General features: G+C 68.2%; 90 protein-coding genes and 1 pseudogene (1 of these 91 only partly in view). 45 read left to right on the top strand and 46 right to left on the bottom strand.

Annotated features, from left to right (window positions below):
• A partial coding sequence (locus tag ACLQ7T_RS05870) for a 2-C-methyl-D-erythritol 4-phosphate cytidylyltransferase (RefSeq protein WP_420478570.1) occupies positions 1 to 363 on the bottom strand: 363 nt, incomplete at its 3' end.
• A gap of 64 nt (positions 364 to 427) precedes the next feature.
• On the opposite strand from ACLQ7T_RS05870, the gene dusB reads away from it, so the two are divergent.
• The 7 genes from dusB (at position 428) to ACLQ7T_RS05835 (ending at position 9724) form a co-directional block, all read left to right on the top strand.
• A complete protein-coding gene (dusB, locus tag ACLQ7T_RS05865; RefSeq protein WP_420478578.1) occupies positions 428 to 1480 on the top strand; it encodes a tRNA dihydrouridine synthase DusB in 1053 nt (350 codons plus the stop codon).
• Entirely contained in the window at positions 1477 to 3780 is a 2304-nt protein-coding gene (locus ACLQ7T_RS05860; RefSeq protein ID WP_420478569.1) for a sensor histidine kinase, read from the top strand. The genes dusB and ACLQ7T_RS05860 overlap by 4 nt, the downstream gene beginning before the upstream one ends.
• A gap of 10 nt (positions 3781 to 3790) precedes the next feature.
• Positions 3791 to 5206 carry a nitrogen assimilation response regulator NtrX gene (gene ntrX / locus ACLQ7T_RS05855; protein WP_420469598.1) on the top strand — a complete coding sequence of 472 codons (1416 nt, stop codon included), beginning with the start codon at positions 3791 to 3793 and terminating at the stop codon, positions 5204 to 5206.
• Positions 5203 to 6066, top strand: coding sequence for a D-amino-acid transaminase (locus tag ACLQ7T_RS05850; RefSeq protein WP_420478568.1), 864 nt, complete (start codon positions 5203 to 5205; stop codon positions 6064 to 6066). The genes ntrX and ACLQ7T_RS05850 overlap by 4 nt, the downstream gene beginning before the upstream one ends.
• Before the next feature lie 114 nt (positions 6067 to 6180).
• A complete protein-coding gene (gene hfq / locus ACLQ7T_RS05845) occupies positions 6181 to 6426 on the top strand; it encodes an RNA chaperone Hfq (protein ID WP_131249128.1) in 246 nt (81 codons plus the stop codon).
• Positions 6427 to 6617: 191 nt separating this feature from the next.
• The gene (gene hflX / locus ACLQ7T_RS05840; protein ID WP_420478577.1) at positions 6618 to 7919 is read left to right on the top strand and encodes a GTPase HflX; all 1302 of its coding nucleotides are present in this window, start codon (positions 6618 to 6620) and stop codon (positions 7917 to 7919) included.
• Positions 7920 to 8086: 167 nt separating this feature from the next.
• Positions 8087 to 9724 (top strand): Na+/H+ antiporter, encoded by a 1638-nt coding sequence (locus ACLQ7T_RS05835; RefSeq protein WP_420478567.1) that lies wholly within the window; start codon positions 8087 to 8089, stop codon positions 9722 to 9724.
• 3 nt (positions 9725 to 9727) lie between these two features.
• Here the strand turns inward: ACLQ7T_RS05835 and ACLQ7T_RS05830 are convergent, their stop codons facing one another.
• The 4 genes from ACLQ7T_RS05830 to ACLQ7T_RS05815 are packed head-to-tail and all read right to left on the bottom strand — an operon-like array spanning position 9728 to position 12972.
• Positions 9728 to 10225 (bottom strand): DUF805 domain-containing protein, encoded by a 498-nt coding sequence (locus tag ACLQ7T_RS05830; RefSeq protein WP_420478566.1) that lies wholly within the window; start codon positions 10223 to 10225, stop codon positions 9728 to 9730.
• Between the two features lie 32 nt (positions 10226 to 10257).
• Complete coding sequence (locus ACLQ7T_RS05825; protein WP_420478565.1) at positions 10258 to 10806, bottom strand: DUF1643 domain-containing protein; 549 nt, start codon at positions 10804 to 10806, stop codon at positions 10258 to 10260.
• Entirely contained in the window at positions 10803 to 11591 is a 789-nt protein-coding gene (mazG, locus tag ACLQ7T_RS05820) for a nucleoside triphosphate pyrophosphohydrolase (RefSeq protein WP_420478564.1), read from the bottom strand. Before mazG ends, ACLQ7T_RS05825 begins: the two co-directional genes overlap by 4 nt.
• Before the next feature lie 13 nt (positions 11592 to 11604).
• Positions 11605 to 12972, bottom strand: a complete 1368-nt coding sequence (locus ACLQ7T_RS05815; RefSeq protein ID WP_420478563.1) for an MFS transporter — start codon at positions 12970 to 12972, stop codon at positions 11605 to 11607.
• 119 nt (positions 12973 to 13091) lie between these two features.
• Here ACLQ7T_RS05815 and ACLQ7T_RS05810 point away from each other — a divergent pair, with 119 nt between their 5' ends.
• From ACLQ7T_RS05810 to ygiD, 4 genes are all read left to right on the top strand, one after another.
• Complete coding sequence (locus ACLQ7T_RS05810) at positions 13092 to 14018, top strand: D-alanyl-D-alanine carboxypeptidase family protein (RefSeq protein WP_420478562.1); 927 nt, start codon at positions 13092 to 13094, stop codon at positions 14016 to 14018.
• Entirely contained in the window at positions 14018 to 14473 is a 456-nt protein-coding gene (locus tag ACLQ7T_RS05805; protein ID WP_420478576.1) for a hypothetical protein, read from the top strand. Before ACLQ7T_RS05810 ends, ACLQ7T_RS05805 begins: the two co-directional genes overlap by 1 nt.
• 83 nt (positions 14474 to 14556) lie before the next feature.
• Positions 14557 to 15159, top strand: coding sequence for an NAD(P)H:quinone oxidoreductase (gene wrbA, locus ACLQ7T_RS05800; RefSeq protein WP_420478561.1), 603 nt, complete (start codon positions 14557 to 14559; stop codon positions 15157 to 15159).
• A 4-nt stretch (positions 15160 to 15163) separates the two neighbouring features.
• Positions 15164 to 15919 (top strand): 4,5-DOPA-extradiol-dioxygenase, encoded by a 756-nt coding sequence (ygiD, locus tag ACLQ7T_RS05795; protein ID WP_420478560.1) that lies wholly within the window; start codon positions 15164 to 15166, stop codon positions 15917 to 15919.
• On the opposite strand, the gene ACLQ7T_RS05790 is transcribed toward ygiD, so the two are convergent.
• Positions 15920 to 16315 (bottom strand): DoxX family protein, encoded by a 396-nt coding sequence (locus ACLQ7T_RS05790; RefSeq protein WP_420478559.1) that lies wholly within the window; start codon positions 16313 to 16315, stop codon positions 15920 to 15922.
• A gap of 77 nt (positions 16316 to 16392) precedes the next feature.
• Positions 16393 to 17946, bottom strand: a complete 1554-nt coding sequence (locus ACLQ7T_RS05785) for an AMP-binding protein (RefSeq protein ID WP_420478558.1) — start codon at positions 17944 to 17946, stop codon at positions 16393 to 16395.
• Positions 17947 to 18118: 172 nt separating this feature from the next.
• Between ACLQ7T_RS05785 and lipA the strand changes: the two are divergent.
• From lipA to lpdA, 15 genes and pseudogenes are all read left to right on the top strand, one after another.
• Positions 18119 to 19084: pseudogene (gene lipA, locus ACLQ7T_RS05780) on the top strand (lipoyl synthase); the annotation flags it as partial.
• 7 nt (positions 19085 to 19091) lie between these two features.
• Positions 19092 to 19547 carry a type II toxin-antitoxin system RatA family toxin gene (locus ACLQ7T_RS05775; RefSeq protein WP_420478557.1) on the top strand — a complete coding sequence of 152 codons (456 nt, stop codon included), beginning with the start codon at positions 19092 to 19094 and terminating at the stop codon, positions 19545 to 19547.
• Entirely contained in the window at positions 19544 to 20686 is a 1143-nt protein-coding gene (locus ACLQ7T_RS05770) for an NAD(P)/FAD-dependent oxidoreductase (protein ID WP_420478556.1), read from the top strand. Before ACLQ7T_RS05775 ends, ACLQ7T_RS05770 begins: the two co-directional genes overlap by 4 nt.
• A 1-nt stretch (position 20687) precedes the next feature.
• A complete protein-coding gene (locus tag ACLQ7T_RS05765) occupies positions 20688 to 21206 on the top strand; it encodes a GNAT family N-acetyltransferase (RefSeq protein ID WP_420478575.1) in 519 nt (172 codons plus the stop codon).
• Entirely contained in the window at positions 21206 to 21721 is a 516-nt protein-coding gene (locus ACLQ7T_RS05760; RefSeq protein ID WP_420478555.1) for a GNAT family N-acetyltransferase, read from the top strand. Before ACLQ7T_RS05765 ends, ACLQ7T_RS05760 begins: the two co-directional genes overlap by 1 nt.
• Before the next feature lie 121 nt (positions 21722 to 21842).
• The gene (gene rpmF / locus ACLQ7T_RS05755; protein ID WP_056449735.1) at positions 21843 to 22025 is read left to right on the top strand and encodes a 50S ribosomal protein L32; all 183 of its coding nucleotides are present in this window, start codon (positions 21843 to 21845) and stop codon (positions 22023 to 22025) included.
• Positions 22026 to 22131: 106 nt separating this feature from the next.
• Positions 22132 to 22725, top strand: a complete 594-nt coding sequence (locus ACLQ7T_RS05750; RefSeq protein WP_420478554.1) for a hypothetical protein — start codon at positions 22132 to 22134, stop codon at positions 22723 to 22725.
• A 124-nt stretch (positions 22726 to 22849) separates the two neighbouring features.
• On the top strand, positions 22850 to 24127 hold the full coding sequence (gene eno / locus ACLQ7T_RS05745) for a phosphopyruvate hydratase (protein ID WP_420478553.1): 1278 nt from the start codon (positions 22850 to 22852) through the stop codon (positions 24125 to 24127).
• A 114-nt stretch (positions 24128 to 24241) separates the two neighbouring features.
• Positions 24242 to 24571, top strand: coding sequence for an FtsB family cell division protein (locus ACLQ7T_RS05740; protein ID WP_420478552.1), 330 nt, complete (start codon positions 24242 to 24244; stop codon positions 24569 to 24571).
• Between the two features lie 114 nt (positions 24572 to 24685).
• Entirely contained in the window at positions 24686 to 25705 is a 1020-nt protein-coding gene (gene pdhA, locus ACLQ7T_RS05735; protein WP_420478551.1) for a pyruvate dehydrogenase (acetyl-transferring) E1 component subunit alpha, read from the top strand.
• 3 nt (positions 25706 to 25708) lie between these two features.
• The gene (locus tag ACLQ7T_RS05730) at positions 25709 to 27061 is read left to right on the top strand and encodes a pyruvate dehydrogenase complex E1 component subunit beta (RefSeq protein ID WP_420478550.1); all 1353 of its coding nucleotides are present in this window, start codon (positions 25709 to 25711) and stop codon (positions 27059 to 27061) included.
• On the top strand, positions 27058 to 27375 hold the full coding sequence (locus ACLQ7T_RS05725; protein WP_420478549.1) for a DUF5076 domain-containing protein: 318 nt from the start codon (positions 27058 to 27060) through the stop codon (positions 27373 to 27375). The genes ACLQ7T_RS05730 and ACLQ7T_RS05725 overlap by 4 nt, the downstream gene beginning before the upstream one ends.
• Positions 27372 to 28652 carry a pyruvate dehydrogenase complex dihydrolipoamide acetyltransferase gene (locus ACLQ7T_RS05720; RefSeq protein ID WP_420478548.1) on the top strand — a complete coding sequence of 427 codons (1281 nt, stop codon included), beginning with the start codon at positions 27372 to 27374 and terminating at the stop codon, positions 28650 to 28652. The genes ACLQ7T_RS05725 and ACLQ7T_RS05720 overlap by 4 nt, the downstream gene beginning before the upstream one ends.
• A gap of 15 nt (positions 28653 to 28667) precedes the next feature.
• Positions 28668 to 29147, top strand: a complete 480-nt coding sequence (locus tag ACLQ7T_RS05715; protein ID WP_420478547.1) for a glutathione peroxidase — start codon at positions 28668 to 28670, stop codon at positions 29145 to 29147.
• 2 nt (positions 29148 to 29149) lie between these two features.
• Positions 29150 to 30556, top strand: a complete 1407-nt coding sequence (lpdA, locus tag ACLQ7T_RS05710; RefSeq protein ID WP_420478546.1) for a dihydrolipoyl dehydrogenase — start codon at positions 29150 to 29152, stop codon at positions 30554 to 30556.
• Between the two features lie 175 nt (positions 30557 to 30731).
• On the opposite strand, the gene ACLQ7T_RS05705 is transcribed toward lpdA, so the two are convergent.
• Positions 30732 to 32783 (bottom strand): TonB-dependent receptor, encoded by a 2052-nt coding sequence (locus ACLQ7T_RS05705; protein WP_420478545.1) that lies wholly within the window; start codon positions 32781 to 32783, stop codon positions 30732 to 30734.
• 467 nt (positions 32784 to 33250) lie between these two features.
• Between ACLQ7T_RS05705 and ACLQ7T_RS05700 the strand changes: the two genes are divergently transcribed.
• Together ACLQ7T_RS05700 and ACLQ7T_RS05695 are read left to right on the top strand one after the other, a co-directional pair.
• On the top strand, positions 33251 to 34699 hold the full coding sequence (locus ACLQ7T_RS05700) for a cryptochrome/photolyase family protein (RefSeq protein ID WP_420478544.1): 1449 nt from the start codon (positions 33251 to 33253) through the stop codon (positions 34697 to 34699).
• Between the two features lie 7 nt (positions 34700 to 34706).
• Positions 34707 to 36269: a cryptochrome/photolyase family protein gene (locus ACLQ7T_RS05695; RefSeq protein ID WP_420478543.1), complete on the top strand. Its 1563-nt coding sequence runs from the start codon at positions 34707 to 34709 to the stop codon at positions 36267 to 36269.
• 9 nt (positions 36270 to 36278) lie between these two features.
• Here the strand turns inward: ACLQ7T_RS05695 and ACLQ7T_RS05690 are convergent, their stop codons facing one another.
• Both ACLQ7T_RS05690 and ACLQ7T_RS05685 read right to left on the bottom strand, forming a co-directional pair.
• Entirely contained in the window at positions 36279 to 37148 is an 870-nt protein-coding gene (locus ACLQ7T_RS05690; RefSeq protein ID WP_420478542.1) for an NAD(P)-dependent oxidoreductase, read from the bottom strand.
• Positions 37145 to 37648, bottom strand: a complete 504-nt coding sequence (locus ACLQ7T_RS05685; RefSeq protein WP_420478541.1) for a flavin reductase family protein — start codon at positions 37646 to 37648, stop codon at positions 37145 to 37147. The genes ACLQ7T_RS05690 and ACLQ7T_RS05685 overlap by 4 nt, the downstream gene beginning before the upstream one ends.
• Before the next feature lie 140 nt (positions 37649 to 37788).
• On the opposite strand from ACLQ7T_RS05685, the gene ACLQ7T_RS05680 reads away from it, so the two are divergent.
• Positions 37789 to 38691, top strand: a complete 903-nt coding sequence (locus tag ACLQ7T_RS05680) for a flagellar motor protein MotB (protein ID WP_420478540.1) — start codon at positions 37789 to 37791, stop codon at positions 38689 to 38691.
• A 127-nt stretch (positions 38692 to 38818) separates the two neighbouring features.
• Positions 38819 to 39580: an arginyltransferase gene (locus ACLQ7T_RS05675; protein WP_420478539.1), complete on the top strand. Its 762-nt coding sequence runs from the start codon at positions 38819 to 38821 to the stop codon at positions 39578 to 39580.
• Here ACLQ7T_RS05675 and ACLQ7T_RS05670 read toward each other — a convergent pair.
• From ACLQ7T_RS05670 to recO, 5 genes are all read right to left on the bottom strand, one after another.
• Positions 39550 to 40587: a M48 family metallopeptidase gene (locus ACLQ7T_RS05670; protein ID WP_420478538.1), complete on the bottom strand. Its 1038-nt coding sequence runs from the start codon at positions 40585 to 40587 to the stop codon at positions 39550 to 39552. The genes ACLQ7T_RS05675 and ACLQ7T_RS05670 overlap by 31 nt on opposite strands.
• A 6-nt stretch (positions 40588 to 40593) precedes the next feature.
• Positions 40594 to 41163, bottom strand: a complete 570-nt coding sequence (locus ACLQ7T_RS05665) for a LemA family protein (protein WP_420478537.1) — start codon at positions 41161 to 41163, stop codon at positions 40594 to 40596.
• 94 nt (positions 41164 to 41257) lie between these two features.
• Positions 41258 to 43471, bottom strand: a complete 2214-nt coding sequence (parC, locus tag ACLQ7T_RS05660) for a DNA topoisomerase IV subunit A (protein ID WP_420478536.1) — start codon at positions 43469 to 43471, stop codon at positions 41258 to 41260.
• A gap of 46 nt (positions 43472 to 43517) precedes the next feature.
• Positions 43518 to 43829 carry a hypothetical protein gene (locus tag ACLQ7T_RS05655; RefSeq protein ID WP_420478535.1) on the bottom strand — a complete coding sequence of 104 codons (312 nt, stop codon included), beginning with the start codon at positions 43827 to 43829 and terminating at the stop codon, positions 43518 to 43520.
• Complete coding sequence (recO, locus tag ACLQ7T_RS05650) at positions 43826 to 44557, bottom strand: DNA repair protein RecO (protein WP_420478534.1); 732 nt, start codon at positions 44555 to 44557, stop codon at positions 43826 to 43828. The genes ACLQ7T_RS05655 and recO overlap by 4 nt, the downstream gene beginning before the upstream one ends.
• A 127-nt stretch (positions 44558 to 44684) precedes the next feature.
• Between recO and ACLQ7T_RS05645 the strand changes: the two genes are divergently transcribed.
• Together ACLQ7T_RS05645 and ACLQ7T_RS05640 are read left to right on the top strand one after the other, a co-directional pair.
• Positions 44685 to 45569, top strand: a complete 885-nt coding sequence (locus ACLQ7T_RS05645) for a hypothetical protein (RefSeq protein WP_420478533.1) — start codon at positions 44685 to 44687, stop codon at positions 45567 to 45569.
• 43 nt (positions 45570 to 45612) lie between these two features.
• Positions 45613 to 45948, top strand: a complete 336-nt coding sequence (locus ACLQ7T_RS05640; RefSeq protein WP_420478532.1) for a hypothetical protein — start codon at positions 45613 to 45615, stop codon at positions 45946 to 45948.
• Here the strand turns inward: ACLQ7T_RS05640 and ACLQ7T_RS05635 are convergent.
• Positions 45945 to 46424: a nuclear transport factor 2 family protein gene (locus ACLQ7T_RS05635; protein WP_420478531.1), complete on the bottom strand. Its 480-nt coding sequence runs from the start codon at positions 46422 to 46424 to the stop codon at positions 45945 to 45947. The two genes, ACLQ7T_RS05640 and ACLQ7T_RS05635, sit on opposite strands and share 4 nt — an antisense overlap.
• A gap of 141 nt (positions 46425 to 46565) precedes the next feature.
• Between ACLQ7T_RS05635 and ACLQ7T_RS05630 the strand changes: the two genes are divergently transcribed.
• From ACLQ7T_RS05630 to ACLQ7T_RS05610, 5 genes are all read left to right on the top strand, one after another.
• Positions 46566 to 46916 (top strand): ArsR/SmtB family transcription factor, encoded by a 351-nt coding sequence (locus ACLQ7T_RS05630; protein WP_420478530.1) that lies wholly within the window; start codon positions 46566 to 46568, stop codon positions 46914 to 46916.
• Positions 46900 to 47403, top strand: coding sequence for an SRPBCC family protein (locus ACLQ7T_RS05625; RefSeq protein WP_420478529.1), 504 nt, complete (start codon positions 46900 to 46902; stop codon positions 47401 to 47403). Before ACLQ7T_RS05630 ends, ACLQ7T_RS05625 begins: the two co-directional genes overlap by 17 nt.
• A gap of 19 nt (positions 47404 to 47422) precedes the next feature.
• Complete coding sequence (locus ACLQ7T_RS05620; RefSeq protein WP_420478528.1) at positions 47423 to 47899, top strand: SRPBCC family protein; 477 nt, start codon at positions 47423 to 47425, stop codon at positions 47897 to 47899.
• A 24-nt stretch (positions 47900 to 47923) separates the two neighbouring features.
• Positions 47924 to 48367 carry a VOC family protein gene (locus ACLQ7T_RS05615; RefSeq protein ID WP_420478527.1) on the top strand — a complete coding sequence of 148 codons (444 nt, stop codon included), beginning with the start codon at positions 47924 to 47926 and terminating at the stop codon, positions 48365 to 48367.
• 68 nt (positions 48368 to 48435) lie between these two features.
• Positions 48436 to 49101: a dihydrofolate reductase family protein gene (locus ACLQ7T_RS05610; protein ID WP_420478526.1), complete on the top strand. Its 666-nt coding sequence runs from the start codon at positions 48436 to 48438 to the stop codon at positions 49099 to 49101.
• Here the strand turns inward: ACLQ7T_RS05610 and ACLQ7T_RS05605 are convergent.
• From ACLQ7T_RS05605 to folK, 12 genes are all read right to left on the bottom strand, one after another.
• Positions 49098 to 50327 (bottom strand): serine hydrolase domain-containing protein, encoded by a 1230-nt coding sequence (locus ACLQ7T_RS05605; RefSeq protein WP_420478525.1) that lies wholly within the window; start codon positions 50325 to 50327, stop codon positions 49098 to 49100. The two genes, ACLQ7T_RS05610 and ACLQ7T_RS05605, sit on opposite strands and share 4 nt — an antisense overlap.
• Before the next feature lie 13 nt (positions 50328 to 50340).
• Positions 50341 to 51288 (bottom strand): GTPase Era, encoded by a 948-nt coding sequence (gene era / locus ACLQ7T_RS05600; protein WP_420478524.1) that lies wholly within the window; start codon positions 51286 to 51288, stop codon positions 50341 to 50343.
• Positions 51285 to 52001, bottom strand: a complete 717-nt coding sequence (rnc, locus tag ACLQ7T_RS05595) for a ribonuclease III (protein WP_420478523.1) — start codon at positions 51999 to 52001, stop codon at positions 51285 to 51287. Before rnc ends, era begins: the two co-directional genes overlap by 4 nt.
• Positions 52001 to 53419: a signal peptidase I gene (lepB, locus tag ACLQ7T_RS05590; protein ID WP_420478522.1), complete on the bottom strand. Its 1419-nt coding sequence runs from the start codon at positions 53417 to 53419 to the stop codon at positions 52001 to 52003. Before lepB ends, rnc begins: the two co-directional genes overlap by 1 nt.
• 60 nt (positions 53420 to 53479) lie before the next feature.
• Positions 53480 to 53881 carry a holo-ACP synthase gene (acpS, locus tag ACLQ7T_RS05585; RefSeq protein ID WP_420469646.1) on the bottom strand — a complete coding sequence of 134 codons (402 nt, stop codon included), beginning with the start codon at positions 53879 to 53881 and terminating at the stop codon, positions 53480 to 53482.
• Positions 53878 to 54615, bottom strand: a complete 738-nt coding sequence (locus ACLQ7T_RS05580; protein WP_420478521.1) for a pyridoxine 5'-phosphate synthase — start codon at positions 54613 to 54615, stop codon at positions 53878 to 53880. Before ACLQ7T_RS05580 ends, acpS begins: the two co-directional genes overlap by 4 nt.
• 3 nt (positions 54616 to 54618) lie before the next feature.
• On the bottom strand, positions 54619 to 55206 hold the full coding sequence (gene pyrE, locus ACLQ7T_RS05575; protein ID WP_420478520.1) for an orotate phosphoribosyltransferase: 588 nt from the start codon (positions 55204 to 55206) through the stop codon (positions 54619 to 54621).
• Positions 55207 to 55215: 9 nt separating this feature from the next.
• Positions 55216 to 56034, bottom strand: coding sequence for an LOG family protein (locus ACLQ7T_RS05570; RefSeq protein ID WP_420478519.1), 819 nt, complete (start codon positions 56032 to 56034; stop codon positions 55216 to 55218).
• Positions 56031 to 58097, bottom strand: coding sequence for a RelA/SpoT family protein (locus ACLQ7T_RS05565; protein ID WP_420478574.1), 2067 nt, complete (start codon positions 58095 to 58097; stop codon positions 56031 to 56033). Before ACLQ7T_RS05565 ends, ACLQ7T_RS05570 begins: the two co-directional genes overlap by 4 nt.
• 221 nt (positions 58098 to 58318) lie before the next feature.
• Positions 58319 to 58678 carry a DNA-directed RNA polymerase subunit omega gene (rpoZ, locus tag ACLQ7T_RS05560; protein WP_420469650.1) on the bottom strand — a complete coding sequence of 120 codons (360 nt, stop codon included), beginning with the start codon at positions 58676 to 58678 and terminating at the stop codon, positions 58319 to 58321.
• Positions 58679 to 58798: 120 nt separating this feature from the next.
• Positions 58799 to 59212, bottom strand: coding sequence for a hypothetical protein (locus ACLQ7T_RS05555; protein ID WP_420478518.1), 414 nt, complete (start codon positions 59210 to 59212; stop codon positions 58799 to 58801).
• Positions 59213 to 59327: 115 nt separating this feature from the next.
• Positions 59328 to 59888, bottom strand: a complete 561-nt coding sequence (gene folK, locus ACLQ7T_RS05550) for a 2-amino-4-hydroxy-6-hydroxymethyldihydropteridine diphosphokinase (RefSeq protein WP_420478517.1) — start codon at positions 59886 to 59888, stop codon at positions 59328 to 59330.
• On the opposite strand from folK, the gene ACLQ7T_RS05545 reads away from it, so the two are divergent.
• Both ACLQ7T_RS05545 and ACLQ7T_RS05540 read left to right on the top strand, forming a co-directional pair.
• Positions 59887 to 60444, top strand: a complete 558-nt coding sequence (locus ACLQ7T_RS05545; protein WP_420478516.1) for a LabA-like NYN domain-containing protein — start codon at positions 59887 to 59889, stop codon at positions 60442 to 60444. The two genes, folK and ACLQ7T_RS05545, sit on opposite strands and share 2 nt — an antisense overlap.
• A 118-nt stretch (positions 60445 to 60562) precedes the next feature.
• A complete protein-coding gene (locus ACLQ7T_RS05540; RefSeq protein ID WP_420478515.1) occupies positions 60563 to 60757 on the top strand; it encodes a hypothetical protein in 195 nt (64 codons plus the stop codon).
• 55 nt (positions 60758 to 60812) lie between these two features.
• On the opposite strand, the gene smpB is transcribed toward ACLQ7T_RS05540, so the two are convergent.
• Together smpB and dapA are read right to left on the bottom strand one after the other, a co-directional pair.
• Positions 60813 to 61283 (bottom strand): SsrA-binding protein SmpB, encoded by a 471-nt coding sequence (gene smpB, locus ACLQ7T_RS05535; protein WP_420478514.1) that lies wholly within the window; start codon positions 61281 to 61283, stop codon positions 60813 to 60815.
• Between the two features lie 16 nt (positions 61284 to 61299).
• Complete coding sequence (dapA, locus tag ACLQ7T_RS05530) at positions 61300 to 62181, bottom strand: 4-hydroxy-tetrahydrodipicolinate synthase (RefSeq protein WP_420478513.1); 882 nt, start codon at positions 62179 to 62181, stop codon at positions 61300 to 61302.
• A 112-nt stretch (positions 62182 to 62293) separates the two neighbouring features.
• On the opposite strand from dapA, the gene ACLQ7T_RS05525 reads away from it, so the two are divergent.
• On the top strand, positions 62294 to 64384 hold the full coding sequence (locus tag ACLQ7T_RS05525) for a lytic transglycosylase domain-containing protein (protein ID WP_420478512.1): 2091 nt from the start codon (positions 62294 to 62296) through the stop codon (positions 64382 to 64384).
• Here the strand turns inward: ACLQ7T_RS05525 and ACLQ7T_RS05520 are convergent.
• From ACLQ7T_RS05520 to ACLQ7T_RS05505, 4 genes are read right to left on the bottom strand one after another with little or no spacing between them, the layout of a single operon-like run.
• A complete protein-coding gene (locus ACLQ7T_RS05520) occupies positions 64351 to 65130 on the bottom strand; it encodes an ABC transporter ATP-binding protein (RefSeq protein ID WP_420478511.1) in 780 nt (259 codons plus the stop codon). The two genes, ACLQ7T_RS05525 and ACLQ7T_RS05520, sit on opposite strands and share 34 nt — an antisense overlap.
• Complete coding sequence (locus tag ACLQ7T_RS05515) at positions 65127 to 66098, bottom strand: FecCD family ABC transporter permease (RefSeq protein ID WP_420478510.1); 972 nt, start codon at positions 66096 to 66098, stop codon at positions 65127 to 65129. Before ACLQ7T_RS05515 ends, ACLQ7T_RS05520 begins: the two co-directional genes overlap by 4 nt.
• Entirely contained in the window at positions 66095 to 66892 is a 798-nt protein-coding gene (locus ACLQ7T_RS05510; RefSeq protein WP_420478509.1) for an ABC transporter substrate-binding protein, read from the bottom strand. Before ACLQ7T_RS05510 ends, ACLQ7T_RS05515 begins: the two co-directional genes overlap by 4 nt.
• Positions 66889 to 67518 carry a TetR/AcrR family transcriptional regulator gene (locus ACLQ7T_RS05505; protein ID WP_420478508.1) on the bottom strand — a complete coding sequence of 210 codons (630 nt, stop codon included), beginning with the start codon at positions 67516 to 67518 and terminating at the stop codon, positions 66889 to 66891. Before ACLQ7T_RS05505 ends, ACLQ7T_RS05510 begins: the two co-directional genes overlap by 4 nt.
• A gap of 207 nt (positions 67519 to 67725) precedes the next feature.
• On the opposite strand from ACLQ7T_RS05505, the gene ACLQ7T_RS05500 reads away from it, so the two are divergent.
• Genes ACLQ7T_RS05500 through ACLQ7T_RS05485 form a run of 4 tightly spaced genes read left to right on the top strand, consistent with a single transcriptional unit; the run spans position 67726 to position 71970 of the window.
• Positions 67726 to 69087, top strand: a complete 1362-nt coding sequence (locus ACLQ7T_RS05500) for a glycosyltransferase family 2 protein (protein ID WP_420478507.1) — start codon at positions 67726 to 67728, stop codon at positions 69085 to 69087.
• Complete coding sequence (locus ACLQ7T_RS05495) at positions 69059 to 69955, top strand: class I SAM-dependent methyltransferase (protein ID WP_420478506.1); 897 nt, start codon at positions 69059 to 69061, stop codon at positions 69953 to 69955. Before ACLQ7T_RS05500 ends, ACLQ7T_RS05495 begins: the two co-directional genes overlap by 29 nt.
• On the top strand, positions 69955 to 70752 hold the full coding sequence (locus ACLQ7T_RS05490; RefSeq protein WP_420478505.1) for a TrmH family RNA methyltransferase: 798 nt from the start codon (positions 69955 to 69957) through the stop codon (positions 70750 to 70752). The genes ACLQ7T_RS05495 and ACLQ7T_RS05490 overlap by 1 nt, the downstream gene beginning before the upstream one ends.
• Positions 70753 to 70812: 60 nt before the next feature.
• Positions 70813 to 71970 (top strand): PDZ domain-containing protein, encoded by a 1158-nt coding sequence (locus ACLQ7T_RS05485; protein ID WP_420478504.1) that lies wholly within the window; start codon positions 70813 to 70815, stop codon positions 71968 to 71970.
• Between the two features lie 63 nt (positions 71971 to 72033).
• Here the strand turns inward: ACLQ7T_RS05485 and ACLQ7T_RS05480 are convergent, their stop codons facing one another.
• Together ACLQ7T_RS05480 and dnaE are read right to left on the bottom strand one after the other, a co-directional pair.
• Positions 72034 to 72489, bottom strand: a complete 456-nt coding sequence (locus ACLQ7T_RS05480) for a DUF3224 domain-containing protein (RefSeq protein WP_420478503.1) — start codon at positions 72487 to 72489, stop codon at positions 72034 to 72036.
• A complete protein-coding gene (dnaE, locus tag ACLQ7T_RS05475) occupies positions 72489 to 75959 on the bottom strand; it encodes a DNA polymerase III subunit alpha (protein ID WP_420478573.1) in 3471 nt (1156 codons plus the stop codon). The genes ACLQ7T_RS05480 and dnaE overlap by 1 nt, the downstream gene beginning before the upstream one ends.
• Before the next feature lie 498 nt (positions 75960 to 76457).
• On the opposite strand from dnaE, the gene ACLQ7T_RS05470 reads away from it, so the two are divergent.
• Entirely contained in the window at positions 76458 to 77480 is a 1023-nt protein-coding gene (locus ACLQ7T_RS05470) for an SRPBCC family protein (RefSeq protein WP_420478502.1), read from the top strand.
• Between the two features lie 42 nt (positions 77481 to 77522).
• Here ACLQ7T_RS05470 and ACLQ7T_RS05465 read toward each other — a convergent pair whose 3' ends face one another.
• From ACLQ7T_RS05465 to hrpB, 10 genes are all read right to left on the bottom strand, one after another.
• On the bottom strand, positions 77523 to 78236 hold the full coding sequence (locus ACLQ7T_RS05465) for an ABC transporter ATP-binding protein (protein ID WP_420478501.1): 714 nt from the start codon (positions 78234 to 78236) through the stop codon (positions 77523 to 77525).
• Positions 78229 to 79548: a lipoprotein-releasing ABC transporter permease subunit gene (locus tag ACLQ7T_RS05460; RefSeq protein WP_420478500.1), complete on the bottom strand. Its 1320-nt coding sequence runs from the start codon at positions 79546 to 79548 to the stop codon at positions 78229 to 78231. The genes ACLQ7T_RS05465 and ACLQ7T_RS05460 overlap by 8 nt, the downstream gene beginning before the upstream one ends.
• A complete protein-coding gene (proS, locus tag ACLQ7T_RS05455; protein ID WP_420478499.1) occupies positions 79545 to 80861 on the bottom strand; it encodes a proline--tRNA ligase in 1317 nt (438 codons plus the stop codon). Before proS ends, ACLQ7T_RS05460 begins: the two co-directional genes overlap by 4 nt.
• 201 nt (positions 80862 to 81062) lie before the next feature.
• Complete coding sequence (locus ACLQ7T_RS05450) at positions 81063 to 81401, bottom strand: DUF3088 family protein (RefSeq protein ID WP_420478498.1); 339 nt, start codon at positions 81399 to 81401, stop codon at positions 81063 to 81065.
• A gap of 12 nt (positions 81402 to 81413) precedes the next feature.
• Positions 81414 to 81674 carry a DUF1467 family protein gene (locus ACLQ7T_RS05445; protein WP_420469669.1) on the bottom strand — a complete coding sequence of 87 codons (261 nt, stop codon included), beginning with the start codon at positions 81672 to 81674 and terminating at the stop codon, positions 81414 to 81416.
• Positions 81675 to 81788: 114 nt separating this feature from the next.
• A complete protein-coding gene (locus tag ACLQ7T_RS05440) occupies positions 81789 to 83408 on the bottom strand; it encodes a M20/M25/M40 family metallo-hydrolase (RefSeq protein ID WP_420478497.1) in 1620 nt (539 codons plus the stop codon).
• Positions 83409 to 83489: 81 nt separating this feature from the next.
• Complete coding sequence (locus tag ACLQ7T_RS05435; RefSeq protein WP_420478496.1) at positions 83490 to 83894, bottom strand: hypothetical protein; 405 nt, start codon at positions 83892 to 83894, stop codon at positions 83490 to 83492.
• Positions 83895 to 83979: 85 nt separating this feature from the next.
• The gene (gene tsf, locus ACLQ7T_RS05430) at positions 83980 to 84921 is read right to left on the bottom strand and encodes a translation elongation factor Ts (protein ID WP_420478495.1); all 942 of its coding nucleotides are present in this window, start codon (positions 84919 to 84921) and stop codon (positions 83980 to 83982) included.
• 121 nt (positions 84922 to 85042) lie between these two features.
• Positions 85043 to 85903: a 30S ribosomal protein S2 gene (gene rpsB, locus ACLQ7T_RS05425; RefSeq protein ID WP_420469675.1), complete on the bottom strand. Its 861-nt coding sequence runs from the start codon at positions 85901 to 85903 to the stop codon at positions 85043 to 85045.
• A gap of 168 nt (positions 85904 to 86071) precedes the next feature.
• A protein-coding gene (gene hrpB, locus ACLQ7T_RS05420; protein WP_420478494.1) for an ATP-dependent helicase HrpB crosses the window boundary here: on the bottom strand, positions 86072 to 86544 show its final stretch. Its footprint extends 1945 nt past the window's final position; the window shows 473 of its 2418 coding nt (coding positions 1946-2418); its start codon lies beyond the right edge, outside the window; the stop codon is at positions 86072 to 86074.

Here is an 86544-nt window from a genome sequence, read left to right as displayed (position 1 = left end):
ATAGGGCCAGGGCACGGTGTGGATCATGTTCGACTTGAACCAGGTGAAGGGTTTGACGAGCACCGGCCGGTCGTCTGGTCCGCCCAGCGCCGCCAGCCCGGCCTGCACCGAGTCGGCCCGCGTCGCGCCGCCGGTCACCGCGCGCCAGCCGGTCAGCCCGTCCAGCGCAGCGGCCGCCTCGCTTTCCGAACCGGCTGAAACGACGACCACCAAATCCTGCGCGCCCGCCTTCAGCAGGGCCTCGACGGACCAGCGGATCACCGGCCTGCCGCCCAGCAGACGCCATTGCTTGGCGCCGCCCGAGCGGGATCCGGAACCGGCCGCGACGACGACGGCGGCGAAGGCGGGGAGGGCTGAAGTCATGTCCGGCCTTCTAATCGCCGCCGTGATGCTTGACGAGAGCGGTTCGAACGGCGGTAAGGGGCGGATGAGCGCAGGCCTTCAGATTGGCGACGTGTGGGTGCCCGGCCGGGTGCTGACCGCGCCCATGACCGGGATCACCGATCTCCCGTTCCGCCTGCTCGCCTCCCGACTGGGCGCGGCCTATGTCGCCACCGAGATGGTCGCCGCCGCCGAGCTGGCCCGCGCCCGTCCCGACGTGGTGCGCCGGGCCGCGGTCGGGGCGGGTCTTCCGCTCACCGTGATCCAGCTGGTCGGCCGCGATCCGGAGGCGATGGCGCAGGGCGCCCGCATGGCCGAAAGGGCGGGCGCGGACATCGTCGATCTGAATTTCGGCTGCCCGGCCAAGGAGGTGACCGGCGCCGCCTGCGGCTCGGCCCTGATGCGCACCCCGGACCTGGCCTGTCGCCTGATCGAGGCGGCGGTGAACGCCACCAGCCGCCCCGTCACCGTCAAGATGCGCCTCGGCTGGGACGACGCCAGCCGCAACGCCCCCCTGATCGCCGCGCGCGCGGAAGAGATCGGGGTGAAGGCGGTCACCGTTCACGGCCGCACCCGCCAGCAATTCTACACCGGCAAGGCCGACTGGACCGCCGTGGCCGATGTGAAGGCCGCCGTCTCCATTCCGGTGGTCGTCAACGGCGACATCCTGACGGCCGACGACGCGCGCGAGGCGCTGCGGCAATCGAACGCGGACGCTCTCATGCTGGGGCGCGGCGTCTATGGCCGCCCGTGGCTGGCGGCGCATCTGGAGCGGGCCCTGGCCGACGGGACGGTCCTGCAGGAGCCGGATCGCGAGGAACGGCTGGCCATCGTCATCGAACATCTGCGCGCCTCGGTCGGCTTCTACGGCCTGCCGCTGGGGCTGAAGATGTTCCGCAAACATCTGGGCTGGTACGTCGAGCAGGCGCCCTGGCCCGGCGACCCGCTGGCCCGCCGGGCGGCCAAGAGTCGGCTGTGTCGCCTGGAAAGTCCGCAGGAGGTTGAGGCGGCGCTCACAGATCTGTGGTCTGCGGTGACGCTTTCCTGCAACTCAGCTGTTGATATCGCGCCACAGCTGGTCAAAGCTGGAGGGGCATGACGGACACACCCTCCGCTGACAACGCACCGACGTCGGCCGCCCCGGGCGGCCCGGCGGGCTGGTTCGCTGACTGGTCGGAGACCCGCCGTCGCAATGCCTTCCTGATCGCCTTCGCCGTCGCCCTGGTGACCAATATCGCGGCGATCTGGCTGGTCGCCGTCGCGCCCGGACTGGCCGGGGAAGGCGCCCGGGCCTCGGTCGGCGAGAGCGTGCTGCTCATCCTGATCGCCAACCTGCTCCTGATCTTCGGTCTGGCGGGCGTGGTCGGGAAGCGGGCCTTCGGTCTCGTCCGGCGCAGGCGGGGCGATGCGGGCGCGCGGCTTCACCTGCGCTTCGTGATCCTCTTCTCCTCGGTCGCCCTGGTCCCGGCGGTCCTGATCGCCCTGGTGTTCGGGGTGCTGGTCAACCGCGGGGTGGATCAGTGGTTCAGCGACAATGTGCAGGCCGCCGTCGACAACGGCGCCGCCATCGGCCTGGCCTATACCAGCGATGTCTCCAACGAGATCGACGCCGACATCTCGGTCATCGCCGAACAGCTGGAGGGGATCCGTCCGCTGTTCGGCAACCGCATCCAGTTCTCCGACGCCCTCAGCCAGGTGGGCCAGCTGTTCGGCTATCCGGCGGTCTATATCCTCGACGCGGACGGCGATGTGCTGGCCAGCGGCGAGGGGCCCGGCGCCCCGCCCTATGTCGCGCCGTCCCGCGAGGCGCTGGAGGAGGCGCAGACGCAGGAGCAACCGTCGGTCCAGCAACTGACCGAGGGGCCGGACGCCATCCGCGGCCTGCACGCCTTCCCGGCCTATGGCGACGCCTATCTCTATCTCGTGCGCCCCCTGCAGCCGGGGCTCATCGGGCAGGTGGCTTCCGCCCGGGAGTCCATCGTCGCCTACAAGGAGGCCGAGGACAGCCGGGCCCGCATCCAGGCCGTGTTCGCGCTCAGCTATGTCGAGACCGCCCTGCTGGTGCTGGTCGGCGCCGTCTGGCTGGGCATGTCGGCGGCCAACTCCATCTCGGCGCCGATCGGCCGGCTGGTCGTCGCGGCGGACGCCGTGGCCGGCGGAGACCTGTCGGCCCGCGTGGACGCCGACGACGGTCCGGGCGAGATCAAGACCCTGTCGGCCGCCTTCAACCGCATGACCGGCGATCTCGAGGCGCAGCAGTCCGCCCTGCGCGCGGCCAGCGAGGAAGCCACGGGGCGCTCCCGCTTTATCGAGCAGGTGCTGTCCGGCGTCTCGGCCGGCGTCATCGGGGTGGACCGCCAGCGCCGCGTCTCGGCCATCAACGACAGCGCCGTCGACCTGCTGGGCATCTCCGGCGAGGGCGTCATCGGCCGGCTGCTGGGCGAGGTCTCGCCGGAGCTCAGCGACCTGGCGCGCCGGGCCGAGGCCCACATCGAGGAAGAGATCGACGTCGCCAGCGAGGGCGAGACCCGCCGTCTTCGCGTCCGCATCGAGGGCGGGGTCGGGGGCGAGATGGTCCTGACCTTCGACGACATCACCCGTCTGGTCACCGCCCAGCGCAACGCCGCCTGGCGCGACGTGGCCCGCCGGATCGCCCACGAGATCAAGAACCCCCTGACCCCGATCCAGCTGTCCGCCGAGCGCCTGCGCCGTCGCTATCGCAAGATGGTCGAGGAGGACGTCGAGGTCTTCGACCGCTGCACCGAGACCATCATCCGCCAGGTCGGGGACATCGGCCGGATGGTCGATGAATTCTCGTCCTTCGCCCGTATGCCGGCCCCTCGCTTCACCGCCGTCAGCCCGGCGGAGCTGCTGCGCGAGGCGGTGTTCGCCCAGCGGGTGGCCGCGCCGGACATCGACATCGACCTGATCGAGCCCCTGCCCAAGCTGACCTTCCACGCGGACCGCCAGATGGTCGGCCAGGCCCTGACCAACATTCTCAAGAACGCCGGCGAGGCGGTGGCGGCGCGGCGCGAGGCCCAGCCCCGGCCCGGCGACGGCGACGGCCCCGGCATCTCGGCCCGGTTGGTGATCGAGGACGGCGCGGACCAGCAGAAATGGGCGACCTTCGTCATCGAGGACGACGGCGCGGGCCTTCCCGCCCGCGACCGCGACCGGCTGACCGAACCCTATGTGACCACGCGCGAGAAGGGCACGGGCCTCGGCCTGGCCATCGTCAAGCGCATCTGCGAGGAGCACGGCGGCGAGCTCAAGCTGGCCGACGCCGACACCCTGTCCGGCGCCCGCGTGTGCCTGATCTTCCCCCTGAAATCCCCAGTGAAGGCCGCGGGGCTGAAGGATGCGAAAGCGTCCGACGGCGTCATCCCGGCGGCGGAATAAGTGAGGCGATATGCGTTCCACCGGAGCTGACATTCTGGTCGTCGACGACGAGGCCGACATCCGCGAGCTGGTCTCCGGCCTGCTGGAGGACGAGGGCCATTCGGTCCGCGTCGCCTCCAACTCCGACGAGGCCATGGCCGCGATCCGCGCCCGCCGCCCGTCCCTGGCCCTGCTCGACATCTGGATGCAGGGCGGCGGTCTCGACGGCCTGGAGCTGCTGGACGTCATCAAGGAGCTCGATCCGGATCTCCCGGTCGTCATGATCTCGGGCCACGGCAATATCGAAACCGCCGTCAGCGCGCTCCAGCGCGGCGCCTATGACTTCATCGAGAAGCCGTTCAAGTCGGACCGTCTGGTGGTGGTGGTCCAGCGGGCGCTCGAGGCCTCGGCCCTGATGCGCGAGAACCGCCGGCTGCGCGCCCAGGTCGCCGTGCCCACCGGCCTGATCGGCAAGTCCGCCGCCGCCCAGACCCTGCGCAGCACCATCGCCAAGGTGGCCCCGGCCAACAGCCGCGTCCTGATCTCCGGCCCGCCCGGCTCGGGCAAGGAGCTGGTCGCCCGTCAGATTCACGACGCCAGCGCCCGCGCGCGGGGCGAGTTCGTGGCCATCGCCGCCGCCGGCATGACGCCCGAGCGGCTGGACGTCGAACTGTTCGGCGAGGAGGGCGGCGACGGACGTCCCCGCAAGATCGGGGTGTTCGAGCGCGCCCATGGCGGCACCCTCTATCTGGACGATGTCGGCGACATGCCCCGCGAGAGCCAGAGCCGCGTCCTGCGGGTGCTGGTCGAGCAGCGCTTCCGTCGCGTCGGCGGGGAACAGGACGTCCAGGTGGACGTGCGCGTCATCACCTCGACCTCGCGCGACCTCAAGCAGGAGATCGCCGAGGGCCGTTTCCGTGAGGATCTCTTCCACCGCCTGAACGTCGTGCCGATCCGCGTGCCGGCTCTGTCCGAGCGCCGCGAGGACATCCAGGAGCTGGTCGACTATTTCATCGAGAGCCTGTCGAGCTCGCAGGGGCTGCCGAAGCGCCGGCTGGGCGACGACGCCATCGCCGTGCTGCAGGTCCATCCCTGGCCGGGCAACGTCCGCCAGCTGCGCAACAACGTCGAGCGGCTGCTGATCCTCGCCACCGGCGACGTCAACGACCCCATCGGCGCCGACGCCCTGCCGCAGGAGGCGACCAGTTCCGGCCCCAACACGGCGCTCGGCGCGGAACGCATCATCGCCCTGCCGCTGCGCGAGGCCCGCGAGGTGTTCGAGCGCGAGTATCTGGCCGCCCAGATCATGCGGTTCGGCGGCAACATTTCCCGCACCGCCGCCTTCATCGGCATGGAGCGCTCGGCCCTGCACCGCAAGCTGAAGTCCCTGGGAGTCTCGCCGTCGCGTGGCGGCGAGGAAGAGGAAGAAGGACCCGTCGAGGCATGAGCCGCGTCGCCTACGTCAACGGCCAGTACGTCCCGCACGGGCAGGCCAGCGTCCATATCGAGGACCGCGGCTTCCAGTTCGCCGACGGCGTCTATGAGGTCTGGTCGATCTTCGATGGCCGGATGGCCGACTTCGACGGCCACATGACCCGCCTGCACCGCAGTCTGAACGAGCTGCGCATCGACATCCCCATGTCGCGCGAGGCCCTGACCGCCGTGCTGAAGGAGACCATCCGGCGCAACCGGGTGCGGAACGGCATCGTCTATCTGCAGGTCACGCGCGGCACGTCGCGCCGGGATCACCCGTTCCCGCCCGAGGGCACCCCGCCCAGCGTGGTCATCACCTCGAAGTCGATCAGCCCGATGAAGACCGACGCCACCGCGGCCAACGGCGTGGCGGTGGTCACGACGCCGGACATCCGCTGGGGCCGGTGCGACATCAAGACCGTCGGCCTGCTGCCCAACGTCCTGGCCAAGCAGCACGCCAGGGACCGCGGCGCCTATGAGGCCTGGATGGTCGACGACATGGGGCTGGTGACCGAGGGCTCCTCGACCAACGCCTGGATCATCGACGAGAACGGCAAGCTGCGCACGCGCGACACCCAGGCCAATATCCTGCGCGGCTGCACCCGCACGACCCTGCTCGACATCCTCAAGGAAGAGGGCATCGAGCTGGAAGAGCGCGCCTTCACGGTGGAAGAGGCCAAGCGGGCGAAGGAAGCCTTCTTCACCGCCGCCGGCGCCTTCGTCATGCCCGCCGTCTCCATCGACGGGGTGAAGATCGGCGACGGCAAGCCGGGCCCGGTCGCGACGCGCCTGCGCCAGCTTTATATCGAGCGAGGGACGCGAGACGCGATCTGACCGGGATTCCCGGTTGCGACCGTCGCCCGGGCCGTTAAGGTGGCCGGGCCGGCGTCGACCGGTCCCGCGCCGCTCCTCCGGCCGGAGAACAATCAAGAACGGGAACTACCCGCCATGTCGCAAGACAAGCGTCAAAACCTTCAGGACACCTTCCTCAACTCGGTCCGCAAGACCAAGACGCCGCTGACCATCTTCCTGGTCAACGGGGTCAAGCTGCAGGGCATTGTGACCTGGTTCGACAACTTCTGTGTGCTGCTGCGCCGCGATGGCCAGTCGCAACTGGTCTACAAGCACGCCATCTCGACCATCATGCCCTCGGCCCCGGTCCAGCTGTACGAGCCGGACGCCGACGAGGACTGATCTCGGACGCCGCGCGTTGGCGGCTTGAAGAGTGAAAAGTGCTGGTGAGCAAGGGGTGAGCGGGTGCGCGCGCTCCGTTGTTTCCTATATTGCTTGTAGCTGGCGCGGCAGGCCGCATTCGCGCGCCGTACGCTCACGGCTTGCTCACTAGCACTTTTCACCCTTCACCATCCGATACTCGAGACACCCTTCTGACCACCAAGCTCATCGACCATTCCGTGCCGCTCATCCGGGCGGTCGTCATCCATCCTGACGGACGTTCCGACAGCCCCCGGCTGGCGGAGGAGCGTCTGCAGGAAGCCGTGGGTCTGGCCGCCGCGCTGGACCTCGACGTGCGCGCCGAGGAGATCGTGCGCGTGCGCAAGACCACGCCCGCCACTCTGTTCGGCTCGGGCAAGGTCGAGGAACTGGCCGCCCTCGTGCGCGCGGCCGAGGCGGAGGCCGTCGTCGTCGACGACCAGCTGACCCCGGTCCAGCAGCGCAATCTGGAGAAGGCGTGGGAGTGCAAGGTTATCGACCGCACCGGCCTGATCCTTGAAATCTTCGGCCGTCGGGCCCGCACCAAGGAAGGGCGTCTGCAGGTCGAACTGGCGCGGCTCGACTATGAGCGGTCGCGTCTGGTCCGCACCTGGACCCACCTGGAGCGCCAGCGCGGCGGCACCGGCTCGACCGGCGGTCCGGGGGAAACCCAGATCGAAATCGACCGCCGCCTGATCGCTGACCGCATCGTCCGCCTGAAGGCCGAGCTGGAGGAGGTGCGCCGCACTCGCGGCCTGCACCGCAAGGCCCGCCAGAAGGTGCCTTTCCCGACGGTGGCCCTGGTCGGCTACACCAACGCCGGCAAGTCGACCCTGTTCAACCGGCTGACGGGGTCCGAGGTCTTCGCCAAGGACCTGCTGTTCGCGACGCTGGACACGACCCAGCGCACCATCCGCCTGCCACAGGGCCGTCCGGCCATTGTCGCTGACACCGTCGGCTTCATCTCCGACCTGCCGCACGAACTGGTCGAAAGCTTCCGCGCCACGCTGGAAGAGGTGGGGGAGGCCGATCTGATCCTGCACGTCCGCGATATCGCCAGCCCGGACTCCGACGCCCAGGCGAAGGACGTCGAGGCGGTGCTGGAGCAGATCCCCGCCGTGGAGGGCAAGACCCGTCGCGTGCTGGAGGTCTGGAACAAGATCGACCTGCTGGACGCGGACGCCCGCGAGAGCATCCTCGGCCATGCCGAGCGCCTGCGGACGCAGGGCAAGGCCGTGGCGGTGTCGGCCTGGACCGGGGAGGGGATCGATCCCCTGCGCGAGACCATCGCCGGCCTGATCGACGACGATCCGGAAAGCGACTTCACCCTCGAACCGCATCAGGGCGAGGCTTTGGCCTGGCTCTATGCCAACGGCCGGGTCACGGGCCGCGAGACAGACGACGAGGGCCGCACCCACGTCACCGTCCGCCTGCACCCGGCGGCGCTGGGGCGCTACGAGCGTCAGTTCAGCTGACCGCGCGTCCAGTTTTGACGCAGGGCCGTGCCATACTGCGGCGTCGGTGATTCCGTCGCGGGGAAGACCGGAAGGTGCAGGTGTCGGTCTGTGGGATTTCAGGGACTTGCCTGCCTTTACCGGACTCACCGGACTCATTTTTTTTCGACGGCGCGGAAGGCGGTTGAATGCATCTGATCGAGACCACCCTTCTGCTGCTGCTGGCGGTCGTGGTGTCGGGTTCGATCGCCCGCATCACCCGCATCGCCCTGCCGTTGGTCCAGATCGCGCTGGGGGCCGGGATTGTGCTGGTCACCGGCCAGACGGTGGATCTCGAGCCGGACATCTTCTTCCTGCTCTTCCTGCCGCCGCTGCTGTTCCTCGACGGCTGGCGCATCCCCAAGGAGTCTCTGGTCCGCGACCGGGCCATCATCCTTGAGCTGGCCCTGGGGCTGGTGATCTTCACCGTCATCGGCCTCGGCTTCCTGCTGTGGTGGATGATCCCCGAGATGCCGCTGGCGGTGGCCTTCGCCCTGGCCGCCATCCTGTCGCCGACCGATCCGATCGCGGTGCAGGCCATCGCCGCCCGCGCCCCGATCCCCAAGCGGCTGATGCACATCCTCGAGGGCGAGTCCCTGCTGAACGACGCCACCGGCCTGACCGCCATGCGGCTGGCCATCGTCGCGGCCTCGACCGGAACCTTCGTCCTGACGCAGGCGATCGGCAGCTTCCTTTGGCTGGCGGTGGCGGGCGTCGCGGCGGGCGTGGTCGTCACCCTGGCGATCAGCACGGTGAAGGGCTGGATCAGCCGTCGTTGGGGCGAGGATGTCGGCGCCCAGATCCTGATCAGCCTGTTGATCCCCTTCGCCGCCTATCTGGTGGCGGAAGAGCTTCGCGCCTCGGGCATTCTCGCCGCCGTCGCGGCGGGCATCACCATGAGCTTCACCGAGCGAGGCGGAAGCCGGGGCCAGTCGCTGGCCATGACCCGGATTCGCCGCGCCGTCGTCTGGGACACGGTCCAGTTCGTCGCCAACGGCATGATCTTCGTCATTCTCGGCGAGCAGATGCCGTCGATCCTCTCCCGCTCGGCGGAGATCGTCGCGGGGACCAGCCGTCCCGAAGTCTGGTGGCTGGCGGTCTATGTCGCGGCCACCTTCGCCGCCCTGGCCGCCCTTCGCTTCATCTGGGTGTGGACCTCCCTGCGCCTGACCCTGTTCCGCCGTCGCCGTCGGGGACCGCCGCCCAAGGTCGGTCTGCGCCTGACCACCGTGATGTCTCTGGCGGGGGTGCGCGGCGCCATTACGCTGGCCGGTATCCTGACCGTGCCCTTCGCCCTGGACGACGGCACGCCCATGCCGTCCCGGACGCTGGCGATCTTCCTCGCCGCCTCGGTGATCATCGTCTCCCTGGTCGTGGCGACCGTGGCCCTGCCCAAACTTCTCAAGGGCGTCGAGCTGCCGCCCGAACCCTCACACCAGCGCGAGGAGGACCACGGGCGCGTCACCGCCGCCCAGGCCGCCCTGATGGCTATCGAGGACGCGTCCCACGACCTCGCCGAGGGCAAGTCCAATCCCGACCTTTACAGCGACGTCGCCAGTCGTCTGATGGAGATCTATCGCCACCGTATCGAGAGCCGGACCCGCACCGATGAGGACGACGTCGAGGCCGCCCGCCTCGGCGACGCGGTCGAGCGCCAGCTCCGCCTCGTCGGCCTGAACGCCGAGCGCGACGAGCTGCGCCGCCTCGCCCGCAGCCGCGAGATCGACGAGGTCACGGCCAAGAAGCTGATCCGCGAGATCGACTTGCAGGAGCTCAGGTACAGCTAGGGGTCAGCTGTTGGGAGGGCGGTAGTTGCGCGGCCCCTTCGGCATGCGGGAGGTGTAGAATGGCTTGGGCGGCGGTCCCCAGGCGTTGCTGGCCCGGGAGCCCTCCTTCAGGCCCAGTACGGAGGCAAGCCAGGCGAAGGCCGCCAGATACAAACCCCAGAACCAGAGGGGATCGACGTAGGGAACTTGGCCATAGACAAGGGAGGCCTTCAGCACGACGACTGCCCCGACATACGGCCACCATGGCAGCAGGCCGACACCCAGATCCCGGGCGCGGCGCAGGGACACACGGTACTGCACCCAGAGGACGAGGGTCAGGATCGTGGCGACGATAGCGACGACCAGAGCGACCCAAAGCCAGGGCGCCATCGGTGCGACTGCCCGCCTGACAGCGCCCAGCAAGGTGCGCTCGACGTAGAAGCCGATTGCGACCGAGCTGAAGACGGTCCCCCACCATTCGATCCGGCTTGCGCGCAGGGATCGGGCCTGTGGCATCGACATCGGCTGCTCTTCCTGTTCGTGATCGGCGGAGACTAGACCGGGTACGGTATCAGGGGGGTGTCCGCACGCAAGTAAAGCGGGTGTTTGGGGCTGCCGTCGCCGTTGGTCCCGAGGCACCAGAGGGGGACGCCGTCCTCGCGCAGGGCCTCGATCAGGGCCTGACCAGCAGGGGCCAGCGCCTTGTTCAGCTTGCCGTGGCACAGGACCACCAGCCCAGCCCCCGCCGCCGCCTTGCGGATGGCGGGCAGATTTTCGGGCGAGGAGGCCTCGACCCCCGGCGCCAGCAGCATCTTCGGGTCGGTGGCCCGGTAGTCGCCGACGTTGGCCTTGACCATGGCGTCGAAGCCTTCGCGTTGCGCAAATGTCCACTCCCGGGCGCAGGTCGGGTCGTTGACCGTCCCGTCCGCCGTCGAGGGGTTCATGCCGATGAACAGGACGTAGCGCTCGGGGAAGGTCTCTCCCAGCCAGCGCCGCATCAGTCGCCGATAACGCCCGTCGGCGCTGAAGCTGGCGTCGCCGTTGACCCCCGGCATCAGGGCCAGCCGGACCTTGCCGCCCGGATCGTGCTGGTCCGCCGTCATGCCCGCTCCGCCGCCTTGGCCGCGTCCCACAGACCGTCCATCTCGGCCAGGTCCGACTGCTCCGGCGTCTTGCCGGCCTTGGCCAGCTCGGCCTCGATGAAGGCGAAGCGGCGCACGAATTTGGCGTTGCAGCCCCGCAGGGCGTCCTCCGGCTCGACCCCCAGCTTGCGCGCCAGGTTGGCGACGACGAACAGCAGGTCGCCGACCTCGCCCCTGGCCTTGTCCAGATCGCCCGCGGCGATCTCGGCCCGCAGCTCGGCCACCTCTTCGTGCAGCTTGTCGAAGACCTCATCGGTCGAGGGCCAGTCGAAGCCGACGCGGGCCGCCCGCTTGGTCAGCTTGGCGGCGCGGGCGAGGGCGGGCAGGCCGACCGGCACGTCGTCCAGCACGCCGTGCTGGGCCTTGGCGGCGCGCTCGGCGGCCTTGATGTCCTCCCAGCGGGCCTTCTGCGCCACGCCGTCCGCCTTGGCGGCCTCGTCCCCGAAGACGTGCGGATGGCGGCGCTCCAGCTTGTCAGCGATGGCGTTGGCCACGTCGTCGAAGACGAACAGGCCCTGCTCCTCGGCCATACGGGCGTGGAAGACCACCTGGAACAGCAGGTCGCCCAGCTCGGACTTCAGCTCGGTCCAGTCCTTCCGCTCGATGGCGTCGGCGACCTCATACGCCTCCTCCAGCGTGTACGGCGCGATGGTCTCGAAGGTCTGCTCCACGTCCCACGGGCAGCCGCCCTCGGGGGCGCGCAGGCGGGCCATGATGGCGTTCAGGCGGTCGATGGGGGTGGTCATGGGCAGGCTTCACTCAGGTCGTCGGGGTGGCGTCGCGGGCGTCCAGCGCCTTGCGGATCTCGCCGTGTCGCTGCGCCGTCAGGGGATAGCCCTTCAGCACCCAGGCCGAGGCGGCCATCAGCAGGGCGGGGACGAGGATGAAGAGCACCTGCAGGGCGATCAGCGACATCTCGCTGTTGCCCTCCGGCCCGGGGTCGGCGCGGAATCCGACGAGCTGCAGGATCAGATAGGGGACCAGGGCGATGACGTGGCCGATCTTGGTCGTCGCCGACAGGATGGACAGCATCAGGCCGGTGCGATCGACGCCCGTCTCGAAGCGTTCCTCGTCCCCGGCGTCGGCCATCATCGCGCGGGTCAGGAACAGGCCGGCGGCATAGGGCAGGCCGGCGATGAACATGACCACGGCGGTCAGGACGAAGTTGTGCCCGGGCGCCAGTGTCGCCCCGAAATACAGAACGGCCGACACGATCCCGGCGATGGCCAGGCCCCGGTCCTTGCCAACCCGCGTGGCCAGCCACGCCCAGAACGGGGCCCCGCACAGGCCGCCGATGAAGTAGAGGACCATCAGCGGCCCGGCCTGGGCATGGTCGTAGCCCTTGATCTGGCCGAAGAAGAAGAACAGCAGCGAGCCGGTGATCCCCGGCGCGATGCCCAGAAGCAGGTCGGCGAACAGCAGCTTGCGCACCACCGGCTTGCGGAAGAGCGACACATAGGCGGCGAGGCTGCCATGGGGCTGGCCTCCGCCGGTGGTCGGTTCGGGAACGGCCAGCAGCGCCAGACCCACCGTCACCGGCAGGGCGATGACGATCGCCCAGCCCATGATCCGGACGCCGTCGGCATAGGTCCCGATGCCGGTCTTCTCGACGACCGTGGGCAGGATCAGGATCAGCACCACGCCGATGATGTTGAAGACCTGCCACCAGCCGTAGACCCGGCTGCGTTGGTCGTACTCGGGCGCGAGGACGGCGGCCCAGCCCAGCTGGCCGAGGGTGCCGATCGAGAAGCCGAGATACAGGACCAGCAGCCAGGCGAAGAGGAAGACGGGACCCGCGCCCGGCTGGACGACGACGAACATCATATAGGCCGCCAGCATCAGGATCGGCGTCGAGACCACCATCCACGGGCGGTAGCGGCCCCAGCGGGTCTTCGTCCGGTCCATGGCCCAGCCGATGAAGGGGTCGAAGGTGATGTCGATCAGGCGCACGGCCATGAAGACGGCGGCCACCACGCCCAACTCCAGCTTGACGAAGGTGGCGTAGAACTCCGGCAGGGTCACCGGCAGGGCGACGCCGAAAGCGGCCAGCGGCAGGCAGACGGTGGAGAAGGCCGCCAGAACGGCGTTGGAGCGGCGCACGGGTGCGGACGGGGGCAAATCGGTCATGGCGCGATCGGGACACGGTCCCGAGTCGACCGCCGCCCTACCATGCCGTCTTTGACGTCCGTGGGCGAGGCCTGCGAAGGGTCTTGCCCGGACCACCTTCGGGAGGCCAACATTCGCCGATGAACCGGGGTGTCCTCCTGTCGAAACGTCTGGCCTGCGCGGGTCTGCTGATGGTCGCCGTCATTGCGTCCGAGGCCACGGCGCAGACGCGCCCCCACGACCCGTCGCGCGACCCGCCGGGCGGGGAGACCTGCGGCGCGGACACGCTGGAATGGGCGGCGCCCGTGCTCGCCAACGCCCTGTCCTTCCAGCGGATGGAGTGGACGCCGTTCGGTCCGGCCGAGGTCGGCTGGGAAACCTATCTCCCGCTCATACAACAGGAATTGCGCACCGACTGCGATCCGGCCACGGCCCGGTTCGCGCGGCGTCTGGCCGAGTTCCAGTACAGCCACGGGCTTCCGGCGACCGGCTGGTTCGACGCGGCCACCTTCGCCGTCTTCCGCGGGGTCTGGCAGGAGCGGCGGCCGTTCATCATGGCCCGGGTCAACCAGCAGCCATGCCCCGATCCGCCGCCGCTGTACCAGCTCGGCTATCTGGTCGCGTCCGAGGAACACGCCGACCGGCTGACCCGCCTGCTGCGTCGGGACGTGCTGGACGCCTACCGCGCCCTGGTCGAGGCCGCCCGGGCCGAGGTGCCGGAGGTCGCCGCCAATCCGGAGTTGCTGCAGATTTTCTCGGGCTTCCGTGACCCGGAGGCCGACGCCGCCCGCTGCGCCCAACAGGGCAATTGCGACGGCCTGCGGCGCGCCGCCTGTTCGCCGCACCGCACCGGGACAGCCGTCGATCTCTATGTGGGGCAGGCGCCGGGGCTGGGCGTGGACAACACCTCGGCGGCCAGCCGGCTGTATATGAGTCGGACCGTGACCTATCGCTGGATGGTCCGGAACGCGGGGCGGTTCGGCTTCGTGCCCTACGTCTACGAGCCCTGGCACTGGGAGTGGGTCAGCCCGACCGGCGGTTATGTCGGGCCGCCTCCGCCGGGGTGATGCGCGCGCTGACGCCCGGCGAGATCGACCTCGCCCGCGAGACCTTCGGCAAGGCGCTGGACTATCGGGGGATCCGCTTCCTACGGTCGCCCTGGCCGTTCGACCGCGCCTTCGTGCCCGGGCGATGGTTCGGGCGGGACTGGATCGTCTGGCCGGCAGCGACCCTGCCTCGCGATCTGTCGACCGCGCCGCTCCGGCTGCAGTCCACCTTCATTCACGAGCTCACCCATGTCTGGCAGGCGCAGCGGGGAGTGAATCTGCTGACCGGCAAGCTGAGGGCAGGGGACGGTCCCGCCGCCTACGCCTATCCGGTCGCCCCTGACTGCCAGTGGGAGCGATTGAATATCGAGCAGCAGGCCATGGTGGTCGAGCACCGCTTCCGGCTCTCGCGCGGCCTCGACGTCCCGGGCGACAAGGCCTTCTACGACCGCGTCTGCCCCATCACTCCCCGCTGAATTTGCTTCGCCCCCTTGCGTGAGGTCGCGGTTCACCCGAAATAGGCACTGAGACAGTTGCTTTTAACGACAGGAGAGGCCTGATGGCTCGCGTTCTCGTTCTTTATCACTCGACCTACGGCCATATCGAAACCATGGCCGAAGCCGTCGCCGAGGGCGCGGGTTCGGTCGAGGGCGTCACCGTTGACATCAAGCGTGTGCCGGAAACGGTGCCGGAAGAGCTGGCCAAGGCCTCGCACTACAAGCTGGATCAGAAGGCCCCGATCGCCGTGATCGACGACCTGAAGAACTATGACGCCATCATCATTGGCGCCGGCACCCGCTTCGGCTCGGCTGCGTCGCAGATGCGCGCCTTCCTCGACCAGGCCGGCGGCCTGTGGTTCACCGGCGCCCTGATCGGCAAGGTGGGCGGCGCCTTCACCGCCAGCGCGACCCAGCACGGCGGTCAGGAAAGCACCTTCCAGGGCCTGCATAACTTCTTCATGCACCACGGCATGCCGGTGGTCGGCCTTCCGTATTCCTATCAGGCCCAGATGACGCTGGATTCGGTCGAGGGCGGCTCGCCCTACGGCGCCACCACCATCACCGCCGGCGACGGCTCGCGTCAGCCGAGCGAGATTGAACTGGGCGGCGCCCGGTTCCAGGGTCAACACATCGCCGAACTGGCGAAGAAGCTTCACGGGTAGGACGATGCGCCAGCCGGCGATCTTTTTCGGTCACGGGTCTCCGATGAACGCGCTGGGCGGTCCCTATGCGGACGCCTGGCGCGCACTCGGCGAGGCCGTGGGCAAGCCGAAGGGCGTGGTGATGATCTCGGCCCACTGGGAAACCGGCGGGCTGGGTGTGACGGCGCAGGCAAATCCGGAAACCATCCATGATTTCGGTGGGTTCACCCCCGAACTGCATGCGATGCAGTATCCGGCGCCGGGGTCGCCGGAGCTGGCGGCCCGGGTTTCGGCCCTGACCGGCGCGATCCGGACCGACCAGTGGGGTCTGGACCACGGCGCCTGGTCGGTGCTGGTTCACGTCTGGCCGCAAGCCGATGTGCCGGTGGTGCAGTTGTCGCTGAACCGACGGCTGTCGACCCGCGAGCATTTCGAGCTGGCGAAGCGCCTGACTCCGCTGCGGGACGAGGGAGTCATCATCGCGGGCTCGGGGGACTTTGTTCACAACCTGAGAACCTGGAAGCGTTCAGGCGGCGAACCCTATGACTGGGCGATCAATTTCAATGAGGCCGTCAAGTCCGCCTTTGTTCGCGGAGACGATGAAGCCCTGATCGACTGGGTTCATCTGGCGGAAGACGCTCAGCTGAGCGTGCCGACCGATGAGCATTATCTGCCGCTGCTCTACATCGCCGCCCAGCGCGCGCCGGGCGACGATGTGAGCTTCTTCAACGACGTCATCGAGGGCGGCTCGATCTCGATGACGGGCGTCCGGATCGGCTGATCAGGCCTTCTTCGCCATGACGGCGTCGACCGACCAGGGGCCGGCGCCCGCGGCCGCGAAGTACAGCCAGACGAAGCAATACAGGGCGATCGTTTCGCCGCCGCTGGTGATCGGGAACGGCCCCATGCCGGCGTGGATCGCCCAGTAGCCGACGGCGCAGAAGCCCGAGGCCAGGAAGGCCACCGGGCGGGTGAACAGGCCGATCACCAGAAGCAGGCCGAAGACCAGTTCAAGCGGGCCGGACAGGCCAGCGAGGCTGAGGCCCGGCGGCGGCACACCCTCAACAGCCGGGAAACCGAGCACCTTGGCCGTGCCGTGGCAGAGGAACAGCAGCCCCGCGACGATGCGCAGGACGCTGAGAAGCTGCGGCTGGTAAGGCGATAATTTGTTGAACATTGAACCCTCCCTCTCTTGTCAGAGGCGGGCACTGTGGGCCGGAGTCGGCTCGTCGCACAATGTTCGGTCTTCGGGCCTCAGGCGGCCCGGTCGAGCTCGGCCATCTGCTGGATCGCGACATAGTCGGTCTTGCCGGTGCCCAGCACCGGGACGTCGTCCACGCGCATGATCTTCTTCGGAACAGCCAGTTCGGGCGCACCGTGCTCGCGGGCCCACTCGGCCAGGCGGGCGACGTCGGCGTCCTTGCGGTCGGTGACCAGCACCAGTTTCTCGCCCTTGCGGCTGTCCGGGATGGAGACGACGGCGTGGCGGGCCTCCGGCCAGACAGCGCTGGCCAGACCCTCGACGGCGGTCAGGGACACCATTTCGCCGCCGATCTTCGCAAAGCGCTTCACCCGGCCGAGGATGGCGATATAGCCCTCCTCGTCGATATCGACGATGTCGCCTGTGTCGTGCCAGCCGTCCTTGAGGGGCTCGATGGCGCGAGGATCGTCGGGCGACAGATAGCCTTCCATCACATTGGGACCGCGCAGGTACAGACGGCCGCCTTCAGCGATGCCGGGCACCTCCTCGAGCTTCCATTCCATGCCGGGCAGGATCTGGCCGACCGAGCCCGGGCGGTTGCGGTCCGGGTGGTTGACGGCCACGACCGGCGCGGCCTCGGTCGCGCCGTAGCCCTCCAGCAGCTTGAGGCCGTGGAAGCGGGTGTTGAACAGGTGGTGGGTCTCATCGCGCACACGCTCGGCGCCGGCGACCACGAACTGAAGGCTGTCGAAATCGTCCGGACCGGCCACGCGGGCGTACTGGTTCAGGAAGGTGTCGGTCGCGAACAGGATCGAGGCCTTCACCTGCGGGATCAGTTCGACAATCTGCTTGGCGTGCAGGGGGGAGGGGTACTGGAAGGCCTTCATGCCCTGCAGCAGCGGCAGCAGGACACCGCCGGTCAGGCCGAAGCAGTGGAAGGTCGGCAGCGGGTTGAACATCACCCACTCCGGCTTCAGGTCGATATGCTGGGCGACCTGGCGACAGTTGGCGACGAGGTTGGACTGGCTGAGCACCACGCCCTTGGGCGCGCCGAAGCTTCCGGAGGTGAACAGGACCACGCCCGGCCCGGACGGATCGGTCTTCACGCGGAAGCGCCGGGGCATCAGGCCGGCGGCGAGGCCGTACAGCTTGTCCGGAAGGCCGATGGTCTCGCGCACGTCGTCGAGCCAGACGACCTCAGCCACGGTCTCGATGTCGGCGATCAGCTCTTCCAGCTTGGCCTGCTGGATGAAGCGCTTGGCGGTCAGGACCTTCTTGACGCCCGCGGCGGCCAGCGCCGCCTTGATGTTCCGCTCACCGGCCGTGAAGTTGATCATTACCGGCACCCGCCCGTGGGCATGCAGGCCGTAGAAGGTGACGACCACGCCCATGCTGGACGGCAGCAGGATGCCGACGCGCTCTTCCGGTTCGGTCATGGCGGCGATCTTGCGCCCCAGGACGAAGGCGGCGCGGATCAGGCCCGTATAGGTCAGCGGCTTGCGATCCTGGTCTTCCAGGATTTCCTTGTCGCCGAAGGTCTCGCGCGCGGCGATCAGGGCGTCAAAAATACCTTCGTCGCCGATCGTGGCTTCCAGCGGTACGCGCAAAACTCAGTCCTCCGTCGACGCGTTGTGCCCGCGCCCTTGTCTTGAGCGGGGGAAACTAGTGCGGGGCGATCCCGATGAAAAGATGCGTTACCTTGCGTGAGGTTCCCTCGCGCCTTGCCTTCGCCGCACGGAAAGACGACATACCGCCTTCAAGCCTCCGGAGCCCGAGCCCGCCTTGGTCACCCTGATCGACACGTTGAAGAAGACGCCGTCCGAACTGCGTCACCCGGAAAAGCAGAACCGTCCGGAGACGGCGGTGCTGAAGAAGCCGGACTGGCTGCGCGTGAAAGCGCCCGGATCCGGCCAGTACAACGCGACCAAGGATATCGTCCGCTCCAAGGGCCTGCACACGGTCTGTGAAGAGGCGGCCTGCCCGAACATCGGCGAGTGCTGGAGCCAGAAGCACGCCACGCTCATGATCATGGGCGATACCTGCACCCGCGCCTGCGCCTTCTGCAATGTGAAGACCGGCCTGCCGCAACCGCTGGACCCGGAAGAGCCGGTCAAGGTCGGCCTGGCCGTCCAGCAGATGGGGTTGAACCACGTCGTGATCACCTCGGTGGACCGCGACGACGTGTCCGACGGCGGCGCCGCCCACTTCGCCGAGGTGGTGCGCCAGATCCGCCTGCAGGCGCCGAACACCACCATCGAGATCCTGACGCCCGACTTCCTGCGCAAGGACGGGGCGGCCGAGGTGATGATCGACGCCCGTCCGGACGTCTTCAATCACAACCTCGAAACGGTGCCGCGCCTGTATCTGAAGATCCGGCCGGGCGCCCGCTATTTCCACTCGCTGCGCCTGCTGCAGATGGTCAAGGAGCGCGACCCCAACCAGTTCACCAAGTCCGGCATCATGGTCGGCCTGGGTGAGACCAAGGAAGAGGTCATGCAGGTGATGGACGACATGCGATCCGCCGGCGTCGACTTCATCACCATCGGCCAGTACCTGCAGCCGACCCGCAAGCATGCGGCCATCGAGCGCTTCGTCACGCCGGAAGAGTTCAAGGCCTATGAGGCGATCGCCCGGGCCAAGGGCTTCCTGATGGTGTCGTCCAGCCCGCTGACCCGCAGCTCGCACCACGCCGGCGACGACTTCGCGCGGCTGAAGGCGGCGCGTCTGGCGCAAACGGGGCGCTGAGCCCCGCTTGGCCGTTCACCGCGTCACGAAAGTCCTGCCCTATCAACCGGATCAGCTGGCCGAGCTGGTCGCGGATGTGAAGGCCTATCCGGCCTTCGTGAAGTGGGTCACCGGTATGCGGACGTGGAATCCGCGCGAGGAGCGGCCGGGCGTGACTGTCGTGGACGCCGAAGCGTCCGTGGGTTTCTCCTTCCTGACCGAGCGGTTCTCGACCTGGGTGCGGCATGACCGCAATGCGCCGCTGGTCGAGGTGGGGCTGTTGCGCGGTCCGTTCCGGCATCTGAAGAACCGCTGGCAGTTCTTCCCCGATCCGAAGGGAGCGCGGGTGGAGTTCATGATCGATTTCGCCTTCGCCAATCCGCTGCTGAACGGCATGCTGCAGGCGAATTTTGATCGCGCGGTCTCGGCCCTGATGAGCAGTTTCGAGGCTGAGGCGGCGCGCCGGTACGGACCCAAGGGATGAGCCTTCTGCGGGATCGCTTTGACTTCACCGGTTTCGACTTCGACGCGACGGTGGTCGGCGCCGGCGCGGTCGGTCTGGCGTGCGGCCGCGCGCTGGCGAAGCGGGGCCTGTCGGTGCTGGTGCTCGAGAAGGAACCGCACATCGGTCAGGGCGTGTCCTCGCGCAACAGCGAGGTCATCCACGGCGGGCTCTACTATCCGACGGGCTCGCTGAAGGCGAAGTTCTGCGTCGAGGGCCGCCGGGCGCTCTACGCCTTCCTCGACAGCCACAAGGTCGATTACCGCAAATGCGGCAAGCTGGTCGTGGCGACCGAGGAAGCCGAGGTCGAGCGGATCGAGGCCATCTTCCAGCAGGCCAGCGCCAACGGCGTCGAGGGGCTGGAGCATCTGACCGGAGCGCAGGCGCGGGCCTTGGAGCCGGGGCTGAATGCGCACGCGGCCATCCTGTCCCCGGAGAGCGGCCTGTTCGCCAGCCACGACTACATGCTGGCGCTGCAGGGCGAGATCGAGGACGCGGGCGGCTCGGTCGTCCTGTCCACGCCGTTCGAACGGGCGGAGGCCCTGCCGGACGGCGGCTTCCGCGTCACGGCGGGAGGCGAGGGCGGGGCGATCCTGACCACGGGCCTGCTGGTGACCGCCCCGGGGCTGGGCGCGCAGGAGGTGGCGTCCCGTATCGAGGGCTATCCGGCGGACCGCATCCCCAGGGGGCATTTCGGCAAGGGCGTCTATTTCCGGCTGACCGGCAAGGCGCCGTTCGAGCGGCTGGTCTATCCGCCGCCCATCCCCGGCGCCCTGGGCACCCACTACCGCAAGGATCTGGGCGGGCAGGCGGTGTTCGGGCCGGACCTCGTCTATGTCGAGAGCGAGGATTATTCCGTCGATCCGGCCAAGGCGTCCGAGTTCGAACACTATATTCGCCGCTTCTGGCCGGGCCTGCCCGAGGGCGGTCTGACGCCCGACTACGCCGGCATCCGCCCCAAACTGCACGGCAAGGGCGAGCCCCAGCCGGACTTTCAGCTGCATGATCGCTATGTGCACGGGATCGACGGCCTGGTCTGCCTGTTCGGGATCGAGAGTCCTGGCCTGACCAGTTCGCTGGCCATCGGCGAGGCGGTGGCGGAGATGGTGACGCTTGACTGAGATGATGATCCGGGACGCGACGCTCGCCGACCTCGAACCCCTGCATGCGCTGGTGGAGAGCGCCTATCGCGGCGACAGCGCCCGGCGCGGCTGGAGCCACGAGGCCGACCTCCTGGACGGTCAACGGACCGACGCACAGGAGCTGAAGGCCCTGCTGTCCGACGGCGCGCAGGTGGTGCTGGTGGCCGAGACGTCCGGGAAGCTGGTCGGATGCGTGGTCGCCGCCGACAAGGGGCGGGGGACGGCCTATCTGGGCATGCTTTCGGTCGATCCGGACCGTCAGGCCGGTGGTCTGGGACGGCGGCTGGTCGCCGCGGCGGAGGCGGTCGCGCGCGAGCGATTCGGCGCCGGGCGGATGGAGATGACCGTGATCCACAGCCGGGCCGAGCTGATCGCCTGGTATGAACGCCTCGGCTACGGCCTGACCGGCGAGCGGCGACCGTTCCCGATGGAGGACCCGCGATTCGGCCTGCCGCGGGTGGATGATCTGACCTTCGTGGTCCTGACGCGCGACCTCTGATGGAAATCCGGACGCCTCGCCTGTTGCTGCGGTCGGCCCGCCCGGAGGATCTGGCGGCCATGCACGCGGTCCTGTCCGACCCGAGGGCGACCGAGTGGTGGTCCACGCCGCCCCATGCCGATCTGGCGCAGACCGAGGTCTGGCTGGCCGGCATGATCGCCAATGGCGACCGACACCCGGACTTCGTCATCGAGCGCGACGGCGTGGTGATCGGCAAGGTCGGCTTCTATGCCCCGCCGGACATCGGCTACATCCTGCATCCCGATCACTGGGGGCTGGGGCTGGCGGGCGAGGCGGCGCAGGCCGCGATCGACCATGTGTTCACCGTCACGGACCTTCAGGCCCTCACCGCCGACGTCGATCCCGACAACGCCGCATCGATTCGTCTGCTGGAGCGTCTGGGCTTCGTCCGGACCGGTTTTGCGGAGCGGACATGGAATGTCGGGGGCGAGTGGAAGAACAGCTTCTACTACGGGCTTTCGCGGTCTGACTGGCTCTTGCGCGCTCCGGCCTGATCGCCCCTTGAACTCCTGGACCGGTTCAGGCATAAGCCCGCGCTCGCAAGGCGGCTCTGAACGGGCCGCCGCTATTGTTTTCGCGCCTTCATCGGCGCCCGACCAGAAGATTGAGACGGAAATGGCCGTTCCGAAGCGCAAAGTATCGCCCTCGCGTCGCAACATGCGCCGCGCCCACGACGCCCTGGGCACCAACGCCTACGTCGAGGACAAGGACACCGGCGAGCTGAAGCGCCCGCACCACATCGACCTGAAGACCGGCACCTATCGTGGCCGTCAGGTCCTGACGCCGAAGGAAGACTAGTCTTCCGAAGGCTCCGGTTTCGGCCGGACGAAGATTTTTGCGGCGCGCGGGGCTCTCGCGCGCCGTTTTCGTGCGTTGATGGTCCGGGAAACTCTCTGGAGGGATCATGATCCGCCGAATTCTGCTGACCGCCGCCGTCCTGTCCGTCGCCGCCTGCAACGCGCCGGAGGACGCCGCCGCCCCGCCTGAATCCGCCCCGGCGCCCGCGCCTGAAGCGCCGGCCCCCGTCGCGGGCGACGTGCTGACCGCCAACGGCTTCGGCCCGCTCAGGATCGGGATGTCGACGGCGGAGATCGAGGCGGCCCTGGGTCCGGACTCGAACCCGGGCGCTGTGGGCGGCCCGGACCCGGACAGCTGCGACACGTTCCATCCGACCCGCGCGCCGGACGGGCTGATGGTGATGACGAACAACGGCGTTCTGGCCAGTGTCTGGCTGACACGCGATGCGACGACGCCCACCGACCGCGGGTTCCGGATCGGCGACGAGGCAGCTGCGGTCAAGGCCGCCTATGGCGCTGCCGCCGTGGTCGTTCCGCACAAGTATGAAGCGGCGCCGGCCGAATACATCACGGTCTGGGCCACGGCGGATCACACCGGCCCGGCGGCCCGCGGGATCAAGTACGAGATCGGCGGCGATGGCCGGGTCCAGGCGATCGCGGGCGGCGGCCCGTCGATCGAATACGTCGAGGGATGCGCCTGACGGCGGCCGGCGGCTCCGCCCCTGGCGGAGCCGCTGATCCGGTGTGATCGCCTTCCTTGCCGGGGCGGGGCCTGACGGGCTAAACGCGGCGTCTGAACGTCGTCCCGCAAAGCAGAGCCACCCCATGACCGACATCGCCGAAATCGTCGCCCGCCAGATCCTCGACAGCCGGGGCAATCCGACGGTGGAGGTGGATGTCATCCTTGAGGACGGCAGCTTCGGCCGCGCCGCCGTTCCGTCGGGCGCCTCGACCGGCGCCCACGAGGCGGTTGAGCTGCGCGACGGCGACAAGGACCTGTGGGGCGGCAAGGGCGTCCAGAAGGCCGTCGACGCCGTCAACGGCGAGATTTTCGACGCCCTGTCCGGCATGGACGCTGAAGACCAGCGCCGCATCGACGAGACCCTGATTGGCCTGGACGGCACGGCCAACAAGGGGCGTCTCGGCGCCAACGCCATCCTCGGCGTCTCCCTGGCCTGCGCCAAGGCCAGCGCGGTGTCGTCGAACCTGCCGCTTTACCGCTACCTGGGCGGCGTCACGGCCCGCATCCTGCCGACCCCGATGATGAACATCATCAACGGCGGCGCCCATGCCGACAATCCGATCGACATCCAGGAGTTCATGATCCTGCCGACCGGGGCCGAGGACTTCTCCGAGGCCCTGCGCATGGGGGCGGAAATCTTCCACGCCCTGAAGAAGTCGCTGAAGGACGCCGGTCACAACACCAATGTCGGCGATGAGGGCGGTTTCGCCCCCAACCTGCTGTCGGCCGAGGCGGCGCTGGAGTTCATCACCAAGGCCGGGCAGTCGGCGGGCTATCTGGCCGGCGAGGACTTCCACCTGGGTCTCGATGTCGCCTCGACCGAGTTCTTCAGGAACGGCAAGTACGAACTGACCGGCGAGGGCAAGAGCTTCGACGCGGACGGCATGGTCGGCTACCTGGCCGATCTGTGCGAGCGGTTCCCGATCGTCTCGATCGAGGACGGCTGCGCCGAGGACGATTTCGACGGCTGGAAACTGCTGACGGACCGCCTGGGTGACCGCGTGCAACTGGTCGGCGACGATCTGTTCGTGACCAATCCGGCGCGTCTGGCGGCGGGCATCGGGGAGGGGCTCGCCAACTCGATCCTGATCAAGGTCAATCAGATCGGCACGCTTTCGGAGACCCTGGATGCGGTCGAGATGGCCCACCGCGCCGGCTACACGGCCGTCATGAGCCACCGGTCGGGCGAAACCGAGGATTCGACGATCGCCGATCTGGCCGTCGCCACCAACTGCGGTCAGATCAAGACCGGCTCCCTGGCGCGTTCGGACCGCACGGCGAAGTACAACCAGCTGCTGCGAATCGAGGAACTGCTCGGCGATCAGGGGCAGTATTTCGGCGACGGCATGCTGCTGAAGTAAGGGGCGTCGGCGCGTCGGAGTTTGGCCGTAGAGTCTACGGCCAAGCTACGGTTCGTTAGGGCTTTTCGGTCATAACTCGTCAACTGCGAGTACGCGCTCAGAAGGAGCGATCGAATGCCTGAACGGATGAAGCCCTACATTCCCTCCTGCGTCCTGTTGCTTCTGGTCGCCTATCTGGGCGTTCAGGCCCTGACGGGCGAGCGCGGGCTGCTGAGTGGCGGCGAGCGCGACGGCCTTCTGGTGCGTCGCGAGGCGCAACTGGCCGATATTCTTGAGCAAAGACAGGATCTGGAAGTGCGTGTCCGCTATCTGCGGAACGGCAGTCTTTCGCGCGATCTGCTGGAGGAGCGGGCCCGTGCGGTCCTGGGCTTCGCGGACCCTCGCGACTATGTGATCCGCGTCTCGGTCCCGGCCGAACGGAACGTCAAGCCGCACAACTCGTGAACTTTGGTTACAGCTTCACTGGGTCGCTTTGCGTTTCCGGATCGAAGGCTGCTAAAGCCCCTTTCCGTAACGACAAGCGTCCCTGCCTAGCGGGGTCCCACCGGGAGATCACGGATGGCGAAAGCCCCCGCCGCGAAGACTGATTCAAAGAAAATTCCAAACGGTCCGGCCGCCTCGAAGGAGGACCTTCTGCGGTTCTACCGCGAGATGGTTCTGATCCGCCGTTTCGAGGAGCGCGCCGGACAGCTGTACGGCATGGGCCTGATCGGCGGCTTCTGCCACCTGTACATCGGCCAGGAGGCCGTGGCGGTGGGTGTTCAGGAGAGCGTCAAGCAGGGCCACGACAAGATCATCACCGGCTACCGTGACCACGGCCACATGCTGGCCGCCGGCATGGATCCGAAGGAGGTCATGGCCGAGCTGACCGGACGCATCGGCGGCTCGTCCAAGGGCAAGGGCGGTTCGATGCACATGTTCGACGTGCCGACCGGCTTCTACGGCGGTCACGGCATCGTCGGCGCCCAGGTGGCGCTGGGCACCGGCCTGGCCTTCGCCGGCAAATACCGCGGCGATGACTCGGTCGCCTTCGTCTATTTCGGCGACGGCGCCTCGAACCAGGGTCAGGTCTACGAGAGCTTCAACATGGCGCAGCTGTGGAAGCTGCCCGCCATCTACATCATCGAGAACAACCAGTACGCCATGGGCACGAGCATCGAGCGCTCGTCGTCCACGACCGAGCTGTTCAACCGCGGCGCCAGCTTCGGTATTCCGGGCGAACAGGTCGACGGCATGGATGTGCTGGCGGTCCGTGACGCCACCGCCCGCGCCGTCAAACGCGCCCGCGAAGGCGGCGGTCCCTACATCCTCGAGGTGAAGACCTACCGCTACCGCGGCCACTCGATGTCGGATCCGGCGAAATACCGGACCAAGGAGGAGGTCGACGAGGTCAAGAAGACCCGCGATCCCATCGATCACATCAAGCTGCTGCTGGAGCAGGCCAAGGCGTCGGAAGACGAGCTCAAGGCCATCGACAGCGAAATCAAGGCGATCGTCGCCGAAGCTGTGCAATTCGCCCAAGAGAGCCCGGAGCCCGATCCGTCCGAGCTCTATACCGACGTCTACGTGGAGGCCTGATCCGTGACCGACATTCTGATGCCGGCGCTGTCCCCCACGATGGAAGAGGGCACGCTGACCAAATGGCACATCAAGGCGGGTGACGTCGTCTCCCCCGGCCAGGTGATCGCCGAAATCGAGACCGACAAGGCCACGATGGAAGTCGAGGCCGTGGACGAGGGCGAGGTGCTCGAGATCCTCGTCGCCGAGGGCTCCGAAAACGTGAAGGTCAACACGCCGATCGCCCGTCTGGCGGGCGAGGACGGCGCCGCTGCGCCGGCCCCGAAGGCCGACGCGCCGAAGGCTGAAGAGGCTCCCAAGGCTGACCCGGCACCGGCCGATGCGCCGGTCAAGCCGACCGTTGAGCTGAAGGACCCGGAAATCCCGGCCGACGCCAGGCTGGTGAAGACGACCATCCGCGACGCCCTGCGCGACGCCATGGCCGAGGAGATGCGTCGTGACCCGGCCGTCTTCCTGATGGGCGAGGAAGTCGCCCAGTACCAGGGCGCCTACAAGGTCAGCCGCGAACTGCTGCAGGAGTTCGGTGACCAGCGCGTCGTCGACACCCCGATCACCGAGCACGGCTTCGCCGGCCTCGGCGTCGGCGCCGCCATGGCGGGGCTGAAGCCCATCGTCGAGTTCATGACGTGGAATTTCGGCATGCAGGCCATCGACCACATCATCAACTCGGCCGCCAAGACCCTGTACATGTCGGGCGGCCAGATCCGTGCGCCCATCGTGTTCCGCGGCCCGAACGGCGCCGCGTCGCGCGTGGCGGCCCAGCACAGCCAGGACTATTCGGCCTGGTATGCGCAGGTGCCGGGCCTCAAGGTCATCGCGCCGTATGACGCGGCCGACGCCAAGGGGCTGCTGAAGGCGGCCATCCGCGATCCGAACCCGGTCGTCTTCCTCGAGCACGAGATGATGTACGGCCTCGAGTTCGACGTGCCGGACGTCGAGGACTATGTCCTGCCGATCGGCAAGGCCAAGGTCCGTCGCGAGGGTACGGACGTCACCATCACGGCGCACAGCCGTATGGTGGGCTTCGCCCTGCAGGCGGCCGAGCAACTGGCCGACGAAGGCATTTCGGTCGAGGTCGTCGATCTGCGCACCTTGCGCCCGCTGGACCATGAGACCGTCGTCAACAGCGTCAAAAAGACCAGCCGTCTGGTCTCGGCCGAGGAAGGCTGGGGTCCGATGGGCGTCGGCGCCGAGGTCGTGGCGCGCGTGATCGAACATGCCTTCGACTACCTGGACGCCCCGCCGCTGCGCGTGCACCAGGAAGACGTGCCGCTGCCCTACGCCGCCAATCTGGAAGCGCTGTCGCTTCCGGGCGTCGACAAGATCGTCAAGGCCGTGAAGCAGGTGATGGCATGAGCGGCCCGGACGAGTTCCACCTGAAGGTCCCGGACAGCATCGCCGCTGATCCGGAGGCCGTTGAAGTCATCCGGATCTGGTGGTCGCAGGGCGAACCGGTCATGTCCGTGAAGCCGGCCTTCAACAACCCCGCCCAGTTCGGCGAACTGTTGGCGATCGCCGCGCGTCACATGGCCTACGGCTATGCCGTTCGGCACGGCCACAATCAGAAGGAGGCCTACAACCGCATCCTTCAGGGCCTGAGCGAGACCATCAAGGCGGACAACATCGCAACCGTCGCCGAACCGACTGCGCCGAGCGGGAGCGTGCAATGACCGATATTCTGATGCCCGCCCTGTCTCCGACCATGGAGGAGGGCGTCCTCGCCAAATGGCACGTCAAGGCCGGCGATGTGGTCAAGGCCGGTGACGTGATCGCCGAAATCGAGACCGACAAGGCCACGATGGAGGTCGAGGCCGTCGACGAGGGCGAGATCACCGAGATCCTCGTGGCCGAAGGCTCCGAGGGCGTGAAGGTGAACACCCCGATCGCCCGTCTGAAGGATGAGGGCGGCGCCGCGGCTCCGGCCCCGAAGGCGGATACGCCCAAGGCCGCTGAGGCGCCCAAGGCCGAAGCCGCCGCGGCTGCCCCGAAGGCGGAGGCCCCGAAGGTCGCGCCGGCTCCGGCCGCGCCGAAGGCCGCCGACGGCGGTCGTCTGTTCGCCTCGCCGCTGGCGCGCCGTCTGGCCGCCCAGGCGGGTCTGGACCTGACCATGGTCAAGGGCACCGGTCCGCATGGCCGGATCGTCCGTCGTGACGTCGAGGCCGCGGGCAAGGGCGGCGCCAAGGCCGCTCCGACCGCCGCCGCCTCCGGCATCGCCTCGCGTCCGGTGCAGTCTCTGGCCCAGATGGGGATCCCGGACGGCAGCTATGACCTGATCCCGCTGGACGGCATGCGCAAGGCGATCGCCCGCCGCATGGTCGACAGCATCCAGCAGGTGCCGCACTTCCCGCTGTTCATCGACGTGGAGCTGGACGCCCTTCTGGCGGCCCGCGCCAAGGTCAATGCGCTGCTTGAGAAGGACGGCGTGAAGGTCTCGGTCAACGACTTCGTCATCAAGGCCGCCGCCATGGCCCTGAAGGCGGTTCCGGAGGCCAACGCCAGCTACACGCCCGAAGGCATCGCCATGCACCACAACGCCGATGTGGCGATGGCGGTGGCGATCGACGGCGGCCTGATCACGCCGATCATCCGCAAGGCCGAAACCAAGTCCCTGTCGCAGATCGCGATCGAGTCCAAGGACCTGGCGAAGCGGGCGCGCGACCGCAAGCTGAAGCCGGAAGAGTTCCAGGGCGGCACCTTCTCGGTGTCCAACCTGGGCATGTTCGGCATCAAGTCGTTCTCGTCGATCATCAACGAGCCGCAAGGCGCGATCATGAGCGTCGGGGCGGGCGAGCAGCGCCCGGTCGTCAAGAACGGCCAGCTGGCCGTCGCCACGGTGATGACCGTGACGATGACCTGCGATCACCGGGTCGTCGACGGCGCGACGGGCGCCCGCTTCCTGCAGGCCTTCAAGCCGCTGATCGAAGATCCCGTGACGATGCTGGCGTAGGGGCGAGGGCAGGGCATGACCTCGGTCTATGACTTCACCGCGACCGGCATCGACGGGACCGAGGTCCCGCTGTCCCGGTTCGCGGGGAAGGCCCTGCTGATCGTCAATGTCGCCTCGCGCTGCGGCTTCACTCCGCAGTACGAGGGACTGGAGGCCCTGTCCCGCGACCTGGCCGATGCGCCGTTCGCGGTGCTGGGCTTTCCCTGCAACCAGTTCGGGGCGCAGGAGCCGGGGCGGGCGGACGAGATCGCCAGCTTCTGCTCCACGACCTACGGCGTCGACTTTCCGATGTTCGACAAGATCGAGGTCAACGGCCCCAACCGGCACCCGCTCTATGACTGGCTGACCGGCCAGAAGAAGGGGCTGCTCGGCACTCGCGACGTGAAGTGGAACTTCACCAAATTCCTGACCGACCGGGAGGGCAGGGTGGTCGCCCGCTACGCGCCCCAGGTCGAACCCAAGGCCATCAAGGCCGACATTGAGAAGTTGATCTGACCATGGCTGCTGAATTCGATCTCGTCATCATCGGTTCGGGCCCGGGCGGCTATGTCGCCGCCATCCGCGCCTCGCAACTGGGCCAGAAGGTCGCCATCGTCGAGCGCGAGAACCTGGGCGGCATCTGCCTGAACTGGGGCTGTATCCCGACCAAGGCGCTGCTCAAGTCGGGCGAGAAGTACGAGAGCCTGGGCCATCTGAAGGACTACGGCCTGTCGGCGACGGGCGCGTCGTTCGATTTCGACGCCATCATCCAGCGCTCGCGCGGCGTCGCGGCGACGATGAACAAGGGCGTCGCCTTCCTCATGAAGAAGCACAAGGTCGAGGTGATCGAGGGCTCGGCCAAGCTTGAGAAGGCCGCGGGGACGCCCAAGGTCGTCGTCGCCCTGAAGGCCGGCGGTTCGCGCACGGTCGAGGCGAAGAACGTCATGCTGGCCGTCGGCGCCCGCGCCCGCGCCCTGCCGCAGATCGGCCTTGAGGCCGACGGCGACAGGATCTGGGCCTATCGCGACGCCCTCGCGCCCAAGAAACTGCCCAAGACCTTCGTGGTCATCGGCTCGGGCGCCATCGGCCTGGAGTTCGCCAGCTTCTACCGCGCCCTCGGCGCGGAGGTGACGGTTGTCGAAGCCGTCGAGCGCATCATGCCGGTCGAGGACGAGGAAGTCTCCAAGGCCGCCCAGAAGGCGCTCGAGAAGCGCGGCATCAAATTCCGCACCGGCGCCAAGGTGACCAAGGTCTCCAAGACCGCTGCGGGCGTGAAGGTGGACATCGAGGTCGGCGGCAAGGCCGAGGCGCTGGAAGCCGAGGTCTGCATTTCGGCCGTGGGCATCACCGCGAACACCGACGGCATCGGCCTGGAGGCGCTGGGCGTCGAACTGGACCGCGGCCACATCAAGATCGACAGCCACTGCCAGACCAATGTGAAGGGCGTCTTCGCCATCGGCGATTGCGCCGGCGCGCCCTGGCTGGCGCACAAGGCCTCGCATGAGGGCATCCACGCCGCCGAATACATCGCCGGCTTCAAGACCCCGAACGTCGTTTCTCCGATCGCCGGCTGCACCTACACCCAGCCGCAGGTCGCCTCGGTCGGCGTGACCGAACAGGCCGCCCGCGCCGAGAAGCGTGAGGTCAGGATCGGCCGCTTCCCGTTCCGTGTGAACGGCAAGGCCGTCGCCGCCGGCGAGACCGAAGGCTTCGTGAAGACCATCTTCGATGCGAAGACCGGCGCCCTGATCGGCGCCCACATGATCGGCCACGAGGTCACCGAAATGATCCAGGGCTACGTCACCGCCATCACCATGGAGGCGACCGAGGAGGACATGCACGGCATCGTCTATCCGCACCCGACCATGTCCGAGGCCATGCATGAGGCCCAGCTCGACGCCTACGGCCGCATGCTGCACATGTAGGCTTCGCCGCAAGGCCGACGCCGGAAAGGGGCTGATCTCCGGATCAGCCCCTTTTCTGTTTTTTCGGGCTCGTCCGGCGCCCTCGGCCAGGACCCGGCCGGACGGGTCGTCCCCCAACGAAAAACGCGGACGCTTCCGGGGAAGCGCCCGCGCTCTCGGGGGGAAGGGGACGGGATCAGAAGCGGTAGCTGACGCCCACGCGCAGGTTCCGGCCGGGTTGCGGCGCGATGTCCTTCAGGAAGGAGGCGTGTTCACGGGCCTCCTCATCCGTCAGGTTCCGGCCCTCGGCGAAGAGGGTGACGTTCCGGTCTCCGAACGGACGCCAGGCGCCGAACAGATTCACCAGGGTGTAGCTGTCGGTCGGGAGTTCGAACTCGGCCACCTCGTCCTGCTTGCCGACATGACGCACTTCCAGCGAGACGTCGAAGGGGCTGGACGCGTATTTCACCCGGCCGGTCACCGAGTAGGGCGGGATGCGCGCCGCCGGCCCCAGGTCGGTGTCGGCGTCGACATAGTCGGCCGCGCCTTCAAGCGTCACCACCCGGTCGCCGGAAGTCCAGACGTCATAGGCGACCTCGGCCTCGACGCCGCGGAAGTCGGCGTCCGTCTGGACGTAGGCGAAGATCGGGAACTCCTCGATCTCGCCGTCCTCGTCGAACTCGAAGGTGGCGCCGGTGTCGCGCAGGTCGATATAGCCGTCGAATTTCGAGGCATAGACGTGGATATCGCCGCGGAAGGCGCCGCGGTCATAGTGCGCCGTGCCCTCGATGGTCGTGACCTTCTCGCTGCCGAGGGTCGGATCACCGGTCTCATAGGCCGCCGTCGCGATGTGCAGACCGTCGGCGAACAGTTCGACCTCGGACGGCGCGCGCTCGTTGTGCGCCAGGCTGACGCCCAGGAACAGGCCGGGCGCCGGCTTCACGAAGGCCGCCGCCGACGCGGACCAGTTGTCGAAGTCGCGCTTGACCGCGCTCGTCGTACCCAGCGGGGTCGCGTCCAGGCTGCGACGGTCGTAGCGCAGGCCGCCCTCGAAGCCGTAGCCGTCAAGGTCGAGGCGCTGGACCACATAGGCGCCGATCTCGTCGATGTTGCTGGTCGGAATGTAGGCCTCGTCGCCGAAGGCCGAGAAATCCCGCGACAGCACCTGCAGGCCGATCGCGCCGTTCCAGCCGTTTTGGTTGCGCTGGATCAGGTCAACCCGGGCTTCCTCGCCTTCCGAGCGGAAGACGGTGCCGGGCTCGCCGACGTCCTCGAACTCGGTGTGGGTGTAATCGGCCTGGCCGTAGGTGGCGCGCACTTCGCGGAACGGACCGCTGTCGAAGCGATAGCCGCCGCGAACGTCGAACCGCTGCTGTTCCAGCTCGATGAAGACATTTTCCTCGGCCACGGTGCCGTAGGTGCTGTTGGTTTCCTTGTAGGACGCGCCCAGGAAACCGTTATCGCCGATATAGGACGCGCCGACGCCGTAGGCTTCCAGTTCGGAGAAGCTGTTGGGCAGAGAGCCGGTGTCGTCGCGGGCCACGCCTTCCGCATCCGCGAGGCGCTGCGAGATCGCAGGGGAGGGGATGTCGTAGTTGTCCGCATCCTTCTTCAGGGCGTCCAGATGCAGCACGAAATTGCCGAGGGCGAACTCACCGCCGCCGGAGACCAGCGAGCCGTTGTCCACCGTCGATCCCTGCGCGGTCAGATGGCCCGAGAAGCCGTTCTCGGGGAGCTCTTCCGGGATGCGGCCGTCGAGGATGTTGACGACCCCGCCGATGGCGGTGCCGCCATAGATCAGGGTCGAGGGGCCGCGAATGATCTCGATCCGGTTGGACTCGGCCGGGTCGGCGGCGACCTGGTGGTCCGGAGACACGGAAGAGGCGTCGATCAGGCCGACGCCGTTGGTCAGCACCTGCACGCGTGGGCCGGTCAGGCCGCGAATGACCGGACGGCTGGCGCCCGGGGCGAAGGCGGTGGAGCGCAGGCCCGGCGTCCCGTTGAGCAGGTCGCCCAGCGACGCCGCCGGCGCGACGGCCAGAGCCTGCTCGTCCACGACGGTTGTCGCGATGGTCGTGGCGCTCTGGCTGACGCCGTAGGGGGCGCCGGTGACTACCACGTCGTCGAGCTGCGAGGGCTCGGCCTGGGGCGAGGCCTGCTGCACGGTCTGGGCGGCGGCGGCCCCGGCGAGCGCCATCCAGCTGGCAGCCGCCAGCAAAATCGGGCGGGAGGCGTGACGAAGGGGCATGGCGAACTCGGAAAAATGAACGGTCAGGTGATATGAAATAACATATCTCCAGCCGCAAGCCTGATCGCCATGACAATTCCGTAATGTTGGCGTGGAGGCCGTGCTCGGGCGGGACCCTGTGGCCGTGGTGGGACGGCTGTCTCCGGAACGGAGGTAGGGTCCCGGCGACAGATGCGAGCCGACAGCCAGGCCGCGGCTCAAGGCCGCCCGGTGGAAGCCCCGGACGTGGGTGCATCCGGAGCGCTGTCGAGCCCTGGCTTGAGGGCTCGGCGCCGTTGTGATGTTTATCGCCTAAGATATATTATGCGAAATAACCGCCGTGACTGTATGGAGCCAAATCGCGGTTCATGGCGGCTTCCGGCGGCCTTCCCGGTCGTCGGCGCGCATCCGGACGCGTTGTTCGTTCGTAGACGTCGCTGAAGGCGGCGATCGCGCGGTCCTTCAATTCCGGAAGCCCTGAGGCCCTCATGTCCACGCCCGTCATCGTCTGGTTCCGCCAGGACCTGCGCCTTCGGGACAATCCGGCGTTTGACGCAGCGGTGGCGTCCGGATGCCCGATCATTCCGCTGTTCATCTTGGATCGACGCGGACCGGGCGCGCCCGGGGCCGCCGGCGGCTGGTGGCTGGACAAGTCGCTGACGCGTCTGGCGGACGAGATCGTCGCGCTCGGCGGTCGGTTGATCGTTCGCGAGGGGCCGGAAGACATCCAGCTGCGGGACGTTCTCCAGGCGACCGGGGCCGACCGCGTGTTCCTGAACCGGCGTTTCGAACCCGCCGCCTTCGATCAGGATGCGGACATCGCCCACGGGCTCAAGCTGGACGGCGTCGACTGCCAGGGCTTCAACGGAGCCCTGCTGGTCCGACCCGGCGCGGTCCTCAACGGACAGGGACAGCCCTATCGGGTCTTCACCCCCTTCATGAAGGCGTTGAGGCCCCACCTGACGGCGCTTGCGTCCCCTGCCCCGCACGGTTCGGGCGCAGTCTGGTTCCAGCGGTCGGAGCTCGAAACCACGCCCATCGACGTCCTCGGCCTGCACCCCGTGTCGCCGGACTGGTCGACGGGTTTCGACTGGTCTCCCGGCGAGGCGGCCGCGCTCGACAGTCTGGATCACTTCATCAAGGCTCATCTGGCCGACTACCCTGTCGGCCGGGACCGCCCTGGTCGACCGGGCACCTCCCGGCTCTCGCCCTACCTTCACTGGGGCGAGATCAGCCCCCGGCGCGTCGTCTCCCGGGTCCTGGACGCCGTGTCCGGCGGCGCCGCGCCGGCCGGTCCGGCGGAAAAATTCATCGCCGAGATCGGCTGGCGGGAGTTTTCGGCCCACCTGCTTGTCCATTTCCCGACCCTGACCACGGACGCTTTCCGTCCGGAGTACGACGCCATGCCCTGGCGCGACGACGCGGCCGGGTTCGCCGCCTGGCGACGCGGCCTGACAGGCTTCCCCATCGTCGACGCCGGAATGCGGGAGCTGTGGCGGACCGGCTGGATGCACAACCGGGTCCGGATGATCGTGGCCAGCTTCCTCGTGAAGGACCTGCTGATCGACTGGCGCAAGGGAGCCGCATGGTTCGAGGAGACCCTGGTGGACGCCGACCTGGCCAGCAACGCCCAGAATTGGCAGTGGGTGGCGGGCTCGGGCGCGGACGCGGCCCCGTATTTCCGCATCTTCAATCCCGTCTCCCAGGGCGAGACCCATGATCCGCAGGGCGCCTATGTGCGCCGGTGGGTCCCGGAACTGTCTGGCCTGCCCGACAAGTGGATTCACAGCCCGTGGGCCGCGCCGCCGGAGGTTCTGGCCCGGGCCGGCGTGCGACTGGGGCGGGACTATCCGGCCCCCATCCTTGACCACTCCGCCGCCCGTAGCCGCGCGTTGGACGCTCTCAAGACCGTAGCCGCCCGTCGTGAAGCGGATTGAGTCGGCGATGACCGCGCCGCGCACGCTTCGGCTTGTGCTGGGAGATCAGCTGTCCGCCGGTCTGGCCGGTCTGCGCGACCTCGATCCGGACCGCGACCTGGTTCTCATGGCGGAGGTCCATGACGAGGCGACCTACGTCCGGCACCACAAGCAGAAGATCGCCCTGGTCTTCGCGGCCATGCGGACGTTCGCCCGGGACCTGGAGGCGCGTGGCGCCCGCGTCCGCTACGTCCGCATCGACGATAGCGACAACAGCGGGTTGATCGTCGGGGAGCTTCTTCGCGCCCTCTCCGCCGAGGTCTTCGACAGGGTCGTCATCACCGAATGCGGCGAGTGGCGTCTGGCGCAGGCCCTCGAGGCCTTTGTCGCGACCGTTCCCGTGCCCGCGACGGTTCTGGAAGACGATCGCTTTGTTTGCGCCCATGCCGAGTTCCGTCGCTGGGCGACCGACCGGCGCGTCCTGCGGATGGAGGACTTCTATCGGGTGATGCGACGCAGGACCGGTCTCTTGATGGACGGACAGGAGCCGGTGGGCGGGCAGTGGAATTTCGACGTGGAGAACCGCAGGTCGCCGCCCAGGGATCTGCGCCTGCCGCCGCGAGCCCGTCCGGCGCCGGACGCCGTCGCCCGGGAGGCGATCGCGGACGTCGCGCGCCTGTTCCCCGACCATTTCGGAACCCTGGACGCCTTCGCCTGGCCGACGAGCGCGGCGCAGGCGGAGGAGGCCCTGAAGACCTTCATCGACCATGTCCTGCCGGGGTTCGGCGACTGGCAGGATGCGATGCTGGAGGGCGAGCCGTGGATGTGGCACGCCCTGATCTCGACCTCCCTCAATCTCGGCCTGCTGGACCCGCTGGAGACCTGCCGGCGCGCCGAGGGGGCCTGGATCTCAGGCAAGGCGCCGCTCAACGCCGTGGAGGGGTTCATTCGCCAGATCCTGGGCTGGCGCGAGTTCGTGCGCGGTGTCTACTGGCTGAAGGTCCCGGAGTACCGCGCCCGCAACGCCCTCGAGGCCGACCGCGCCCTCCCCTGGTTCTACTGGTCCGGTGAAACCGACATGCGCTGCGTGGCGGACGCCGTCGCCAGCAGCCGCACCCATGCCTACGCCCACCACATCCAGCGGCTGATGGTGACCGGCAATCTGGCCATGATGCTGGGGGTGGCGCCCGATGCGGTCGATGACTGGTACATGACCGTCTACGCCGACGCCTTCGAGTGGGTGGAGATGCCCAACACCCGGGGTATGGCGACCTTCGCCGACGGGGGCGTCGTCGGGTCCAAGCCCTATGCGGCGTCCGGCGCCTACATCAACCGGATGAGCCGGTACTGCGGCGGCTGCCGATACGATGTGAAGGCGCGCGAGGGGGACGGCGCCTGCCCGTTCAACCGGCTGTACTGGGGCTTTCTGGAAAGCCACCGGGACCGGCTCTCCGGCCTGCACCGGCTGGCGATGCCCTACCGGACGCTGGACGGCTTCGGGGACGATCGACGCCGCCGGATTCTGGAGGAGTATGAGCGGACGCGACTGGCGCTCGGCGCTGTCCCCGTCGCTACAACAGAGGCTCTCTGAAACCGGCGCTCAGTCCCGTGGCTTTCGGGCCTGAAGGCGGGCGGCGAGGCTTGAGGTGTCCCAGCGGGCACCGCCCATGGCCTGGACCTCGGAATAGAATTGGTCGACCAGCGCGGTCAGCGCCAGATGGCTTCCGTTCGCGCGGGCCTCGTCCAGCACCAGGCCCAGATCCTTGCGCATCCAGTCGACGGCGAAGCCGAACTCGAACTCGCCCCCGGCCATGGTCTTCCAGCGATTGTCCATCTGCCAGGATTGCGCCGCGCCCTTGGAGATGGCGTCCAGCACAGCGTTCGTGTCGAGGTCGGCGGACTGGGCGAAATGCACGGCCTCGGCCAGGCCCTGGACCACGCCGGCGATACAGATCTGGTTCGCCATCTTGGTCAGTTGGCCGGCGCCGGACGGCCCCATGTGCTTGATGGCCTTCGAATAGGCCTGAAGCGCCGGCTCGACCCGCGCCAGGGCGTCGGCGTCGCCGCCGGCCATGACGCTGAGCTGGCCGTTCTCGGCGCCCGCCTGCCCGCCCGAAACCGGGGCGTCGATGAAGAAGGCCCCCTGCCCCGCCGCCAGCGCCGCCATCTCGCGCGCCACCTTCGCGGAGGTGGTGGTGTGGTCGACGATCACCGCGCCCTTCGCCAGCCCCGGCAGGGCTTCGGTCACCACCTGACGGACGTCGTCGTCATTGCCGACGCACAGGATGAACAGCTCGGCGCCGGCCGCCGCCTCGGTCACCGTGGCCGCGAAGGTCCCGCCATGGGCGTCGGCCCAGGCTCGAGCCTTGTCCGGCGAACGATTGTAGCCGCGGACCGGATAGCCGGCGGTGAGCAGATGGCGGGCCATCGGGGCGCCCATGACGCCCAGGCCGGCAAAGGCGGTTTTCATTGATCGGCTCCCAGCGACCCGTAGCGGCCGCGCCAGAAGGTCAGGGCGTCGCCCTCGGCGGTGGCGTAGGTCTCCACCCGGCCGACGATGACCATGTGATCGCCCATCTGGATCCGGTCGTGGACGGCGCATTCGAAGCGGGCCAGGGCCTCCGGCAGGCAAGGCGGGCCGTCGGGGCGGCGTTCGAACTCGTGCGGGTCCAGCAGGGCGACGCCCCGGGCGAACCGGGCCGCGATCTGTTCATCCCCGGCCGGAAGCACATGGACGGCGAAACGGTCCGCCGCGGCGAAGACCGGCCAGCGCTCTGACTGCTCGTCGATGCACCAGAGCAGCAGGCGCGGCTCAAGCGAGACGGACGTGAAGGAGTTGATGGTCAGGCCCAGCGGTCCCTGCGGGCTGTCAGCCGTCACCACGCAGACGCCGGTGGCGAACGAGCCAAGCGCCCGGCGATAGGCGCGGGTTTCGTCAGTCGGATGTTCGGGCGGCGGTTCGAGCGTCACCAGACGGACCTACGGTCCCGCGCCCCTCAAAACAAGCGTCGTTCTGACGGGAAAGCGGCCGGTCGGAAGGATACGGGAAAGGTCGCCTTAACCCTGTTGTCCCATGTTTGGACAGTTTCGTGCGCTGAAGGCTCCTCCCCATGTCCATGAGCGATCGTCCGATCCTCATCAAGAAGGTCAAGAAAGGTGGCGATCACGGCCACCACGGCGGCGCCTGGAAGGTCGCCTACGCCGACTTCGTGACTGCGATGATGGCCTTCTTCCTGCTGATGTGGCTGATCAACACCACGGATCCCGAACAAAAGCGCGGCATCGCCGAATATTTCGCCCCGGCCAGCGTATCGGCGACCACGTCCGGCTCGGGCGGCCTTCTGGGCGGAACGGCCCTGGGGGACGACGGCGCCAAATCCTCGGGCTCGAGCGCCCTGATCACCCAACTGGCCCCGGAGGCGCCTCGGGACCAGGCCGAGCAGGCCGGGCAGAGCTCTGACCTCACCGGCGCCAGCGAGCAGCAGCTCCGTGACGAAATCGCCCGCCGTGAGGCCGCCGACTTCGCCTCGGCCGCCGAATCCCTGCGCCAGGCGATGCAGTCGATGCCGGAGCTGGCCGAGCTGTCGAAACAGCTGATCATCGACCAGACCCCCGAGGGCCTGCGCATCCAGCTGGTCGACCAGGAAGGCCGGTCGATGTTCGACCAGAACTCCTCCCGCCCCAACGCCCGCGCCCAGGTCCTGTTGCGGGCGGTGGCCCGCGTCATCAACCAGCTCCCGAACCGCATCTCGGTGACCGGTCACACCTCGGCCGCGCCGGGCTCCAATCGAGCCACGGGGCCGAACGACTGGTCGCTGTCGTCCGAGCGCGCCAATGCGTCACGTCTGGTGCTGCAGGCGGCCGGGGTTGATCCGGACCGGGTCTACCAGGTGTCGGGCAAGGCCGGCTCGGATCCGCTTTATCCGGACGATCCGACCCTGGCGGGCAACCGGCGTATCGCCATTGTCCTGCTGCGCGAGGCTCCGGTGCTGCCGTCGGACACCAGCCTGTGACCGCCGGCCTGTCGCGCCGGTTTCGGGCGACGGGCGAACAGGCTTGCGCCCCGCTGCGATGCGGCGCCAGATACGGTCATGAGCGGTTCGCCGGAATTCGGGCGTTTTCAGGTGCGGAGATGACTTCGTGACCTTCGTTCCCCAGCGACAGCTTCGCTTCTACATGACCTCGGTGGCGCCCTGCCCCTATCTGCCCGGCCAGACCGAGCGGAAGGTTTTCGCCAACCTGCCTTTCAGCGACGGCGCGCACGTCAACGACGAGCTGACCCAGGCGGGGTTCCGGCGCAGCCAGAACATCGCCTACCGGCCGGCCTGCGAGGCCTGTGACGCCTGCGTGTCTGTGCGGGTGCCGGTAGCCGGGTTCGCCTTCTCCCGGTCGCAGCGGCGCATCCTGAAGCGGAACGAGGACCTGTCACGCGATCTGGTCGAGGCCGAGGCGACGGCGGAGCAGTTCGATCTGCTGCGCCGCTACCTGGGGGCGCGCCACGCCGACGGCGGCATGAACGGCATGGGCTGGCATGACTATGTCGCCATGGTCGAGGACACGGCCGTCCGCACCCATCTGATCGAATACCGCCTGCCGTCGGCAGACGGCGGTCCCGGCGATCTGGTCGGGGTCTGCCTGACCGATCTGCTCTCGGACGGGCTGTCGATGGTCTACAGTTTCTTTGACCCGGCGCTGGAGGACCGCAGTCCCGGCCGCTTCGCGATCCTGGACCATATCCGTCAGGCGACGGCAGTAGGCCTGCCCTACGTCTACCTCGGCTACTGGGTCCGTGGCTCGCAGAAGATGGACTACAAGGCGTCGTTCCGGCCGATGGAGCAACTGACCCGGTTCGGTTGGGCCCGCCTGCCCGATCAGCCGGCCGAGGGCACCGAGGTCGAATAGCTGTCCCGGGCGACGCCGGGTTCGCCTGACCAGGGACCGGGGTCGCGCCCTCCCCCGAACTTCTTCAGGGCCTCGATGCGCTTCGCGATCGGCGGGTGGCTGGCGAACAGGCCCTCCAGACCGACGCCGTCCGGCTGGTTGTCGAGGAACAGCTGCTGCAGTTCGTCGGGTCCCTTGAGGCTGGAGCGGCCTTCGACCTTGCGCAGGGCCGAGATCATCGCATCCGGGTTCTTGGTCAGCTCGACCGCCCCGGCGTCAGCCACATACTCCCGGGTCCGGGACAGCATCATGCGGATGACGATGGCGAGCACGAAGCCGACCACGGCGAAGGCGATGCCGATCAGGATCAGCGGCATGGCGTTCTTGTTGTCGTCATTGCTGCGCCGGCGGCCGCCCGAATAGAGCAGCGCGCGGAAGATCATCTCGGCCAGCACGCTGATGATCCCCGCGAAGATCGAGGCGATCACCATGGTCCGCACGTCCTTGTTGATGACGTGGGTCAGTTCGTGAGCCAGCACGGCCTCCAGCTCGTCGCGGGTCAGGTTCTGGACCAGTCCGCGCGTGACGGTGATGCTGTACTGCCCCTCGTGCAGGCCGGTGGCGAAGGCGTTCAGGCTGTCGTTGTCGATCACCCGCAGGGTCGGCGTGCGCAAGCCCCGCGAGATCGCCAGATTCTCAAGCAGATTATAGAGTTCCGGCTCGGTCCTGCGTTCGACCTTGCGGGCGCCGGTCAGGGCGTCGACCATCGCCTGGCTGCCGAAATAGGCGATGGCGAACCAGACGGCGGCGATGCCGAGGGCGAGCGGAATCGTCGCCCCCAGCCAGGACGCGGCCATGGCCATGTCGTCGCCCAGCCCCTTGCCCGAGTTGGGCAGGAACCCCAGCCCCATCATGATCAGCTCGATACCGTAGACGATGCCGATCAGCAGGATGGGGAAGGTCACCAGCAGGATGACCGACCGCGTGTTGTTCGCCCAGATGTGGGTCTGGAGCCCGACGGCGCCCATGTGAGGTTAGAACTTCACCTGCGGCGGGGCGGCGTTCAGGGCCGCGCGTTCGCTCTCGCCGACATCGAAGAAGGGCTTGTCGGACCCGAAGCCGAACAGGCCGGCGAACAGGACAGTCGGGAATTGGCGGCGCACGGCGTTGAACTCGCCGACGGCGTTGTTGAAGAAGCGACGCGCGGCGGCCAGCTTGTTCTCGATGTCCGACAATTCAGCCGAGAGCTGCTGGAAATTGGTGTTGGCCTTGAGGTCCGGATAGGCCTCGGACACCGCGAACAGGCGGCCAAGGGCGCCGGTCAGCATGTTCTCGGCGGCGACCTTGTCATTGACCGAGGTCGCGCCGGCGGCGGCGGCGCGGGCCTGGGTGACGGCATCCAGCGTGCCGCGCTCGTGGGTGGCGTAGCCCTTCACCGTCTCGACCAGATTGGGAATCAGGTCCTGGCGCTGCTTCAGTTGGACATCGATGTCCGCGAACGACTGATCCGCGCGCTGATCCAGCGCGACCAGACGGTTGTAGCCGCCGACGACGACGAACAGCAGGACGACGACGATGACGCCGATGATGATCCAGGTCAGCATGAAACTCTCCAGTCGGGCCGCGATCCGGACCCTCGGGTGACATTATCGCGGGTTGTGACGCCGACCGGTAATGAAATCGGCGTCACCATTGTCGCTAGCGGAATTTGCGCATTCCGCGGGGCCCTTGGCGCCCGGCCTGGGCGCGCTTGCCCAGCCAATCCTTCCAGTCCGGCCAGTTGCGCCGACGACCGCCGCCATCGGCCCATTCGGGGCCCTGCTCCGCGTTGAAGACCGCGACGTCCACCAGCCCGCCCTGTTTGAAATTCTGCAGCTTCACCCCCTTGCCGCGCCCCATCTCGGGCAATTCGTTCAGGGGGAAGATCAGCGCCTTGATGTTGTCGCCGATCGTGGCGACGTGGTCGCCGGCGGGGGTTTGCGGGACCCGCAGGGCCGCCAACAGGTCGCCGTTCAGCACCTGCTTGCCGCCGCGCTTCTGGGCCAGCAGGTCATCCTCGGGCGCCACGAAGCCGTAGCCGGCCTTCGACGCGATCAGCAGCTTCCCGCCGGGCTGGTGGGCCAGCAGGTTGATGATCTCGGCCTTCTCGTCCAGCTCGATCATCAGGCGCAGCGGTTCGCCATGGCCGCGGCCCGAGGCCAGTTTGTCGGCGCCGACGGTGAAGATGCGGCCGTCGGAGGCGGCCACCAGCAGCTTGTCCGTCGTGAAGGCCGGGACGAGGAAGGCCAGGCTGTCGCCTTCCTTGAACTTCAGTTCCGACGGATCCTCGACCTTGCCCTTGGCGGCGCGGATCCAGCCCCGTTCCGACAGGATGACGGTGATCGCCTCGCGCGGAATGAACGCCTCGACGGGCGCGAAGGCGGACGCGTCCACGGCGTCGGCCATGGTGGTTCGGCGCGGCGAGATCAGGGCCTTGCGGACGGCCTCAAGGTCCTTGCCGACCTGCTTCCACTGCTTCGCCGGTGAAGAGGAAAGCGACTGCAGGCTGGCAAGTTCGTCCGACAATTCCTTGAATTCATTCTCAATCGCCATTTCCTCGATCCGCGCCAGCTGACGCAGACGGGTGTCGAGAATGTAGTCGGCCTGCATCTCGGACAGGCCGAAGCGGGCGATCAGAACGGCCTTGGGCTGTTCTTCCTCCCGGACGATGCGGATGACCTCGTCGAGATTGAGGAAGACGATCCGCAGGCCTTCCAACAGGTGCAGGCGCTTCTCGACGCGCTCGATCCGCCATTGGGCGCGGCGGATCAGCACCTCCCGGCGGTGGTCCAGGAAGGCTTGCAGGCAAGCCTTCAGCCCCATGACGCGCGGCGTGCCGGTGGCGTCGAGCACGTTCATATTGATCGGGAAGCGGACCTCCAGATCGGAAAGCTTGAACAGGCTTTCCATAAGAACTTCAGGTTCTACGGTCCGGGACTTCGGCTCGAGGATCAGGCGGATGTCCTCGGCGGATTCATCGCGGACATCGCCCAGCAGCGGGGCCTTCTTGTTCTCGATGAGGTCCGCCAGCGCCTCGATCAGTCTCGACTTCTGGACCTGATAGGGGATTTCGGTGATCACGATCCGCCAGACGCCGCGGCCGAGGTCCTCGGTCTCCCAGCGGGCGCGCAGGCGCACCCCGCCCCGACCGGTCTCATAGGCGTCGAGGATCGCGGCCTGCCCCTCCACCGAGACGCCGCCGGTCGGGAAGTCCGGGCCGGGCACGCGCGCGACCAGCTCCTCAGTCGAGGCCTCCGGGTTCTCGAGCAGGAGATGGCAGGCGTCGATCAGCTCGCCGACATTATGCGGGGGGATCGAGGTGGCCATGCCGACGGCGATGCCCGACGAGCCGTTGGCCAGCAGGTTGGGGAAGCCCGCGGGCAGGACGACCGGTTCCTCGTCCTGATCGTCATAGGTGGGGCGGAAGTCGACCGCATTCTGGTCGATGCCGTCCATGAGCAGGACGGCCGCGGGCGTCAGCTTGCACTCGGTATAGCGCATGGCCGCGGCGCTATCGCCGTCGATGTTGCCGAAATTGCCCTGGCCGTCGACCAGGGGGTAGCGCTGGGAGAAGTCCTGGGCCAGGCGCACCAGGGCGTCATAGATCGATGCGTCGCCGTGCGGATGGTAGCCGCCCATGACCTCGCCGACGACCTTGGCGCATTTCCGCGCCGCCGCCTGCGGGTTCAGCCGCATCTGGTGCATGGCGTACATGATGCGGCGGTGCACGGGCTTGAAGCCGTCGCGCACGTCCGGAAGGGCCCGGTTGGTGATGGTCGACAGGGCATAGGCGAGATAGCGGCGCGACAGGGCGTCGCCCATCGGCTCTTCGACAATGCGGCCGCCCTCGGGCGGAGGCGTATGAATGCTCATGAGGTCCGAATCGGCGGTCTGGAGCGTGAAGTCTAGCGGAGTCTGCTCAGAACAGGTCGCGACCACGCGTCAGCCTGTGGGCGAGCGCGATCCCGGCTCCGATCCCGACCAGGCCGCCGAGCCCCAGTCCGCCGATGCCCCAGAACCCCATGGCCAGGCCGAGGCCGTCTCCGCCTTCCCCGGAGTAGGGATAGGTGACCCATCCAACGAAAAGGGCGACCGCCGCGACGGTGCAGGCGAGACCGGCGCCGCAGGCAGCGATGCTCGCAAGATAGACCGCCAACACGCGGGTCGACGGGAATAGGGCGAGAAAGCCGCTGATGGCGAAGCTGCTCAAAAGGATTACGACAACGATCACAGCCGCCCCGCCTCGCGCAGCCTGTCGATCATCCAGACCCGGGCGGGCGGCAGGGGGCGGTCCAGGGGGTGGAAGACGAACTGCTCGAGGAAGTGGCCGGTGAGGTCGAGGCCGGCGCCGACATCCCCTTCGCCCAGCCCCGCCTGGGCGCCGAGCATGAACGGCGGCAGCTTCAGCAGCTTGTCGGCATAGGGGGCGCCCGCCTCGCGGCTGACGGCGCGGCCGGTGCGGGGGCTGACCCAGACCAGATCGTCCATGGTCCCGGTCGCGGCGCAGCGGCTGAGGTCCAGGCCGAAGCCGAGGTCCTCCAGCAGGCCCGCCTCGAAGCGGACGAAGATGGCGGGCCAGACCTCAGGCACGGCGAAGGCCGCCATCAGCGCCTCGAAGGCCAGGAAGGCGCCCGGGTGCGGCTCGCGCTCCGGCAGGGCGCCCTGGGCCACCGCGGCGGCGGCGGCCAGGCCGGTCAGGGCCAGCGGATCGTCGAACAGGGCGCTGGGGCCCTCTCCCACCGGCTCCAGCCGCGCCGAGCCGAGTTGGTCCGAGGTCCTGGCCCGCACCTCGGCCACCACGCGGGAGCCCGGTTGCAGGAAGGGCTTTATCTTCCGCGACGCCCCGCCCGCCACATAGGCCGCGCGCCGTCCCTGTCCTTCGGTCAGGAGATCGACCACCGCGCCGGTGTCGCCGTGAGCGCGGGCGGAGAGGACGAAGGCGTCTTCGGTGAAGTCCATGACGCCTGTTCTAGCGTGCGGAACGTCCGGGGAACAGGCGTCGAATTTTTCAGATCGCTCCGCGCCTTGTCCGCTGCTCTCCCCATAGGCTAGGCTTCCGCCGTACAGGGTTCGCCGGGGGGCGTTTGTGACTGATTTTCCGACATCGAACTCGCGCCGCAAGGGCCGCAAGCCGAAGGGGTTCGCCGGACCGGTGTTCGGCGGGATCGCGGTCTTCCTGTGGGCCTTCGTCTTTTCGCTCAGCCAGTCCTTCACCCGGGTGACCGGTACGGCGAACATGCCGGTGGATCTGGCGCTGGGGATCGGCGCCGGGCTGGCGGGCGGCCTGGTGGGCGCGTGTCTGGTCTGGGCCTTTCTGTATTTCGTTCTGGGGCGCCGCCACACGTCGGGCGGGGTGGTGCTGCTGGCCGTAATGGCCGGCGTCGCTTTGGTCGGCGCCGTGCCCGCGTCCGGCTTCCGGGTGGTCGGCGCAGGGATGATGGCCGAACAGAAGGCCATGGACGATATCCGTCAGCGGGCGGAGACGCGGCGGAACGCCGTGGATGACCGGATCTGGGATGCGCATGCCGCGATCGTCCAGAGGGACTTCTTCGAACCCCGGGCCCTGTCGGAGCGTGGCGGTCTGGCCCGCGCCCGCGGCAAGGTCCAGGCCCTCCGTGAACTGATGGCGGGGGCGAAGGCGGAAGATGAGCAGCTCATGGCCCAGGCGCGCGCCGAGATCCGGGAGCTGCCGATCTCGCAGGCCCGCCGCGAGCAGGCCTTGCGGGCGTTCGAGGCCGGCGTCGCCAATGAACAGAAGGCGGCCGAGGTCAGCCTGGAGTTGAACGACATGATCTTCGACGAGATGGACGGGCAGCTCGATGTGCTCGAGCGGCGTCGCTGGGTGATGGAGTACGGCCAGATCGCGTTCACCAACCTGTCGGACATGAACGACTTCAACGCCCGGGCCCGTCGGGTGCAGGAGATTTCCGCCGAACTGAATCGTCAGGCCAGTCCGCAGGCGCGGCGGTAGTCCGTCGTCTTCGCGGCGCGGGCAGGCAGGAGCACGGGACGGCATGCAGGATCGGAAATCGTCAGAACGGAAGCGCGGGGACGGCCCGCGCGCCCTTGCGCCCTGGCTCATCACGGCCATGGTTCTTGTCGCCGTTTTCTGCGTCTTGAGGAACCTGGCGCCGGACATCCCCAGCCGCTCGACCGTTGAGGCGGACGCCGGGACGCTGGGCCGGCTGTGCGGGGGTGTGGCGGTCGCAGTCGTGGCCTGGATCGTCCTTTACAGCGCCGCGATCCGGCGGCTGGACCGTTCCATGAGCAGCGCCTGCCTGGGCGCCCTGATCGTCATTGCGCTCGTGTCCAGCGTGGCGGGCATGGTCCTGCGGGCGATACTGGCCTAGTCCGCCCTGACCGCCTCGACCACGGCCCTGGCCCTGTCGTTCGGGATGGTGAAGCTGAGGACGTACTGTTCGATTTTCCAGCCGTCTCCGGTTTTGCGCAGCACGCCCGATCCGCGGGTGACGCCGTAGCTGGCGTTGTCCAGCACCTCATCGAACCAGGCGATGCAGCGACAGTCGATCGGGGCCAGGCTGATCACCCGATCGCGCGGGGTATAGGTCCAGCCCCGTCCCTGCCGGAAATAGGGCTCGGCGTAGGCGCGGAACTCCGGCAGCGACCAGCGCTCGGTCGCGTCCGTACCGATGAAGCGGGCGTCCGGCGTGAAGAGACCGAAGTAGGCCTCGGTGTCGGCGGCCGTCGAGGCGACGTTCAACTGGTCCAGAACCCGACCGATCTCGGCTTCGGCGTCCTGTCCGCAGGCGGGCCCGGCCAGCAGGCCCGCTGCGGCGACGGTCAGGGTCAGGGTCTGGATCTTCATTGGGCTTTCTCCCGGAGCGTCCCCATGATTGCGCAGTGCCCCGGACTTGTCGCCTGCCGTCGTCGGCGCCTTGTTTAACCGGTCGGTTGACCAAGATGTCGGCCGGCGGTATTAAACCGAAAGGTTATTTACGAAGCGCCGATGGAAACCGACCTCCTCTCCGCCCGGTTCGCCGCCCTCGCCGATCCCACCCGGCGCGCCATTCTGGCGCGACTGACGCAGGGAGAGGCCAGTGTGAACCAGCTTGCCGAGCCGTTCGACATGAGCCTGCCGGCGGTGTCGAAACACCTCAAGGTGCTGGAGAAGGCCGGGCTGATCAGTCGGGGCAAGGCGGCGCAATGGCGCCCCGCCCGCCTTGAACCCATGGCCCTGAAAAGCGTCGCCGACTGGCTGGAGCATTACCGCCGGTACTGGGACGCCAGCTTCGACCGCCTCGACGCCTACCTGAAGACAATCCAGATGGGAGATCCCTCCGATGGCTCAAAACACTGATGACAACCCCTGTCACACCGACGGCGTGGCGCATGAGCACGCCCTGACCCTGCGCCGGGTGATCGATGCGACGCCCGAGCAGATCTGGAAGGCGTGGATGACGCCGGAAATCCTGCAGCAGTGGTTCGTGCCGCGTCCGTGGACCCTGTCCGACGTCCAGATCGACCCCCGCCCCGGCGGCGTGTTCAACTTCATCATGCATGGCCCCGAAGGCGAGACCATGCCCAACAGCGGCATCTTCCTGCATGTCGAGCCGGGCAAGCGCTGGATCACGACCGACGCCCTGACGCCGGACTGGAAGCCGGCCGGCCAGCCCTTCATGGTGGCGACGGTCGAACTGACCCCCACCGCCGACGGCAAGACCGAATACGTCGCCACCGCCCGGCACTGGAACGCCGCCACCATGAAGCAGCACGAAGCGATGGGCTTCCACGAAGGCTGGGGAACCTGCGCCGACCAGCTGGCCGACCTGCTGAAGACCCACTGATCCGCGACGGAACCCGTCCATGAGCCTGACCGAAGCCTTCGCCGGCCGTCCGACCCTGAACATGCAGCGGGTCTTCGACGCGCCGCGCGCCCTGGTCTGGCGGGCCTGGACCAATCCCGAGGCGATGGTGATGTGGCTTGGGCCGGTCGAATGGCCCGCGGTCAGCGTGAAACAGGACCTGCGTGTCGGTGGCGAATGGCGGGCGTGCCTGCGGTCGCCCGACACCGGCCAGGACCTCTGGCAGGGCGGGGTCTACCGCGAGATCGTCCCGCCCGAGCGGCTGGTCTTCACCTTCAAATGGGACGAGTCCCATGAGGACGGGCCGCCGGTCGATACGCTGGTGACCCTGGTCCTGACCGAGACGGAAGACGGGCGAACCCGCATGGACTTCACCCACGAGGGGCTGAAGTCCGAACAGAGCCTGACCGGCCACAAGCATGGCTGGAACAGCACCGCCGACCGGCTGGAATCCTGGCTGGCGGCCAACCGGAACTGACAGGAACGACAGGGAGAGACGACCATGAAGATCGTGACGAGCCTGACCTTCAAGGGCAATTGCCGCGAGGCGTTCGAGTTCTACGCCAGGGTTCTGGGAGGCAGGGTAACCGCCGCCTTTCCCTATGGCGACGGGCCGCCGGATATGCCGGTGGGGCCGGAGTACAAGGACCAGCTGATGCATTGCTGGCTTGAGATCGGCGACCAGGCCCTGATGGGCTGTGACGGTATTCCCGAGTTTGCGCCGGGCTATCACCAGCCGGTGAACGGCTTCGACGTCACCCTGCACACCGACGATCCCGAGCAGGCGCGCGGCTGGTACGAGGCGCTGGTCGAGGGCGGCACCGCCACCATGCCGTTCGGCGAAACCTTCTGGTCGCCCGGCTACGGCGGTCTGATCGACAGGTTCGGCACGCCGTGGATGGTCAACACCCGGCCTGCCGCCGACTGGAAGCCGTCGCAAGGCTGAGGCGCCCGTTGGGCGGCCGGTCGCCGCCCCGCCCATCCTGCCTGAACTCATCCGACCGGAGGCGCGCAATGCGCAAGATTCGACTGGCCAGCTTCGTCTCCATCGACGGCGTCATGCAGGGCCCCGGTGGTCCGCAGGAAGACACGACCGGCGGCTTCGCCTTCGGCGGCTGGGTCTGGCCCCATTTCGACGAGGCCTCGGGCGGGCTGATGAGCCAGGCCATGGGCCAGGACTATGACCTGCTGCTGGGCCGTCGGACCTACGAGATCTTCGCCGCCTACTGGCCGACGATGGACAATGAGATCGGCCGCACCTTCAACGCCGTCAGGAAGTACGTGGCGGCCGGCCCCGACACGCCCATGACCTGGGCGCACAGTCACAGGCTGGAAGGCGACCTGATCGAGGCTGTCCGCGTGTTGAAGGCGACGGCGGGACGGGACCTGTTGATCCAGGGCTCGAGCGAGCTGGTGCAAGCCCTGTTGGGAGTGGGGCTGATTGATGAACTGACCACCCTCACCTTCCCCATCATGCTGGGCCGGGGAAAGCGGTTGTTCGACAGCGCGGCCAGCCCGCGCAGCTGGGTGCTGGAACAGAGCGTCCCGTCCTCAACCGGCGTAGTCGTCAATCGCTACCGACTGGCGGGCGAGGTCGAGACCGGCAGCTTCGCCGAACAGGAGCCCGGGCCCGCCGAACTCGAGCGCCGGGCGCGCTGGGCTCAGGAGGACCGGGCCTAGCGGGCGACGGTGGTCGGAAAGGCCCGCCCCAGAGCCTGTGCCATCCCCTGTTGGGACAGCAGGAAGACCGCTTCGCGCTGGTGGTAGTTGTTCGACAGGACGATCACCGTGATGTCCTCGTCCGCCTGATAGGTGACCAGATTGCGGAAGCCGGACCAGCTGCCGGTATGGAAGATCTGGTTGTCCGTGAATTCCGGCCGTACCTGTCGGCCGAGTTCCTTCTCGTAGAGGCCATATCCCCACAGCCGGCGCGGCTTGCCGCGTTCATCGGGCGTGTCCTCCGGCGCATGGTCGGCGATCATCTGCCGGTAGCTTTCCGGCGAAAGCACATGGCCGTGGTGCAGGGCGCGCTCCCAGATGAGCAGGTCGTCCAGCGTCGAGTAGAGGGCGCCGGCGCCGTAGACGATGCTGACGTTGGCGTCAGGCTGCGGCGTGACGCCTCCGGCCAGGTTGGCGTAGCCCATGGCCATGTCGACGCCGCCGTCATCGTAGCCGGTCTCCGTCATGCCCAGGGGCGTGAAGAACGCCGTCCGGAGGTAGTCCTGAAAATCCTGTCCGGTGATCTCTTCGACCACAGCGGCCAGCAGGTTGAAGCCGGCGTTGTCGTACCGCACCTTGGTTCCCGGAGCGAACTGAAGCCCGTACCGCTTTGAGTCTTCTGTCAATTGCTCAAGGGTCGCCGGGGTTACGCGGCGCACGCCCCAGCCGGGGCGGGCCATGAGGTCCGGAATGCCTGAGGTGTGCGACAGCAGGTGGCTCAGCCGGATCGGCGCCCAGGCCGCCGGACAGGGCTGGATATACCGGCAGACCGGGTCGCTTACCGACAGACGTCCTTCGTCCTGGAGGCGCAGGATTGCGGCGGCGGTGAACTGCTTGCTGACCGAAGCCAGGCGGAAGCGGGTGTCGAGCGCCATCCGGCGATCCTCGGCCCGGTTCGCCCAGCCGTAGACCTGACGGAACAGGACCTGATCGCCCCTGGCCACCAGAACTCCGCCGCTGAATTGGCCCGTGGCGCCCCAGCGGTCCAGTTGCGCCTTCAGGTCGGGAAGGCCTTCGACGGCCACGATGGGCGGGCGCGGCGGCAGCGGGTCCGGTTCAGTCGTAGCGGCAGCCGGCTTCCGGGTGAGGTGGAAACCGACCAGACCGATCACGGCGACGCAGAGCAGCGCCAGGACGCCGAGGGTCAGCCGGGGATGATTGCCGGCGCGACGAGGGACGTTGAACACCGAACGCGAACTCTCAGACGTCGTAATCCAGCCCGAACTGGGCGTACAGGGCGCGGCTGTCCTGCCATTTGGGATCGACCTTGACGGTCAGGAACAGGTGCACCTGACGGTCCAGGAGCTCGGTCAGCTCCTCGCGCGCCTTCTGGCCGATCCACTTCAGGGTCTGGCCGCCCTTGCCCAGAACGATCGGGCGCTGGCTTTCCCGTTCGACATAGATGGTCTGCTCGATCCGGGCCGAGCCGTCCGGGCGGTCCTCGAAGGCCGTCGTTTCGACCGCGGCCGAGTATGGCAGCTCCTCGTGAACGCGCAGATAGACCTTCTCGCGGGTGATTTCAGCCGCCAGCACGCGCATCGGCACGTCGGCCGATTGGTCCTCCGGGTAGAGCCACGGTCCCTCGGGCATGGCTTCGGCTAGACGGCGGCCGAGATCGTCGACGCCATCACCGCTCAGGGCCGAGATCATGAAGACCTCGCTGTAGACGCCGGTGTCGTACAGGGCCGCTGACAGGGCCAGCAGGCTGTCGCGACGCATGCCGTCGATCTTGTTCAGCGCCAGGATGACCTGTTTTCCGGCCTCCTTGAGGGCGGAGATGATGGTCTGGGTGTCCTCGGCCGAGCGGCGGTCCGCCGCCGTGCCGTCCCTGGTCTCGGCGGCGATGTGCGAGGCCGCGTCGATCAGGTGCACCACCACGTCGGCGTCGTCGGCTCCGCCCCAGGCCGAGGCCACCATGGCGCGGTCCAGACGGCGGCGCGGGCTGAAGATGCCGGGGGTGTCGACGAGCACGATCTGGGCGTCGCCGTAGAGGGCGATGCCCCGCACCGGGAACCGGGTCGTCTGCACCTTCTGGGTGACGATCGAGACCTTGGTCCCGGTCAGGCGGTTGACCAGCGTGGACTTGCCCGCGTTGGGAGCGCCGATAATGGCGGCGAAGCCGGCATGCTGGGTCTGGGGGTCGGTCAAATCACGCCTTCACGTTGGAGCAGGGCCGTCGCGGCCGCTTTCTCCGCGTCCTGACGTGATCGCCCCTGTGCGGTCAAGGGCGGATATCCGGCTACGCTTGCCTCGACGGTGAAAGTCGGCGCGTGATCGGAGCCGGTCCGCTGGACGATATTGTAGGTCGGCAGCGCCCTGCCCTGCTTCAGCGCCCACTCCTGCAGGGCCGATTTCGGGTTGGTCAGGGCCTTCTTCGGATTGGCTGCGAACTCCGGCTGCCAGGCGTGATCGAAGACCTTGCGGGCCGCCTCGATGCCGCCATCCAGCCAGATGGCGGCCAGCAGGGCCTCCATGGCGTCGCCCAGAACGCCCTCACGTCGACGGCCGCCCTGTTTGGCCTCGCCGGGCGACAGGCGTATGGCCGGGCCGACGCCCAGCCGTTCGGCGACCCGCGCGCAGGCGGCCTTGTCGACGAGCGCGTGAAGCCGGGCCGACATGTCGCCTTCGTCGGCTTCGGGGAAGTCCCGCACCAGCCGGTCGGCGACCAGGAGGCCCAGCACCCGGTCGCCGAGAAACTCCAGACGCTGGTTGTCGAGGAAGGGGCGGCCCCGCGCGTCGCGCTCGGCGCCCTCGCCGACGCTGGCGTGGGTCAGGGCCTGCTCAAGCAGGTCCGGGGCCCGGAAGTCATGGCCGAGGTTGCGCGCAAGCGCACGAACAGCCTCGGCCCGTCGGTCCGCCATCAGTGCAGGACTTTGAACCAGCGGCTCAGGCGGACCTTGGTGAACCAGCTGACCGGATTGCCGAACGAGGCGCCCTCGTTCCACGAGAACAGGATGATCTCGGCCTTGCCGATCAGGTTCTCGGCTGGAACCAGTCCGACCCCGCCCTGGGCCGGCGACACACGGCTGTCGCTCGAGTTGTCGCGGTTGTCGCCCATCATGAAGTAATAGCCGGCCGGGATCTCGAACACCGGGGTGTTGTCCAGCTCATTGTCCGCACCGAAATCCTGAACGCGGAAGGTCTTCGATCCGTCAGGGAAGGTCTCTTCCAGCTGGATCACCGGCAGTCCGTACATATTGGTCACGTCCTGATCCGTCAGGGTCACGTCGCGGACCGGCTGGCCGTTGATGTGCAGGACGTTGTCGATCATCTGGACCCGGTCGCCGGGCAGGCCGATCAGGCGCTTGATGTAGTCGGTCTTGTTGTCGCTCGGCAGCTTGAACACCACGATGTCGCCGCGCGCCGGCGCGCGGCTGACGCCCGGCAGGCTGATCCGGCCGTCGAAGAGCGAGGGGCTGCCGATGATCGAGTGTTTCGAATAGCCGTAGGACCACTTCGACACGACGATGTAGTCGCCCTGGTAGAGGTTCGGCTCCATCGAGGCCGACGGGATGGTGAAGGGCTGGAACAGCAGGATCCGCAGGACCATGGCGATCAGCAGCGCGACCGCGATGGTCTTGCCGATTTCCCACAGCTCTCCGAGCAGGCCCTTGGGCGCGTCCTTCTCCTTTTTGGCCTTCTTGCCGCGGGCGTAGACCGGCGTGGAATCGACGTCCTCGAACGGTGCGTCTCCGGCATCGCTCCAGATCGGACGCTTCTGCTCCGTGCTCGCGGCGGCAGCGGTGACGCCTGCGACGGCTGCAGCAGCAGCGACGTCGGAGCCGTGCGCTTCCGCCGGCGTCTCATGCGACGTTTCGGCGTGCGCCGGAGCCTGCGCCGCCTCGTCGGTCACAGCCTCGACGGCGGCCGGCGCGGCATGCGTCTCGACAGCCGCGTCTTCAGGATGGGCTTCGGCCGGCTCCGGCGTGTCGGCGATTTCCGCAGACGTATGGGGGGCTTCGTCGGCGACGGCCTCTGCAGCGACGGGCGCGGCGTGCGCTTCGGCGTCATCGTGGCTGTCAACCGCCGCCACGTGCTCATGCGTGTCATGGCTCTCTGACGAGGGCGTGTGGTGATCTTCAACGGCCGCGACCACCTCGACCGACGCATCGTGACCGGCGTCCTCGTGGCCGGCTTCGGCCGCGGGCGCGTCCGCTTCGGGGGCGTGGCTGTCCGCGGCGGCTTCCGGCGCAGCGGCTTCATGATGGTCGGCGTCGTGGCCGGCGTCATGGGCCGTGTCGGCGGCGTGATCGTCGTGCGGCTTGTGTTCGTCGCTCATGTGAACCCTGTCCCCCAGCCGCTTTGCGCGGTTTTCAGCGGGCCAAGCGGTATAACGTGATTAAGCCACGGGCAAGGCTTCGATCACCACGAATGCGAGGGCGTAGGGATGCTCGTCGCTGAGAGTGAGATGTATGCGGACATCATGTCCCGGAGGCGTCATACGCGCCAGCCGATCCGCCGCCGGACCGGTCAGCGCCAGGGTGGGCTGTCCGGAGGGGAGATTCACCACCCCCATGTCCCGCCAGTAGACGTCCGCACGCATCCCGGTGCCCAGGGCCTTGGCGCAGGCCTCCTTGGCGGCGAACCGCTTCGCATAGCTCCAGGCCGGGTCCGGCTTGCGATCGGAACGCGCCTGCTCGAGCGGGGTGAAGCACCGCGTCTTGAAACGCTCGCCGAACCGATCCAGCGAGGTCTGGATTCGCCGGATATCCGACAGGTCGGCGCCGACTCCGAGGATCATCGGGCCGCATCCATGGCGGCGCGCATCCGGTGGATCGCCGCGGTCAGGCCGACGAAAACCGCCTCGCCGATCAGGAAATGGCCGATGTTCAGTTCGCGAACCTCCGCAATCGCCAGCATGTCGGCGGCGGTGACGTAGTCGAGTCCGTGACCCGCGTGGACCTCCAGTCCCAGGTCGGCCGCGCGGCGGGCGGCGTCCCGCAGGCGTTCGAACTCCGCTGTCCGGGCGTCGCCGGACAGATGACAATAGCGTCCGGTATGGAACTCCACGACCTGGGCGCCGACCTCGGCGGCGGCCTGGACCTGCTCCAGCGACGGCTCGATGAAGAGCGAGACCCGGATACCGGCCTCGGCGAGGGCCTTTACGACCGGTCCGATGCGGGCGTCGTGGCCGGCGACGGCGAGCCCGCCCTCGGTCGTGACCTCCTCACGCCGCTCCGGCACCAGACAGGCTGCGTGCGGCTGGTGACGCAGGGCAATGGCCAGCATCTCCTCCGTCACCGCCATCTCAAGGTTCAGCGGCTTTCCCGCCTCAGCGCAGAGCAGGCTCAGGGCGGCGATGTCGGCGTCGGTAATGTGCCGGCGATCCTCGCGGAGGTGGGCGGTGATGCCGTCCGCCCCGGCCGCCAGGGCTTCGCGGGCCGCGCGGACCGGATCGGGATGGGCGCCGCCGCGGGCGTTCCGCACCGTGGCGACGTGATCAATATTGACGCCCAGCCGGACGGGATCAGCCATTCGTCAGCCCTTCGACAGGCGCCGGCTGCCCGGATCCTCGACCGGGATCGCAGCCAGTTCGGGCGGCAGGGCGTCGGCCGGATAGGCGGGGACGTCCAGGGTCGCCAGGGCGATCAGGGGCACGCCCACGTCAGCCCGTCCGCCGGAGCGGTCCACGATGCAGGCGGCGGCGACGACCTCGCCCCCGGCGGCGTTGATGGCGGCGATGCATTCGCGCGAGCTCAGACCCGTGGTGACGATGTCCTCGACCATCACGACCTTCTGGCCCGGCTCGACGTGGAAGCCGCGACGCAGCTTGAACGCGCCGTCCACCCGCTCGACGTACATCGACGGGACCTTGAGCCAGCGGGCGGTTTCGTAACCGGGGATGATGCCGCCCACGGCGGGCGAGATGGCGACGTCGACCGGGCCGACGGCCGCGAGGATCTTCTCCGCCAGCGCCTTGCACAGGCGGGCGCAGCGTTCCGCGTCCATGAAGACGAGGTTCTTCTGCAGGAAGGTCGGGCTGTGCAGGCCGGACGAGAGGACGAAATGGCCTTCGCGCAGGGCGCCGGCGGCACGGAATTCGTTGAGAACGTCTTCGGAGGTCATGACCCTCCCCTACTCTCTAGCCGTCCCGCTTTGAAGGGCCGGTTGATGCGGATCGGCGCTGTTTTCACCGCCGGGGTTCAGGCCGCGGGCCAGAAGCTCGGCCCAGGCCCCCTCCGCGTCCTCAGCGAAGCTGATCAGCTCCAGATCGGCGGGCGCGACCATTCCGTGCTCGACGAGCGCGTCAAAGCCGACAACGGCCTTCCAGTAGGCTTCATCCACCAGCACGATCGGGATCGCGCGCTCCTTGCCGGTCTGGCGGAGGGTCAGGATTTCGAACAGTTCGTCGAAGGTGCCGAAGCCGCCCGGGAAGACCACCAGGGCGTTGGCGCGCATGGCGAAATGCATCTTGCGCATGGCGAAGTAGTGGAAGCGGAACGTCAGCTCCGGCGTCGACCAGGGGTTCGGCTCCTGCTCGTGCGGCAGGGTGATGTTGAAGCCGATCGAGGGCGCGCCGACGTCGTGGGCGCCCCGGTTGGCCGCGCCCATGATGCCCGGTCCGCCGCCGGTGGCCACGACATTGTCGCGCGGATGACCGACGTCGCCGCGCATCGCGCCGCCCCGCTCGGAGGCGATTCGACCGAATTTGCGCGCTTCCGCGTACCAGCGGGCATGGTGCGGACCGGCGTCCTCCCCGACGCGGGCGCTGCCGAAGACCACGATGGTCGACCGGACGCCCCAGGCCTTCAGCGCCTGCTCGGCCTTTTCGTATTCCATCAGGAACCGGGCGCCGCGCATGGCTTCGCTCAGGACGAAATCCTGATCGAGGGCGGCGATGCGGTAGGAAGGAGACGCCAGCTGGGCGGCGTTGGACGGACGTTCTTCACTCACCCGCGGGCGCGCTCCACAGACTCGACGGACGGATTGGCGCGCAGGGCGGCCATGATCATGGTCGCGTGGCGGGCGTCCTCGACCTCGACATCGATCTCCACGTCGAAGAAGTCCTGCTGCCGGTGGCTCATGACCAGGTTCAGGATGTTTCCGCCCGCCTCGCCGATCAGGGTGGCGACCTGGCCGAGAACCCCGGGCGCGTTCTTGATCGTGGCGTGCAGCCGGGCGGCGGCCACCGCCCCCTGCTCCGCCTGCGGCGTCCATTGCAGGTCCTGCCAGACCGAGTCGTCGTCGGCGAAATCCGCCAGACGCTGGCAATCGATGGTGTGGACGGTCAGGCCGACGTCGGGCTCCATGATCCCGACGATGCGGTCACCCGGCACCGGCGAGCAGCACTGGCCGAAATGCACGCTGACCCCCGGGGTCAGCCCGCCGCCGCGGACGAACAGGCGAGCCTGGTCATCCGCGATCCGCTTGCGGTCCGGCCCCGCCTTCAGACGCCCCTTGAGCGCGGGGAACAGGGTCTCTCCGACCTTGGCGGCCGACAGCCGTCCCCTGCCGATGGCTTCGAAGAGATCGTCTTCCGACGCGACGGCCAGCGTCTCCAGCGCAGGCTTCAGCGAAACCTCGTCCAGAGCCTTGCCCGCACGGGCCAGGGTTTGTTCCAGCGTCGCCCGCCCCAGCTTCTGGAACTCGCCGCGCTCGGAGGTGCGGATGTGACGACGGATAGCCGACCGGGCGCGTCCGGTGACGGTCAGCGAGCGCCAGTCCGCCGGGATCTCCCGCTTGGCGCCGCGGATGATCTCGACGACGTCGCCGTTCTGCAACTGGGTGCGCATCGGCTTCAGCTCGCCGTTCACCTTCACGCCGACGGCGGAATCGCCGACTTCGGTGTGGACGGCGTAGGCGAAGTCCAGCGGCATGCCGCCGCGCGGCAGGGTGATCAGGGCCCCCTTCGGCGTGAAGACGAACACCTGGTCCAGGTACATTTCGAGCTTGGCGTGCTCGACCCAGTCCTCGCCGCCCTCGCCGTGCTCGATCACCTGCACCAGATGGCGGAGGTTCTGAAGCGGGTCGCGGCCGCCGTCCTTCTCCATAGCTTCGCGGTCGAACCCGTAGGACTTGTTCTTGTAGGCCCAGTGGGCGGCCACCCCGTCCTCGGCCACCCGGTTCATGGCCTCCGTCCGGATCTGCATCTCGATGCGCAAGCCGCCGGGGCCTACGATGGTGGTGTGCAGGGAGCGGTAGTTGTTCGACTTCGGCGTCGAGATGAAGTCCTTGAACCGTTCGGGGACCATCGGCCAGGCGCGGTGAATCACGCCCAGCGCCCGGTAGCAGTCGTCCTCGGCCTCGACGATGACGCGGAAGCCGTAGATGTCGGACAGGGACGAGAAGCCCACGGACTTGCGCTGCAGTTTGCGCCAGATCGAATAGGGCGTCTTCTGACGGCCCAGGACGCGCGCGGTGACGCCGGCCTCGGCCAGGACCCGTTCGACCTCCCGGGACACGCCGTCGATGGCGCGTCCGTGCTCCAGCTTGAGGGCCTCAAGGCGTCGCTCGATCGCCGTGCGGGCGGTCGGGTTCAGGTGCTCGAACGCGAGCTCTTCCAGCTCGGAGGCGATGGAGTGGATGCCGATGGAGCGCCCCAGCGGCGCATAGACTTCCAGAGTCTCGCGGCTGATCCGCTCGCGTTTCTCGGGCTTCACATATTGAAGCGTCCGCATGTTGTGCAGACGGTCCGCCAGCTTCACCAGCAGGACGCGGACATCCCGGCTGATGGCGAGGATGAATTTGCGCAGGTTCTCGGCCTGCCGCGTGTGTTCGGCCTGGAGTTCCAGCCGGGAGAGTTTGGTGACGCCCTCGACCAGGACGGCGACCTCCTCGCCGAACATCTGCGCGATGTCGTCCCGGGTGGCGGAGGTGTCCTCCACCACGTCATGCAGCAGGGCCGTGACGATGGTGGCCGTGTCCAGCCGGTAGTCGGTCAGGATGCCGGCGACCTGGATCGGGTGGGCGAAATAGGGATCGCCCGAGGCTCGCAGCTGCGAGCCGTGCATCTTCATCGCATAGACGTAGGCGCGGTTGAGAAGGTTCTCATCCGCGGTCGGGTCATAGGCTCTGACGGCCTCCACCAGCTCGAACTGACGCAGCACCTTGCTGCGCGCGGGCTCCGGAGTCTTGACCGGAGCCGACGCGTCGGCGGGATCGTTCAGGTTGGCAGCTTCGGGTGTCGGCGCGGACTGCCGCGCCGGCAGGATGGTGATACCGTTGGCGGGGTCGGCCGTCAGTATCGCTCCTCCTGCCCGCCGTCGCGGTCGCTTTGCAGCGCGCGGATCAGCTCGGCTTCCGCCATGTTCATGTGCTGCGGCTCGGCCAGCAGCGCCACGGTCTCGGCTTCGTCTTCCGCCTCGGTCCGTTCATCAACGCGCTGCAGCGTGGTGATGATGTTTTCCTTCAGGTCTTCCGGCTGGACGGTGTCGTCCGCCAGTTCGCGAAGGGCGACGACGGGGTTCTTGTCGTTGTCGCGGTCGATCGTCAGGGCGGCGCCGTTGGCGATATTGCGGGCGCGGTGACCGGCCAGCAGCACCAGACCAAAACGGTTGGGCACCTTCTCGATGCAATCTTCGACAGTGACGCGGGCCATGAATTTCCTCGGACGCGGGGTAGAACCGCGCAAAATATAGATGTGGGCCACTTTGTGCAACGCCACATGGGCGTATTTTGGGCCGTTGTCCGGGCGTGCGCCCGTTTGCGCCGCCTCGCCTCAGGCGGTCGGCGAAACCGCCGGCGCCGGCGCGGGGTCCACGACCGTCGTTGCGGAGCCGGACGGCTCCGTCGAGGGCGACATCATCAGCAGGACGCCGAGGGCGATGCCGACGACCGGCCCGATATAGGCCCAGTAGCGGGTCGGGATGAAGAACAGCGAGCCGGCGTTGCGACGCACAACGATTCTTTGGCCGGTCTGCTCGTCGATAAAGGCGCGGGATTCACCGCTCTCGATCTTTCGGGCCAGAAGGAAGGACCCCAGGCCGCAGCCGAGGCCGCCCATGATGACGATCACGGCCAGTCCGATGTCGCCTTCCTGCGGGAACAGGCCCGCGACCGGAATGCCGACGACGCAGCCGACGATGAAGAAGAGCAGGACCAGGATGCCCCAGCCGGACCAGATCAGAATCATGGATTTCCCCCTGCGTCATACTGACGCTTGTCCCTGTCTAGCCTTCGCGCGGCGGTAGCGAAAAGGCCCTGGAGAACATCGCCTCGCGAAGATCCGGTCCTGTTGGAATAATGCCTCACTGCAGAGGATGCGCATCCCGACCGATCTCGGCGAACCGGGCCAGTTCGGCGGCGCGCCGGCCGGAAACCGGGTCGATCCAGTCCGGCGCGATTTCAGCCAGCGGCCCCATGACAAAGAGGCGTTGGTGCGCGCGGGGGTGCGGCAGGATCAGGCCCTCCAGGTCTCCCGACAGCCGGCCGTAGGCGATCAGGTCCAGATCAAGGGTCCGGGGGGCGTTGGCGGTGGACCTCTGCCGTCCGAAGGCGTCCTCGATCCGTCCCAGCACCCGCATCAGGGCGCGGGCGTCGTGGGCGGTGCGCACGATCACCACCCCGTTCAGGAACGGCGGGTCCGCCGGGTCCGGCCAGGCCTTCGAACTCCACCACGACGACCGGGCGACGATGTCGATCCCTTCGGTGCGGAAGCGGGCCAGAGCGGCTTCCAGCGCCTCCCGGCAATCGGCCCAGGCCCCCTTGTCATTGCAGCCCAGCGCGACGATCACGGCGGTGTCCGGATCAGGCTCGCCATCTATTTCGACGGGGAGCCGGACACCCATGTTTTCGGAGCCCTTTTCCATGACGCCCAATCCCGCTGACCGCACCGCCCTGTTCATCGACGGCGCCAATCTCTACGCCGCCGCCAAGGCGCTGAACACTGACCTCGATTTTCGCAAGCTGGTCGAGATGTATCGCGCAAGGGGCGATCTGGTTCGCGCCCTCTACTACACCGCTGTGATCGAGGGCGAGGAGTTCTCCCCGATCAAGCCGCTGGTGGACTGGCTCGACTACAACGGCTTCAGCGTGGTCACCAAGCCGGTGAAGCGCTTCACCGACGCCCAGGGCCACACGCGCACCAAGGGCAATATGGATATCGAGATCGCGGTCGACATGCTGGAGCTCGCGCCGCGGCTGGATCACGCCGTACTGTTCTCCGGCGACGGGGATTTCCGGCGTCTGGTGCAGGCGGTGCAGGCCAGGGGGGTGAAGGTCACCGTCGTCTCGACCGTGAAGAGCCAGCCGCCCCAGATCGCCGACGAACTGCGCCGGCAGGCCGACGCCTTCGTCGATCTTGGCGACCTGCTCGGCGAGATCGGCCGCCCCCGTCACTCGGGCGGCGCGCCGCTGCGGGACTGACGGCGCGGGTCGGGGTGTGGTCAGGGCGCCACGGGGACAGGTCCCCGCAAAACCCTGATCCCTATCCGCGGAACGCGCCCCGGCCGACCACGTTGAGAGGACAGCTTTGGAGGCTGTCATGATCAGGGGCAACGGGGTCTTCTCCCCCCGCGAACGGAAAACCGCAATCATCACGCTGCTGGCCGCCGCCGCGATCGCGGCCGGGGGTGTGTTCCTGCAGCCGCTTCTCAAGCCGTCGCTGGGGCCGGGCGGCGCGGACGCCTACGCGGCCGCCCCTAGCCAGGGCATCCTCGACGCCGTTCCGCTGGGCTGACGCCGCCTTCAGGCGCGCTTCGGACTCGCTGGGCCGGGGGCGGGGCGACCCCGCCTCAGCCCCGCTCCTTCATCAGTCGCGCCTTGTCGCGCTGCCAGTCGCGTTCGGCGCTGGCCTCGCGTTTGTCGTGCAGCTTCTTGCCCTTGGCCAGCGCGATCTCGAGCTTGGCCTTGCCGGATTCATTCAGGTACAGCCGCACCGGGATGATGGTCTGGCCGTCGCGCTGGACGGCGCCGATGAACCTGTCGATCTGTTTGCGATGCAGCAGCAGCTTCCGGTGGCGGCGCGGCTCATGGTTGAACCGGTTCGCCTGCTTGTAGGGCGGGATGTCGGCGTTCACGAGCACGATCTCCCTGCCCTCCACCGCCGCATAGGATTCGGCGATGTTGGCCCGGCCGTCGCGCAGAGCCTTGATCTCGGTCCCGAGCAGGGCGATGCCCGCCTCGGTGTAATCCTCGAGGAAGTAGTCGAATTTGGCGCGCCGGTTCTCGGCGATCACCTTCATCTTGGGTTTGTCGGAGGCCATGCGCCCTTCAGTCCTGTCAGAGCCCGGCGGCGGCCATGGCGCGGTCGATCGCCGGCTTCACAGCCTCGGCGGTCGGGGCCAGCGGAAGACGGACCTCTTCGGTGCAGAAGCCCAGCCGGGACAGGGCGTATTTGGTGGGCGACGGCGAATTGTCCAGGAACAGGCCCTTGTGAAGGTCGATCAGGCGATCCTGCCAGTCGCGCGCAGAGGCGTAGTCGCCGGCCGCTGCGGCGTTGTGCAGGGCCACCATGCCTTCCGGCGCGACATTGGACGTGACCGAAATGACCCCGACGCCGCCGTGGGCGTGATAGCCGAGATAGCTGGGGTCGTCGCCGGAGATCAGGTCGAACTGGCCATCGATGTTGGCCCGCATCCAGCTGACCCGGGACAGGTCGCCGGTCGCGTCCTTGATGCCGACGATGTTCGGATGGACGGCCAGTCGGGCGACGGTTTCGTTGGCCAGATCCACGCCGGTCCGACCGGGAACATTGTACAGCAGGACCGGAAGCTGGACGGCGTCGGCGACGGCTTCGAAATGAGCGGCCAGACCGGCCTGCGAGGGCCGGTTGTAGTAGGGCGTCACAACCAGCGCCCCATCGGCGCCGACGGTCTTGGCGTGGCGGACCAGATCGATCGCCTTGTCGGTCGAGGACGAACCGGCTCCGGCGATGACGCGCACGCGTCCGGCGGCGATCTGGACGCAGAGCTCCACAACCCTTTGATGCTCCTCGGGATGCAGCGACGCGCTCTCGCCCGTGGTGCCCATCGGCACGACCCCGTGAACCCCGGCCGCGATCTGGCGTTCGAGCAGGCGGGTGAAGGCGGCTTCGTCCACCTTTCCGTCACGAAGTGGTGTGATCAGGGCGGTGATCACGCCCTTGAACAAGGGGGCGGTCATTGAAACGATGGTCCTGCGTGGAGTTGGGCGATAGTCGCCTGAAAATGAAGCGCCGGAGGGTAGGTCGCCGGTCCGGCGACCGCAACCGCGACGAATGGGAATCGGACACGGAATGATCGGAATCAGCCTGGCGGCCGCATTGGCCCTCGCTCCCGCGCCCGAGGCCCTGCTGTCGCAGGAAGTGCCCTACTACGCCGCCACGCCCGGCAATCCGGCCAGCACCCAGCCCCGGACGCTCAACGACCAGGATACGGCGCTTTTCCGCCAGGGGCTTGCCGCCGCCCGCGCCCGTGACGTCTCCGGCGCCCGCGCCGCCATGGCGCAGATCGGCGATCCGGCCGCGCGCAAGCTGGTCGAGTGGGCGCTTCTGGACACCAGCGCCGAGCGGATGAGCTGGGGCGAGTTGTCGGACGTCGAGGCCCGTTTCGCCGGCTGGCCGCGCGCCGCGAGCCGTCGCCAGGCCGCCGAACGGGCGCTGGACCGCGGCTATGCGGGCCCTGACGCCGCCCTGGCCCTGTTCCGGCAGGACGCCCCGACGACGGTGCAGGGTGCGATCGCGCTGGCCGACGCCCTCGATCAGCGCGGGCGGGGCGATGAGGCGCGACGGCTGATCAGGGACTGGTGGCGCACCCGGACCTTCGAGGCCGATCAGCAGGCGCGCGTCCTGACGCGCTGGGGGTCGATCCTGACCGGGGACGATCATGAAACCCGGCTCAACATGCTTCTGCTGGGGCCGCACGGCCCGGCGACCCGCGCCATGGTGAGCCTGGTCTCGCCCGAGCGGCAGGCGGTCGCCAACGCCGTCATCGCGCTGCGGACGGCCTACAGTCCGGACGCCATCGTGGCCGGCCTGACGCCGGCGCAGGCGATCGAGCCGACGGTGGCCCTGGAGCGGGTCCGGATTCTGCGCTCCCAGAATCGCCAGTCGGAGGCCTTCCCCCTGCTCCGGTATCTGCCGTCGGCGCCGGACTCGACCGACGCGCAGAACACCCTGTGGTCGGAACGTCGGAACTATTTCCTCGACGCCCTGCAGGCCCGGAACTGGCAGGCCGCCTATGACGCGTTCAACGGGCATGGCTTCCCCGGCGGGGACCGGAAGGTGGACGCCGAGTTCTTCGCCGGCTGGGTCGCCTTGGTGAAGCTGAATGATCCGGCGCGCGCCGCAGGACATTTCGAGACCCTGAGGCAGACGTCGTCGACGCCCATCACCCAGGGACGCGCGCTCTACTGGCTCGGCCGCGCGGCGGAGGCGCGGGGCGCCACGCCGTCGGCGGTGGACTACTATCGGGCCGGCGCGCGCCACATCCAGACCTTCTACGGGCAGCTCGCCGCCGAGAAGGCCGGCCAGACCGTCATCAATCTGCCGGTGGATCCGGTGCCCTCCGAGAGGGACCGGACGGCGTTTGAAGGCAATGAGGTGGTTCGCGCCTGGCGCATCCTGGGGGAAACCGGAGAGGCCAGCCTCTTCCGGGTCTTCGCCTACCAGCTGGATGACGACGTCCCGACCATCGAGCAACTGGCCCTGATGATGGACACGTCGCGAGGCTACGGCGAGGGCTTCACCGCCATGATGATCGGTCGCGCGGCCAGCCAGCGCGGCTACCTGCTTCCCGAGCGGCAATATCCGATCCGCGTCCCGCCGGTCGTGCCGGGCGCCGCGCCGCTGGAGTTCACCCAGGCGATCACCCGACAGGAATCCAGCTTCGATCCGCGGGCGCGCTCGCACGCCAACGCCCGGGGCATGATGCAATTCCTGCCGGCGACCGGACGCGGCGTCGCTCGCCAGCTGGGCCTGCCCTTCAGCGAGGAGCGGCTCTACGATCCGGACTTCAACATGACGCTGGGCAGCTTCCACCTCGGCGACCTGATGAACAATTTCAACGGCTCGATGCTGCTGACCACGGTCGCCTACAACGCCGGTCCCGCGCGCCCGCCTCAGTGGGTCGCGCGCTGTGGCGATCCGCGCGCAGGTTCGACCGATCCGATTGATTTCATTGAGTGTGCGCCGTTCACCGAAACCCGCAACTACATGATGCGGGTCATGGAGAACATGCAGATCTACAAGGCGCGCCTGAACGGCGGGGCGGCGACCCTGACCCTCACCCAGGATCTTCGTCGGGGCATTCCGCGGGGGCCGCAGGCCTATACTGCGGTGACGGGCGAGGAACCCTATCGCACCCCGGAGCCCGAGCCGGGCGAGTAGCGGCGGCGGGACAGCAGGGGCCCGTCGGGCCCTTCGATCCAGCGGGCGTCCAGAGCGAAGACGGACGACAGGACTTCGGGTGTCAGCGCCTCCAGCGGAGGCGCGTCCGCCCGCACCGCGCCCTGCTCCAGAACGATGACCCGATCCGCATAGCGTGCGGCCAGGTCGAGGTCGTGCAGGCTGGCCAGCACTGCCTGCCCCGCCCCGGCCCGCGCCTTCAAACGGTCCAGCACGAGCAATTGCGCATCCGGGTCCAGGCCGGCGACAGGTTCGTCGGCCAGCAGGGCGGCGGCGGGCGCGGCCAGTGCACGCGCCACCAGAACACGCGCCCGCTCGCCACCCGACATCTCGGCCACGCCGCGATCCGCGAGATGGTCGATCGCCAGCTCCCGCAGCGCCTCTCTGGCCCGTGCGACGGACGCCGGGCCCGACAGGAAGGGGGCGCCGAGCGCGGCGATCTCGACCGCCGGGAGGTTCCACGCGATCCGCCCGTCCTGGGGCAGATAGCTGATCCTGGCCGCCCGTTCGCGGGACGACAGGCGGGACAGGGCGACGCCGCCGAGCCGGACCTCGCCTGAACCGAGAGGCAGGAGGCCCGCAAGGGCGCGGATGACGCTGGACTTCCCCGCCCCGTTTGGGCCGACGACGATAACCAGCTCGCCGGAAGCGACCGTCAGGTCCACATCCGCCAGCACATCCCGCTGGCCGAGGCGGGCCGTCGCTCCGAGCAGGGCGAGCGCGCTCACAGTCGCCACTCCCGCGCCGCGCGCCAGGCGATCAGGGCGAACAGGGGAGCGCCGACGAGGGCGGTGAAGACGCCCAGCTTCAGTTCCTGGTCCGTCGGGGTGATGCGCGCCAGAAGGTCCGCGACGATCAGGATCAGGCCTCCGGACATGGCTGACGGCGCGAGGATCCGGCCCGGATCTCCCCGCACGAGCGCCCGGACAAGGTGCGGGGCGGCCAGACCGACAAAGCCTATGACGCCCGAGACCGCGACCGCGGCGCCGGTCGCGAGCGCCGCGGCCAGAAGAGCCGTCAGGCGCAGTCGCGCCATCGGAAGGCCGGAGGTCTGCGCCGTCTCTTCCCCCAGGCTGAGCATTCTCAGCCCGGGGGCGGCCAGGGCGGACAGGACCGCGGACAGGGCCAGCAAGGGGGCGACCCACAGGACATCCACCCAGCTGCGGTTCTGCACCGAGCCGAGAAGCCAGCTCATCACCTCGGCCGAGGCGATGGGCGACGGAGACAGGTTGAAGATCAGGGCGGTCGCTGCGCCGGCGAAACTGGACAGGGCCACGCCGAACAGGATCAGGGCCTCCGGTGCGCGGACGCGGCTTGAGAAGAGGACAAGCAGGCCGCCGGCCAGTCCGGCCCCTGTCAGGGCCGCGATCTCGACCGCCCCGGGAACCACGGCGGCGCCCAGGACGATGGCGCTCGCCGCGCCGAGGGCCGCCACCGCCGACACGCCCAGCACGCCGGGATCGGCCAGCGGATTGCGGAGCAGGCCCTGCAGCACCGCTCCGGCCAGGCCGAGGGCGGCGCCCACCATCAGAGCGGTCATCGCGCGGGGCGCCCGGACGGCCCAAACGACCTCGGCCACGCCTGACGAAGGATTTGTGAAGGCCTCACCCAGCGGCAACGGGACTTCCCCGAAGCTGATCGCCAGAACCAGGGCGAGCAGGATCGCGCCGGCGAGCGCCGTGAGCAGCCGGCTCACGCCTGGCCGTCCCTCAGCAGGGCGGCGGCGTCGGCCGCGAACCAGGCCGGACAGGTCAGGGCGGCGGCCGGGAGATGCGCGGCGACCTTGCCACGCGTGGCGTTGCGAACGACCGGATGGCGCCCGGGGCCCCGCCAGTCCGCGCGTGACTGGTCAAAGAACCCGAGAACGAACCGCACGGGTGGAAACAGGGCGATCCGTTCGACGCTCACCGGCTGGAAATAGGGGCGTTCCTCGGCATTCCGGACGCCGGCGGCGCGGAAGATGGAGTCCATCAGCGTCTCCCGCCCCGCGGTGAAGCCGCCGGGCGTCAGATAGAGGGCGGTGGGCCGCGCCGGGGTCTTCGGCGCGGCCTCCGCCAGACGGGCGTCCATCCGGGCGATCAGAGCCTCACCCCGGGGGGCGGCGTCGAGAGCATGCGCGACCGCCCGGATGTTGGCGCGGATGCCGTCGAAATCGGTCGCATCCGCAATCTCGGCGGTCCGGATGTCCCGGGCCTCAAGCCGGCTCAGCAGACGCGGCTCCCCGCCCCAGTAGCGGACGACGACGTCGGGCTGGAAGGTCACCGCGGCCTCCAGCGTCGGGCGCAGGCGCAGCCGTCCCCTCGCCGCCTCCCGGAGCCAGGCGTCGGGATCGTCCGCGCGCGGCGACAGGGCCAGTTCGGCGTCCGGACGCAGGGCGAGGACATACTGGTCCGCGCACTGGTCGAGCGACATCACGCGCAAGGGGCGGGCGTCCGCCGGAACGGCGACGAGGCAGATGAGGGCGGCGACGCAGGCCGCCAGCCGCCTCAAGACTTCAGCAGGCCCGCGAAAAGCCCCTCCAGCAGGGTCGACACCAGCTGTTCCCGGTCGACCCAGTCGAAATAGGGTTTGGCGATCATCAGGGAGATGACGCCGTGGCCGCCGGCCCAGAACGCCTGGGCGGTTGTCCGGGCGTCGCTCTTGAGCCGGCCGGCGGCCTCAAGCTCCCCGATGACCTGGTGGAAGGCGCCGAACAGCTCGGCTCCCATCACCTGGGCCGCGTCCTGGGCGCCTTCACGCAGTTCGGCGGGGCTGGTCATGTAGACCAGCCGGTAGGCATTGGGATTGTGGAAGCCGAAATCGACATAGGCGCGCATCATCTTGCGCATGCGCTGTTCCGGAGACCCCGGCTCGGCCAAGGCCTGGCGGTTGACGACCAGAAGGGCGTCGAAAGTCTGCCGGCAGATCTCCTGTAGGATTTCGCCCTTCTCGGAAAAATGCATGTAGAGCGCGGTCGAGGACAGCCCGACCTCATCGGCGATCTTGCGGATCGTGGCGCCCTCATAGCCATGCTCGACGAAGATGCGTTCGGCGGCGGCGAGAATTTCGGCGCGTCGTTCATGCCCCTCGCCCTTCGGCTTGCGGGCAGACTTGGCGCTGGCGGCGGTCGTGGTCACACGCGACTCCAAAGGTCCGCCCCCTGAATAGCGACTTTCTCGCGCGGACGCCAAGCGGTTGCAAAAACGGACAACCTGACGTTACCTAAACGTGTGTAGCGCGAAACCTGCATCATTAGCGAGAAAATGGTCGTGGATACCCCGTCTAACGGGTTGTCGCGCGCTCATAGCGCGGCGTCCCGAACGCTCTCCCTCCTTCAGTGGTTGATGTTGTCGGGCGTCGTGATCCCGACCGGCTGGGTCGCGCTGCACCCGTCGCGGGACGCTCTCGACCTGATCGCATCGGCCGTGGGGATCGCCTTTCTCTGCGTCGCCGGCTGGCGATGCCTGCTGCTGGTCGCGGGGCTGCGACCGATCGCGACGGCGCCCGAGCCGGTGGTCTGGCCCCGGTACACCATCCTGGCGGCGCTCTATGATGAGGCCGAGATCGTCGAGCAACTGATCGAACGGCTGTCGCGTCTCGACTATCCGGCGGACCGCCTGCAGGGAATGCTGGTGCTTGAGGCGCGGGACGCGGCGACCCTTGCGGCGGCCCGGCGCGCGGTCCGGCCGGACTGGCTGACGATCTTCATCGCGCCGCCCGGGTCGCCGTCGACCAAGCCGAGAGCGCTCAACTGCGCGCTTCCCCATGTCACCGGCGAACTCCTGACGGTCTATGACGCGGAAGATGAGCCTGATCCGGGCCAGTTGAAGGAAGCGGCGGCCCGGTTCGTCGCGGACGGCGGGGGACGCCTGGCCTGTCTCCAGGCGCCGCTCCGGATCCGCCCGGCGTCCTGGTCGACCTCGCCCTTCATCGACGCCCAGTTCGCGGCGGAGTACGCCAGCCTGTTCGAAACAGCCCTGCCCGGCCTGACGCGGCTGGGCTTGCCCTTCCCCCTGGGCGGCACCAGCAACCATTTCAGGGTCGATGTCCTGCGCGCCGTCGGCGGCTGGGACGCGTGGAATGTCACCGAGGACGCCGACCTCGGCTTTCGTCTCTGGCGGTTGGGTTGGCGGCTCGGTGTCATCCGCCGACCGACGTGGGAGACCCCGCCGGGGCGGATCACGGAATGGCTCCCCCAGCGCACCCGCTGGCTCAAGGGCTATATGCAGACGTTCGGGGTTCACAGCCGTGACCCCGTGTCCCTGGGCCTGCGCGGCGGGGTCTCGCTGGTTCTGACGCTCGGTCTGGCGCTGGTGGCGGCGGGACTTTACGGCCCCACCCTCGCCTGGGTCTCGGCCGGCCTGCTGGTGTCGCTGGCGGCGGGGCTGCCGCCCGACGCCTCGTGGCTGGCGCTGAGCGTGCTGGTGCTGGGGGCGGCGACAGCCTGGCTGTCCTGCGCGGTCGGCGCGCGTCGCGCGGGCATCACCTACGGCGCATGGGACATGATCCGGGCTCCGGCCTACTGGTGCCTGCTCAGTCTCGCCTTCAGTCATGCCGCCTGGCGACTGGTGGTCGAGCCGTTCGCCTGGAACAAGACCCGGCATCGTCGGGAGAAGCCGGCGGCGCCGGATCACGCCGCGCTGGACGAAACCGCCCTGCCCGGCCTATCAGCGGCCCATGTCGCCGCGCCTGAATCCCTCACCTGAAACCCTCGTCACCCGGGGATGGGAAGACTATGCCCTGCTGGACAGCGGAAACGGTCTGAAACTTGAGCGATATGGCCGCTTCACCGTGGTCCGGCCCGAGCCGCAGTGCTTCTGGGCGCCGCGCGATCCGCAGGCCTTCGAGCGCGCCGACGCTACCTTCGCCCCGCAGGCGCAGGACGAGGACGATGACGGCCGCTGGAGGTTCGCCGGCAAGCCGGTCGAGACCTTCCCCCTGGCGTGGCGCGATGTGCGCTTCACCGGCCGCTTCACCCCCTTCCGCCACCTCGCCTTCTTCCCGGAGCAGGCGGCGAACTGGGAGTGGCTGGACGCGCGGGTGCGCGAGCTGAAGAAGCCCCGTATCCTGAACCTGTTCGGCTACACCGGCGTGGCCTCGCTGGCCTGTTCGGCGGCGGGCGCCGAGGTGACCCATGTGGACGCTTCCAAGAAGTCGGTCGTCTACGCCCGCGAGAACGCCGAGCAGTCGGGGCTGGCCGATCGACCAATCCGCTGGATCGTCGAGGACTGCCGCAAATATGTGGCCCGGGAAGTCCGGCGCGGCTCGAAATACGACGGCATCATTCTCGATCCCCCCAAATACGGTCGGGGGCCGACGGGCGAGGTCTGGCGGCTGTTCGAGGACCTGCCGGGCCTGCTGAAGGACTGCGCGGCCCTGCTGTCGGATGACGCCTCCTTCCTGCTGCTGAACGCCTACGCAGCCCGCATTTCGGGCCTGTCGCTGGCGCATCTGATGACGGAAGTCACGGCGGATCGCGGCGGCGTCATCGACTGGGGCGAGCTGGCGCTGGCTGAACATGGACAGGACGGCCGGGCCATCGGCCTGAGCTTCTTCGCGCGGTGGAGCGCCTGATGTCCGATCGCCTGATCACCTCCCTGACCAATGACACGGTCAAGGCCGTGCGCGCCCTGAACATGCGCAAGGAGCGCGAGAGCACGGGCCGCTTCCTGGCCGAAGGGCTGAAGTTCATCGGCGAGGCGCTGGACCAGGGCCAGACGCCGAAGCTGCTGCTGGTCGGGATGGAGGCGCGGGAGCATCCGCTGCTGGACCGCGCCAGGGCCGAGACCCGAATGGCCGGCGGGGAAGTGATCGTGGTCACCCACCCGATCCTCGAGAAGATCAGCCGCCGCGACAACCCGCAGACCGTGCTGGGCGTGTTCGAGCAGGTCTATACGCCCCTGTCGGCCATCAACCCGAAGAGCGCGCCCTGCTGGGTGGCGCTGGAGCAGGTGCGGGACCCGGGCAATCTGGGCACCATCATCCGCACCGCGGATGCGGCGGGTTGCGGCGGGGTCATCCTGATCGACGACTGTGTGGACCCCTATTCCACCGAGGCGGTGCGGGCGACCATGGGCTCGGTCTTCGCCGTGGCGATCGCCAGGGCCACTTCGGCCGAGTTCATCGCCTGGCGGCAGTCGTGGCCCGGCAGCGTGATCGGCACCCGGCTGGACGCCACCCACGGCTATCGCGATGCGGCGATCCAGCATCCGGCCCTGATCCTGATGGGCAACGAGCAGGCGGGCCTGACCGATACGCTGGCGGCGGCCTGCGATGTGAACGTCAAGATCCCCATGCGCGGCCGGGCCGACAGCCTGAACCTTGCCATCGCGACCGGCGTCATGGTCTATGCGGTGACCGACGCGATCTGACCGCGAAGGTGACGGGAGTTTCACTTGCCCGGACGGCCGGGCAGGTGAAGCTTCACCGCCATGCGCCCTCTCCTGCTGCTTGCCGCCCTCCTGCCCTTCGCGGGCGCTGTTCAGGCCCAGACGCCTGCGCTGACGCCGGAGGCCTACCGGGCCGACGCCCTGTCGATCGAGGGGCTGGTCAACGCCAACTACGCCTATCTGGACCGCTTCCCCGGCGGCGTCATGCCGATGACGGAGACGCTGCGGGCCGAGGCGGCGGCGGTGCATGATCGATCCACCCTGCTGCGCTACGCCGGGCATGCGATCACGGCCCTGGCCGATCACCATGCGATCACCGGCGCCTCGTTCAGCGACGACTGGGGGCTGGTCCCCAGCTACTCGGACCTCTGGATCGAGCCGGAGGGTGCGGTCTGGCGGATCACGGCCGTGCGCGAGGGCTCCCCGGCCGAGGCGGCGGGCGTGCGGGCGGGGCAGACGCTGGACGCGGTCGGCGGCGTGACCACGACCGAGGCCGTGCGGGCCTTCTGGGCCGAGCTGGGGCTGGAGCCCGGCGGTGACCGGGACGGCTACGGCGCGCGCGTGCTGGCGGCGGGCCGACGGGACCGGGCGCGGGACCTGACCATCTCGGGGCGGCGTATGCCCCTACCCAACCTCTATGCCGGTTCGACCGACAGGCCGCCGCTGAGCGTCAGCGAGGACGGGCCGATCCTGGTGATCCGCTTCAACGACTCCCTGGGTGACGGCGAGACGATCGCCGCCTTTGACGCGGCCATGGCGACGGCCCGGCCGGGGCAGCCGATCCGCATCGACCTGACCGACACCGCCAGCGGGGGCAATACCTCCGTGGCGCGGGCCGTGATGGGCTGGTTCGTGACCGAGGCCCGGCCTTACCAGATCCACAACCTGCCCTCGGAGGCGCGGGAGACGGGCGTGCCGCGCCAGTGGATCGAGCAGGTCCTGCCCCGCCCCGGCAAGCATCACGACGGCCCGGTCACCGTTCGCGCCGGGCGCTGGACCGGCAGCATGGGCGAAGGCCTGACCATCGGTCTCGCCGCCATCGGCGCCCGCACCGAGGGCGGGCCGATGGCCGGGCTGCTGGGCGCGATCTACGACTTCCGGCTCGAGCGGACCGGAATGGTGATCAAGTTCCCGGCGGAGCGGCTCTATGCGGTCGACGGAACGCCGCGGGAGGCGTTCGTGGCGGGCGCGCCCCGGTGATATGACTTCACATTTTCGGTCAGAATCAGCTCGTAATGAGCTGTTTTCAGAAAATAAAGCCTGTCACTCAGTCGGCAGGTTGTAGTCGAGGACGTAGCGGTGCTCGCCGCCCGCGATGGTCAGGTGGAAGACGCCGGTGAGGCCTTCCAACTCGCCCGTGCCGGAACCGGGGACGACGGTGATCAGCAGCTCCTGCGCGCCGCGATCCATAATGCCCCGGTGGACCAGCATGAAGGTTCCGTCGCGGCCGTCCAGCGAACCGCGCACCCGCTCCATGGCGACATAGGCGCCGGACTGCTCCGGTCCCATGGTGGCCAGCATCTCGCCCTCCCCGGTCCCGGTCAGGCCGCCGTGGAAGGTCTTGGACAGGATCATGCGGCCGGGGGTGTCGGGCGCCGCTCCTTCGGCGGGGGCGACCGGGGTGATGGAGACGTTGAACGTCCCCGAGGCCTGATGGGACACGGAAGCCTCCTGTGGCGCGAGGGAAAGGGCGATGGCGGCGAGAACAGGGGCGAGCATCACGCGTCCTCCAGATAGCTGACGCCCGGGGCCGACTTCAGGGCGCCGCGCAGGGCGCCGTCGAGGCGGTAGCGGCCGGGCAGCTTCATCTCGATCTCCCGGCGGCCGTCCAGCGACGCGACCAGATAGACCTCGCCGCCCTTTCCGCCCTCTGCGGCGGCGCGCTCCAGCCGGGTGCGCAGGGCCTGGGCGTCGGCGGCGCGGGCCGAGACGTGAATGCGCAGGCCCATGCGGCCGTCGTCGATCAGGGCGTCGAGGCGGCTGGCGTCATCGCCGAAGAACCGCACCTCGCCATCCGAGCTCTTGGCCCGAACCTTGACCATGACCGAGGCGCCCGCCTCCAGCACCTCGCGGCATTTGCGCAGCTGTTCGGGCGGGAACAGGCATTCGAACTCGCCGGTCGGGTCGGAGAAGGTGACGAAGGCGAATTTCTCGCCGGTTTTCGCGCTGGCCCGCTCCTGACGGCGGCGGACGACGCCGGCCATCATGAAGGCCTCGTGGCCGCTTTCGGCCAGGGCCGTGGCCTCGGCGACGAAGGTGACGCGCTTGCGCTTCAGGGCCGGGGCCATGTCCTCCAGCGGGTGGCCGGACAGGTAGAAGCCGACGGCGGCCAGTTCCTGGTCCAGCTTCTCCGGTCCGACCCAGGGCTCGACCGGTGACAGGCGCGGCCGGCCCGCCGCCACCTGGTCCCCGCCGAACAGGGAGACCTGGGACGAGGCGCGCTCCGCGGCCACGCTCTGGCTGTAGGCGATCAGCTTGTCGGCCTGTTCGAACAACTGGCGGCGGTTCGAGTGGAAGCTGTCGAAGGCGCCGGCGCGGGCCAGGTTCTCGAGGGCGCGCTTGTTGACGTAGCGGGGATCGACACGCTCGAGGAAGTCGAAGATGTCGATGAAGCGTCCCCCCGCCTCGCGCACCTCGACCAGATGTTTCATGGCCTCGAGGCCCACGTTGCGCACCGCGCCCAGCGCATAGAGGACAGCGCCTTCCGGCCCGTCCTTGCCTTCCAGCCATTCGACGTCGAAGTCGGCCGAGGAGCGGTTGACGTCCGGGGCCTTCACCGGGATCTCGAAACGTCGACAATCCTGATAGAAAACAGCCAGCTTGTCGGTGTTGCTGAGATCGAGACTCATCGACGCGGCGAAGAATTCGACCGGATGGTTGGCCTTCAGCCAGCCCGTCTGGAAGGAGATCAGGGCGTAGGCGGCGGCGTGCGACTTGTTGAAGCCGTAACCGGCGAACTTGGCCACCAGATCGAAGATGCCGCCCGACTGCTGTTCGGAGACGCCCTTCTCGGCCGCGCCCTTGACGAAACGGAGGCGCTGGAAATCCATCTCCTCCTTCTTCTTCTTGCCCATGGCCCGACGCAGCAGGTCGGCTTCACCGAGGGAGTAGCCGGCCAGGATCTGGGCGATCTTCATCACCTGTTCCTGGTAGATGATGACGCCGTAGGTCTCGGTCAGGGTCTCCTTGAGCGAGTCATGGAGGTAGTCGACCTCGGCCCGGCCGAACTTCCGGTCGATATAGGTGTCGATCATCTCCATCGGCCCGGGCCGGTAGAGGGAGATCAGGGCGGTGATTTCCTCGATCGACCCGCAGCGCATCTTGCGCAGGGTGTCGCGCATGCCCTGGGATTCCAGCTGGAACACCCCGACCGTCTGGCCCGAGGCCATCAGCTCATAGGTGCGGGCGTCATCCAGCGGCAGCTGGTTCCAGACCGGGGCCAGCCCGCGCCGCGACAGGTAGCCGTGGGCGCGGTCGAGCGTGGTCAGGGTCTTCAGGCCGAGGAAGTCGAACTTCACCAGACCGGCCGGTTCGACCCACTTCATGTTGAACTGGGTGGCCGGAATGTCCGAGCGCGGGTCCTGATAGAGCGGCACCAGCTCGGTCAGGGGGCGGTCGCCGATCACGATGCCGGCGGCGTGGGTCGAGGCGTTGCGGTACAGCCCCTCCAGCTCCAGCGCCGTCTCCAGCAGGTTGCGCACCGCCGGTTCGGCGTCGCGGGCCTCCTTCAGACGCGGCTCGAGGTCGATGGCCTGGGCCAGCGTCACCGGATTGGCCGGGTTGTTCGGCACCATCTTGCAGAGGCGGTCGACCTGACCCAGCGGCATCTGCAGCACGCGGCCGACGTCGCGCAGCACGGCGCGGGCCTGCAGGGTGCCGAAGGTGATGATCTGGGCGACCCGGTCCTTGCCGTAATGCTGCTGGACGTAGGTGATGACCTCTTCGCGCCGCTCCTGACAGAAGTCGATGTCGAAGTCGGGCATGGAGACGCGTTCCGGGTTCAGGAAGCGCTCGAACAGCAGGCCGAACCGCAGGGGGTCCAGATCGGTGATGGTCAGGGCCCAGGCGACCAGAGACCCGGCGCCCGAGCCCCGGCCCGGTCCGACCGGAATGTCGTGGATCTTCGCCCATTTGATGAAGTCCGACACGATCAGGAAGTAGCCGGGGAAGCCCATCTGGGTGATGATCCCGACCTCCCATTCGAGGCGGTCCCAGTAGTCCTTCTCGGGCACGGCGGGGGTGACCTGCTGCAGGCGCAGCTTCAGCCCCTCGCGCGCCTGGTGGGCCAGTTCGTCCGGCTCGGAGCGGCCGGCGCCGGTGTCGAACCGGGGCAGGATCGGCGCATGGGTCTTCACCAGGAAGGCGCAGCGGCGGGCGATGTCCAGGGTGGTGTCGCAGGCCTCGGGCAGGTCGGCGAACAGCTCGCGCATGGCGGCGGGGGTCTTGAACCAGTGCTCGCCGGTGATGCGGCGGCGATCCTCCTGACCGGTGAAGGCGCCGTCGGCGATGCACAGCAGGGCGTCGTGCGACTTCGCCTGCGAGGCCTTGGCGTAATAGACGTCGTTGGTGGCGACCAGCGGAACGTCGTTCCCGTAGGCCCAGGCGACGAGGCCGCGCTCGGCCTGCGCCTCGGCCGGCAGGCCGTGACGCTGGATCTCGACGTACATACGGTCGCCGAAGGTGGCGAACATCTCGTTCAGCGCGGCGTCGCCGTCGCGGACCTTGCCCTGGACATAGAGGGGATCGACCGGGCCGTCGGGACCGCCGGACAGCAGCAGCAGCCCCTCGGAATGTTCGACGACAGTGTTCCACGGCACGCCGGGCTCGTCGGTCGGGGCGATGTCGAGGTAGGCCGAGGACGACAGCTTGCAGAGGTTCAGCCAGCCGGCCTCGTTCTGGGCGATCAGGACGACGGTCGGGACCTTGGTCCAGCGGTCGGTCCCCTGCCCGCCGATGCCGGTGACCGGCAGGGCGCAGGCGACGATGGGCTGGACGCCCGCATCCCTTGCGGCCTGGCTGAACTCCAGCGCGCCGAACAGGTTGGCCCGGTCGGCCACGGCCACGGCGGGCATGCCGTTGTCCGCCGCCATCTTCGGGATCTTGCCCGCCTTGATCGCGCCTTCCAGCAGCGAATAGGCCGAGCGGACCCGCAGGTGGATGAAGCCCTGCCTGTTCAACGCCTCGCTCACCGCGCCTTCGCTCCGTTCGTCCGCCATCCCCGCATGGTGAACCGAGTCTCACATCCGGCCCGCCGGAAACACCGCAAACCGCCCGGGTGGGTTCAGGCAACAGGGGATGGTTTGTGGATGGCGATGCGGTCGATCCGGTGAAATGTGCACCCGGAAAAATGGAGTGCACTTTCGTGCACAAATTGGCCTCAAGTCCCTGAAAACATTCGACGTGGAAAATGTGCACAGTGCACTTTCGTGCACATTTCGAATGTCCTTCCCCCTGCCCGCTCAGGCCGCCGGCAGCAGCAGGACCGCCTGCCAGACCATGAGGACGAAACCGGCGCAGGCCGCCAGCGACAGAGATTCCCGAACCCAACGCGCCATGAGACTGCTCCCGGACTGATGTTCCGGGTCTGTTCTATGTTCTCATTCTGTTCGCGTCAAGAGGCTCGATTCCTGACGGCTGCGGCGCGACGCTCACTGGCGCAAGCTGCGGGGGGTCGCCACAGTGCGACCATGACCGATCCGCGACCGTCCCTGAGTCCCCTGCTTGCGCCGCCTCCGGAGACGCCGAAGTGGCGGACCGCCGGCGCTGCGGTGGCCTGCGGACTGCTGTACGGGCTGGTGGTCTACGGTCTGGTGCGCTGGCAGGCGCCGGATTCCGGGATGTTGCTGATCGCCTTCCTGCTGGGGGCACCGATCGCTGCTTGCGGGATTGCGGTGGCTGTGTCGGACCCGCGCGGCGTCAAGGGCGTGGGCAGCCACGCGAGCACATCCGCCCTGACCGTTACGATCATGCTGGTCTGTGCGGGGGTGGTGTTGCGCGAGGGGGCGGTCTGTCTGGTGATGGCGGGGCCGATCTTCTACGGCGTCGGCATTCTGGGCGGGGTCGTCGGCGGCGCGATTATGCGGCAGGCGCGCGGGCGGCTGCTGGGCCTGTCGCTGCTGGTGCTGCCGTTGATCGGTGTTCCGGTCGAGGCGGATCGGCCACCGCAGCCCGAGACCCGGCAGGTGGAGACCCGGATCCACATCGACGCCGCGCCGGAGGTGGTGTGGGCAAGGATGATCGATATCCGGCAGATCGGCGCGGATGAGCATCGCTGGAACTTCAGCCATGACATTGTGGGTATTCCGCGCCCGAAAGACGCCCGCATGGAGGGTGCCGGGGTCGGCGCGGTGCGTCGGCTGGAATGGGCCGACGGCGTGCGGTTTGAGGAGCACATCACCGGATGGGCGCCGGGGCGCGAGCTGGTCTGGACCTTCCACATCGCGCCGGAGGCTCAGACCCGGATGCTGGACGAGCACCTGCGGGTCGACAGCGACTATCTGAAGCTTGAGGAAGGCCGCTACCGGATCGAGCCGACCGCTGATGGCGGCTCCGATCTGGTGCTGACCACGCGGTACTGGATCCGGACGCCGATCAACAGCTACGCGGCCTTCTGGGGCGGGATCTTCCTGGGCGACTTCCACCGGAATGTGCTCGGCGTCATCCGGGACCGGGCGGAAGCGGACGGGCAGGATACAGGACACAGGGCCTAGAAATCAGGACGGGCGATCCGACCATTTCCAGGCCCGGGGCCTTCAATAGGCGTGCGCCTCCGCCGGCCGCTCTTCCAGATGGCCGTCCTTGATGGCGAAGACGCGGTCCATGTGGCCGGCCAGCTCCATGTTGTGGGTGGCGATCAGGGCGGCGACGCCGGTCTGTTTGACCACGTCGTGCAGGGCTTCGAACACCGTCTGGCTGGTGGCCGGGTCGAGGTTGCCGGTGGGCTCGTCGGCCAGCAGCAGGCGCGGACGGTTGGCCAGGGCGCGCGCCACGGCGACGCGCTGACGCTCGCCGCCCGACATCTGCGACGGCTGGTGGGTCAAGCGGTCGGCCAGGCCGAGGGCGGTCAGCAGCTCTCCGGCGCGGGCGCGGGCGTCGGCCTGTTTCCAGCCGGCGATGCGCAGCGGCAGGGCCACGTTGTCGCGGGCGTCGAACTCGGGCAGCAGATGGTGGAACTGATAGACGAAGCCGATGCAGCCCAGACGGATGCGGGTGCGGTCGTGGTCGCTGAGGTCGGCCACGGCCTCCCCGTCGATCCTCACCTCGCCCTCGGTCGGATGCTCCAGCAGGCCCGCGGCGTGCAGCAGCGAGGACTTGCCCGAGCCCGAGGGGCCGATCAGGCCGACGATCTCGCCGGGCATGATGTCGAGATCGACGCCGCGCAGGACGGTCAGGCCGCCGGTGGCGGTGTCATAGGTGCGGGTCAGGTTGCGCACCGACAGGACGGGAGCCACGCTGGACTTACTCATAGCGGAGGGCCTCGACCGGATCGAGCCTGGCGGCCTGCCAGGACGGGATCAGGCCCGCCACGCAGCTCATGAAGAAGGACCAGACGGTGACCCAGAAGACGTCGACCGGATCGACGAGGGCGGGCACGGCGTCCAGCATGTAGACGTCGGCGTTGAACAGCTCGGTCTGGAAGACGAACTCCAGGAAATGCTGGATCGCGCCGATGTTCAGGCAGAACAGCAGGCCGAGGATCAGGCCGGTCAGGGTGCCCGCCACGCCGATCATGGCGCCGGACAGGAAGAAGACGCGCAGCATGGACGACTGGCTGGCCCCGACGGTGCGCAGGATGGCGATGTCGCGGGTCTTGTTCTTCACCAGCATGACGATGCCGGAGATGATGTTCAGGGCGGCGATGGCGACGACGAGGCCGAGGATGATGCTCATGGCCACGCGCTCGACCTTGAGCGCGCCCCAGAAGGCGGCCAGGCGGTCGCGCCAGTCGGTGACCAGGCCGGTGCGGCCGGCGGCCTGCTGGACGGGTTCGCGCAGGGCCTCGACCCGGTCGGGCTGGTCGACCTTCAGCTCGATCACGTCCCACACGGAGTCCTTGCCGTAGAAGAGCTGGGCCTGCTCCAGCGGCATGAAGATGAAGGCCTGGTCGAAGTCCGAGGTGCCCGAGCTGAACACCCCGCCCACACGATAGGTCTTCTCCAGTCCGCCCAGATTGCCGAAGGCGCTGGAGGCGCCGGTGGGCGAATACAGGGTGATGGGGTCGCCGACCCGCAGGCCGAGCCCCTCGGCCAGCGCCTTGCCGATCAGGACATTGTCGCCGCCGAAGTCGCCCTGGCCGAAGCTGCGGATGGCCTCCGGCGTCTTTTCAAGGCTCTCGTAGACATACTGCATCGACTTCAGATCGGCCGGGGCGACGCCGCGGACGATGGCGCCCGTGGTCGCTCCGCCGGCGCGGACGATGCTCTGGTCATTGGTCATGGGGGTGACGAAGGTCACGCCCGGCACGGTCTTCAGCCGCGCCACGGCCGTGTCCCGGTCCGGCGAGTTCAGCAGGTCGCCGGTGACGTACATGTGCCCGTTGAAGGACAGCATGCGGTCCAGCAGCTCGGCGCGGAAGCCGGCCATGATGCTCATCACGGTGATCAGCGCCATCACGGCCAGGGCGATGGCGATGTAGGAGATGATGGCGATCAGGGCGATGCCGCCCTCCTTGCGCTTGGCGCGGAGGTAGCGGAGCGCCAGCCCGATCTCCCAGGCGGAGAAGGGACCGGCGGGCTTCGTCGGCTTCGTCGGCGGGGCGGCCGGCGCGGCGTTCGTCATCCGATGAGCCTCGTAATGGCTTCGTCCAGCGGCAGGGACAGCTTCTCGCCGGTGGCGCGGCGCTTCAGTTCGACCACGCCGTCCGCCAGGCCCTTGGGCCCGATGGTCAGCTGCCAGGGCACGCCGATCAGGTCGGCGGTGGCGAACTTGCCGCCCGGCCGCTCGTCGGTGTCGTCGTAGAGGACGTCCTTGCCGGCGGCCTCGAGCTTGGCGACAGCCTCCTCACAGGCGGCCGAGACGGCCTCGTCGCCGACGCGCAGGTTGATGACCACCACGTCGAACGGGGCCACGGCGTCCGGCCAGATGATGCCGCCCGCGTCGTGGCTGGCCTCGATGATGGCGCCCAGCAGGCGCGAGACGCCGACGCCGTAGCTGCCCATGTGCACCGGAGCTTCCTTGCCGTCCGGGCCCTGGACGTTGGCCTTCATGGCCGCGGAGTATTTGGTGCCGAAATAGAAGATGTGGCCGACCTCGATGCCGCGCGCCGACAGGCGGTCGCCCTCGGCGGTTCCGGCCTCGAAGGCGGCGGCGTCGTGCATTTCCTCGGTGGCGGCGTACAGGGCGGTGCGCTCGTCGAAGACGGCCTGCACAGCCTCGGGGCTGAAGTCGTGGCCGGGGGCGGGCATCTCGACCAGCTTGCGGTCGCAGAAGACCTCGCTCTCGCCGGTCTCGGCCAGAACGATGAACTCATGGCTCAGATCGCCGCCGATGGGGCCGGTGTCGGCGCGCATCGGAACCGCCTTCAGACCGATGCGGGCGAAGGTGTTCAGATAGGCCGCGAACATGCGGTTGTAGGCGACGCGGGCCGAGGCCTCGTCGAGGTCGAAGGAGTAGGCGTCCTTCATCAGGAACTCGCGGCCGCGCATCACGCCGAAGCGCGGACGGCGCTCGTCGCGGAACTTCCACTGGATGTGGAAGAGGTTCAGCGGCAGGGCTTTGTAGGACTTCACGAAGCCGCGGAAGATGTCGGTGATCATCTCCTCGTTGGTCGGGCCGTACAGCAGCTCGCGTTCGTGGCGGTCGGTGATGCGCAGCATTTCCGGCCCGTAGGCGTCATAGCGGCCCGACTCGCGCCACAGGTCGGCCAGCTGCAGCGTCGGCATCAGCAGCTCGACGGCCCCCGCCTTCACCTGCTCCTCACGGACGATCTGCTCGATCTTGCGCAGCACCCGCAGGCCCAGCGGCAGCCAGGCGTAGATGCCGGCGGCCTCCTGCTTGATCAGGCCGGCGCGCAGCATCAGCTGGTGGGAAACGATCTGGGCGTCCGAAGGCGCCTCTTTCAGCGTGGGCAGGAAGTAGCGCGACAGGCGCATGGTCGGGAATCCGGGAGAACAGGCGTGGGAACGGCTGGTGTAGCCGGGACGTGGGGGCGAAAGCTAGGCGGGCGTGGTTGGTGATTGGTGATTGGTGATTGGATTGGTCGGCGCCGGTGCGGCGGGCCGGTCAGCGCCGCCCGTCCGCCGTCAGCAATGCGCAGCTCAAACCCGTCACCAATCACCAACCACCAATCACCCCTATGGATGCGGCAACCCGATGCCGTAGCGCGCCGCCAGATAGGGGGCGATGGCGTGGTCCTGCAGGAAGCGACGGCCGGTGGCGGCGCTGGTTTCGGCGTCGGGCCAGTCGAAGGTTCCGTCCAGGACCAGGATCGGACAGCCTTGATGGTCCTCCCCGACCTCGGCGATGACCGGCAGACGCGGGCGCGGATGGTCGAGGTAGGTGATCAGCAGCTGCTCGCGCAGGGCCGGATAGAAGGACAGCATCCCTTCCACGAAGGCGCCGGCCGGGCAGAACCACGGGCCGCCGGCGTCGTCATGCCAGTCGGGGTTCAGGAGGTAGAGGCGATCGGTCATGCGCGCCCTCTCCTAGACCGGCGGCGCCAGCGGCGGCAGGGGCATCCAGCCGAAGAAGACCATGACCATGATCACCAGCCAGACGATGGCCGACACCCAGGTGGTGGTGATGAATTTCTTCTTCAGATGGGGATTCTCCGGCGCGCCCCACTGGGCGCCGTCGGTCGGCTTTTCCTGCCCCTGCTGGTTCATGCCGATGGGCAGGACGGCGAACAGCACCGTCCACCAGACGACGATGTAGATGGCGAACATGGTCAGCGGACCGATGGGCATCGCGGGGACTCCGGTAAAGCTGCCGCCGGTCTAGCCGGTGTTGGACGCCGTATAAAGCACAAGGGCGTCGCAGCCGAAGCCGCGACGCCCTGTGTCGAGCCTGAAAGCCCGGTCCTACTGTTGCAGCGGGAACGGGTCGGTCGGGGTCGGCCGCGTCGGCATGGGCATGCGCGGCAGCGGCTCGTCCGAGTTGGCGGCGTTCAGCAGGAAGGCCGCCAGGATGACCGCGGCCTGACGCAGGTCTTCGGCGCGCATGTGGTCATAGGTGTCGATCGAGGTGTGGTGCAGGCGGGCGCCGTAGTCGAGCGGGTCCTGGATGAACTGGAAGCCCGGGACGCCGACGGTCTGCATGTAGACGTGGTCGGTCGAGCCGGAGGTGCGCATGGACACTGTGGTGGCGCCCAGGGCGTTGAACGGCTTCAGCCACTCCTCAAAGATCGCGGCGGCGGCGACATTGCCCTCGGCGTTGATGCCGCGGATCTTGCCGGAGCCGTTGTCGAGGTTGAAGTAGGCGACCAGCGAGCCGTGGCCCGCGCGGGGCTGGATCGGCCAGCGCTGGCGCCAGGTGCGGTTGTTCGGCAGGGCGTCCAGCTGGGCGTCGCCCAGCGGGGCGCGGGTCGCCAGATAGCGGTCGGTGTAGGCCAGCGAGCCCCACAGTCCCTGCTCCTCCCCGCTCCACAGGGCGAAGCGGATGGTGCGCTTGGGCCGCACGTTCAGGGCGCGCAGGATGCGGGCGGCCTCCATGACCACGGCGCTGCCCGCGGCGTTGTCGACGGCGCCGTCGGCGGCGGCCCAGCTGTCGAGGTGGGCGCCGGCCATGACATATTCGCCCGAGCGGCTGCTGCCCTGGATGTCGGCCAGGATGTTGTAGGCGTTGGTGTCTTCCTCATGGAACTGAACCTCGCTCATCAGCTCCAGCGAGGGTTTGGCGTCCTCGGTCTGGGCCAGACGGGCCAGGCGGCGATAGTCTTCCGCAGCCATTTCGATGCCGGGCGTACGGCGCTGGTCGTCCATGCGGTAGCCGCTGTTGCTGCCGTGAAGGAGGGCGCCGTCGCGCTGGGACATGCGCACCCAGGCCAGGGCGCCCTCTTCCTGAAGGAAGGCGTCCATCTGGCGGGCGAAGTCCGGACCGCGCAGACCGTCGGTCGAGGGCTCCGAATGGTTGGGGATGTTGTAGGCGGCGCCGGCGTTCTCGAGGTCCTCCTCGGTCAGGCGACGGAACGGCGCCGTGGTCTGCTCGGAGCCGGCGGTCGGGCGCGAGACCAGAACGATCTTGCCGGCCAGCTTGCCGCGCCAGCGGGCGAAGTCGCCGGCGCTGCTCATCGGGGCGACGATCACCTCGCCGCTGATCGTGCCGTTGGTGCCGGGCGTCCAGGCGATCGGGATGACGCGCAGGTCGAGCGGGCGCGGCGCGGTCATGCGGGCGCTGGAGCGCACGGCGGACCAGCCGCGGCCGAAGTCGAACGGATCGGCGCGTACGTTGGTCAGTCCCATGTCGCGGAACTGCTGGGCGGTCCAGGCTTCGGCCTGGCGCATCTGGGGCGAATTGGTCATGCGGCCGCCGATGCGGTCGGTCAGCCAGGCGGCGGTGCTCATCACCTCGCTGTGGTTCAGTCCCTGATCGATAATGCCGTTCATGGCGACCAGGTCGGGCGACTGGGCCAGCGCGGGCGTGGCGAGCGGAACGGCCGTCAGCGCAATGGCGGTGGCGGACAACAAGGCGGCGATACGCATGAAAACTCCCCTGAATCACGGAACGGCGGCGATAGGACCCCAAGCCTGACCGTTGTGCAAAGGAAGAACGCGCCGGGCGCGTCAGTCCGTCGCGTCATTCGGGTCGATCGCATCCTCGACCAGTTTTCTCCACACCGGATCGGTGTCGTCGACCAGGTCGCAGTCCTCCACCAGGGCCACGGCGGCCGAGCCGTCGGGCAGGATCAGGCCCAGCACATCCATCTCGTCACCCTCGGCCCCGATGTGGCTTTCGGCTTGTACAGCGACCGCAGCCTGCTCGCCGTCGGCCTCCCACCAGATGACCGGCTGGGGCAGGTCCATGTCGATGACCCGGGGATCGGCGGTGTCGCCGAGGGCGAACACGGCCTTCTTCGCCTGCACGTCGTCCAGGGTGGCGATGCGGCCGGTGAAGGCGCTCAGGCGGGACCAGTCCTCGGCGTCGTAGCCGCCGCCGTCCTCGCCGAAGTCAGTCTGGTCTTCACTCATCGTTCGCTCCGTCTGCGCACGAAAAAGGGCCGGCGACCGAAGCCGCCGACCCTCTATTCGTTCATCCCTCGAAGGGAGGAAAGGCTTAGTTGCCGCCCATCATCGAGGCGACTTCCGAAGCGAAGTCCGGGCCTTCGACCTTCTCGACGCCTTCACCCAGCGCCAGGCGGACGAAGCCGGCCAGGTGCAGGTTCGAGGAGCCCAGTTCCTTGGCCGAGTTGGCGACCAGCTGCTCGATGGTCACGTCCGGGTCCATGACGAACGGCTGCTTCGACAGCACGACGTCCTTCTGGAACTTGTTGATCTGACCTTCCACGATCTTGGCGATCATGGCTTCCGGACGGCCTTCTTCCTTGGCCTTCTCGGTCAGGACCTGACGTTCCTTCTCGATGGCGGCCGGGTCCAGATCGTCGGTGTTCAGCGACAGCGGGGCGGTCGCGGCGACGTGCATGGCGATCTTGCGGCCCAGTTCGCGCAGGGCGGCCTTGTCGCCCTCGCCTTCCAGGGCGACCAGCACGCCGATGCGGCCGACGCCCGGCGAGACGGCGTTGTGGACGTAGGTCGAGACGACGCCTTCCGACACCGACAGGCGGGCGGCGCGACGCAGCTGCATGTTCTCGCCGATGGTGGCGATCATGTTGGTGACTTCGTCCTGGACGGTCTTGCCGGCTTCCAGTTCAGCGCCGTGCAGGGCTTCCACGGTGTGGTGCTCCAGGCCCAGCTGGGCGAATTGCTTGGCGGCGTTCTGGAACAGCTCGTTGCGGGCCACGAAGTCGGTTTCGGCGTTGAATTCGATGGCGGCGGCGACTTCGCCCTTGCCGTCTTCCTTCGACGCGACGGCGACCAGGCCTTCAGCGGCGACGCGGTCAGCCTTCTTGGCGGCCTTCGACAGGCCCTTGGCGCGCAGCCAGTCGATCGCGGCTTCGATGTTGCCGTCGTTCTCTTGCAGGGCCTTCTTGCAGTCCATCATGCCGACGCCCGAACGCTCGCGCAGTTCCTTGACGAGGGCGGCAGTGATCTCGGCCATGTTCAGTCTCCTTGGAGGGGTATTCGTATGCGGTAACGGCCCGGCTGTTAGCCGGGCCGTGTGTCAGTTCAACGCACGGCCTTCATATTGCCCGGAGGCATGAAGGCCGCGGGTGCGATCCTCAGACCGCGGCCTTGTCTTCGTCGGCGGCCGGCTCAGCGGCGGCTTCCAGCTCGGCGGCGACGGCTTCCGTGCCGGCCGGGGCGGCTTCAGCGGCGACCGGGGCCGAAGCCTCGCGCAGCATCGGCTCTTCCGGGTTCACCGAAGCGCCCAGGTCGACACCGGCAGCGCCGGCGCCGGCGGCCAGGCCGTCCAGGACGGCGTCAGCGATCAGGTCGCAGTAGGTCTGGATGGCGCGGGCGGCGTCGTCGTTGCCCGGGACCGGGTAGGTGATGCCGTCCGGATCCGAGTTGGTGTCCAGGATCGCGATGATCGGAATGTTCAGCTTGCGGGCTTCCTGGATCGCGATCGCTTCCTTGTTGGTGTCGATCACGAACATGATGTCGGGGATGCCGCCCATGTCCTTGATGCCGCCCAGCGAGGCGTCCAGCTTGTCACGCTCGCGCTGCAGGCTCAGCAGCTCGCGCTTGGCGCGGCCTTCGCCGCCCGACTCGAGCAGGCTGTCCAGTTCGCGCAGACGGGCGATCGAACCCGAAACGGTCTTCCAGTTGGTCAGCGTGCCGCCGAGCCAACGGTTGTTCATGTAGTACTGGGCGCAGCGCTTGGCGGCTTCAGCGACCGGGTCGGCGGCCTGACGCTTGGTGCCGACGAACAGGACGCGGCCACCCTTGGCGGCGACGTTGCGGACTTCAACCAGGGCCTGGTGCAGCAGCGGGATGGTCTGCGACAGGTCGATGATGTGGATGTTCGAGCGGGCGCCGAAGATGTAGCGGTCCATCTTCGGGTTCCAGCGGTGCGTCTGGTGACCGAAGTGCGCGCCGGCTTCGAGCAGCGAACGCATGGAGAATTCAGGCAGAGCCATGATCGTCTTGTCCTTTTTCCGATAGACGTTGCGTGGGCGGTTAAAGGACCGGATGGCCCCTCGGAACGGTGCTGACGAGGATGTCTCCCCCGAAAGCGCCACGCCCACGTGCGAAGTGCGCGGGCCGTTTAGTCGGGATGGGCCGAAAAGGCAAGCGGCGGGGCAAACCTAAGTGCCGCGTGGCTTGGCGCGGTTGGTGGCCTCGGCGACGGATGGGTCTTCGGGCCAGGGGTGGCGGGGATAGCGACCGCGCATGTCGGCGCGGACATCCTTCCATGAGCCGGACCAGAAACCCGGCAGGTCCTTGGTCATCTGGATCGGTCGACGCGCGGGCGACAGCAGGGCGAGCGTCAGGGGCGCGCCCCGGCCGACCGTCGGATGGGTCTTCACCCCGAACAGCTCCTGCACCCGGATGTCGACGCGCGGTCCGCCCTCGGCGGCGTAGTCGATGGCGGCCGAGCCCAGCGGAGTTTCGAGCCGCTCGGGCGCCAGTTCGTTCAGCGCGCGCTGGCGGTCCCAGGGGATCAGGGCGCGCAGGCCATCGGCAAGGGCGCCGTCCTGGATGGCCTCCAGCGCCTGCACGGTCTCCAGCAGAGGCCAGAGCCAGGTTTCGCGTTCGGCCAGCAGGCCGTCGTCGCTCA

It is taken from the genome of Brevundimonas sediminis, from assembly GCF_048799765.1.
GTDB lineage: Bacteria > Pseudomonadota > Alphaproteobacteria > Caulobacterales > Caulobacteraceae > Brevundimonas.
Note: the sequence above shows the minus strand (reverse complement) of the source record. Positions and strands in the feature narration are given on the sequence as shown.

Bases quoted from the DNA above. Each gene is read 5' to 3' on its own strand.
- dusB (WP_420478578.1), top strand. From the start codon at position 428: ATGAGCGCAGGCCTTCAGATTGGCGACGTGTGGGTGCCCGGCCGGGTG.
- ACLQ7T_RS05860 (WP_420478569.1), top strand. From the start codon at position 1,477: ATGACGGACACACCCTCCGCTGACAACGCACCGACGTCGGCCGCCCCG.
- ntrX (WP_420469598.1), top strand. From the start codon at position 3,791: ATGCGTTCCACCGGAGCTGACATTCTGGTCGTCGACGACGAGGCCGAC.
- ACLQ7T_RS05850 (WP_420478568.1), top strand. From the start codon at position 5,203: ATGAGCCGCGTCGCCTACGTCAACGGCCAGTACGTCCCGCACGGGCAG.
- hfq (WP_131249128.1), top strand. From the start codon at position 6,181: ATGTCGCAAGACAAGCGTCAAAACCTTCAGGACACCTTCCTCAACTCG.
- ACLQ7T_RS05835 (WP_420478567.1), top strand. From the start codon at position 8,087: ATGCATCTGATCGAGACCACCCTTCTGCTGCTGCTGGCGGTCGTGGTG.
- ACLQ7T_RS05830 (WP_420478566.1), bottom strand. From the start codon at position 10,225: ATGTCGATGCCACAGGCCCGATCCCTGCGCGCAAGCCGGATCGAATGG.
- ACLQ7T_RS05825 (WP_420478565.1), bottom strand. From the start codon at position 10,806: ATGACGGCGGACCAGCACGATCCGGGCGGCAAGGTCCGGCTGGCCCTG.
- mazG (WP_420478564.1), bottom strand. From the start codon at position 11,591: ATGACCACCCCCATCGACCGCCTGAACGCCATCATGGCCCGCCTGCGC.
- ACLQ7T_RS05815 (WP_420478563.1), bottom strand. From the start codon at position 12,972: ATGACCGATTTGCCCCCGTCCGCACCCGTGCGCCGCTCCAACGCCGTT.
- ACLQ7T_RS05810 (WP_420478562.1), top strand. From the start codon at position 13,092: ATGAACCGGGGTGTCCTCCTGTCGAAACGTCTGGCCTGCGCGGGTCTG.
- ACLQ7T_RS05805 (WP_420478576.1), top strand. From the start codon at position 14,018: ATGCGCGCGCTGACGCCCGGCGAGATCGACCTCGCCCGCGAGACCTTC.
- wrbA (WP_420478561.1), top strand. From the start codon at position 14,557: ATGGCTCGCGTTCTCGTTCTTTATCACTCGACCTACGGCCATATCGAA.
- ygiD (WP_420478560.1), top strand. From the start codon at position 15,164: ATGCGCCAGCCGGCGATCTTTTTCGGTCACGGGTCTCCGATGAACGCG.
- ACLQ7T_RS05790 (WP_420478559.1), bottom strand. From the start codon at position 16,315: ATGTTCAACAAATTATCGCCTTACCAGCCGCAGCTTCTCAGCGTCCTG.
- ACLQ7T_RS05770 (WP_420478556.1), top strand. From the start codon at position 19,544: ATGAGCCTTCTGCGGGATCGCTTTGACTTCACCGGTTTCGACTTCGAC.
- ACLQ7T_RS05765 (WP_420478575.1), top strand. From the start codon at position 20,688: ATGATGATCCGGGACGCGACGCTCGCCGACCTCGAACCCCTGCATGCG.
- ACLQ7T_RS05760 (WP_420478555.1), top strand. From the start codon at position 21,206: ATGGAAATCCGGACGCCTCGCCTGTTGCTGCGGTCGGCCCGCCCGGAG.
- rpmF (WP_056449735.1), top strand. From the start codon at position 21,843: ATGGCCGTTCCGAAGCGCAAAGTATCGCCCTCGCGTCGCAACATGCGC.
- ACLQ7T_RS05750 (WP_420478554.1), top strand. From the start codon at position 22,132: ATGATCCGCCGAATTCTGCTGACCGCCGCCGTCCTGTCCGTCGCCGCC.
- eno (WP_420478553.1), top strand. From the start codon at position 22,850: ATGACCGACATCGCCGAAATCGTCGCCCGCCAGATCCTCGACAGCCGG.
- ACLQ7T_RS05740 (WP_420478552.1), top strand. From the start codon at position 24,242: ATGCCTGAACGGATGAAGCCCTACATTCCCTCCTGCGTCCTGTTGCTT.
- pdhA (WP_420478551.1), top strand. From the start codon at position 24,686: ATGGCGAAAGCCCCCGCCGCGAAGACTGATTCAAAGAAAATTCCAAAC.
- ACLQ7T_RS05725 (WP_420478549.1), top strand. From the start codon at position 27,058: ATGAGCGGCCCGGACGAGTTCCACCTGAAGGTCCCGGACAGCATCGCC.
- ACLQ7T_RS05720 (WP_420478548.1), top strand. From the start codon at position 27,372: ATGACCGATATTCTGATGCCCGCCCTGTCTCCGACCATGGAGGAGGGC.
- ACLQ7T_RS05715 (WP_420478547.1), top strand. From the start codon at position 28,668: ATGACCTCGGTCTATGACTTCACCGCGACCGGCATCGACGGGACCGAG.
- lpdA (WP_420478546.1), top strand. From the start codon at position 29,150: ATGGCTGCTGAATTCGATCTCGTCATCATCGGTTCGGGCCCGGGCGGC.
- ACLQ7T_RS05705 (WP_420478545.1), bottom strand. From the start codon at position 32,783: ATGCCCCTTCGTCACGCCTCCCGCCCGATTTTGCTGGCGGCTGCCAGC.
- ACLQ7T_RS05700 (WP_420478544.1), top strand. From the start codon at position 33,251: ATGTCCACGCCCGTCATCGTCTGGTTCCGCCAGGACCTGCGCCTTCGG.
- ACLQ7T_RS05695 (WP_420478543.1), top strand. From the start codon at position 34,707: ATGACCGCGCCGCGCACGCTTCGGCTTGTGCTGGGAGATCAGCTGTCC.
- ACLQ7T_RS05690 (WP_420478542.1), bottom strand. From the start codon at position 37,148: ATGAAAACCGCCTTTGCCGGCCTGGGCGTCATGGGCGCCCCGATGGCC.
- ACLQ7T_RS05680 (WP_420478540.1), top strand. From the start codon at position 37,789: ATGTCCATGAGCGATCGTCCGATCCTCATCAAGAAGGTCAAGAAAGGT.
- ACLQ7T_RS05670 (WP_420478538.1), bottom strand. From the start codon at position 40,587: ATGGGCGCCGTCGGGCTCCAGACCCACATCTGGGCGAACAACACGCGG.
- ACLQ7T_RS05665 (WP_420478537.1), bottom strand. From the start codon at position 41,163: ATGCTGACCTGGATCATCATCGGCGTCATCGTCGTCGTCCTGCTGTTC.
- parC (WP_420478536.1), bottom strand. From the start codon at position 43,471: ATGAGCATTCATACGCCTCCGCCCGAGGGCGGCCGCATTGTCGAAGAG.
- recO (WP_420478534.1), bottom strand. From the start codon at position 44,557: ATGGACTTCACCGAAGACGCCTTCGTCCTCTCCGCCCGCGCTCACGGC.
- ACLQ7T_RS05640 (WP_420478532.1), top strand. From the start codon at position 45,613: ATGCAGGATCGGAAATCGTCAGAACGGAAGCGCGGGGACGGCCCGCGC.
- ACLQ7T_RS05635 (WP_420478531.1), bottom strand. From the start codon at position 46,424: ATGAAGATCCAGACCCTGACCCTGACCGTCGCCGCAGCGGGCCTGCTG.
- ACLQ7T_RS05630 (WP_420478530.1), top strand. From the start codon at position 46,566: ATGGAAACCGACCTCCTCTCCGCCCGGTTCGCCGCCCTCGCCGATCCC.
- ACLQ7T_RS05625 (WP_420478529.1), top strand. From the start codon at position 46,900: ATGGCTCAAAACACTGATGACAACCCCTGTCACACCGACGGCGTGGCG.
- ACLQ7T_RS05620 (WP_420478528.1), top strand. From the start codon at position 47,423: ATGAGCCTGACCGAAGCCTTCGCCGGCCGTCCGACCCTGAACATGCAG.
- ACLQ7T_RS05615 (WP_420478527.1), top strand. From the start codon at position 47,924: ATGAAGATCGTGACGAGCCTGACCTTCAAGGGCAATTGCCGCGAGGCG.
- ACLQ7T_RS05610 (WP_420478526.1), top strand. From the start codon at position 48,436: ATGCGCAAGATTCGACTGGCCAGCTTCGTCTCCATCGACGGCGTCATG.
- rnc (WP_420478523.1), bottom strand. From the start codon at position 52,001: ATGGCGGACCGACGGGCCGAGGCTGTTCGTGCGCTTGCGCGCAACCTC.
- lepB (WP_420478522.1), bottom strand. From the start codon at position 53,419: ATGAGCGACGAACACAAGCCGCACGACGATCACGCCGCCGACACGGCC.
- acpS (WP_420469646.1), bottom strand. From the start codon at position 53,881: ATGATCCTCGGAGTCGGCGCCGACCTGTCGGATATCCGGCGAATCCAG.
- ACLQ7T_RS05580 (WP_420478521.1), bottom strand. From the start codon at position 54,615: ATGGCTGATCCCGTCCGGCTGGGCGTCAATATTGATCACGTCGCCACG.
- pyrE (WP_420478520.1), bottom strand. From the start codon at position 55,206: ATGACCTCCGAAGACGTTCTCAACGAATTCCGTGCCGCCGGCGCCCTG.
- ACLQ7T_RS05565 (WP_420478574.1), bottom strand. From the start codon at position 58,097: ATGAAGATGCACGGCTCGCAGCTGCGAGCCTCGGGCGATCCCTATTTC.
- rpoZ (WP_420469650.1), bottom strand. From the start codon at position 58,678: ATGGCCCGCGTCACTGTCGAAGATTGCATCGAGAAGGTGCCCAACCGT.
- ACLQ7T_RS05555 (WP_420478518.1), bottom strand. From the start codon at position 59,212: ATGATTCTGATCTGGTCCGGCTGGGGCATCCTGGTCCTGCTCTTCTTC.
- ACLQ7T_RS05545 (WP_420478516.1), top strand. From the start codon at position 59,887: ATGACGCCCAATCCCGCTGACCGCACCGCCCTGTTCATCGACGGCGCC.
- folK (WP_420478517.1), bottom strand. From the start codon at position 59,888: ATGGAAAAGGGCTCCGAAAACATGGGTGTCCGGCTCCCCGTCGAAATA.
- ACLQ7T_RS05540 (WP_420478515.1), top strand. From the start codon at position 60,563: ATGATCAGGGGCAACGGGGTCTTCTCCCCCCGCGAACGGAAAACCGCA.
- smpB (WP_420478514.1), bottom strand. From the start codon at position 61,283: ATGGCCTCCGACAAACCCAAGATGAAGGTGATCGCCGAGAACCGGCGC.
- dapA (WP_420478513.1), bottom strand. From the start codon at position 62,181: ATGACCGCCCCCTTGTTCAAGGGCGTGATCACCGCCCTGATCACACCA.
- ACLQ7T_RS05525 (WP_420478512.1), top strand. From the start codon at position 62,294: ATGATCGGAATCAGCCTGGCGGCCGCATTGGCCCTCGCTCCCGCGCCC.
- ACLQ7T_RS05500 (WP_420478507.1), top strand. From the start codon at position 67,726: ATGTTGTCGGGCGTCGTGATCCCGACCGGCTGGGTCGCGCTGCACCCG.
- ACLQ7T_RS05495 (WP_420478506.1), top strand. From the start codon at position 69,059: ATGTCGCCGCGCCTGAATCCCTCACCTGAAACCCTCGTCACCCGGGGA.
- ACLQ7T_RS05490 (WP_420478505.1), top strand. From the start codon at position 69,955: ATGTCCGATCGCCTGATCACCTCCCTGACCAATGACACGGTCAAGGCC.
- ACLQ7T_RS05485 (WP_420478504.1), top strand. From the start codon at position 70,813: ATGCGCCCTCTCCTGCTGCTTGCCGCCCTCCTGCCCTTCGCGGGCGCT.
- ACLQ7T_RS05480 (WP_420478503.1), bottom strand. From the start codon at position 72,489: ATGCTCGCCCCTGTTCTCGCCGCCATCGCCCTTTCCCTCGCGCCACAG.
- ACLQ7T_RS05470 (WP_420478502.1), top strand. From the start codon at position 76,458: ATGACCGATCCGCGACCGTCCCTGAGTCCCCTGCTTGCGCCGCCTCCG.
- ACLQ7T_RS05465 (WP_420478501.1), bottom strand. From the start codon at position 78,236: ATGAGTAAGTCCAGCGTGGCTCCCGTCCTGTCGGTGCGCAACCTGACC.
- ACLQ7T_RS05460 (WP_420478500.1), bottom strand. From the start codon at position 79,548: ATGACGAACGCCGCGCCGGCCGCCCCGCCGACGAAGCCGACGAAGCCC.
- proS (WP_420478499.1), bottom strand. From the start codon at position 80,861: ATGCGCCTGTCGCGCTACTTCCTGCCCACGCTGAAAGAGGCGCCTTCG.
- ACLQ7T_RS05450 (WP_420478498.1), bottom strand. From the start codon at position 81,401: ATGACCGATCGCCTCTACCTCCTGAACCCCGACTGGCATGACGACGCC.
- ACLQ7T_RS05445 (WP_420469669.1), bottom strand. From the start codon at position 81,674: ATGCCCATCGGTCCGCTGACCATGTTCGCCATCTACATCGTCGTCTGG.
- ACLQ7T_RS05440 (WP_420478497.1), bottom strand. From the start codon at position 83,408: ATGCGTATCGCCGCCTTGTTGTCCGCCACCGCCATTGCGCTGACGGCC.
- ACLQ7T_RS05435 (WP_420478496.1), bottom strand. From the start codon at position 83,894: ATGAGTGAAGACCAGACTGACTTCGGCGAGGACGGCGGCGGCTACGAC.
- tsf (WP_420478495.1), bottom strand. From the start codon at position 84,921: ATGGCCGAGATCACTGCCGCCCTCGTCAAGGAACTGCGCGAGCGTTCG.
- rpsB (WP_420469675.1), bottom strand. From the start codon at position 85,903: ATGGCTCTGCCTGAATTCTCCATGCGTTCGCTGCTCGAAGCCGGCGCG.